Here is an 88,065-nt window from a genome sequence, read left to right as displayed (position 1 = left end):
GTGCGAATCCACATCGCGCAGGCGCCGCATCCTGCTCCGCCTTCAAGACGCCTCTAGAAAGCGCCCCTCACGAACAGGACGTTGCGGACTATATTCCTAAATGAGGAGATGTCAAGGCGCGCTGGCAGGGGACTATTCGCGGTTCCTGCCGTGGCAATTCCGGCCAGAATACCTATATGTCTCAAATGACCAGCAAATCGCCGAAAATCCAGACCCCCGAACAATTGGCCCGCCTTGAGAAACAGCGTGTCGCCAAAGTAGAGGGCGCACAGGCGCTCGCCCAGGTCGGCAAGGAATATGTCGACGTCCGCAAGAACATGGAGCGCTTGCGCGCGCTGCGGCTGGCCAGGGAAGCGGAAGAGGCGTTGAACCCGCCCGTGGTCGTGGCCAAAAAGAAGAAGGTCGCGCCGAAGAAGAAACTCGCTGACGCTGCCGAGAGCGAACCGGAAGCCGTCGCCGGCGAGTGATGCGGCGTCGCCGGAAGGCAACGCCGCCATTTCAATCAATCCTTCACGACACGAACGGCGCCGCGCGCCGCGCTGGTGGTGAGCGCCGCATAGGCCTTCAGCGCCGTTGAGACCTTGCGCGTGCGCTTCTTCTCGGGCTTCCAGGCCGCGTCACCGCGCGCCTCCATCGCCTTGCGGCGGCGATCGAGTTCGGCGTCCTCGACCGCAACACGGATCGAACGGTTCGGAATGTCGATCTGGATGATATCGCCATCCTCGACCAGACCGATTGTGCCGCCTTCCGCCGCCTCCGGCGAGATGTGGCCGATCGACAGACCGGACGAGCCGCCGGAGAAGCGGCCGTCGGTGATCAGCGCGCACGCTTTGCCGAGGCCCTTCGACTTCAGATAGCTGGTCGGATACAGCATCTCCTGCATGCCCGGACCGCCGCGCGGTCCTTCGTAGCGGATCAGCACGACATCGCCGGCCTTGATCCTGCCGCCGAGAATGCCATCGACCGCTGCGTCCTGGCTTTCGAAAATCCGCGCCGGACCTTCGAATTTCAGGATGCTGCTGTCGACGCCGGCCGTCTTCACGATGCAGCCGTCGAGCGCGATGTTGCCGGACAGCACCGCGAGACCGCCGTCCTTCGAGAAGGCGTGCGCGGCATTGCGGATCGTGCCGCCTTCGCGGTCGGTGTCGAGGTCTTCGAAGCGGCGGTTCTGGCTGAACGCGACCTGCGTCGGCACGCCGCCTGGTGCGGCCTTGAAGAAGTTGCGAACGCTCTCGCTCTTGGTGCGCATCACGTCCCAGCGGCCGAGGGCGTCTTCAAGCGACGTGCTGTGCACGTTCGGCAGGTCGCTGTGGATCAGGCCCGCGCGGTCGAGTTCGCCGAGGATGGCCATGATGCCGCCGGCGCGGTGGACGTCTTCCAGATGCACGTCGGCAACCGACGGCGCGACCTTGCACAGCACCGGCACGCGGCGCGACAGCCGGTCGATGTCCTGCATGGTGAAGGGAATCTCGCCTTCATACGCGGCCGCCAGCAGATGCAGCACGGTGTTGGTCGATCCGCCCATGGCGATATCGAGGGTCATAGCGTTCTCGAACGCCTTGAAGTTGGCGATGATGCGCGGCAGTACGTTTTCGTCGTTCTGCTCGTAGTAGCGGCGCGCCAGATCGACGATCAGGTGACCGGCCTCGACGAACAGGCTCTTGCGATCCGCATGCGTCGCCAGCACCGAGCCGTTACCCGGCAGCGCGAGGCCGAGCGCCTCGGTGAGACAGTTCATCGAGTTCGCGGTGAACATGCCCGAGCACGATCCGCAGGTCGGGCAGGCCGAGCGCTCGATCACCTCGACATCGGCGTCGCTCACCTTGTCGTCGGCGGCGGCGACCATCGCGTCGATCAGATCGACCGAGCGGATCTTGCCGTTGAGCGTGACCTTGCCGGACTCCATCGGGCCGCCGGAGACAAACACCACCGGGATGTTGATCCGCATCGCGGCCATCAGCATGCCGGGCGTGATCTTGTCGCAGTTGGAGATGCAGACCATCGCGTCGGCGCAATGCGCGTTGACCATGTATTCGACGCTGTCGGCGATCAGTTCGCGCGACGGCAGGCTGTAGAGCATGCCGTCATGTCCCATGGCGATGCCGTCGTCGACCGCGATGGTGTTGAATTCCTTGGCGACGCCGCCGGCCTTCTCGACCTCGCGCGCGACGAGCTGGCCGAGATCCTGCAGATGCACGTGACCGGGAACGAACTGGGTGAAAGAGTTGACGATGGCGATGATCGGCTTGCCGAAGTCTTCGTTCTTCATGCCGGTGGCGCGCCAAAGGCCGCGCGCGCCCGCCATGTTGCGGCCGTGGGTGCTGGTCCGGGAACGATAGGCTGGCATTTTCTTTCCTTTGAAGGTCACGCAGGGAACCGGTCTTCTAGCATCTGTGACGATTTGATAAAGCGCCTCCGTGCAGGGTCGCCATGCTGTTGCAGTGCGAATTTTGGTGTAGTCTGCGGGCGTACCCCACAAAAAGGCATCAATTGTTATCCCTTGAACTTGGTATCGTCACGGTGCTCATCGTGATCAACGGCCTGCTCGCGATGTCGGAGCTTGCCATCGTCTCATCCCGGCCTGCGAGGCTGGCCGCCCTGGTTGAGAAGGGCGTGAGCGGTTCGCGCCGCGCACTCGCCTTGGCGTCGGACCCCGGAAAATTTCTCTCCACCGTCCAGATCGGCATCACCCTCGTCGGCGTGCTGTCCGGCGCGTTTTCCGGCGCCACCCTCGGCGCGCGCGTGTCGGCGTGGCTGGCGGGCGCCGGATTGTCGCAGGGTGTCGCCGACGCGGTTGGGGTCGGCGCCGTCGTGACATTGATCACCTATGCTTCGCTCATTGTCGGCGAACTGGTGCCAAAGCAAATCGCGCTGCGCGATCCCGAAGCGGTGGCCGTGAAGGTCGCGCCGGCGATGGTGGTGCTCGCGAAAATATCCTCGCCGCTGGTGTGGGTGCTGGATCGCTCCGGCAAGGGACTGCTCTGGCTGCTCGGCCAGCGCGGCGAGGCCGGGGACAAAGTCAGCGAGGAGGAAATCCGCACCCTGGTCGTCGAGGCGGAAAATGCCGGCGTGCTGGAGCCGGGCGAGAAGGAAATGATCGCGGGCGTGATGCGGCTCGGCGATCTGCCGGTCGGCGCGGTGATGACGCCGCGCCACGAGGTCAGCATGATCAACCTGTCCGATCCGCCGGAGGTGATCCGGCTTGCATTCAAGGAGGGCTCGCATTCCCGCCTGCCGGTGTTCGACGGCGAGGAGACGCTCGGCATCGTGCAGGCCAAGGACATGCTGGACGTGTATCTGGCAGGAGAGATTCCGGACATCGGCAAGCTGGTGCGCGACGCGCCGGTGATTCCCGAAACCGTCGACGCGCGCGACGTCGTCGCCATCCTGCGTGAATCGCCGGTTCACATGGGCCTCGTGCACGACGAGTACGGCACGTTTCAGGGCGTCGTCACCAACGCCGATATTCTGGAGTCCATCGTCGGCAGCTTTCACACCGAGGCGGGCCCGGCCGAACCCGCTTTCGTCAAGCGCGACGACGGCTCGTTGCTCATCTCGGGCTGGATGCCTGCGCTGGAGTTCGCGGCGCTGCTCGATATTCAGTTGCCCGCGCCGCGCCCCTACCAGACCTGCGCCGGCTATCTGCTGGAGAAATTCGGCGCGATCCCGGAAGCGGGGCAAAGCGTCAGCGCCGACGGCTGGCGGTTCGAGGTCGTCGATCTCGACGGCCGCCGCATCGACAAGGTGCTTGCGGTCAAGGAGTGAGACGGCAGGCCGCGCTTACAATCCCGCCTTCTCGTTCTGGTCGTAGACCAGCCGCGCGACGCGTTCGAGACGGTCGCGGTCGGTGCCGCCGCTGACGACAAATCCGACGCCGCGATCGGCCCAGAACAGCGCGCCGGTGCCGTTGCTCGTCGCGTAGCGCATCTGCGTTGTTTCGGTGGACGCGCGCGACGCGTAGACCGTGAAGCGCTCGCCCGACGCGTTTTCGTACATCAGGAACGACGCCGGTCCCGTCGGGCCGGGCAGCAGCCGGCCGCCGACCAGTTTCAGTCCGGTCGCGTCGAGTTCGGGCGCGCGCACTTCCCAGCCGCAGCGCTTGGTCAGCCACTGCTGCAGATGCGCCTTCTCGCTGCCTGCCACTTCCACCGGATGCCGCACCTCGACCACATATAGCTTGTGGGCGTCGAGCGCGTCGCCGGTGAGATTCGCGAACATCGACGGCCCGGCGTTGGCGCCGTGCGCCACCCAGCCGACGCCGCCACCGGCGGCGAACGCCACCAGCGTTGCGGCGATGGCGCCCATCATCCAGCGCCGCGGCGTCCGTGACAGCGCATCGACCGACAGCCGCGCCGGCACCGGCTCGTCCGCCACCGCATCGTATTTTGCATGCAGCGCGTCGCTCATCGTGCGCCATGACGCCACCCGCGCGGCGTCGTCGGGATGCGCGGCAAGCCACGCCTCGACCGCGTCGCGGCGTTCCGCAGGGAGTTCGTTGTCCACATAGGCGTGGAGTTCGTCCTCGGTGACGGGAATGGTGTGATCGGTCATCGTCCGGCTCTTTCGTCTCTGTCGAATCTCGTTTGGGTCATGAAATGCATTTTCACTTCACCCGCCGCAGCGCCGGCCGCTCGCCCTCGAGTACAGCCCTCACCTGCGCCCGTGCCCGCGCGAGGCGCGACATCACGGTGCCGATCGGCACGCCCTGAATGTCGGCGACGTCGCGGTAGCTGAGGCCTTCCAACACCACCAGCAGCAGCACCGCGCGCTGATCCTCCGCCAGTGTCGCCAGCGCGCGGGAAATGTCGCGGCCTTCCGCCTCGGTGCCGGAGGCGTCGGCGTTGGTGTCATGCAGTTCCATCATCGTCGGCTGCCGCGCCAGCGAGCGGCGGCGGTTGCGGTTGAGATTGGTCAAAATCGTGTAGAGCCAGGCGCGCAGGTCGCCGCCGAGAAACAGCTTCTCCGAGCGCAGCGCCCGCACCAGCGTGTCCTGCACCAGATCGTCGGCAATGTCGGAATCCCGCGTCAGCGCCCGAGCATAGCGCCGCAGGGCCGGGATCATGGTCTCGACGCTATGGCGGAAATCGTTACTCATCAAAAGGCTCGTCCGGGTCGGCGGCTCATGGGCCGTTCTAAAGGAAAAACACCATGAATGGCTCGGTATTCCGGCGTTTCGGCCTCTGAGGCGAAAGTCTCGACCGCCTGTCCGGCTTGAACGGCCATGATGCCTATGTCATGAGGGGCGTCCCTTTCCCCGGCAATCTGGATTTGGTTTCATGGCTGACAATATGGGCCTGATGCGCGGCAAGCGCGGCGTCATCCTGGGCGTGGCGAACAACCGCTCGATCGCCTACGGCATCGCGAAATCCTGCCGCGACCAGGGCGCGGAACTGGCGCTGACCTGGCAGGGCGATGCGCTGAAAAAGCGCGTCGAGCCGCTGGCGAAGGACCTGGGTGCGATCACGCTCGGCCATTGCGACGTCACCGACGCCGCCAGCATCGATGCAGTGTTCGCCGAGGTGAAGAAGCAGTGGGGCAAGATCGACTTCGTCGTTCACGCCATCGCCTTCGCCGACAAGGACCAGCTTGACGGCCGCTATCTCGAGACCACGCAGGAGAACTTCACCAACTCCATGCTGATCTCGTGCTACTCGCTCACCGCGATCACGCAGCGCGCCGAACATCTGATGACCGACGGCGGCTCGATCCTGACGCTCTCTTACTACGGCGCGGAAAAGTGGATGCCGCATTACAACGTGATGGGCGTCGCCAAGGCCGCGCTCGAGGCCAGCGTCCGTTACCTCGCCGCTGACCTCGGCGAGAAGAACATCCGCGTCAACGCGATCTCGGCGGGACCGATCAAAACGCTGGCGGCGTCCGGCATCGGCGACTTCCGCTACATCCTGAAGTGGAACGAAGCCAACGCGCCGCTGCGCCGGAATGTGTCGCAGGAGGAGGTCGGCGACAGCGCGATGTATCTGCTCTCCGATCTGTCGCGCGGCGTCACCGGCGAAGTGCATCATGTCGATGCGGGCTATCATGTCGTCGGCATGAAGAACCCGCATGCGCCGGAAGTGTCGTTCGGCGGGAAGGATTAAACCGCAACATCCACGTTCGTCATGCGCGGACTTGATCCGCGCATCCATCCTCTTCAAAAAATGTTCTTAAAAGATGGATTGCCGGGTCAAGCCCGGCAATGACAATCTGAGAAACTCCCATGCCATCTCCCACCATCTACTTCATCCGTCACGGCCAGACTGAATGGAACGCCGCGGGCCGCTTTCAGGGCACGCAGGACATCCCGCTCAACGACATCGGCAAGGGACAGGCGATCCGGTCCGGCGAGTTGCTGACCGATATTCTGGCGCGCGATTCCCACGACCCCGCAAAAATCCCGTTCGTGTCGTCGCCGCTCGGCCGCGCGCGCAACACCATGGAGTTGCTGCGCGGCGTGCTCGGCGTGCCGCCGCACGATTACGAACTCGATGATCGCCTGCGCGAGATCGGCTACGGTCACTGGGAAGGCTCGACGCTGCCGCAGATGGAGCAGTCGCATCCGGAAGTTTTCGCCCAGCGTCAGGTCGACAAATGGGGCGTGCCGCCGCCCGGCGGCGAGAGCTATGCCTCGGTCACCATCCGCCTGCGCGACTGGTATGACTCGCTGTTGCAGGACACAGTGGCGGTGTCGCATGGCGGCTCGATGCGGGCGCTGCTGGTGGCGCTCGATGTCGAGACGCCGGTCGGCGCGGCGGACCTGACGGTGGAGCAGGGCGTGGTCTATGTTTTTGCCGACGGGCAGGTCACAAAACATAGTTAACGAAACGTTAAAGTGGCACTTTAAGCGCCTCACATTTGACCCTAACGGGTCCGCGCGTTACGACTTTAGCTCAATTCTAGCCAATAGCGGGTCCGCGGCCTGCCGGGTAATTTCCTATGTCCTTCAATACCTTCGGCCATCTGTTTCGCGTCACGACTTTTGGCGAAAGCCACGGGCCGGCGCTCGGCTGCGTGGTCGATGGCTGCCCGCCGAAAATCCCGCTGACCGTCGAGGAGATCCAGCGCGATCTCGACCGCCGCCGTCCCGGCCAGTCGCGCTTCACCACCCAGCGGCAGGAAGCCGACCAGGTCAAAATCCTGTCCGGGGTGATGGAGACGGACGCAGGACAGGTCACCACCGGCACGCCGATCGCGCTGCTGATCGAGAACACCGACCAGCGCTCGAAGGATTATTCCGAGATCAAGGACAAGTTTCGTCCGGGTCATGCCGACTTCACCTATGAAGCCAAGTATGGCCTGCGCGACTATCGCGGCGGCGGACGTTCAAGCGCGCGCGAGACCGCCGCGCGGGTCGCGGCCGGCGCCATCGCGCGCAAGATCATTCCCGATGTGAAGGTGCGCGGCGCGCTGGTGCAGATGGGGCCGCACAAGATCGATCGCGCGATGTGGGACTGGAACGAGGTCGGGCACAATCCATTCTTCTGCCCGGACAAGGCGAAAGCCGCGTTCTTTGAGGAGTATCTCGACGACATTCGCAAGAGGGGCTCGTCCATCGGCGCGGTGATCGAGGTCGTCGCCGAAGGCGTACCGGCCGGACTTGGCGCGCCGATCTACGGCAAGCTCGACAGCGATCTCGCCAGCGCGTTGATGAGCATCAATGCCGTGAAGGGCGTCGAGATCGGCGCCGGTTTCGGCGCAGCCGAACTGCATGGCGAAGATAACGCCGACGAGATGCGCATGGGCAACAACGGCCCGGTGTTTCTGTCCAACCATGCCGGCGGTATTCTCGGCGGCATCTCGACCGGACAGGCAGTGGTCGCGCGTTTCGCGGTGAAGCCGACGTCATCGATCCTGACGCCACGCAAGACGATCGACAAATCCGGCGCGGACACCGACATCATGACCAAGGGGCGTCATGATCCGTGCGTCGGCATTCGCGCGGTGCCGGTCGGCGAAGCAATGATGGCCTGTGTGATCGCCGATCATCTGCTGCGCCATCGCGGCCAGGTCGGCTAACCGGCCGCTGCCTGTCGGCAACGACCGGCGCGCGTGTCGCCGTTTACGCCACCCGGACGGTGGCGAGAAACTTGTCGACCTCGGCGCGCAGCGTCTCCGACTGTTCTGACAGTTCGGAGGCCGCCGACAGCACCTGACCGGCAGCCTGCCCGGTTTCGCCGGCTGCCACCGTGACGCCGGTGATGTTGGCCGAGACGGCGCGGGTGCCCTGTGCGGCCTGTTCGACGTTGCGTGCAATTTCCTGCGTGGCCGAACTCTGCTGGTTCATCGCGGCGGCGATGGACGCCGAAATCTTGTTCATGGACGCGATGACGGCCGTGATCTCCCTGATGGATTCGACCGACTCGGTGGTTGAGGACTGGATCGCTCCCACCTGCGCGGAGATTTCGGTCGTTGCGCGCGCGGTCTGTTCCGCGAGGGATTTCACCTCCTGCGCGACAACGGCAAAGCCCCGGCCGGCGTCACCGGCGCGGGCGGCCTCGATCGTCGCGTTGAGAGCGAGCATGTTCGTCTGCCCCGCGATTTTCGTGATGATGTCGATCACGGCGCCGATTTTCTGAGCTGCTTCCAGCAGACCGTTGATCTTGCCTGCGGTCTGTTCGGCGTTCCGCGAGGCTTCGGCCGCGATCCGCGCCGACTCGTTGATCTGGCGGCTGATTTCACCGATCGAGCCGGTCAACTGCTCCGTCGCGGATGCGACGGTCTGAACGTTGACGGTGGCTTCTTCCGACGCGCTCGCGACGCTGGTCGATTGTTCCGCGGTGTCGCGCGCCGCCGCCGTCATCGATTGCGCCGAGGCTTGCAGTTCGGTCGCCGCCGAGGCGACAATGCTGACAACGCCGCCGACCGCCTGTTCGAAATTCGTGGCAAGCGAGTCGAGTGTGTTGCGCCGGTCGCGCCGCCCGGCTTCGATATAGACGGCGATGGCCAGATCCATATCGAGCATCGCGGCCTTGATGACGGCCGCCTGCAGCGCGGTCTTGACGGCGGCAGTGTTGCGCAGAAATCCGGGCGACGGCAGCCGCAGCGCGATCGCTTCGACCAGTCCGCCCATCAGCGCGTTGTAGCCGCCGATATACCAGCGCGGTTCGAGGCCCAGGGTGTTGTGGATTTCGCCGATGCGCGTCACGGACGCTTCATAGGAGCCGTCGAACTCGCCGCCGAGGATGATGCCCCAATGCTGAAGCTGCTTCTGCTTCGCATGCATCATGTGATCGCGGTTCTTGAAAAAGACCTTCGTCTCCGCGAATGTCGCAATGTGATCGTAGAAGCGGTCGAGGATCTGCGGCATTTCCGACAGCAGGAAATCCTTGTGCTCCCTCAGAACTACACGCGTGCCGTTGTCGATGCTGTTGAACTGGAGACGCCGCGCCAGTGTGGACTCGTTACTCATTGTGGCTTTCTGCATTGAAGACGCGAGGAGGGACGGGACAATTGCGGATTGGATAGCCGCAGCTGGGACGGCGGACGTTGGAGGGACGGCCCGGTCTGCCCAGGACAGGGCTGACAAACGCGAACCGGAAGAAGATTGTTCAAATTTTATATTCTTTATAGATTACAATGGCTTGTGCGCTGCAACTTGATCCAAGTCAACTCCGGCTCCATGCTCAGGTCCCGGTGGCCAAGATGCGTCCGGCTGGCGGATTTCTCGCCTTGACCGCACCGCGAAGGCCGCACAACACATGGCTATGCACGCCATCGATCTCACGAGTGTTTCGGACTGGCTGACCGGCGGAGCGCGGTCGGCGCAGCGCGTCGATCAGTTCGTCAGCGAGACGTGTGAGCGGCTGGTTGCCTGCGGCCTGCCGCTGTGGCGGGTCGGGGTGTTCGTCAGCATGCTCCATCCCAGCATGATCGGCCGCAATTTCATCTGGCGGCGCGGTGCCGGCGTCACCATGGGCAGCATGGCCTACGGCTCGGAGGAGTCCGACGATTATCTCTCCAGTCCGCTGGCCACCGTGTTCGAGCAGGGACGGGAAGTGCGGCGGCGGCTGGCGGATGGCAACGTGGGCAACTCGCCATTTTTCTCCGACATGCGCGCGGAAGGCGCCACGGATTACATCGCGCTGCCGCTCCACATGTCCGATGGTGAAGTTCACGCGACAAGCTGGATCACCCAGGACCCCGATGGGTTCAGCGAGGGCCAGCTCGACGCCATGCGGGCGCTGATGCCGTCGCTGACGCGGATGATCGAAATCTGGTTGTTGCGGCGGACGGCCGCCGGACTGCTGAACAATTATGTCGGCGGGCGCGCCGGCTCGCGCATTCTGGCGGGGCAAATCCGCCGCGGCCACACCGAGACCATGCATGCCGCGATCTGGCTGTCGGACCTGCGCGGCTTCACCGCGCTGTCGGACCGGCTGTCGTCCGAGGCCGTGGTCGATGTGCTCAATGCCTATTTCGATTGTCAGGTGCCGGCGATTCTCGATCACGGCGGCGAAGTGCTGAAGTTCATGGGCGATGGATTGCTGGCGGTGTTTCCCATCGCCGAGAACGAAGGCGACGCGGCGACGGTTTGCGCGCGCGTGATGGATGCCGCACGCGAGAGCCGTGCCAACGTGGCGGCGATGCGTTACGATCACGGAACGGAGACGCTCGACGGCTTCCGCTTCGGCCTCGCGCTGCATGTCGGCAAGGTTCTCTACGGCAATATCGGCGGCGGCGATCGTCTCGACTTCACCTGCATCGGCCCGGCGGTGAATCTCGCCGCGCGCCTTGAAAAGATCGCCGGCCGTCTCGGGCGCACGGTGGTGGCGTCCAACGCCTTCGCTGGCCATGTCGACGACGGCTGGAGCGATCTCGGCATGTTCTCGGTGGCGGGATTCTCCGCGCCGCAACGGGTTTACGGCCTGCCGGACGAAACGCCGGCGCTGGGCGCCGGCGTGCTCCCCCGCATATGAAGTCAAGACAGAAGCGAACGGCGTGACGCTACGTGCCCGCGGCAATCCATCGCGAAGCGGTTCGTTCACCTGAAATTGTTCCAGATAGGCGTCGGCGGAAGCATCGGCGTTAGCGCAACTTTAACGGATATTTGCGCTGGAACCGTGAATCGGCCGATCTAGACGCGGAATTAGGCAAACCGCGCAAGGTTACAGCACCTTGGATCGGTTCGTCATGAAGCTGCTTGAATATCTGAGATCGGTGCTGATGCGTTCCAGCCGGGCGTTTGTCTGGTCGGCGACGGTGTGCGGGCTTTTGGTGCTGTTCGGATTCTTCGCGGCGATCGGCTACGATTTCTATCGCAGCACGCTGCTGATGAACGAGCAGGCGGCGGCGAACGTCGCCACGCTCACGCAGCAAACCATCGCGCGCGACATCGAACTCTATGACCTCTCGCTTCAATCCGTTCTCGAAGGCGTCAACGACCCGGACATTCTCTATCAGGAGCCCGGCCTGCGGCAGAAAATCCTGTTCGACAGGTCGGCAACTGCACCGGGATTGGGAGCACTGGTGATGCTCAACGCCGAAGGCACCATCACTCTGGATTCGCAGGGCTATCCCCCACGTGAAGGAAATTTCGCCGACCGCGAGTATTTCAAGATTCAGCGCGATGCCGTGCGCGACATCGGATTGTATGTCAGCAAGCCGTTCCAGGCGCGATTGCAGGAAAATATCTGGACCGTCTCCGTCAGCCGGCGCATCAGCAGGCCGGACGGCAGCTTTGGCGGCATCGTCTCGGGTACCATCCGGATCAGCTATTTCGAGCGGCTGTTCAACAAGGTCTCGATGGGAAACGGCGACAGGATCGTCCTGCTGATGGATGACGGCACGCTGGTCGCGCGCACGGCCGGTCTTAAATCGGAGATCGGCGCGAACTGGCAATCGAGGCCGATTTTCACGCACATGACGGGCAAGACCCGGGGAACATTCACCAGCGATGAGTCGCTGGACGGCGTCTCTCGCCTTTATGCATTTCATCGTGTGGATCATCTGCCGCTCATCGTCGCGGTGGGAGTGTCGACGGACAAGATCCTCGCGCCGTGGTGGTTCAAGATGTCGGTTCTGGCCGCGATCCTTGCGATCATGGCGGCCAGCGTGGTCGGTCTGGTCTGGATGCTGGAAGGCGAATTGCGCCGCCGCGCGGCGGCAGAGAAAGCTGCGGAGGAACTGGCGCGGACCGACGGTTTGACCCAACTCGCCAACCGGCGCTGGTTCGACGAAGAACTGTCGCGCAAATGGGCTGCGGCGGTGCGCGACCGACGGCCGATGTCGTTGCTGATGATCGATGTCGATCAGTTCAAGCCGTTCAACGACAGCTATGGACACCAGGCGGGCGACCGGGCGCTGGCGGCGATCGCGGGCATCATCGACAGCGCAGTCCGGCGTCCGGACGATCTTGCGGCGCGCTATGGCGGCGAGGAATTTGCGGTTCTGCTGCCGGACACCGACAGGCACGGGGCGCTGCAGATTGCCGAAACGATCCGCGAAGGGGCCCGCAACCTGCTGATCGAACACACCAGAAACGAGCACAAGATCGTCACCGTCAGCGTCGGGGTTGCCACCGCCTTTCCGCGCCCCGGAGCCGTGCAGGCCACCGCTCTGGTCCGCGATGCGGACGCTGCGCTTTACCGTGCCAAGGAAGCGGGCCGTGACACGGTTTGCGTCAGCAACGTGATGCCGGCCGATTTCGAATGGCAGGTCAGCCGCGCCAGTTGAGCGCGCGGAACATCGAGTGATCGTGAACGTTTTGTGCGCGTTCCGATCGCTTCATTGCAAAATCGAAATCTCATTCCGAGAATGTGAAGGCAGGCAACGGATGTAAACGCCGCACGCGGAGTTATATCGCCCATGGAGGCTGTAATTCCGTGGAGTAGAGCGATGCTCAGAAAAAGTATCATAGCGCTCGCTGCTGTGGCGGCGATCGGCGCGTTTTCCCCGTCCCTTGCACTTGCGCGTGGTGGCGGTGGAGGAGGTCACGGCGGTTTCGGCGGCGGTGGATTCCACGGCGGCGGTTTCGGAGGTGGAGGATTCCACGGGGGTGGCTTCGGAGGAGGAGGTTTCCACGGCGGTGGCTTCGGAGGTGGAGGTTTTCGCGGCGGCGGTTTCGGCGCGCGGAGCTTCGCCATGGCGCCCGGCACGCGGTTCGCCGCGGTTCAGGGCCGCGGGGTCGGGCATTTCGGTCACCGTCGCGGCTTCCGGCATTTCGGCCGATCCTTCATCGGGTTCGGCGGACCCTACGACGACGATTACTACTATGACGGCTACGCCGACGCCTATCCGTACGGTGGCAGCTGCTATGAGGTGCAACACGTCCACACCCGTCACGGTTGGCGCTGGCGGCAGGTCGATGTCTGCAGCTGACGGCTGGCGCGCATAGACGCAAAAAAATCGGCGGCTGAAGCGACCAGCCGCCGATTACCGTGGTGACGATGTGACGGCCGGACTTATGCGGCGCGAACCGTCGTCAGGAATTTCTGCACTTCCATCTTGAGGCGGGTGCTCTCGCTGGACAGCATCTGTGCCGACGACAGCACCTGCCCGGAGGCTGCACCGGTTTCGCCGGCGCCACGGCTGACATCGGCGATGCTGACGGCGACTTCGCTGCTCAGTTCAGCCGCCTGCTGCACGTTGCGCGAAATTTCCTGCGTCGCGGCACCCTGTTCTTCCACCGCCGCGGCAATGGCCGAGGAGATTTCGGAGATCAGGTTGATGGTCTTGCCGATTTCCTTGATGGTCGCGACGGATTCCTGCGTCGCCGTCTGCATCCCGGCGATCTGCGTGCTGATCTCGTCGGTGGCCTTGGCGGTTTGCGCCGCCAGCGCCTTCACTTCGGAAGCGACCACCGCGAAGCCGCGGCCGGCGTCGCCCGCACGGGCGGCCTCGATGGTGGCGTTGAGCGCGAGCAGGTTGGTCTGCTCGGCGACCGCAGTGATCAGTTTCACCACGTCGCCGATACGGCCGGCGGCCTGCGACAGTTCGGTGATGCTGGTGTCGGTCTTCTGCGCCTGACGCACGGCTTCGGAAGCAATGCGGCTGGATTCCTGGACCTGGCGGCCGATTTCGCCGACCGACGAGGTGATTTCCTCGGTGGCGACGGCGACCGACTGCACATTGCTGGAGACTTCCTGCGAGGCGGTGGCGGCAGTGCCGGAGGTCTTGCCGGTGATTTCAGCCGTGCTGGTCAGGGTGTTGGCGGCGGCTTCCAGTTCGGTTGAGGACGACGACAGCGACTCGACCAGTTCGCCGATCAGCGTTTCGAAGTCCCGAGTAATGGCATCGACCCGCTGGCCGCGCTGGATCTTGGCATCGGCTTCCTTCGAGGCGGCCTCGTCGGCAGCTTTCTTGGCGATCAGCGCTTCCTTGAAGATTTGCAGGGTGTCGGCCATCGCGCCGATTTCGGTCTTCTCGCCCTGGTGCGGTACCTCGGCTGTCAGGTCGCCCTCACCGAGCGTCTTCATCGGCTTCACGATCGAGTCGATATTCTGCGACACGTCGCGGATCAGGAAATAGCCGACCACAGTGCCTGAGATAACGATGAAGGCGAGCGCACCGATGACGATCTTGAGCGCAATCAAATAGTTGTCGCGGGCTTCCTGGCCGGCAGCATCGGCGCCCCTGTTGTTGAGGTCGATGTCCTTCTTCAGGATTTCGTCCGCCTTGAGACCGATCGGGTTAACGGTCTTGCTGTTCAATTCCTGCGCATCATGCGGAATTTTTCCGACGCTCTGGCGGGACAGGGCTATCACTTCCGCAGCACCCTTCTTGTAGCTGTCCCACAGCTGGCCCCACTCGTTATACAGCGCGCGTTCTTCGGCCGACGTAATCAGCTTTTCGTAAGTCTCGCGGATCTTGCTGTTGCTCGCGACGACCTGTTCGACGAGTTTTTCGTTGGCCAGCTTCTCTTCCAGCGTTTCCGCCAGCATGTGCTGCCGGATCACGTTGCGATAGGTGATGACGCCGGCACGCAGGTCTCCAAGCACGCGGACGCTGGGCAGCCAGTTGGTCTGGATGTCGACCGCGTTAGCGTTGATGCTCTGCATCTGCCTGAGGGCCAGAAGGCCCATCGCTATCACGGCGAGGAACATGGATGCTGTTACAGCGATGAGTTTGGCGCGAATGGAGAACCTGGAGAACATGGAATGGAATCCTTGGGTTGTTCTAACCCGTTAGATGGCCGATGGGGATCAGTGAAAGACGCGGCGGGACCACTGATGGAATCCGGCCCGTTTCGCGGACCCGATTCCTGACATTCACTGTCGCGATGTTGGGTGAAATGTTCGTAAAGGTACCGTAGTGCGGACTTCGCCTTTCGTATTTTCCATACGGCATTTGCGCCGAAGCCATCTGCGGAAAACGCATGAATCGATTCTTTTTTAGGCAGACATCGAAAAGCCGGCGGCTTTGGCGCCGCCGGCTTTCGGAATGTTCGCGGGGAGAATTGGTTACGCCGCGCGGATGGTCGAGAGGAAGCGGTGCACTTCGGTCTGCAGGTGGTTGCTTTCCTTCGACAGCGACTGGGCTGCCGTGAGCACCTGCGCGGAGGCGGCGCCGGTCTCGCTGTTGCCGCGGTCGACATCGGTGATGTTGGCGGCCACGCGGGCCGAAAGCTCGGCCGCCTGCTGCACGTTGCGGGCGATCTCCTGGGTCGCGGCGCCCTGTTCTTCCACTGCGGCGGCGATGGCCGAGGAAATCTCGGACATCAGGTCGATTGTGCCGCTGATTTCCTTGATGGTCGCCACCGAAGCGCCGGTTGCGGCCTGCATTCCTGCAATCTGCGCGGTGATCTCATCGGTGGCCTTCGCGGTCTGGGAGGCGAGCGCCTTGACCTCGGCCGCGACCACCGCAAAGCCGCGTCCGGCCTCGCCGGCGCGGGCCGCCTCGATGGTGGCGTTCAGCGCCAGCAGGTTGGTCTGCTCGGCGATCGCGGTGATCAGTTTCACCACGTCACCGATGCGGGCCGCGGCATTGGACAGTTCGGTGATGCTGGCGTCGGTCTTTTCGGCCTGCTGGACCGCGACATGGGCGACCCGGCTGGATTCCATCACCTGACGGCCGATCTCGTTCACCGAGGAGGTGATCTCCTCGGTCGCCGTGGCGGTGGACTGGATGCTTTCCGAGACATCGCGCGAGGTGTTCGCGGCTTCGCCGGAGAGCTGCCGGGTGGTGTCGGCAGCGTCGGTCAGCGTGCTGGCGGTCGCTTCCATTTCGGTGGAGGCCGACGACAGCGAGCCGATCAGTTCGCCGATCATGGCTTCGAAATTGCGCGTGGCCGTGTCGAGCATTTCGGCACGGCGCATTTTGGCGCCGGCCTCGTTGGCGGCGGCTTCGTCCGCCGCCTTTTTCGCCACCAGAGCCTCCTTGAAGACCTGGAGCGTATCGGCGATCTGGCCGATTTCGCTGGTTTCGCCCTGATGCGGGACGCTGACGTCGAGGTCGTTGGCGGCGAGCGCGCGCATCGGCATCAGCACGGAGCCGATGCCACGGGCGATGTCGCGGACGATGAGGACGGCGGCGGTCAGCCCGATCAGCACCATCAGGACCAGGGCTCCCAGCACGACGCTGAAAGCCAGTTCATAATCGTGCTCGGCCTTCAGTCCGGACGCGGCTGCGCCCTTGTCGTTGATGTCGACGATCTTCGCCAGCACCGCATCCATGCTGCGGCCGGCGACGGTCGCGCGCTGGGCGTTGACCGCGCGGGCCTGCGCCGTCTCGCCCTTGCGGGCATGGGCGACCACCTCATCGGCGGCGTCGCGGAAGGTCTTCCAGGTTGCCGACAGTTCCTTGTACAGCGCGGCTTCCTCGGGCGAGGAGATCAGCGGCGCATAAGCCTTGTTCGCGGTGTCGTAGTCCTTGGCGCGGGCATCGAGATTGCGCTGGATGTCGGCCATGAACTTCTCGTCCGGCTCCGTCAGGTAGTCACGCAGCACCGCGCGGTATCGGGCGGACTGGGTGCGCAATTCGCCGACCAGGCGGATGCTTGGCAGCCAGCTCGTCTTGATGTCCTGGGCCGAGGCATTGATGGCGCGCATCTCGATGATGGCGAAGGTGCCCATTGCGGTCAGTGCGATCAGCAACAGGGACACGAGGGCAATGAGCTTGGTGCGAATCGAGAGCCTGGACAGCATTGAAACATCCTTTGGGTCTTTCTGACCCGTCTAAAACCCGGCGCTTTCAGACACGGAGGGGCGATCGTCGAAATGGCTTTCGACGCATTGGCCTGCGTGACGGTGTGTGGCGATTTCCAGTCGGAGGGCCGGTCCCGGCTTTGGGAGGCAATCCGCAACTGCCAAACGTAAACAAATTCCATGAAATGTTGGTAAATGCCTCCGCAGCAGGCAACCGGCCTCAAAAAAGGCCGAGAATCCGCTTGCTGTGTACGGGACCGGGCGGAGTCACGTTTCGGCTTCCCGGGTGGGGCGGGCCGTGTCACCATTCCGGCCTGGATGACGGGAGGGGTTCGCCATGCGCTGGTGTGTCTCGATCGGAGCGGTGCTGGTGGCGGGAGTGATCGCCGGCGGCGATGTCCGCAGCATGGCGGCGCCATCCGCGCAGCCTTTGCCCATCCCCTCCGCCGCCGACGAAGCCAATCGCGTCGATGTTGAACTGATCCTGGCGGTCGACGTCTCCTATTCCATGGACATGGATGAACTGGCGCTCCAGCGCGAAGGGTACGCGGAAGCCATCACATCGAAGGAATTTCTGCAGGCGCTGAAGACCGGGCCGACCGGCAAGGTCGCGGTGACCTATTTCGAGTGGGCGGCATCGACCGACCAGAAGATCGTGATCCCGTGGCGGGTGATCGACGGTCCGGAATCCGCCGGCGCGGTGGCCGAGGAAATCCTGAAAGCGCCGCTGCGTCGCGCTTCGCGCACCTCGATCTCGGGTGCGATCAACTTCGCCATGCCGCTGTTCGATGCCAACGACTATCATGGCATTCGCCGCGTCATCGACATTTCCGGCGATGGACCGAACAACAACGGCGAGCCGGTGACCAGCGCGCGCGACGCCGCGCTGGCCCGGGGCGTGACCATCAACGGTCTGCCGATCATGTCGAAGGAAACCAACTACGCGACCATGGATATCGAGAATCTCGACATCTATTACGAGGATTGCGTGATCGGCGGCGCCGGATCGTTCGTGGTGCCGATCAAGACCAAGGAGAAGTTCAAGGAGGCGATCCGCACCAAGCTGGTGATGGAGGTCGCGCACCGCGTGCCGGAGTTGACCGTCGTGCCGGCCGCAACCCGCGAGCCGCGCGTATCCTGCACCATAGGCGAGAAAATCTGGCAGGAGCGGTGGGGGCGGTAGTCAGCGCCTGAACCTTGCCACCAGTTCCACATGCGGCGTGTGGCGGAACTGGTCCACCGGTGTGACGCCGTCGATCTTGAAACCGCCGTCGATCAGAACCCGTGCATCGCGCGCGAAGGTCGCCGTATTGCACGAGACCGCAACCACCAGCGCAATCCTGCTTGCGGCGAGTTGCTGCGACTGCGCCAGCGCGCCCTGACGCGGCGGATCGAACACCACGCAATCGTAATCGCGCAGTTCCTGCGGCATCAGCGGACGGCGGAAAAGGTCGCGCGCCTCGGCCCTGATCGGCTTCAATCCTTGCGTGAGTTTCACCGCGTTCTGCAAAGCCGTCACAGCACCTGCGTCGCTGTCGAACGCAGACACCTTGAATTTCTCCGCCAGCCGGAAGGCGAACGGTCCGAAGCCGCAGAACAGATCGGCGATGTGCTTGGCGCCCTTCGCCCGCACGAAAGCCAGCTCCGCCAGCGTTTCCTCACCCAGGGCCGTTGGCTGCATGAAGGAGCCCGGCGGCAGCGTGACCTGCGCCTTGCCGACCCGCACCACCGGCGGCTTGCGCATGATGACCAGTTCGCCATGGCGCGTCAGCCGCGCGAGATTGTGTTTCTCTGCGAGCTTCGAGAGCGATGCCAGCAGCGCGGTGCCGAGCGGGCCGGAGCCGCGCACGTCGACATCGAGGCCGTTGTCGGCCGCCGTTACCTGAATGTCGAGCGGCTTGCTGACGGGTTTCAGCAATTCCGCGATCTCGTTCGCGGCCTCGATCGCGCCGTGCATGGCGGGATCGAGGATCGGGCAGCGGTCGATGGGGATGATCTCGTGCCGACCCGCAGCCGCGAAGCCGACGCGCAGAATGCCCTGCGAGCTTTGCCGCGCATGCAGCGTCATGCGGCGGCGGCCGGTGCCGTGGGCATCGATCAGGTCGCCGACCTCGCAATCGATGCCGGCATGGTTGAGCGTCTCGATAACGAGTTGCCGCTTCCAGTTCCGGTAGGCGTCGGGCTGCCAGTGCTGGATGGCGCAGCCGCCGCAGGTGCCGAAATGCGGGCAGAACGGATCGATGCGCTCCGGACTGGCGGTGACGATATGCGCCAGCTCGCGCCGATCCGGATGGCCGGGCGAGGGGAGAACGTCGACGGTTTCGCCGCCCAGCGCATAGGGCACATAGATGTTCGCGCCGTTGACGACGGCAACGCCGTCGCCGAAATGGCCGACATGATCGATGATGAGGCGTTCGGTCATCAGCCGCGCCGCGCGCCGAGGAAGAATTCGGCATTGCCGTCGCCGCCTGCAATGGACGACGGAAACACCTTGATGTCAGTGCATCCCAGCGATTCCGCGAAAGCGGCGATGCCGTCGCAGACGGCCTTGTGCACCGCCTCGTCGCGGATGATGCCTTTTTTTGAATGCTTCCGGTCGGCTTCGAACTGCGGCTTGATCAGCGCCAGCAGGTGCATGGGTGCTGCGGCGAGCGGCAGCACCGCGGGCAGCACCAGCTTCAGCGAGATGAAGCTGACATCGATCACCACGACATCCGGCCGTATCTCAAGCCGTTTGCCGGCGAGGGAACGGATATCGGTTTCCTCCATCGAAACGATCTTCGGATTGCCGTGCAGGCTCGGATGCAACTGACCTTTTCCGACATCGATGGCGTAGACGAGGCTGGCGCCGTTGGCGAGCAATACCTCGGTGAAGCCGCCGGTGGACGCGCCGACATCGACGCAGACATGATCCTCGATCTCGACGGGATATTGCTCCAGCGCGCCCGCGAGCTTGACGCCGCCGCGCGACACCCACGGATGCGCTGGCTCGGCCGAAATCTCCGCATCGGCGGGAATGGCTTCCGACGGTTTCAGAACCGGCTTGCCGTTGGCGCTGACGCCGCCGGCCTCGATGGCGGCCTGCGCCCGGGCGCGGCTTTCGAACAGGCCGCGCTCAACCAGCAAAAGGTCCGCGCGCTTGCGTTCGGCCATGATTGTCGTTCCGATATGATGCGGTCTGCTGCATTTTCGATGTCATTGCCGGACTTGATCCGGCAATCCATCTTACAAAAGTGATGGATGCCCGGGTCAAGCCCGGGCATGACGATCTAAGAGGTTAGGCCAGCTTCACCGTTGCGGACGGCCTGTCCTTGCCGAGCGCCTCGAACACCTTGGCGACGATGCCCTTGGCGTCGAGACCCGCCTGTTCGTACATCTTTGCCGGCGAGTCATGATCGATGAACGTGTCCGGCAGCACCAGCGTGCGCACGCGCAGGCCCTTGTCGAGCGCGCCGTGGTCGGCCAGCGTTTGCAGCACATGGGTGCCGAACCCGCCGATGGAGCCTTCCTCAATGGTGATGAGAACCTCGTGCTCGCGCGCGAGTTTCAGGATCATGTCGAGATCGAGCGGCTTCATGAAGCGGGCATCGGCGACCGTCGCAGAAAGTCCCAGCGTGTCGAGTTCGTCGGCGGCCTTGAGGCATTCGCCGAGCCGTGCGCCGAACGACAGCAGCGCGACCTTCGAGCCTTCGCGCATGATGCGGCCCTTGCCGATGGGCAGCGGCACGCCGACCTCCGGCATATCGACGCCGCGGCCTTCGCCGCGCGGATAGCGCAACGCGCTCGGCGCATCGTCGATCGCAACCTGCGTTGCGACCATGTGAACGAGATCGGCTTCGTCCGCCGCCGCCATGATGACGAAGCCGGGCAGGCAGCCGAGATAGGTGTTGTCGAACGATCCCGCATGGGTCGGGCCGTCGGCACCGACGAGGCCGGCGCGGTCGATGGCGAAGCGCACGGGCAGGCGCTGGATCGCCACGTCATGCACGACCTGATCGTAGCCGCGCTGCAGGAAGGTCGAATAGATCGCGCAGAACGGCTTGAAGCCTTCGGTGGCGAGACCGGCGGCGAACGTCACCGCGTGCTGCTCGGCGATGCCGACGTCGAAGGTGCGCTCGGGAAAGACCTTCTCGAACATGTCGATGCCGGTGCCGCCCGGCATCGCCGCCGTAATGGCGACGATCTTGTCGTCCTTCTGCGCTTCCTTGATCAGGCTTTGCCCGAACACGGCGGTATAGGCCGGCGCGTTGGATTTCGCCTTGGCCTGCGCGCCGGTCGCGACATCGAACTTCACCACGCCATGATACTTGTCGGGTGAGGCTTCCGCGGGCGCGTAGCCCTTGCCCTTCTGCGTGACGACATGAATCAGAACGGGGCCGGTCGCCGCATCGCGGACATTGGTCAGCACCGGCAGCAGGTGATCGAGGTTGTGACCGTCGATCGGGCCGACGTAGAACAGGCCAAGTTCTTCGAACAGCGTGCCGCCTGTTACCATGCCGCGCGCATATTCCTCGGCGCGCAATGCCTTGTCCTCGAAGAATTTCGGCAGGTGGTGCGCGAGGTTCTTCAGCGCCTCACGCGCGGAGCCGTAGGTGTGGCTCGACAGCAGCCGCGCCAGATAGGCCGACATCGCGCCGACCGGCGGCGCAATCGACATGTCGTTGTCGTTGAGAATGACGATCAGGCGGGAGTGCATTGCGCCCGCATTGTTCATCGCCTCATAGGCCATGCCGGCGGACATCGATCCGTCGCCGATCACGGCGATCACATTGTTCTTGCCGCCGGTGAGATCGCGCGCCACCGCCATGCCGAGGCCGGCCGAGATCGAGGTCGAGGAATGCGCAGCGCCGAACGGATCGTATTCGCTCTCGGCGCGCTTGGTGAATCCAGATAGGCCGTTGCCCATGCGCAGCGTGCGGATGCGGTCGCGGCGGCCGGTGAGAATCTTGTGCGGATAGGCCTGATGGCCGACGTCCCAGATGATGCGGTCGGCCGGTGTATCGAACACGTAGTGCAGCGCGGTGGTCAGCTCGACCACGCCAAGGCCTGCGCCGAGATGACCGCCGGTCACCGACACCGCGTCGATGGTCTCCTGCCGCAATTCGTCGGCGAACTGGCGCAACTGCTCAGGCTTGAGCTTGCGCAGCAGGTCCGGAGTCGGCGCTGCGTCGAGGAGGGGCGTCTTGCTCGAATTTGACACGTCAATGTTCCGCAATGAGTTTTGGGGGCGTCCGGCCCGGCACGAAAAGCGCTCAGAAAGGTCCGAAACGGTCCCGTGGCTTATACCAATTCCAAAACAATGCCAATCCGTTAGGCGGTGGCGATAAGTCCCACGTTTTAGGCGGCAAGGGGCGGGAACCGGCCTTCTCAGCCGAAATTCCGCCGGATCACCAGCCAGCCGAAGATCACGCCGGCGGCCGCGCCGGCCATTCCCAACAGTGCGGAGGCCAGCGCGCCGCCGACATCGCGGTCGAACAGCATCGGCACGAAGAAACCGATGAGGCCGCAGAGAATGGCGAAGCCGATGACGATTCCGGTCTTTTGAACGACTTCTGAAGTCCGGCCCATCAGGAAAGATTATTGAACGTCGAGCGGCTCGGTGCCGACGGCCTGGCCGGATGCGTCGGTGGTGATCTTGTCGACGCGGGCTTCGGCCTGGCGCAGCAGTTCTTCGCAGCGCCGCTTCAGGCTTTCACCGCGCTCGTAGATCGCGACCGACTCCTCGAGCGGCACCTTGCCGTCCTCAAGACGCTTGACGATGGATTCCAGTTCTTCGATCGCGCGTTCGAAGCTCAGCTTCTTGACGTCGGCATGTGCGGTTTCAGCCATGATGCGATTCCTGAAATCTGGGGAGTGCCGCGGAATCTAGAAACGATTTGCGGGCGCAATGTGGCGGCAATGTAGCGTGATTTGCGGCGTGCTGGAAAGCGCTTGACCTTAGTTGTTCATCAGCGCCGCGACGTGAACCGCAACCGAATCCCGCAGGCCTTCCAGATCGTAACCGCCTTCCAGCACGGAGACGATCCGGCCCTGCGCGGAGGTATCGGCGATTTCCATCAGTTTGCGCGTGACCCAGGTGTAGTCTTCCTCGCGCAGTTCGAGGCCGCCGAGCGGATCGCGCCAGTGCGCATCGAATCCGGCGGAGATCACGATCAGTTCGGGCGCGAAGGCTTCCAGCCGCGGCAGGATCGCGAGATTGAACGCCTCGCGGAATTCGCGGCTGCCGTTGCCGGCGTGCAGCGGCGCGTTGACGATGGTGTCATCCTCGCCACGCTCCTGCGTGCTGCCGGTGCCCGGAAACAACGGCATCTGGTGGGTCGAGGCGTACATCACGCTCGGATCGGCCCAGAAGATTTCCTGGCTGCCATTGCCGTGGTGAACATCAAAATCGACAATCGCGGCACGCTGGATCCCGTACTTGCGCTGCGCGTAGCGTGCGGCGACCGCGACGCTGTCGAAGAAGCAGAAGCCCATCGGCTTCGACGATTCGGCATGGTGTCCCGGCGGACGGGTGCCGACGAAGGCATTGGTCTTGGTGTTGGTCATCACCGCATCGACGGCCGCGATGGCACCGCCGGTGGCGCGCAGCGCTGCTTCCAGCGTGCCGGGCGACATCGAGGTGTCGCCATCGAGATAGATCATGCCTTCCTTCGGCGCGATGTGCCGCAACTCGTCGATGTACTCGTTGCTGTGGCACAGTGCGACAACATCGAGATCGGCCATCGGCGCTTCGTGCCGGACCAGGGAATCGAACTTCTCGTGCGCGAGACCCTGCGCGATCGCGCGCAGCCGATCCGGCCGTTCGGGATGGCCGGGGGCGGTGAGATGGTTCAAGCCAGCGGAGTGATGATAATAGAGTGTCGGCATTGCAGGGGCGATCTTTCCGCGGTCGGGATGGATGGTTCAGGTGGCGATCAGGCTTTCTTCTTGCGGGCGAAAAATGCGCTGAACGCGTTGCGTGCCTCGTCGGATTTCAGGCGCTCGCCGAAATGATGCGACTCTTCGTCCATCCGGCGCAGCACGTCTTCGCGTGCGGGCTTGAGCAGCTTGCGGGTCAGCGCGACGGCATCCTTCGGCAGTGCGCCGATCTCGCGCGCGACCTTGCGCGCCTCGACTTCGGTGTGGCCCGGCGCGACCACTGCGTTGACGAAACCGGCCTCGCGCGCTTCGTCGGCGCTGACGGTGCGGCCCATCACCAGCATCGAGAATGCGCGCTGATGGCCCATGGTGCGCGGCGCAAGCAGGCTGGACGCGGCTTCCGGCACCAGTCCGAGATGGATGAACGGCGTCGAAAACGTTGCGGTCGTGCTGGCGAGCACGTAGTCGCAGTGAAACAGCATCGTGGTGCCGACGCCGACCGCAATGCCGTCCACCGCGCCGATCAGCGGCTTCTCGTTATAGGCGAGCGCTTTGAGAAACTGGGTGGCGGCGAGGGGGCGGGCATCGTCGCTGTTTGCAGTATTGGCCTTGGCGAAATCCTCAAGATCGTTGCCCGCGGTGAAGACGCCGGAGCCGCCGGAAATCACGATGCTGCGGATGTCCGGATCGGACTGCGCGGATTTGATCGCATCGGCCATGGCGATATACATGGTTTGTGTCAGCGCGTTTTTCTTGTCCGGGCGGCGCATGGTGATGATGCGCGCGGTATCTTCATCGGTGACAATTACGTGGTCGGTCATGGACGTTTCCTGAAATACGGGAGGCGCTGCAACATTGAGGTGACTGGCGCCCTTGGTGAGGTCATCCTACATCATTGGCCGGAACCGCAGGAATGGCCTTTTGGCTTCCGCCGCTCCGTTATAAAGGGATACTGCCATGCAGCTCACCGGCATCCATCATCTGACGGCGATTTCCGCGCACGCCAAGGAAAATCTGGCATTTTATACCGGCGTGTTGGGTATGCGGCTGGTCAAAAAGACCGTCAATCAGGACGACGTGAGCGCATATCATTTATTTTATGCGGACGGAAAGGCCAATCCGGGCACGGACTTGACGTTCTTCGACTGGCCGGCGGCGCGGGAACATCGCGGCACCCGCAGCGTGTCGCGGACCGGCCTGCGGGTAGGTGGGGAGAGGGCGCTCGCCTTCTGGCAGGACCGCCTGCTCAGGCTCGGCGCGCATGTCGGCAAGGTGACCGAAATAGACAGCCGGCTGACGCTGCCGTTCGAGGACCCGGAAGGCCAGCGGCTGGTGCTGGTCGATGACGGCGGCCGCGGCGAGGCGCATCCTTGGGAGAAAAGCCCGGTGCCTGCGGAGCACCAGATTCGCGGGCTCGGTCCGATCGTGCTGAACGTGCCGGATCTGGCGCGCACGGCGCAGGTGCTGGTCGATGTGATGAACATGAAGCGCGTGCGCGATTACGCGTCGCCCGACGGCGAGCATCGCATCGAAGTGTTTTCGATGGGGGAAGGCGGTCCGGCGGCGGAGTTGCACGTTCTTGAACAAAAGGATTTACCCGCGGCGCGTCAGGGGGCGGGCGGCGTGCATCACGTCGCGTTCCGCACGCCGGATGAAGCGAGCTACCACGAGTGGACCCGGCGGCTGTCGCAGTTCGGCCTTCACCACAGCGGCGAGATCGACCGCTTCTATTTCCGCAGTCTCTATTTCCGCGAGCCGAACGGCATCCTGTTCGAGATCGCGACCGACGGCCCCGGCTTCGCAACCGATGAGCCGATGGAGACGCTCGGCGAGAAGCTTGCGCTGCCGCCGTTTCTCGAACCTCGCCGCAAGGAAATCGAGGCGGGGCTGAAGCCGCTGAAATAGGCAGGCTCATCGATTGAGCTGTTTGAATGCCGCGATCTCACGGACTGTCACCTGTCCGTGACGGCGTAATACTGGCCGGCTTGATGCGAACCTAAAGGGGCGTAACGGAAGATATTCCGTCCTCCGTGCACAGAGCTAAAAGGATACGACCATGAAAGTATCAACCAGGATATTCGTATTGGCTGCGTCCGCCGCGCTTTCGATGTTTGCTGCGGCAGGTGCTCAGGCTGGAACGACGATTTCCGACCGGCGCTATTGGCCGAATGAAATCCGTTCGTCGCCTGTCGATACCGCGACGTCGCCATTCGATGCGATGGCGAGCATGAATACGACGCGTCCCGCTGGAAACGCATTCATCTATCGCGGCGGCCCCAAGACCGGGACGCTGTGCTACTACTGACGCGCCATTCGCAGTTCGCATCCAAGGCCCGATACGCGCGGTTGGCGGCGCGTATCGGGTCTTTCAATGTGTTGCGTTCAGGCCGTGAGTACCGCATCCGCGCCGGTGACCGCAGTGGCGCTGTCCATGATGGTGCGTTCGAACGCGCCGGACTGCACGGTGACGTTCTCGGCGAAAAACCGTGCCAGCGTGACGTAACGCCCGGCATCGCCCTGCACGCTGTCGTCATTGCGTGCCGCCAGCGCTTCATTCGCCAGCGAGCAGCCGCCGAGCGTGGTCGAAAACAGCCTCAAGTAAGGTGTCGCGCCCGCCAGCGCCTCGGCGGGAGAGGTTGCGATCTTTTCCAAGAGCCACTTGCTGCTGCGCTCCACCGAATCCACCGCTTCGCGAAGTTTGGCGCCGGTGGTGCCGAAGGCCGGATCGTTCGAGGCTTCGACCTTGGACACGATGGCCTTGAGCTCTGTGAGCAGGTCCCACACGGCTTCGCCGCCGCCCATCTGCAGCTTGCGCATCAGAAGATCATTGGCCTGGATGCCGTTGGTGCCTTCATAGATGGTGAGAATGCGCGCATCGCGGATGTATTGCGCCGCGCCGGTTTCTTCCATGAAGCCCATGCCGCCATGAATCTGCACGCCGATGCCGGCGACTTCATTGCTGACGTCGGTCGAGAACGCCTTCGCCATCGGCGTCAGCAACGCGCCGCGCGCGGCTGCCTTGGCTTTGACTTTCGGGTCGGTGGCACGATGCGACACGTCGATCGCCACTGCCGTGGCATAGCAGATGGTGCGTGCCGCGGCGGTGAGACCGCGCATCAGCATCAGGTTACGCTTCACATCGGGATACATGATGATCGGATCAGAGCCGTCGCCCTTGTGGCCGAGCGCCTTGCCCTGTTTGCGCTCCTGCGCATAGGCCAGCGCGCGCTGATAGGCGCGATCGGCGAGGCCGACGCCCTGCAAGCCGACGCCGAGCCGGGCCTGGTTCATCATGGTGAACATGGCCTGCATGCCGCCATTCTCCGCGCCGACCAGATAGGCCACTGCGCCGCCCTTGTCCCCCATGGTCATGGTGCAGGTCGGCGACGCGTGAATGCCGAGCTTGTGTTCGATGCCGCTGGCGTAGATGTCGTTACGCGCGCCGAGCGAACCATCGGCGTTGACAAGGTACTTCGGCGCGAGAAACAGCGAGATGCCTTTGGTGCCGGCCGGCGAACCGGGCAGGCGCGCCAGAATGAAATGAACGATGTTGTCGCTCAGGTCGTGGTCGCCATAGGTGATGAAGATCTTGGTGCCGAACAGACGGTACGTTCCATCCGGCTGCTTCTCCGCGCGCGTGCGCAGTGCGCCGACATCGGTGCCGGCCTGCGGCTCGGTGAGCTGCATGGTGCCGGGCCATTCGCCGGAGATCAGCTTTGCGAGATAGATGTTCTTCAGCTCCGCGCTGCCGTGGGCATCGAGAGCGTCGATCGCGCTTAGCGTCAGCAGCGGGCACAGGCCGAACGCCATGTTCGACGCGCTCCAGATCTCGTTGACGGCGGAATGCACCGCGAGCGGCAGGCCCTGGCCGCCGAACTCTTCCGATCCCGACACTGCGTTCCAGCCGCCGTCGCACCAGCGCTTGTAGGCGTCGGGCCAGCCCGTCGCGGTGATGACGCCCTTGTCGGTGAGCTTGATGCCTTCGCGGTCGCCGATCTGGTTCAGCGGCTCGAGCACGTCGGTCGCGAACTTGCCGGCCTCTTCGATCACCGAGGCGGAGAACTCGGCCTCGTAGCCATTATAATGTCCTGCTTCCACAGCGGCCAAAAGGCCTGCGCCGTGGTTGAGGGAGAGGAGCATGTCGGTGATCGGCGCGCGGTAAGTCATGGACGTGATCTCGCTGTTCGGGCAGAGCCTCGGCGGGCGCTTCTGTTGCAGAAAGGCCGGCTGGCCAGCCGGACGGCGCACGCAAGTCTCGTTAGAGTAAGCCGTTGTTATGAAGCGTTTTTCCTTGCGCCAGCGGCTTTTGTCGGGTCCGTCTGGCACGCCCTGTCTTCCCATGAAAAACCGCCGCCCTCAACTGGCGTGACGGCGGTTTCCGGGCGGCAGGAACCTTGTTGTCACGCAGAATAATGCCCCGTCCCTTCATCCGCGGGGATCGCGCCGGGTTCTGATTGTGCCGGGGCCCGCTTGGCGGGAAACGGGTGGCGGTTTGCCGGAAAATCTTTTGTAAATTCCGCGGTTTGGCGGTCTGTTTTCCGCGGAAAACCGGGTTTCCACTTTGCCGGAAAATGCTCTAAGACCTGCGCTGCCACAGTGAATCGGCGCGGCTCATGGCTTCCGGCCTGACATCTCGCCGTTTCTTCTTCGAATATGAGCGGCTCGCAGCGGCCGGGTCCGACCCCGCCGCGAGATACGTTCGGCGCTATTGGGGCGTCGCCAAGTGGTAAGGCAGGGGATTTTGATTCCCCCATGCGGAGGTTCGAATCCTCCCGCCCCAGCCAGCCAGTCCGGCTTTTGGAGAATATTATTTTTTTTGGTGCAGAAAGGCCCGCAAACAGAGGGCTTTCCAGGCTTCCGGGAGTCTCTACAGAGACCGGATTCGCACCACTACATTCCGAAATCGGCTCCCAGTCTCCACTCAACCATTGAAGAATTCCCGTTTTTTGGAGACTCGCGTCAGAGACTGGAGAATAAAACCACTGCGTGAGGGGGTGGCGGTCCGTTTTAGCCACCTTCGGCGGAGAGCTGCGCGTTCGTCAATCAGCCAACGGATTGGTTCGAACGACTGTGCTTCTCATGTTTCAAAAATCTTTTCATCAATCCGATTGCGATGGTCATTTCATCGCAAATCTTTTGAACATTGCTGTCTGCGACGACGTGATCTTATCGGCCAATGCTAACATCGTTTCAAGACACGCTCAGAGTGACAGGCCAACAATAGCAGGTGCTCGCCTCGGGGGCGCATTGCCCGTTTAGCCAGTTTTTGACAGTGCGCTCACCAGCGCCCCTCCACGTTGAATAACTTTATTTGCACTTGGATTTTGACCCAGCTCGCTTCTCAGAGCGTCGCGAATTGCTTTCGCATAGAAGGCGAGAACTCGGGCTCCGGAGTGAGGCTAACCTGAACTTGAGTCGCTATCTGCTAAGCTTAGAGCGAATGTAAACCGCTGATATTGCGCGGCAATCATTCCGCTTATATCGAAAGGAAGAAAAGGCGGCCCCTGACCTGGTACAGGCGATGTTGGACGTGCAGCAACTATTTCGCCGCTACAATAGCGACTTGAAGCGCTATTTGCGCCGTCGCGGCGCATCGGCGGAGACTGCCGCAGACCTCACGCAGGAGACATTCCTCCGGCTCCTTACGGCATCGCCGCTTGGTCATGTCGATAACGTGCAGGCCTATATTTTCCGCACAGCCAATAATCTCTCGATTGATCTCGCCCGGCGGCAGCGGTTACTGCCTTTTCTGGATGATGGCGAAGAAGTCCTCGATAAGTTCATGGACGAGACGCCGTCCCCTGAGCGCGTGGTCGTGTCGCGGCAGGAACTCGCGATCCTGCAAACCGCACTCAATCAGGTGCCGCAAACCCCGCGCAATGTCTTTCTGGCGCGGCTGGACGGCCGAACCTTCGAGGAGATCGGCCGCGCCGTTGGCATCCCGACACAGACCGCATTCAGCCAGATGGTCAGGGTCATGATGCATCTGAGGGCTGCGCTGGATCGTGCCCGGGAATAAATTTCCGGCCCCTTCAGAAATCTCGCACTTTAGATCGTCTCCAGATAATGAAAGCTATCTGTACAGGGCGAGCGTTGCCGCCTGTGGAAGGGGTGCGGTCTTTGGGTGATCATTCCGAGTGGACCGACGAGCCGGGAAAGGATCTGGACCCCGTATCGCGCGAGGCCGTGAGGTGGTTCGCCGCCATGCATGCGGATGATGTCACGGTATCGACCCGATCAGCATTTCGCGCATGGTTGAGGCGCGACGTTCGTCACCAGACAGCTTATGCGGATATCGAGCGCATCTGGTCGGCGGCCTCGGATTTGCCGACAGTCAAGTCACACCGCCGGGCATCGCGTCTGGTGTTGACGCGCCGTGGTCTGGGTAAGGCCGCGATTGCAGCCGCCATCGGCGGAACCGGCTGGCTTGGCTATCAGCAATACTTTATGGGCGATTATCGCACCGGCGCGGGCGAACGGCGATCCATACGGCTGCCGGACAATTCAAATGTCGAGCTGGCAGGCGCGACAGCCGTATCTCTCGATTTTCGCTCTCGACTTCGCCTCGTTACTCTGCACAAGGGCGAAGCGTTCTTCTCCACCACGCAGGATCCGGCCCGTCCTTTTGTTGTAGATGCTGGCGCAGGCCGAACCATGGCATCAGGTGCGGCTTTCAATATAGATTATGTTGCCGACGACGATGTGCATGTGACGGTGCTTGAAAACGCTGCCGACATCCGTCTCGGCATCAAGGATGTTCGTGTGGGAGCCGGGCGGCAGGTCAACTACAGCCGCAAGACCATCGGCTCTCCGAATGCCGTCGATCCAATGGAGGCGCTGGCGTGGCGTGACGGGCGTCTGGTTTTTGTCTCCGCGCCGTTCGGGCGGGTCGTCGCGTCCCTCAATCGATGGCGAAGCGGAAAGTTTGTGATCGTGAACCCGTCGCTCATGGAGCGGCCAGTAACCCTGATCGTCGATCTCAACGCCATCGAAGATGTTCCGGACGTGCTGCGGGACAGCCTGCCCATTCGCCTCGTGAGCGTCACGCCGTATGTGATGTTCATCATGGCAGCGTAGTCATGCAAAAAATGCGAGCGGCTTCATAAAACGAAGATGACACTTCGTCTGATCCAGTAGGGCAGGTCAAAGAGTATTGCCCTTTTGCTGGAGGGCGATGGTGATTTTGAACAGTTCTCAGAACGCAGTGCGGCTGGCCGTGCTGCTGGGGTCGACATCGATTGCTGGTGTTTGCCTGCAACCATCCTCAGTCGTAGCCCAAACAGTTGCGCCTGCTGGCGTGAGTCATCCTCGCACGGTCACCTTTGCTATTCCGCCGCAGCCTTTGTCGAGCGCCATCGTTGCATTTTCCCGCGCCGCAGGCGTGAGTGTTGCTTTCGATGGTGCTGTTCCGCGTGAGACAAATACAATAGGTGTTTCAGGAGCGATGACGCCCAACACCGCTCTGACTCATTTGCTGGGTGGAACCGGTCTTTCAGCGCGATTTAACAGCCCGTCGAGCATCACGCTGTATCGGCCGGGCAGCGCTGGCGCGATAGGGCCGGTACCGGATGGCACGACACTCCTCGACGCGGTGGATGTGTCTGGTGCTGGCGTCAAGCCGGAATATCAACCGTATCATACGCCGGGCGCAACCAGCTACATCTCGCAGGAAACCATTGAGCGTTTCCGTGGCGGCAGTCCGGCCGATATGTTTCGCGGCACGCCGGGGGTGATGTCGGGCGAACCGCGCAATGGTGCTGGGTCCATCGACGTCAACATCCGCGGGATGCAGGGCATGGGCCGTGTTGCCGTGACGATCGACGGCGCGGAGAATGCTCTCACCGTCTATCAAGGCTATCAGGGTGTTTCCAACCGCACCTTTGTCGATCCCGATCTGCTCGCCGGCGCCGATATTCGTAAGGGGGCGGACGCGAGTTCGCGCGGTATCGCCGGCACGGTGGCGATGCGCACGCTCGGTGCTGATGATGTAGTGAAGCCCGGTGAGAAGTGGGGCGTCTGGGTTAAAAGTGGTTTCGGCACCAACACCGCAACGCCTGTTCCTGGCGATCGCGGTGGTTATACGTGGCCGAAGCCCTATGTAAGCGATCCACAGCCTTATCCTGTGCCCACGGCTCAGGCATCAGGCCTTGAGCGGCCTGGATGGCTCAACCCGACCAGCGGCTCTTTCAGCACGGTCGCGGCAATCAAGGAAGAGAATTACGATCTGCTCTGGGGCTATGCCTTCCGAAAGCAGGGCAACTATTTCGCCGGCAAGAACGGTCCGGGCGCTCAGGTGATCGACACTGGCCCTCAGCCACTCTGTTATTCAAGCGGCACCTGCTATTATCCTCCCCACCCTATTTCATACGCCCACGTGTATCAGAATGGCGGCCTATCAAGCTACCGCGCCGGCGAGCAGGTTCTGAATACGCAACTTGAAACGGAGTCGTATCTTGCTAAGGCCACGGTGCGCGATGTCGAAATCGGGCAGAGTCTGCAGATTGGCTACAACGGCTATCGCAGCACGTCCGGCGATATGGTCGCTGCGCTTTTCGGAAGCCCTCTGAGTCAATCCTTGCAGCAGTGGCAGGAGAACTCCACAACGGTCGATACCGGAACGGCGCGCTATCGGTGGAAGCCAGAAGAAAACGGCCTCGTCGATCTCAAGGCAAATTTCTGGATGACAAGCCTCAATACACGCACGCCGCCACGCGTCAGTCTAGGTGCCGGAAGGCCGGAGAGTTACGGTCTTCCCTATGACTATCTTCCCGGCAACGACAGCACGATGTGGGGAGGCGATATCAGCAACAAATCGCACTTTGCATTGGACCGGTTCGGATCGCTGGATGTCGATTACGGCGTGTCCTACATCAACGAGGCGACAAGGCCGCTGCCATTCTCGGATCAGTTGAACCTGAACATTCCGGCCCGGAACGGCTCCCGGCAGGAAATCGGGGGATTCGGAAAAGTAGCCTATAAGCCGGTAGATTGGCTCACGCTGAACGGTGGACTGCGTTATTCACACTACTCGTCTCTCGATCGCAGCGTAATTGTCAACAATCCGCTTACTGTTAATCCGCAACCGTCGCACGAAAACAGTGGATACAGTCCGTCAGCAGGCGTCGTGCTGGAACCGGTCAAGGGCACGCAATTTTACGGGAGCTATTCCAGCGCCTTGCGCATGCCGACTCTTTTTGAGTCGGTCGCGGCATACACTTTGATTCCAAATCCCAATATCCAGCCCGAGCGCTCGAAAAATTGGGAGGCCGGCGTCAATGTGATTAGGGATGGCGTATTGTCCGCGAAGGACAAGGTCATGCTGAAGTTCGGATACTTCAACTGGGATGTGCAGGACTATGTGGCTCGGGTCGGGATTACCGGGACTGCGGTCCATCCGACATGGGGTTACACCTACACATGGAGTGGCCTCCAAGTCCGCAATATCGATCGTGCCCGCTTTGAGGGGCTGGAGTTCTCCAGCAAGTATGAGAACAACGGATTCACGGCGGAATTGGCTGCGAACTATTATCTGAATGTTGAATTTTGTCCGACCGCCAGCCTTTGTTCGGGTTCGACCTTGTCAGGCGACTACGCAACCAATCAGGTTCCGCCAAAGTATTCTGCAAATCTGACCGTCTCGCAGAAGCTGCTAAACGACGATCTAACTATCGGAGGTCGGGTGGGTTATACGGGCCCGCGCTCGATTGGTCATGGAGCAGTGCAGTACGGCGCCGCTGCAATCATCGCTCCCATCGACTGGCTGCCATACTGGATGGTCGATGCGTTCGCGGAATACAAGCTGTCGAAGGACATTACGCTTTGGGCGACCGTCGAAAACATCACCGACCAGTATTATGTCGATCCGCTCAGCCTGGTGCAGCAGCCTGGCCCCGGACGAACCGCTCGCGTCGGACTCACAGGCAAGTTCGGGGGCAGCGAGCCAGTCTCTTACGCCTCATTGGCCAATCTGTTCCGCCCGTCGCAAGGCGGCAGAAGCTGGACGGGATTCCATGCTGGCGTCAATTCGGCTTACAACTTTGCGGAGCTAAGAGGTGCATCCACCGCTCTGGATGGATCAGTGACGCGCTATTCTGCGACGGAAGCGCCCAATCAGGATATCAAGGCGCTCTCATTCGGACTTCAGGCCGGATATGATTATCAGTTCAGAAATCGTATCGTTGCCGGTATCGTTGCGCATATCGCGAGATCGGAGATTTCTGGCTCTCAGGTAACCTTCGCGAATGAAGGTTCTTCAATTTTGAGCAACTCCAACATGTTTTATGCCCGTGCATTCGAAGCTGTGCAGGAAAGCAGCATCGACTGGATCGCGACCGTGCGCGGCCGCCTTGGTTATGCTTTCAACGACCGGATGATGCTGTACGTCACGGGCGGTGCCGCGTTCATGCGGCAAAACGAGGAGCGCACGCAATATATCGGCGCAAGGTCCATTCCCGGATGTTGCTCTGCCGTAGATTCGTCAGTTGCTGCGTTTACCGAAAGTGCATCCCTGATGCGCACAGGGTACGTGCTCGGCGGCGGCGGCGAATTTGCGCTCAACGAATCTTGGTCAGTAACCGGCGAGTATTTGCTCGCCCGCTTCGACCAAGCCACATTCAGCTTCCCGGGGGCCAAGGCTGGTGCAATGATCGCCAATACCAACGGGTATTCCGTCACATCTGATACCGTGAATGGCCGCAAGCTGATCAGCAAGGTGGGTTTCCCGATGGTTAGGGTCGGCGTGAACTACAGGTTCTGACAGCCCGGAATTCTTAAGCTAACGCGCTGCGATGTTATGAGGAGGTTTGTCGGAGTGCTCGAAGCGCGCTTCAGCCGGTAAAGATATAGTCACCGAATGAAGCCGCCCTGGAGGATTCAGAGCGCAGATTCTCGGGTGATTTGTGATGATTCCGGCCGTCACAGCCAATCGCTCAAAAGGGGGTGATGGTGGCTCCGCAATCACAGCGATAACTGTCGCGCTTCAAGAAAGTACGAAGCACCAAATAACCGGGTGGCAGGCAAAAAATCAGAGGGGGCGGGCGCGTGAGCTCGCCTTCCAGCTTTTTTCAGCGAGGTGCAGACTTCCGGTTCAGCATCCGCTGTGTGTAAAGGTCTCTGGATCCGAAACTCGCGAAAAAATGTAAAATTCTCTTGAGAAATCAAAGGGCATTTTGCAACTGGGAATGTGGCAGTTCGAATCCTCCCACGACAGCCATCCAGTGCGTGACTTGGAGAATTTCTCTCTTAGTTGCGAGAAAGCGCCGCCAATGGCGGGCTTTTCACGCGAGGTCATTCTCTACAGAGACCGTTTTTCCGCCAGCGCGCCTGTAATCGACTAGTATTCTCCGGCCGTCTATCAAAATATTCCCGTTTTCAGAGAATCTAGGCCAGAGACGGGTTCGATAGCACTGAGTGCTGGCCAGAATTTCCGTCTCAATTGCGCCTCGCTTATCGATACGCGAGATGTCTGCTTTTGACCCTTTTCCGACATTCAGTGCAGCGCGACCATCCCCCAAAGGCGGCTTTCGCGAGCGTCCCCCATCGATCGTGCAGGTAAAGCCGTCGGTCGTGCTAACGAGCGCGACCTCCTTGCAATTCTGTAAGTCTTGGCGATGATGGGTAAATCCTTCGGGGGTTAGGTATTTTGGTCGCACTGCCCGCAGGCGTTACTGCCGCGAACATATCGATTTCGACGGTTCTTGAACTGCTTGATGGTCCGTTCAAGGAGACTGCCGACGGCATTGCCAACGGCAAATATGTTTTCTGGCTAGGGTCGGCGATCTCGAAGGAAAAGGTCGATGACCTTGGCAAGATTTGTCACAGGATTCTAAAGCACCTGTGGGACAAGCGAGCTGCGGAAGGTGGCGCGGGCGCGTTCACTATCGCGTTCGATAAGGCGATCGGACTGGCGGGCTTGAGCGCGGCAGAGAAGGCGAACATCGATTTCGCAACATCTCCTGAAACCTGGGCGACGATCGACGATGTGGTGGGTAGGCTCATCAGAAGATATTCTGATCTGCTCGCCATTGTCGTTGCTGGCAAAGACGTCGACTACCTGCTCTGGGAGGTTGTCGATGTTCCAGGCACATACGCCAACGCCGCGACCGAACCTGACTGCGAACACGTGTGTGTCGCAGTTCTCGCGCTGGAAGGGTTGTTGGCAAATGTCGCAACAGCCAACTGGGATGGCCTTGTCGAGAAGGCGATTGGGCAGCTATCGGCTGGTACCGCAGGAATGATGTCTGTCTGCGTGACGGCAGAGGACTTCACAGCCGGTGCGTCGCGGACGCGTCTCATCAAGTTCCACGGATGTGCTGTCCGCGCGAAAGAGAATACAGCGGCTTACCGCCCATATCTTGTCGGTCGCGGGCCTCAAATCTTGGGATGGACCACCGATGACAACTACAAAATGATGCGTCGGGAACTCGAGGGACTAGCGAGCAAGAATCCATCGCTCGTCGTTGGTCTCTCAATCCAGGACTTCAACATCAAGGCGGTGTTCGCCAAGGGCAACAGCCTTAAGCCGCATGCCTTTCCAACACACCCACCTGCCTACGTGTTTGCGCAGCAGGAACTGGGGATCGATCAGGAGCAATTGCTTCAATACGTCTATGGTGCTCAGTATGCCGAGCATCAGGTCGAAATAGAAGAGTCGGCGAAACTGCCTGCATACTCGAAGCCGCTGTTGACGGCGCTTGTGCTGAGCATGCTGACCAAAAAGCTCACTGCGTATTCTGACCGCGCGACTGCGCCGGGATTTGGCGCAGCGGACCGTGAGGCGATCGCAAAGGGTGTGTTGGCCCTGCGTGATCGTATCGCCAAGGGCGGCGATGCTGACCGCCTGGCCTTCGTGAAGGCCATCGTCCAGCGAGGCTCCCAGCTGCTCAGTTCGTTCAGGGGAACGGCTTACGCTGGCAATGGCACTTTCGCCGGGTTGGGTGTGCTGCCTGTGTCTCAAATCGCGGGAGATCCCAACCTTGGGACGACAGGTTTGCCGGAGCTAGCAAACGCTGCGGGAATCCTCGGCCAGATCATCAACGACAAGTGGACGATGTCTGTTGGGGACGCCGGCGCTGTTGAAATCGACAATGCGGGCGCAAAGCGCAAAGTGTTCGTCGTCGCCACAAGTGACGCAGCGGCCAGTCTCGTGCTTAACGGAACGATTGATGAAGAGGACCCTGATACTGTTGTCGTTATCTGCACGGCAGCGGCTCCGCGTATGAAGCGGAACCCGTCATCGGCCCCCGGAAGAGTTCTTGATCCGGACGCGGCAACGGATGTTGCGGTGCGATCGATCCTCCAGTCGGCAGCAAACGCGGACGATGCTGTGCAGCTGTTCAGGGAGCAAGCTGGACTATGACTTTGAGCCCGTCAGTAGCCCTTATTGTAGACATTCTGGTTAACGCTGGATTCAAGTGCCTACCGAGGCCGTTCAAGGTCGGCAGTATCCCTTTTGAGTTTGCGGCGATGCTGGTTGGCACAGATAGGTCACCTGACCTCATCGTCATCATCGACACGGTGACCGAGAAAGAGGAGCGGGCACGTCAGAAGATTGGAGGGTTGGGTCGAGCGCTTGATGCGGTACAATCGCGTCGACCAGTGACTGCGATCATCACTGGTCCAACCCCCGGCGACCAGACGCTGGAGTCCATCTCCAAAGTCTGTCGAGTTCTGCCAGTTGGCACGCCAACGGGACCATCGGACGACAATCTCCTTCGTGATTGGTTGGCGGTCCTTTTGCCGCTGCAAGTGCCGGACACGTCGGCGGTTGCAGCGGACCCCCTGGTCAACCTGCGCAATCAAACAGACGAACTAGGAGTGCTCATATTAGGCACTGCTCCGCGAGGGGCGCGTGCCGTTCAGGATGCCTTGCGCCAGCGTCTTGAAACACCTCTCACCGCGACGATGTCGGCGATGTCGGATAGCAGCGGGGACTTGATATGACCGTTCTTGATCCAATTGAAGGTCTGGTCATCCAGAATTTCCGCAGCATTCGCGGCACGGTGTCCGTCCCGCTTGACGCTCCCATCGTTCTGATCCACGGCACTAACGGCGCCGGTAAGACCAGCGTATTGTCTGCGCTGGAGCTAGCGCTGACCAGAGAAATTCCTGCGATGAAGCGGGATGATGAGATCTTCGAGCGCTTCCTGGTCCACCAAGGTCAGAAGAAGGCTTCTGTGTCGCTGGCGGGCAAAAACAATGTTCCGCTGAAGCAAGGCGCGATAACGGTTGAGGGAGGCGTGGTCAGTGGGACCGCGTTCCTCGATGGTAACGATGCGCAGTTCTTTAGCAATCGTTGCATGCTTGCCCAATCCACCTTGAGCCGCCTGCTAAAAATCTATCAGGACGCTGATCCCAACAAGGAGTCGGCCCTAACGCATTTCGTGAAAGACCTTCTGAGGCTGGACCAGCTCGATGCGGTTATTGACGGGCTTCAACCTGTTGGTGACGTTCGTAATGTGCGAAAGCTCGCGCCGGCGTACAAGGACGCGGAAGACCTGAAAAAATCGAAGGAAGCTGAGCGTTCGCGCCTGCTGCGAGAGCGTTCGGATGTTTCGCAACAGCTCGCAAGTGAGCTCACGAGTCTACAAGATGAACTCGACGTAGCGCTGCCGGGCCGCAAGGCCGACCTGCAATCAATCGAAGTGTTGCGCGATGAGTTACGGCAACAAGACGCAAGCCATCGACTGCTGGACGAGCGCGGTCGGCTGAACGAACTTCAGTCTGTCGAGAGAGCGTGGTCGAGTATCCAGAGCGCCGGTTTGGTTCAGCGTGCAGAGGTTGAGGATCGCGCGGGTAAGGCGGCAGTAAGTGCTGGCAATTGGCGTGAGACAACCGGCGTTGAGCTAGAAGCAATTTCCGTTGCGCTCCGTGAAACATTCCCCGATCTTCCTTCTTGGTCATCGACCAATCCGGATGTCGCCTATGCGTCTGCTCGCCAACGCCTCGAAGAAGAGCTAGCTAGGTTGAAGGGTCTGTTGTCGACGGATGACGAGAACCTCGCGTTGCAGAAGCAGGCGGCAGAGGCCCAGGCACAGGACGAGGCCCGGCTCAAGATCATTTCGTCGCAGATTGCCGAAATTTCCAAAACGTCCGGCCAGATTGCAGCGGCGCTGGCGGGCATTCTCCCGCACATACATGATAACGAATGTCCGGTGTGCGGTCGCGACTTCGACGAAGTCTCGAAAGAACCATTATCTGCTCACGTGCAGCAGCATATTGCCCAGATAACGGCTGATGCGGCGCGCCTTGGTCAACTGTCCAACGAGCAGACTTCGGCTACCACACGGATCACCACGACAACTCGGCGGCTTGACCGTCTGCGCTCTGCCATCCTTTCGGATGACACCAAGCTACAGACCAAACGCTGGATTGTTTCGCTAACGGAGTGTCAAGTAGCGCTCGTGCGAATTTCCGATACAGTGGCGGTGGGTGCGAAATTTCTCTCCGACGAAGCTGTGGCATCGCGCGAGCTTGGTCGCTTCCGGGAGAACGATCGGCTTTCTAACGAACTACGCGGCAGTGCATCACGCATCAGCGAAGCCTTTGGCGGCAAGCCGATAGGTCAGTCGGATCAGCTCGGGCAATTCCTGACGGAACTTCGACAGGCGATCACAGCGCGTGTGGAAGGTCTTCAGCGAGTCCAGCGAGGACTCGAAACGGCAATAACTCGATGCGCGCTCATCCTTAGGCTGCGCTCTCAGCGGGACACTGTCGCTGGCGATATTGCTCGGCTCGATGGCGACATCGAAAAGCTGGATGACGCATTCACTGTTGCAGACGCCGACCGTAAGCGTGCAAAGGAACTTTCCGATATCGCTCGTAGGGCAAGAACGGATGCCGTGCGCAACGTGTTCAACAACTCCCTGAACACGTTGTGGCGCGATTTGTTTGTGCGCCTTGCTCCAACTGAGCCCTTTATTCCAGCGTTTCGAATTCCGGTGGATTCGGCCGAAATCAGCGCGACTCTGGAAACTCTTCATCGCAAAGGAATGCCCGCCGGCACGCCGGGTTCAATGTTGAGTTCCGGAAATCTCAACACGGCAGCGCTAACGCTCTTCCTTGCCCTTCATTTCTCTGTCGCAACCTCACGGTTGCCGTGGCTGGTGCTCGACGATCCTGTGCAAAGTATGGACGAGTTGCACATCGCCCAATTCGCGGCGCTGTTGCGAACGATATCGCGCAATCAGCATCGTAAGATCATTGTCGCCGTCCACGAGAAGCCTCTGTTTGACTACCTGGCGCTCGAGTTGAGCCCAGCCTTCGAGACAGACAAGCTCCTCACATTGGAGATCCGTCGGGGTATAGAAGATGATACGCAGGTAATCCCGCGGTATCTGCCCTACCAAAAGGACGCTGTGGCGGCCTAATCGGTCGGGTCATTTGGCGATTCGGAGCGCGCCGACCTTGCTGTATTTGTTGTTTTTGTTCACACCTGCTCTCATAGGTTGCGGGAACAATCCTTTCGCGTCTGCCCGCCGACTTGCTTGATCAGGGGCGTTTCATGACCGAGGAAGAAGCCCACGAAGCGCGCTCTCGAATATTTGGCGGGCTACCGCCGGATATCTTTCGCATTTTTTCTGGCGAGGCACGTTGGTTCTACGCCGATCTTTTGGAGCACATCGACCAAGATGTTTTCGGAGATATTCCGGGCGTCGTTTCGCGACAGGAAATGACCCAGGCGATTAGGGAATTTATCGACCGTCAGGGCCGTAACGTTCAACTCAACGATGAGGTGCCGCATGCGCCGGCAGCGGAGACCGCAGATGCCAAAGCCATCGTTGCGTACCGGCGGCTCCTTGACACGGGGTGGCTAACCGAATTTCGGGATCGCTACCGCCGCGTTGTCGATATGAATGCTAACGGACGCCTCATTCTAACAATCCTACTGGAAATCAAAGCAGGACGAACGCGCTCCTATGGCGGGGAAGTCTTGCAAGTTCTGTTGCAGCTCGAAGGAGCCGATAAAGATCCCGAGAACAGGTCGGAGGCCGTCCGTAACGCGCAGCGGTCAGCTAAGTCTTTTATGCATCACTTGCGCTCGATCTCAAGCGCAATACGGCAAATTGAAGAAGAGCTGGTCGGCCAGACCGATATGCGGACCCTATTCAGAAAGTTCTTCGACGATTTCGTCGAGCATTTCCTGATCTCAGATTTTAAGCGGCTGAAGAGCTCAACCAATCCTTTCCGGTTCAGACGTAAGATTATCGACACAGCGGAAGGCATTCTTGCCAACGAAATAAGGATGACTGTCCTCTCCGAGGCATACGTCAAGGAGGGGCGCGGCGAGAGTGTTGAAGATGCGTATGCGCTAGTTACTCAAGAATTGCGCAACGTGATATCGGTATTTGAGCGGATCGGAGACTATCTCGAAATTATCGAGGCAACGAACCAGCGGCTTGAACGACGAATTTCTAATACCCTACGATTCATGGACCGCATCGCGGAGACGAAGACCGAACGTGTGATCGAGGCGTTAGCCAAGCTCGGCGATCTGGCTGGTTCCTCCTCGCTTGAGCTATCCATCCCGCATAACCTTCTTCCGGAACAAGCAGTGATCGGCAGAGAAGACCTCTATCAGCACAAACGTGGGCGGGAAGTCATAAAACCTCGAAAAATTCGGCGTGAAGCACCGGATCCAGCATTTCTTGCCTATCGCGCGGCGCTTGATACCTACCGGGGCCGCACAGCAATCACAGCTGCAAAAATGACCGCCTATCTCGACACCGCTTTCGGCGAACTGCGAGAGTTGCAAGCGGCCGACATGCCTCTTTCGTCGCTAGATGATTTCTTCATTTTCGAGCGGCTTCGTACTTTGCAGCAGATCGGCGACGGCGCTCTAGCGCGGCACTACGCTATCGAAATCAAGCCCACACAATTCGAGAATGAGTGGATCTCGTGTCCCGACTTCGTCGTTCGTCGCGTGGGAAAGGTAGCGTCGCATGCTGGAGCTTGACGAACTTCGCGACCTTCTCGAAGGTCGGCGAGGCACCCCGCCCGTCGAGAAGGTCGATATCGAGACCGCGATTCAAGCGCTCCTTGCCCATCAGATCATTTATCCGGACACAAGCCTGCTTCGGCGAGAAATCTACGACCTCATTCGCCGTCACAGCACATTTTTCGAGCGGTACTTCGGTGCGATGGGGGTGAGCATTGTCATTGAGCCGCCGACCGGAATGATCGCGCTGGTCCGGGGCCAGAACCGGTACGGCTGGCAATTCTCGCGTCTCAAGAAAGACGAGACTCTTGTCCTGCTTGCGCTGCGTGTTGCCTATGACGAAGGCTTGCGAGCGGGCATTATGGATGAAGTCGGTCGGGTTGAGACCAACACCGACGAGATATTCGACCGAATCCGGACGCTTGGAAAGGCAGATCCACCGATTGAGTCCCGGCTAGAAGAAATCCTGAAGTCGTTGCGGCGGCGAGGAGCTGTTCTGTTGCATGATGCGGATCGTGTCGAGCGACTTACCCCGGTTACGGTCCTCCCCGGCATAGGCATTCTTGTCGATGATGTCTTTACCGCCTCTGTTGTGAAGTGGGTGGAGCTGGGAGCGCCTGAAGAATTCCTTGCTTGGAGTGCGCGCGAGCGTGACTCAGCTGTCGCGCCGGACAGGGCCGGATCGTCACCGGAACGGCAACGTCTCGATCCAGACGAGGCATCTTCTGATGTATGAGCTCACGCGCCTTTCGTTCCACAATTGGTATGTTTTCGAGGTTCTTGACCTTGATGTGGGCGGCATGATCGCCGTCATTGGACCGACAGGAGCGGGCAAGAGCGCGATCCTCGACGGCCTTCAGGTGGTCATTACAGGTAATAACGGGAACTTCATCGACCTTAATCCTTCTGCCGGCGAGAAAAGCGACCGCACGGTGCTGAGCTATTGCCTTGGCCAAGTGAGTGATTTCGATCGTGGGGCACCCAAGCGTGAGCGGTGCGAGACGGTTCTCGCTCTTACGTTTCGCGATACGGTTACGGACGAGCCGTTGACCATCGGCCTGCTTCTACATGCGGATCATAGCGAGCGAACGGAGTCGTCGCGGGCGCTGTTCATTGCGCGGGGCTACGCATTCTCGTTTGAAGATTTTATCGAGCGCGATGAAGACGGCGACGAGTTCGTAGTTTCCCATGACGAAATCATCGAGCGGCTGAAGAAAAACTGGGGCAAAGCGCTTACGCTGCACGCTCGATCGACGCAGTTCGTCGCCGAGTACCTGGCCGCTATGCGGCCGCGCTCATCACCGGATGCGCGCCTCTTTCTGCGCAGCTTCAATAACGCCGTCCTAGCCAGAGAAATCCGCGACCCTACGGACTTTGTGAGGCGCTTCGTGCTTGAAGCGGATCCCCTCAATGTCGAGCGCATCCGCTCGTCTATTGAAACATGGCGGTCGATGGAAAATCGCGCTGAAGAACTCGAAATGGAAATCAGGGCAATACGCCTTATTCGAAGTCGCTTCGCGACATGGGCGAGGCAAACGCTTCAAGCGCAAACGGAGGAATATATCGCTAGCGCCTCGGAGTGCAAGCGGCTGGAATTTGAGATCAGGGAACTAGAGAAGGAAAAGGATCGCGCCGATGAAGAGAATGCATCGTTTAATCGCTTGATTGCCAGTCGCACCGGCGTGGTCGCGGAGAATCACGACCAGATCATTCGCAAACGGACGATGCTTGCGGGAGGCGAAGGTGCATCGAAGATTCGAGCCATTGAGGTCGAGGAACGGGTTGCCAACGACGATAAGGCACGCGCCATTGCATCATTCGACAGCGGCATGAATGAGTTTCGGCACATCTCTCAATTTTCCGCGATACGTCAATTCGTACCAATTGTGCATCATGGGGCCATACAGGCAGCGGCGGAGCTTGTCCGCGCCGCCAGCGAACATGCCACGGAGCGGCTTGTAGCTGAAAGCGAATTGTTGGCGGACACGGCGCGGCGCGCGTTGGCAATCTTGGGGGTGCGTGCCTCGCTCGCGCAGCAGCGCGATATCCGAATCGCGGAAATTGCCGAGGACCGTCAGCAGCTAGATAATCTGGAGCAGTCGCTTCGCGGCACGAACGACGGACGCGGAAGCGTGCTTTCGCCCCACGTGCGGGAATTTATGAGTGCTCTCGCGCTAAACGATATTCAAAGCAGCGCTCTTCCAGATGTTGTGGAGATCGCTGACGAATCGTGGGCTCTCGCCCTGGAGATGCTTCTTGGACCGAACCGAGAAGCGCTGATTGTGCCGGAGTTGCAGCTTGAAAGCGCGTTTGACTATCTTTGGCGGCATCGTTCAAGCTTGCACGGTTGCCGGATTGTCAATACGCGCAAGACCCGGCGGGGTTCGAATCGCGCCCTGCCACAGCGATCGATTGCGAACGTGTTGCGGACCGATAACGTTGATGCGCGCGCCTTTGTCGATACCCAGGTCGGGCGCTATGTCCGCGCTGATACTGAACAGGAATTGCAGGATTACGATCACGCCATCACGCGCAACGGCAAGACGACTGCCGCGCTTTCACTGCGGGTATTTAGCGATTTCAGTCCTATTCTTGGAAAGACGGCGCAAACTGCGGCGCTGGCATCCGCGCAAGCAAAGCGGACCCTCCTTCGAAACCAGATCACTGAGAAGGATCGGGAACTGAAGATGCTCGACAGCGCGGTTACGTACCTCGCGGGACTGGAACGTAAGGATGACGTTGTATCGCAGTTGCGAGAAGCAGCGGAAAACGTCAAGCGGGCCGAAGCGCGGCGAACAGCGCTCCTGAAGGATCGGGAACAGGTCGAAGATCCCAAGAGCCAAGCCCTTCGGCTGGAGATAGAACGCATCGAAAGAGAGACAGCGGAATACGAAAAAGAAATAAAAGAGTTGCGTGAAAAAGAGCGGACAAGCAGTACGCGTTCAATTCGGGCCGTCGAGCGGATCACGGAGCGTCAGGACGCCGTCGCGAAGATGTCGCTGGCTGCTGAAGCAATTGAGCGAGAACAAGCCACCGATCGCATGACGAAACTGATCGCTTTCGCAGAGGCAGGAGCCTTTACGATCGACGAGGCTCGGACGACACTGGGTATGCAGGTGTTTCAGAAGCGCGGCGAGGAGGTGCGATTTCTCGCAGAGCGCCGCGATCAAGCAAGGCAAGCCGCTGAGGAATATGCGCGGCTTGCGCGCGACAACGGTACGCGTGCCCTACGCGAATTTGGTGAATACGTTCGGCAGTATATTCAAGGTCCAAGTCCCCTTCCGGAGGATGCCGGCCATGCTGAGCATTGCTTCTGGTGCGCTGCGCGGGAGGTGCGGCTCGAAGAACATGAACTCCGGCCCCACCGCGAGAAAGTCATTCAGGCGCGTCATGAATTTGAGGCAGCGCTTAAGGAAGACCTGCTCGCCAAAATGTCCGATCGGTTTGAGAAGATAAAGACGCAGCTCGATATTCTGAACAAGAGGCTCGCCGCATATTCGTTTGTAGGTCAAAAGTACTCGTTCAAAAGATACATATCCGCGGACTTCAAACCGCTCTACGATCTCGTGAAGCGCATTATCGGAAGCCAGGATGCATCATTTGCGGCGTTGGCGGATAAGGCAAGCACAGCCGACGACGAGATGAAGCGCGCGATGGCGCAAGTAGAGGAGATCGTTACGCGCGATCAGGATACGCGCCGCTTGGAAGACTACAGGAACTACTTCGAGTTCGAGCTGTTCCTGGAGAATCAAGCGGGTGAACAGCAAGCGTTCTCGAAGTTGGTTGGGCTTTTATCGGGAGGGCAGCGTCAGGCGCCTTATTATGTGGCCATTGCCGCCAGTATGGTGTCCGTTTACTTCCCCAAAGGGGGACGCGATGGCAGTACAGAAGGCATGGGTTTGGTCGCCTTCGATGAAGCCTTTAACAAGTTGGATATCGGTAACACGCAGAATCTTATCACGCTTTACCGTGATCTCGGGCTCCAACTGGTCATCGCGGCACCCGAGATTCATCGCGCGACGTTCCTTGAATCAGTGGACTGTATCATCTCGGTGACGCGCATGAGTGGCACGGATCGCGTTGCCGTGGATGCCGAGCGAATTGGTCCGAGAGCTCAGGCCGAGATGCAGGCAGCCAATCCGGAGCATCGCGGCGTGGAATGGTTCAGGACAGAGAGCGAGCAAGCGACGCAAAAGGCAGCGGAATAACGTGAGCGCAGGTAAGGCACGCGACATTTTGGGCATTCTTCTCGATCGGGTAGAACGTGTCCCAGACAGGACACGCCAACCGGCTGAACGCGCGCCTGCCGACTTCCCTTCTGCAGCGGAGCGTGCGGCATTCGACCGGCTTCTTGCGGATGCAGAACGCCAAGGCGCCATCAGCGTGGTCAAGGGCCGCGGTGAGGCGCAGCATCTGACCGAACGTATCCGATTGAGAGATGCCGCCCTCCTTTACGAGTTTCTTGGCAGGATTCCGGCGGTCGAGCGTGCAAGAGCAGCGGTATCCCGACTGTGGGCGTCTGTGGCACCAAAGCACACCGACGCAATACGAGCGCGAGACAGTATTATCGACGGATGGCTGCGGGGAGAGCGGCCGTTCTCGATTAGTTTTGAGCAGGCGGATCAGGCGGTAGAATTCATCACAGCTCTGGATGCCGTTCTTGCGCGAGATCCGATGGACCGACGCGATCTTCGAACGTATTCCGGGCAAACCACAGGCAATACCAAGCTTCTGGAACGGTGCGCATCGCGGATCATCAATTTCCTGAAGCAGATTGGAAAACTCGATGCCGATCTGTCTGACAATGAAGCCATGGCTAGCCTGGGCTTGGAGAAGTTTTCGCAGCCCGTCTTAATGGCCGGTCCGGTTCGTCTCGCGGGTGTGGATTTCGCGGGCTTGGTTTATGTGGGGCTTCCTCCTGAACAGGCACCAGCGATCGAACCAGCGGGTGCGATCCGATCGATCCTCACGATCGAAAACCTCGCGAGCTTCAATCGGCATGTGCGGGAAGCGCTGCAGGTCGACGACGTGGTCGTCTACACCGGTGGTTTCCCGTCGAGGGCAGTCGCAGCGGCGTTGGTAGCGATTTCACGGTGGCCCGGAATCTCGCGTATCCATCATTGGGGAGACATCGACGAAGGCGGCCTGCGTATCGCGCTACATCTAACGTCCCTTGTATCAATTCCGGTTCTGCCCCATCTCATGAATCCCGCTTTGGCGCGTCTGCACGGAACCCCCGGCAAGGCGTCGCGGAAAATCGATCTGCTACCAGGCCACCCGTGGCAATCCCTGGCTATTTTCTTGGGAGGCGATGATGCTCGATTTCTTGAACAGGAAAAAATCGATCCGAAGCCCATTGCCACCGTTGAAGCTGTCTCATGATTAGTCTGAGGCCAACTAACAAGCGAATATTGGCATCAAATACACAGCAGTGGCTCGAAATATGGCCTTGGTAATGCGGACTGTAAATGCCGAATGATGACTTGGTAAAGCGGCTCGAAGGCCGGCTCCAGGATGATTTTTCGCGAGATTTGCTACGCGGAGCGATCGCTGCGCTGGACCAGGAAAACGTTGCGACAAGGGCTCAGCATTTCTCGGTAAGCATGCGCGATCTCAGCGATCACATGCTGAAGCAACTGGCTCCGGATGACGATGCAATCGAATCATGCGCTTGGTACGAGCAGCACCCGCAGCTGGAAGGCCCAACTCGCCGCCAACGTGCCTGCTTTGCAAGCCGCGGTGGCTTGACGGACCAATTTTTAAAGGGCGGACTAAAGCTCGATCCGAAGGAATTCCACGCCGAGATTGGCCCTGCATTTAACGAGTTGAACAAGCGTACTCATCTAAAGCCTGATACAGTTATTAGTGATCCAGCCGAACTCGAAAATCTCGCAAATGAAACCATCAGCGCGCTGCTCGAGATCTTTGAGGTGACCGAAGACGTCCACAGAGAGGTTATAAGCCGGATCGAGGGGCATCTCTATGATGAAGCAGTCAAGGCTTTCATAGACGAAACAATTGACAGCCTTGATCTGGTCGCCGGACATTATGAGACTGGGGGTGTCCTCTACGATGAAATGCGCGTTCTGAGCATAGATGGCGATATCATCCGCTATGAGATCACCGGTAACGTTGATGTCACGTTGCATTACGGATCGGGGTCGGACGCCGCAATGATCGAGGAGAACTTCCCCTTTGTCTGCACGACGGCGGCCACCATAGCCGAGCCCATTCAGCTCCTTTCAAATCAAACCGAGGCGAAAGTCGACACGAGCTCGTGGCGTGGGGAGCCAGAGGAGGACGACACGTAGTGCCCGTGGGGCGGAGACACTACAGCCTAAGATGATTAGAGCCGCCTCTAACAGCGGACGGAGCGATGACAACGTATTGATGAATGTCTGCTTTTGGTATGAAATGGACCTTCAATATTTCATAACATCGGGTGTGCGAATCCGATCAAAACCCCAAGGTGCGGCATTGCCCAGACCAGGCCAAAGGCAGCGTCTTTGGAATCCGGGCCAGCGTGATGGTTGGCGGTTGATCACCCGTCAGAATGGCCTGGGTAATGGAAGGCGCCAGAAACGCATAGCGCAGCTCCTGCCGAACGACTTTCGGATGGAGTTTGACCGACGTGGCTATCGCCTCGACGCTGTCGAATTTGCCCAACTTTAGATCCCGCAGCCAGGCATGCGCACGAACAATTGCCTGCAAAAGCTTTGGATCTGGCTGATCGGCATAGTTCGAGGATGGCGCCAGTGCGGGACCGTTCTTCACTGAGGCTTGCCACGGAATCTCGATGGTTTGTGCATTGTCTGATTGCAGGCGGATCGTGATCTTCTTGGGATGCACGACGACGTCAGCAACGGAATCCACGACAAGATGTCTGAGCTGATCATCGGGAGTCTGCACGTCGAGTGCGAGGTGCTCCCGGATCGCCGTGATGACCAGGTTCTCGATGGCCTGTGCTGGAATCCGGGCAACGGAGCCGGCTTGAGTTTTTCTGCCGCGCATAAGTGCACGTGAAATATAGAACCGATAGCGAATGCCGTTCTTCACCGCAAAGCTCGGGCTCATTCGGTTGCCTCGATCATCGAGAATCTTGCCGGCGAGAAGGGCCCCGCTAGTTGATCGACGGGTTTGCGTGGTGACGCGATTCTCGGCGAGCAGCGTCTGCACCTGATCGAAGGTCTTGTGATCGAGAATGGGCTTGTGCTCGGCCGGATACCATTTGCCGTCATGATGCACCTCGCCGAGGTAGACGCGGTTCTTCAGAAGATGGGCGAGGGGACCATAGGTGAAGGGGATGCCGCCGCGATATTTCGGCGCCTTGGTGTAGCGCCGTTTGGTGACGATGCCGCGCTGGTCGAGATTCTGGACTAGGCGGCCGAAGGATTTCAGAGCGATATATTGCCTGAAGATGGTACGGACGGTTTCGGCTTCCTTCAGATTTATGACGAGTTTCTTGTCTTTGGCCTCGTAGCCGAGGGGAACAGTCCCGCCGGTCCATTTGCCTTTGCGGCGGGAGGCGGCGACTTTGTCCCGGACACGCTCGGACGCCAGTTCTCGCTCGAACTGGGCAAAGGACAGCAGCACATTCAATGTCAGCCGTCCCATAGACGAGGTGGTGTTGAACTGTTGGGTCACAGCGACGAACGAGATTGACTTCCGATCGAAAGTCTCGACCAGCTTGGCGAAGTCAGCGAGCGATCGGGTCAGGCGGTCAATCTTGTAGACGACAATGACGTCGATCAGACCGGCCTCGATGTCTGCCAGAAGCTGCTTCAGGGCAGGGCGATCGAGATTGCCGCCGGAGAACGCCGGATCATCATAAGGCTGAGGTAGAACACGCCATCCCTGTGAGGCCTGACTCTTGATATAGGCCTCACATGCTTCCCGTTGAGCATCGAGCGAATTAAACTCAAGCTCAAGGCCGTGTTCGGTGGATTTGCGGGTATAGATGGCGCAGCGAACCGGTTTCATATTACTTGCGGCCACGGCAGGCTCCCTTTCTGCCCTTTTTTGCCTCGACCGTCTTGCTTGCTTCTTTGCTTCTCGTCCGCAGTCCAAAGAACTTCGGGCCATTCCAACGCGTGCCGGTGATCCGATTGGCGATCTCCGAGAGGCTGGTGAAGACCTCGCCTTGGTAGGCGAAGCCCTTGGCTAACACTGTGACCCTGTGCGTCTGTTCGTTCCAAATCCGCACCAGTTCCGAGCCGGGCTTGATCCGCTGCGGCACCTCTAGGCGACCTGTCTTCCCGGAAGCCATGGATCGTGTGAGTTGGCCAAGTAGCTTCTTCGCTTCGCGCGAAAGGCCGCCGTAGGTCTTCTCTTGAATCTGCTGGGAGATACTTCGCCGCAGCAGGTCTGGCCCAAATGCCCGGGGAGGTTCGGATCGGAATAGCTCCCGATATCTGATCCGCAAGTTGGCGATAGGCATGAAGCCGAGCTGTTTTAGCTCGGCTTCCACCCCCGGATCGATTGGTCGCCCGCTCGATAGAGAACGGGTGAGCATCACTTCGAGCCCGCAGGTTTTCCAATCCGGTAGCGGCGCTCGCCACCAACCTTGTCGGAGGTCAGATTGAGCTTCAGTTTCTTGCGGACGACTCCGGCAAAGAAGCCGCGCACCGAATGTTGCTGCCAGTCGGTGGCCTTCATGATTGCCGCGATGGTACTCCCGGACGGAGCGCGCAGCAGATTGAGCACCTTGTCCCGTTTGGACATGGCCTCATTGGGCGTCTTCTGAGCTATTGGCTTGTTCAATACAACCGGCGGCTGAGCCTTCAAGGCCGGTTTCGTTGATCGCTTTGGTGCCGGTGAGGATTTACGCGTCGTCTTGCGAGGCTTTCGATGATCGGTAGGCATTTCGGCTTCTCCTGCGTGTAGGACAGCATCCTGAGCTGCCACGGCCGCGAGCCCGCCATTGCTGACGGGCAGGGGAGCCTTCAGGCTGAAGAAAGACTAGTCGCCTGACAGTCGCTTGAGCAGGCAGGCCGCCTCGTGCAAGCGGCCTGCGTCATAGAAAATCCGATCGAGATCCATCGACACCGAGATCGCCTCATCGACGCTACCGGCCTGAGCGCAAACGTCGGCCGCCTTGGCGACGCGAGAAGCTTCGATCGTGCGTTGGTGAACTTCTGTGAGAATGCTCTTGATGGCGGGATCAATATAACTGCGGTCCATGCTCAACTCCTTGCTATGGGTGCGCACAGTGACGCTCCGTATGGCGGGGAAGTCGAGCGGAAGTGCGAGCAATCTTGTGGCGAAGTTCGCCCGGTTTGGATCACAAGATGATCATGCGGGGAATATTCAGCCGTTCAGCGCCGTTTCTTGGCCGGGGGAGGCACTTTTCCGGCGAGAAAGTCCCGCAAAAGCTTTAGCGGATCTGCACCAAGCGCCTTTGCAATGGCAATAAACTCGATCACGTCGAGCCGGCGCTGGCCAGCCTCATACTTGGCAATAAAGGATTGTTCCACATCAAGCGCATCGGCAAGCGCCTGCTGGCTCATGTCGGCCTTGTCCCGGGCCGCGACCAGAAAACTGATGAGGCGCGCGTAATCTGCGGATGTGAGGGTCTTCTGCATGTGCCGCCAGAGCCGTGAATCGGCGGCAAGCAATTTGATCCCGAAAACGGATTATCCCAAAATAGGATTATATTAACTGAGGTTGGCGATAGTGCACGGGCAGTCGAAAGCGTCGTGGACTTCCGCCCGCTGGGAAGCGATGTGCTGTCTGCCCACGCTGAGCGGTTCATTACGCGGCGGGAGGGCACATTAACACTGGTTGAGAGAGGTCCCATGAATATTGCGATCAAGGCAGCCTTGGGCTGCGCGCTTGGATTCATCGTTGTCGGAGCCTTGGTTGGCGGCGGCCGCAGTACTGCTCCACCAGCCCCGAGCGTACCTCTTCCGTCAGATCAAGTTCGGTTTATGGCGGCCATCAAGCAGGCGCGATCCCAATTCACGTCTGCCCCGAATGAACTAGCCGCAGGCGGATTCCGCAATATCCGACAGCAGGCGATCTGCAGCGCATTGAACGGCCAGAGCGCATCGGGATGGATCGGAAAGGTGGCCTATCTTTCCACCAATGGCGATGGCAAAGGTGTGATTACGCTCGAAATTGAGCAGGGCCTGCAGGTTTCAACATGGAATAACGCTCTGTCGGACTATTCTGATAAGACCCTGATTGATCCCGACACGCAGTTCTTTAAATCCCTCGCCGCTATGAAGCGTGGGGACACAGTACGGTTCTCGGGAGCGTTCTTTCCCTCGAACGTGGATTGCGTGGCAGAGCAAAGCGTAACCTTGGCAGGCTCAATGAAGAGCCCCGTCTTTACGATGCGGTTCTCATCAATCCGGAAGCTTTGATTACGATAGTGGCGTTATATCTTTGCGCGCGCTGCTAGCTAAGAGCTGTTTCTTCGACGCCGGCTGTGCGCAATCGTCGCCGAAACTTCAAAAGGTCGAAATCTGACAGGTGAGACGCAACTGGACCATCTTGCTGCGCTGTCATCCGACCCACGAAAGGGTCGTATCGTAGCCGCCCTTGTATGCGAGCGCCTGGCTGAGGCTATCGACCTGATCATCGTGTTTGCCCTGCGGGAAAGTAAGAAGCTCGGCTTCGAGCTGCGCAAGGAATGGCGCCTTCCGGGGAAACAGCACCAGCCCTGCTTCGAACTTGGCTTGATGCACGAACAGACGGCCCTGTTTATCCCGCTCGATGGGGACAGGTCTCACGCTGTAGATACCACTTTGTTTAAGTTCCTGAGCCAGAGCGATCCCGGTTGATGCATCCTCGACCAGTATTTTGTGTGGATCGTATCGTTGCGCGAGCGCGATCGCCGTGGCGCGCAATTGAGGATACTCGTATCGCCCTCGCGTCACGTCCAACAGATAAAAGTGCTTATCAACCAAAAGCCACGTGGTGCAGACCGACCAGTCATTCTGGCTGCCGACTTTTGCTGCAGTGTCCCAGCTTTGAATGACTTTGGTTCGATAGGTGCGCTCCGGCGGTTGGTCATAGTATCGGATCCACTCGCGGTGGATCATCGCGCCGCCGTCAGGGACGGGCGACTGCTGATACTGGGCGCTAAAAATGGCAGAGCCCATTTCGGTGCGGAGTTTTTCCAGTGTGGCGAGGGTCTCGTAGCGCGGATGGAGCGCTTCGCCGACCCGGCGCTTATGAAACTTGTCATCGCCGATCGGAATCGTCTCATCGGCCTCGGCGATCGCGGGTAAGCTCAGTACGGTCCAGTCCTTGGAATTATCGACTAGGAAGCCCGTCAGGTCATGAAGGTGAACTCGTTGCATCACCAGAATAATGATGCCGGTCGCCTTGTTGTCGAGCCGCGACAGCAGAGTGTTTGTGAACCACTGATTGAGGGAATTCCGCAATGTATCTGACTGCGCGTCGACCGGCTTCTGCGGGTCATCAAGAATGATCATGTCGCCGCCAAGACCCGTCAGTGTGGCCGAAACGGAAGTCGAGCGACGAAAACCCCGCCTCGTGGTGAAAACGTCAGAATCGGCGATCCGATCGACACGCATGCTCGGAAAAGCTTTGCGGTACCAATCAGATTTTACGATTGCCCGAAAATCTGCCGCGTGCTTGGCCGAAAGATCGTTGCTGTAGCTAACGCCAAAAATCTTCATCCGTGGATCATGTCCGAGCAGGAAAGCCGGGAGTATCACCGACACCGTGAGCGACTTTAAGTATCGCGGTGGCATGTTGATGATCAGACGATTGACCTTGCCGTCTCGAATAAGCTGGAGCTGGTGAGCAATCGCCTTGATGTGCCAGTTCGGGATGTACTGAGCACCCGGATTGAGCATCAGAAAGCAACGGTGGAGGAAGCTCTCAAAGTCGCTGCGCAGGATGGAATCTAGAAGGTCTTGATCCTTCATCGCGCTTTCTCCTCTCTACCTAGCGAGGATTGGAAATTGCGTAGGTAGGCGTCGAGCACTGCCTTGTCGTCGCGACTTATCTCGGACTCGTTACCTCCGTCGGAAGTAATCGCGGCCAACTGATTTAACAGGAAGGTTGCGCTCTTGATATTGCCCTTTAAAGAGTCCTCCACCACCTTATGGAAGATGCCCTCCATGACTGTGATCTTGCGAGCCTTGCCATCCCGTCGCATTGTGATTTTGCTGTTGAGCAATTCGCGCAGGATAGTGTCACGGTTTTTGGCTCCCTTCGGGCGGCCTTTCGGATTGCCGCTTTGACCAGGCTTGAATCGACGGGAGCGAGGCGGTTTTCCGTAGCCGACGTCGTCATCGCTCGACTCCAGCCGCACACGTTTCCGGATGACCCGTTTGACTTTCGGTATCGATGCCATCATCAAATCCTTACGCGCTTGAGAGCAGGGGAGGCGGACCGCTCGGCGGCCACCTCGTCGAAGGTCTGGCCGGTGGCCAGCAGAATCGCGTCACGTTTGGTGAACTCCTGCCAGCGTCGGATGGCCACATCGACGTAGAGCGGGTCGATTTCAATGCCGTAGCCGCGCCGACCGACCTTTTCCGCGGCTAGAATGGTCGTGCCGGATCCCATGAAAGGATCGAGCACGATGTCGCCACGACGCGAACAGTCCCGCATTGCGTCGGCAACCAGGGCGACGGGCTTGACGGTCGGATGTACCGTCAATTCGGCAAGCCTGTCTTTGCGGAACGTATTGACGCCAGCGTACTCCCAGACGTTTGATCGGGAGCGGCCAAATTTGCCGAGTTCGATATTGTTCTGGTGGCGTCCGGTGCCGTTCTTGAATACAAGGATCAGCTCATGCTGGGAGCGGTAGAAACTGCCTTGCCCGGCATTGGTTTTGACCCAAGCGATGATATTCTTGAGCTCAGTGAAGGCATCTTCGCCGGCCGTAAGGCACTCACGAAGGTGCCGCCAATCCATGCAGCAGAAGACGATTGAACCGTCTTCTAAATAGCGAGCCGCTAAGCGCATCCAGCTGACAAGGAATTCCTTGAACTCGGCTCGGGACATCTCACCGGATGCGAAAGAAAACTCACGGTGCTTGATCTTGCCGCGCCCTTGAACCGAGCTAACTCGAACATTGTAAGGCGGATCGGAAAATACCATGAAGGCGCGGGCGGTGCCCATCAGCCTTTTGACATCCCCGGGTTCTCTCGAATCTCCACACAGCAGCCGATGTTTTGACAGCGTCCATAAGTCGCCAATTTGACTGACGGCCTTGGCTTCTACCTCTGGTACGACATCTGCAGGCTCACGTTCCGAATCGAGGTGATCGCTCATCAGGCTGTCGATCTCGGCAGCCTCAAAGCCGGATAGTTCGATATTGAGCTGACATTCGGGAAGCAGCACCGCGAGCTCGCCAAGCTCCGCCGCAAGAATTGGATAATCCCATCCCGCGTTCACCGAAATCTTGTTGTCCGCTATGGAGAGGAGGCGCTTCTTGGTGTCGCTTAGGCCCGACATGATTATTGTCGGTACTTCCTTCAGACCGAGCTCGAGCGCGGCGAGATAGCGGCCATAGCCGCAAATGATAACGCCGTCTTCGTCGATCAGGATCGGGTAGGTCCAACCGTAACAAAGGACTAGGTTTACGATCTGCCGAATTTGCTTCTTGGAGTGCGTTCTTGTCTTGCGTTTGGGCGCTCGCAATGAGCGTACAAGCGTCATGACGATGCGGTCGTGGGTCACAGTGAGCTCCATTCAAAACGAACGAAGCCACCAATATTCACATCATTTGCGCCGCGTCACTAAGCTCATCCAAGTTGAAATGTGGCTGAAAAGCGGTGTGCATTGAAGTCAAGATTTCGGTCTGCGTTTTGGCTTCCAAAATCCCGACAATGCTAGCGTGTCCGAAATCTTCTGTTCAGACGGAGATTTTTCATCCGGAAACAGCATCTCAAATTCTCCTTTGATATTCAGGAGTAAGAGGGGCTGTATCTCAATCTGAGCCAGTTTACCGAAGTCGATGAACTTTAATCCGCTCACGAACTTGCCGAATTCAACAGACTTGCCCCCAACATCAATAATCCGCTTGGCATCCTCCTCAGGCAATCCGTGACGGAAGGATCGATAGACGGCGCCTTCAATCTTGGCCACTGAAATGGCGGCATGGATGACTTTCTCATCTAAGGGGGTGAATTCATATGGAAGTCGAGCGGGTACAATCTCCACCGCGCGTAACGTGGTGCCATCTTGCAGCGTGACAACCGCATCATCTGACACCATACCTCCGTCTAACAAATCAGCAGCATACTCGCGGCGCTGGCCGGTCAAATTCTCAATTGCACGAAACATATTGCCTGATTGCAGGGGAATAAAAGCGCTCTCGTCGTGAAGCGACCTATATTCCAATACAACCAGATGAAAGTGCTTGCCGGTATTCAAATTCATTCGCCGAACATGCACCACGATTTGCGCACGCTCTGAAAGACCGTAGCTTTGCTCGACAATATAGATTGCCTCAGCGAGGGTTGTCGGTTTCCGTATCGGATCGTTTCTGGTCATGGAGGTGCTTCTAGTGAGCAATACAGACCGAAGGACAGGACTTCCTGTACTTTTAGCTGCCTTTTCATTTCTGCGCGAGCGAGATTCGCGGAATGAGCAGTTATGGAATCTTTATTCTTTATAGGCATGCGATGCATTGCAGCTGCCGCAACCGCCGCTCGCCGTCGTGGAAAACTCCTACGCGCTGTAGGTGAGCAGTAGAAGGGCAACGCTAACTTCTGGCCCATTACCGTCACGGATATGCCTACTTCGCTGACGCCTTGCAAGACATTGGAATGAAATCGCACTCTTCGAAGTTCTGCGTGTTGCGGCGCTGACTGATCTCATCATCGGCCGCCATCTATATGGTTGAAGGTCGTTCCGGGGCAGCCGCTGACGTGCAAGTTGTCGAAAGTCCTCAAAGTTCAAGCAATCATCCAAGCACATACATAATAAGGTGAAAAAATATCTGACCACGTTGCTGGGGGAGCAAAAGCTGTAAGAGTTTTGCTTGCGAGGTTATCCATATGGGAACATCTCAGAAAATCAATCAATCAACGCAGAGGATCGGTGCGCATTTACAATGCGCGCCTGCTGATCAGATTTCCTGAACATCAGAATCAGGCGATGTTGGTTTTCTACCATTTCTCTCTCTCATATTATTTGCAGGCAACCCGGAGCGAGTTGCTCCAAGGTTTCTGAGAGGGCGTCATATGCAGGAATTGCTTCTCGCGATGGTGCGGGATGAAACGATTGCTAAATCACCCTTAGAGCAGGCACATCGCATCGATGCGCCCACGTGGTGAGACGGATATAATGCGCGACGTATCGGTGGACATCAAAGGTCCGTCCAATTGTATCGAGGCTGTACCCGAAGAAGCCTGGAGGAATGTGAGCGGCTCACTTGCCGAGTCTTCGAAGAATTTGGCGAGATCCATAAAGGTTTGGAAAGTGCCGCCTCTTGTTTCTTCTGTCGGACCACGGCGTCGTCAGTACTATCGCCGGGATCGCGATCTGCGGTGGACGATTTATCTGCATAAGCGACTGAGGGGCATCGGCGTTCAGCCGAGAGCGCTTCGCTACGTATTTTAATTCGACGGTCCAAAATGGCGTTGATGCCGACCAAAATTACGATGACGCAGGGTAGACAACGAGCATGACAAATTCTGAACCGATTGTTCTTGATGCGCTGGTGCTGGGCGGCGGCTTTGGGGGCATACATATGCTCCATCAACTGCGCGAAATGGGATTGACGGTAGTTGCGCTCGAGGCCGGGACCGGGGTGGGAGGCGCGTGGTACTGGAATCGCTATCCTGGAGCCCGATGCGATATTGAGAGTCTCGTTTATTGTTACTCCTTCTCGCCCATCATCGACGACGAATGGAGCTGGACTGAACGCTATGCGACGCAGCCGGAAATCGTTCGTTACATAAATTTTGTCTGCGATCGGCTCGATCTTCGCAAGGATATTTGCTTCAACTCCCGCCTAGTCAAGGCGACGTTCGACGAAGAGGCCGGGTTCTGGACGTTACATACCGAGAACGGCGATGTCTATCGTGCGCGGCATTTCGTTTCCTCGGCGGGCCCCATCTCGGAGCCTATCTGGCCTGACATTCCTGGTCGCGAGAAGTTCAAGGGAGAAATCTACCATACAGCGAAGTGGCCTCAGCAAGAGCCGGATTTCAGAGGCAAGAGGGTGGGAGTTATCGGCACGGGATCGTCCGGAACCCAACTCATTCCTCTTGTCGCAGAGCAGGCCAAACACCTGACAGTATTCGTCAGAACGCCGAACTTTTATGCCAACGCCAACAATCGGCCGCTGACCGATTCCGATCAGGCATGGTGGATGCAAAACAGGACAAGAATTCGCGAGCGGCTGCGGACGTCGGAAATCGTAGGTTCAGGTGATGTCTTCATGAATGAAGAGATGCTTGCAACGCGACTTCGCAAGGGTGACGAATACAGCGAGAATGAGCGGCGCGAAATTCTTGAGAAGCGATGGCAGTTTGGTGGGGCGACGATGCCTCGCGCGTTCGTCGATATTTTGACCAATCATGAACTGAATGACGAAATTTCCGGTTTTCTGCGCGCAAAGATTGCGCACATTATCAAAGACCCTGCAACGGCCGAGATCATGACGCCGCGCAACATCTATTTTGGAACCAAGCGGATCTGTGTAGGCACAAATTTCTACGAGACATTCAATCGCCCCAACGTCACGGCTGTCGGCGTCAAGAAAACGCCCATCGAACGGTTCTCGGAAAAAGGACTCGTCGTTGATGGCAAGGAACATGAGTTCGATGTCATTATCTGCGCCTCTGGTTTTGATGCGCTAACGGGTGCGTTGACCGTTATCGACATCCATGGCGTCGATGGGAAAACCATCAAGGATGTCTGGTCAAAGGGATCCGACACCTACTTGGGTATCGGCGTTGCGGGGTTTCCAAACCTCCATCTCATCGGCGGACCTGGAAGTCCTTCCGTCCTGGTAAATGTCGTTATGGCGAATGAATATCAGGTCGGATGGATATCGCGGTGCATCAAGTACATGCGGGACCACGGGTTGACTCGTGTTGATGTTGATCCTGACTATCAGGCGAAATGGTCGCAAACCGTGAAGGATGTTATCCAGGGAACGGTGCTTGTCAGCGCCGACAGTTGGTACGTCGGCACGAACGTACCAGGCAAGGCCAAGGGCATCTTGGCCTATGCGGGAGGTATGGTGAACTACAAGCAAGCCTGCGATGCAGCGGCAGAGCGGAAGTACGAGGGATTCGTATTTTCCTGACGGCCTGCATTCGCGACACTAATGAATGCGGTTCACTGGTGGTTACGAATTGGGGCGGTCAGCATGATCGCTGCGTGTGCCAGTTTTCCAATCAACGTATTTGAATAACCGTCGTGCTGATAACGAAATGCGCGATGGCGTCGGGGGATATAAATGGATTTGGGTATCAAGGGACGTGTTGCGCTGATCACAGGTGGCGCAAGGGGATTAGGACTCGCCGAAGCCGAAGCATTAGCTACAGAAGGTGTCTCCATAGCTGTTAACGATGTTGATTGTGACGCAGCTGACCAAGCGGTTTCGCGTTTGAAGGAATTAGGCGTCAATGCGGCTGCGTTTATCGGCGATGCGGCCGATGAGGCTGTGGTCGTCAATTTGACGAAGCAGGTTGTTGGCGAACTCGGGCGTCTCGATATTCTGGTCAACAATGCCGGCATCGGCGCGCGTCCTTCGTATCGCGTCCAAGATATGCCAGCGGACGCCTGGGATCGAATGGTTCATATCCATATGCGAAGCACGTTCTTATGGACGCGCGAGGCGATACCCGCCATGAGGTCGCAGGGATGGGGGCGCATCATCAACACGTCATCGATGAACTATACGGGTGGCGGGCGAGCGGGTGTGTCCCACTATGTAGCCGCCAAGGCTGGTATCGCCGGTTTCACGCGGACGGTGGCCAAGGAGGTTGGCTCCTTTGGGATCACCTCTAACGCCATTGCGCCGGGATACGTGGAAACCGATCTCATTGGCGGCTTCACTTCAGAAATGCTCGCGGTCGTACGGGAGCAAAACCCGCTGCGGAGGCTATGCTCACCGCGTGAGATCGGGAGCGCCGTCGCGTTTCTGGCCTCGAGCAATAGTGGATTCATCAACGGCGAGTTGCTTTGTATCGATGGCGGACGGCGCGAATTTTATTGGGGCTAGCAGCATGCGTGGCGCAGTCTCGGAGAAACCGGGCGAACCCCTCGAAATCCGCGAATTGAGGCTCGCCAATCTCGCCTCAGACGATGTGATCGTACGCATACAAGCGACCAGCCTCTGTCATACAGACCTGGAAGCGGTTGACGGGCACCTCGATACGCCACTGCCATTCGTTCCCGGTCACGAAGCAGCGGGGATAGTGGAATGGACCGGATCATCCGTTTATCGGCTGTCAGTGGGTGATCATGTCGCTCTTTCCTGGAATCCGCATTGCGGGCATTGCTATTTCTGTTCCCATGAGCAGTTCATACTGTGCGAGCAGTATCGAGCGAATGGGGTCCGTTCGATGCACTTTGACGGTAAGGCGCGGATTTTCGACGGCAAACAGCCCGTTCATCAGTTGATGTACGCCGGCACTTTTGCGGAACTGGCAGTTGTCACTGAAGACTGCGCTGTCAGGATCCCGAAGAGCATGCCTTTCCACGTTGCCTGTCTGATCGGTTGTGGAGTAGCGACCGGGATTGGAGCGGTCAGCAATATAGCACGGGTTCAGCCTCGCAGCAGCGTTACCATCATCGGATGCGGTGCGGTCGGACTCTCGGCTATCCAAGGCGCACGTCTTGCCCAGGCGGAGACGATCATCGCGATTGATAGAGATGTGCGGAAGCTTCATATGGCGAAACGCCTTGGAGCCACGCACACTCTCCCTGTAGATGAGAACCTGATCCAGTCCCATGCCGCTCTCACGTGTGGGCGTGGCGCGGACTATGTTTTCGAAGCAGCCGGCAATGAAAGAGGATTCCAGACCAGCTTGGAGATCGTAAGGCCAGGAGGGCAGGTGGTCTGGCTCGGTAAGGTCGCACAGCAGCAGCTGGTAAGTTTTCGTTGGGGGTCGCTGATGGGTGAAAAGAATATCGTACGATCAAGTTATGGTGGAAGCCGGGCGCAGGAGTTCTTCCCTTCGCTTGCAGAAAAATACTTGAGCGGTGACCTTCTGTTGGATGATTACGTGACTAGCCGCATCTCTCTTGGTGAAGTCAACGCCGCTCTCGATCGGTTGCGAAAAGGACTCGATATTCGATCGGTTATCGAATTCTAATGTTTGAGTCCTTCCCGCAGTTTGTGGAGCCGGGATGGGGGCTATTTTCCTTATCCCGGCCACACAGCACGGTCAGAACGTGTTGACCTCACCCGACCCACCGTATGCCGACCATCCGCCGTCTACGAATAGCTCTGCGCCGGTGATGTAGGAGGCCCAGTCGGAAAGCAAAAATGCGGCTGCCTGAGCAATTTCTTCAGGTCGCGCCATGCGTCCCAATGGTGTTCTGTTCACGATGCGCATCACGTCAGTTGCACCGCTATTGATGATACCTTGAGCCATCGGTGTGAGAACATATCCCGGGCCAATCGCATTGACACGAATTCCCGATTTGCCCCACTCCGTTGCGAAAGACCGGGCGAGATGGCCGACGGCGGCCTTGGATGTGCCGTAGGCACTGCGCCGTGGCTGCCCGTTATAGCCTGCGATGGATGTTACAACGACCATAGCGCCCGAACCCTGAACTTCCATGTGCCGTGCGGCGAGGCTGCAGACAAGCTGGGTTCCGCGCACATTCACGTCCATCACACGTTGCCAGATATTAATGTCCTGCTCTGTCGCTTTGCCGATATGATGGATGCCCGCACAGTGGAAAAGCCCATCCAGGCCGCCAAGCTCGGCAACTGTTTCGCTGATTAGCCTTTCCGCCTGATCAGGGACAGAGACGTCAGCGGCGACATGGGCCCGGGCTCCAGTTTCTGCGGCGGCTTCCACTATTGCATCGGCTTTGACGTCCGAAAGACAAACGTTTGCTCCGAGATCGGTAAAGATTTTACAAGCAGCTTTTCCGATGCCGCTTGCGCCGCCGGTAACGAGTATTCGCTTTCCGGACAGTCCGAATGATGGTCCTGATGAAATTCCTTGCATGTCCTTGAATCCCTTTGCAGAACAAGTCCGTCTCTGACGGATTGCCCTGTCCGTTTTCTGGCGTGAACTGATTTGCCACGCCCTCCCACGCAATCATAAGCCTTGCGATGGCGGTTCGGCCTAATTTCGGTTGATGTTGATCGTCAGCGAAGGTGAATGACTGGGATGACAGACGTGGCGGGGGCGTCTTCTTCCCTTCATCAGTTTTTCTGAAGTCAGGAGTCAGGCGATCTTGCTACCCTTTCATCTTTTGCTTCCCTACCTTGTACCTCAGATCACAAGCGCCGAAGAGACCGCTCTGAACCTGAAGTCAGGCCAGGAGCGGCCGAGAGAGCATCATGGTCCGGGTGGAAATTCCGATCTGGGGAGAGAAATATGCGCGATATTAAATTTTCCGCGAACCGCAGGCGTGCAATTAAGGCCGCTGGCGCGACCGCAGCTTTGGGCGTTTACGGTTTATTGGGTGCGCCGGCGATCGCGCAGACCACTCCGTTGCGAATAGGAATTCTTGCTCCTCGCGGAGGTATGGCTGGAACGGCCGGGGAGGGGGGAATTCGCGCTGTCGAGTGGTCTGTGGAGCAGCTGAATGCGGCCGACGGAATCGGAGGCCGGAAGGTCGAGCTCGTCTTTCAGGAAGAAACGACGCCAAAGGAAACCATCGACCGTTATCGAAAGCTGGTGTTGCAGGACAAGGTCGATGCCGTCCACGGCATAATCTCCTCCGCTGTGAGTCTCGCACTGGCGCCTGCAGCTGAGCAGTCGAAGATGCTGACGATGTTGTGGGATGGCACGACACAGGACGGCGTCAAGGAGATGATGCCCAATCCGCAGTATGTTTTCCGCTCCATCGACAATGAAGTCGATGCCGTAATGGCGTCGCTGCTCGCGATCCGGCATTTCAAAGGCAAATTTGCACGGATCGCTGGTATCAATCCCGACTATACGTACGGCCGTAACACCTGGACAACATTTACCGCGCTTCTCAAGAAGTTCGGTATTGAGCACACCGTTGTTGCCGAGCAATGGATAAAGCCCGGAACGATGGATCTAACATCCAACGTGGCGGCTTTGAAGGCGGCGGCGCCGGATTTGATCTTCACTTCGATGGTATTTGCCGATTTGCCTGTGTTCATGCGTCAGGCCCACAATATGGGACTAACGGATGGCGTAAAGTTTGTCATGCCGGCGGCGGGGTGGCAGCAAACCTCGCTCAAGAAGGAGTTCACGCCTGAGAACATCGTATTCGGTCACAGCACATTGTACTTCGCCAACCCGGCAGCTTCCCCACTGCAAAAAAGCTTTGTGAAGTGGTACTTTGATAAATACACAGACTATCCCCATTGGGAATGTGACCGCGCGTACTACTGCCTTCATCTGTATAAGGCAGCCGTCGAGAAGGCGATGGCGGCGAAGTCCGGATCGTGGCCGACGTCCCTTGAGATCGCGGAGGCCATGCCTGGTCTCACGGTGGAATCACTAGGTGGTCCTGCCTCCATGCGGCGCGATCACATTTCCGATCAGATCATTTTCCAGGGTCTTACGACTCATAAAAATGATTATGATTTCGTCACGCTCGCCACGACCGAGTCGATGTCGACGAAGGAAATTCAGAAGCCGCCCGGCGCGGATTTCTGGGAATGGCTGCAGACAGCTGACCTAAAAATCTAGTCGCGTACAGAGAAGGGGCGCCGACCGCATGTCGTGGCGGCGATATCATCTATGGCTACAGCGGCTAGCATACTAATCGCAGGGCTCTTTCACGGAGCCGCGCTTTTCTTGCTGACATCCGGACTGCAACTCAGTTTCGGTGTTCAAAGAATCGTCAATCTCGCATGCGGCTCGATATATGCCCTAGGTGCGTATCTGGGCGTATCCGTGACCACATGGGCGCTGGCGCAGGGGCTTCCGGTCCCGCTGTTTCCCCTTGTTTTGTTGGCGTCCGGGCTGGTGGCGGGATTGATAGGATTGCCACTGGAGCGTGTTTTGAGCACGATTTATCGTCGTCCTGAGTCATTCCAGTTGCTTTTGACTTTCTCGCTCATCCTGATTTTCCAGGATGTGCTTCGCTTCTTTTGGGGTGCGTATCCTCGCCAACTGCCGAACGTATCGATGGTCTACGGTTCGATCAACGTGGGTGGCGTGCAGATGCCTATGTACAATCTCTTTGTCATTCTTGCCGCCGTCGTTATCGGTGTGGGTCTGACGTGGTTCTTGAGTCATACGACTTCGGGGAAAGTATTGCGTGCTACCGCCGAGAATCGCGAGACGAGCGCCGCAATGGGAGTGAACGTTCGGCTGGTATATTTGCTGGTCTTCACATTAGGGACAACATTAAGCACGGTCGGTGGAGCGCTTGTTGTGCCGACGGCCGCGGCATCGCTACAAATGGGCGTCGAACTGGTCGTCGATGCATTTGCGGTCATAGTCATTGGCGGTATCGGCAGCATGAAAGGCGCCGCAGTAGGTGCGGTTATCGTTGGTCTGATCCGCGCCGCAGCACTCTTCATCTATCCTGAAGTCGATATCCTGGCGACCTACGCGGTCGTGCTGATCGTTTTGATCTGGTGGCCGACCGGCCTATTTGGAAAGGCGTTGTAATGAAGCAAGCCGCATCAGCGCTGGATATGTCGGTGGAATCGGACGGTACCCGCAGTCGATCCGGAATCACCGTGAAGGTGATGTTGTTTGTCGCCGTCGTGGCGCTTGCCGCGGCGCCTCACGTTACGAATATCTATTACGTCAGCCTCGGTATCCCGTTCATGGCATACGCAGTTGCCTTGCTCGGGTTCAACCTGCTGTTTGGATATGGCGGCCAATTGTCTTTCGGTCACGCGCTGTTTCTGGCCATCGGCGCATATTCGTCTGCTTTGGCAGTTCGGCTCACCGGCAACGCGGCATTCGAATTGATGCTGCTGTTCGCCGTGGCGGCTGCGTTAGCGATCTCCATCCCGTTGGCATGGATCGCAAGCCGGTTCTCCGGCATTTTTTTCGGCATGCTGACGCTTTCGTTTGGCATGCTATTCTATTCGTTCCTCAACAAATTTTATGATTTGACGGGCGGGGACAGCGGAATGAATGTTCCGCAGCCATCGCTTCTTGGCATCGACTTCTCGCAAGTTGACAAGATGGGATTTCTGACAGGCCCGTTCTACTATTATTGCCTGGCTTTGCTGATCGTGAGTGCGTGGATTATGTGGCGTATAGTCCGATCGCCTTACGGGCTACATCTTCAGGCCTCACGCGATAATGAAGTGAAAGCAAGTTATCTCGGAGTGAAGGTTCGCCAAGTACGCGCGGTCGCCTTTGTCATCTCCGCGATCTATGGTTCCGTTGGGGGTGCGATGCTTGCGATAAGCACCGGGCTCGCCGATCCCGAACTATCGTACTGGCAGCAATCCGGTCATCTCGTTTTCATGGCGATTCTTGGTGGCTATCAGGAGCTCATAGGACCTATCGCAGGAGCTTTGATATTCATTCTGCTTCAGGACGAGTTACAGGCTGCCACCCAGTATTGGCGATTTTTTCTGGGCGTCGTGCTGGCGCTGCTCGTGATCGGAATGCCGGGAGGTCTTTTGGGTACTGCGAAGCAGATTCTGGCCAGATGGAGGCGTTGATGTCCAGTGACCATCTGCTCGTCGCGCAGAACATCTCCAAATCGTACGGGAGTTTCGTCGCCATGCAGGGCGTCGATCTCAATCTGGCTAACGGCGAGTTTGTGTCCGTGGTCGGACCAAATGGTGCTGGCAAGACGACGCTCGTCAATGTTCTCACTGGATTGCATTCACCCACGGAGGGGAGCGTGCGATTTATGGGGCGCGACATAGCGGGACTTAGTCCCGTAGATCTTTCGACGCGAGGTCTCGCGCGCGCGTTTCAGCTGGTGAGCGTATTTCCCGATCTCACCGTAAGGCAAGCGCTCACCGTCGCATCCTGCTCACGTCTTGGTTTGCGATGGAAAATGTTCGCGAACGCTTCGCGCTATCGTGAAGTGCGAGAAGCCGTCGCGGCGATTGCCGCAGCATTTCGACTGACAGATTCGCTTGAAAGTTCTGCAAATTCGTTGCCGCATGGCAAGCGTAAGTTGCTTGACGTTGCTAGCGCTTTTGCATTGCGTCCGAAAGTAATTCTGCTGGACGAGCCAACGGCTGGCGTTTCAACGGCTGACAAGCATGGTGTGATGGAAACTTTGTTGTCTGCTGCGAGCCAGATGGGAATTGGTGCAATTCTCCTGATTGAGCATGATATGGATCTCGTGCGGCGTTATTCGTCCCGGATCATTGCCATGCAGGGCGGACGAAAGATCGCTGATCTACCTACTGAGAAGTTCTTTGCTGATGAAGCCGTTCTCTCTGTCGTGATCGGCAAGGAGGCACATGCATGACGCTTCAAATCGAGGGGCTGAATGTATCGATCATGAGAAACCGCGTACTGCACGGTGTCTCACTGCGTGTGTCTCCTGGAGAGTTGGTGTGTCTTGTCGGGCGCAATGGCGCGGGGAAGACTACCACGTTCAGGGCGATCATGGGATTCGAAGCGATCGGAGGTGGGCAAATCTTGTGGCGCGGTAAAGATTTGAACAAGCTCGCGACGCACCGCATTGCTGCGGCCGGACTAGGCTACACGCCGGAGGGTAGCGATGTGTTCGGAGATCTGACCGTTGAGGATAATATCGCGTTGCCGACCTGGACACGCAAATCAACCAAATCGGCGGATGAGCGGATCGAAGCGGCCTACGCGATATTTCCGAAGCTGAGATCATATGCGCACCGGGGAGGGCAGCAGCTATCCGGGGGGGAGCGCAAAATGGTTTCAATCGCCCGCGCACTTGCGCTGGATCCCGAGCTTCTTTTACTGGATGAAGCATTTGAAGGTCTTTCGCCCGCGATCTTGCCTACCATCAGCAATGGCCTGCGAAGCATTCTTGACCAGGGTCGCTCCGTATTGCTCGCTGAGTCGAACTTTTACCACCTGCCTCGTTTTGCGGACCGGCTCTACGTGATCGAACGTGGAGCGATTATTTTCGAGGGGACGCGGGAGCAAGTGGAGGCCGATGGGGCAACTATGAAAGTGATAAAGGGAGTTGAGTAGCCGGATGGAACATCCACCGCAGCCCACTCTTGACTCGTTGGCAGAGATCGACCGGTTACTCGCACCAAATGTTGTGCCGGTTATTGAAGCCATCCGTGCCGCGAACCAGTCAACGATGGATCCGGCGACTTTGCCACTCGCCGAGGCTCGTGCCCGGTATGAGGACGTTCAAAGGGGATGGCGGCCGACGCTTCCCTCCGACGTCGCTATCGAACGCTTTTCTATCCCGTGCGCACCGTCGGATCTGTCCGCGGTAAGGATAGTTCCGGCTCAGACCAGAGAGTTGGTGGGCCAAATGCTCTATCTGCACGGCGGCGGATGGGTGTTCGGATCGATAGATACTCATCTTTCTCCCATGGCTCACCTCGCCGCGCGAACCGGATTGGAAGTGATTGGAATCAACTATCGGCTTGCTCCCGAATTTCCGTTTCCGGATGCTTTGAACGATTCCCTGGCGGCATGGCGCTCACTATCTTCGACGTGGCCGGGCGCGCCTTCGCTGCGATTTATCGGGGGCGATTCTGTGGGAGCGAACCTCGCGGTAGGGCTGATGCTCAGCTTGCGAAACGCCGGATCGACGCTGCCGGACGCGGCCCTGCTATTTTACGGTGCCTATGCGGCCGACGAGGAGACGCTGTCTCATCGCACATTCGGCGATGGAAGCTACGGACTCTCCAGCAGCCGCATGGCATGGTTTCGGAAGCTGTATCTCGAGCGTTCGCTCCCGCCAGTTGCGGTCACCGATCCCCTTGTGGCTCCGCTGCACGCGGATCTTCGAGGTTTGCCTCCTCTCTTTGTGTTGTCCGCGCAGTGTGATGTTCTGTGCACCGAAGGCGATCTGTTTGCACAACGAGCGAAAGAAGCTGGTGTCTCGGTCCAGGATTCGATTCAGCCGGGTCTTATCCACGGCTTCCTTCAGATGGTGGGAATCGTACCTGAGGTCATGACTGCTATAGATGAGGCAGCTGCATTTGTGCGTTCGCAGCGGCGAGCGCCTAGTCATTCCGGTTGACGCGCGTGAGCGATCTTGCTGAGGCGTTACTCACGGTCTCTGCTGTTCAACCTTTGCGGCATCCGCCTTTTCAGCTCGGATGGGTCGACGCACCGCATTACTCGGTCAGCCTTGGTGACTTCCCGCTGGATTCCGGCGGTGTTATCGAGGATTTCTCGATATCTTTTGCCGTGCACGGTGATTCGCGCGACGACCGGCTGCCGATCGCACTTGCATTATGTGCGATTGGAAGCACGCACCATAGAATGGATTTTATGATTGGCACCGGGCAGGCACTCGACCCCTCCCGTCTGCGCATACTTGCTATTGACGCAATCGGAAATGGTCTGACGACGTCACCCTCCACATCGCGTAGCCAGCCCGGATATTTGTTCCCGCAATTTACAATTGGCGACATGGTGCGCAGCCAAGCGTCTCTGGTGAAGCGGCTGGGTATTGAAAAACTTGATCTCGTTGCCGGTGCATCGATGGGCGGTATGCAATCGCTCGCTTGGGGTGTCATGTATCCGGAGGCTATGCGTCGGATCGTGGCTCTGACCCCTATGGCGAAAACGACACCCTGGGCCCGCCTCGTAAATCTATTGGCGCGCTCGACATTGGAGCGGGGGATGTGCCACGAATTGGGTGGCGAGCCGGCCACCGATCCCTGGTATGATTGGGTACCTCTCATGCTCGCCCTGTCGATGCGCACTCCGAGTCAATTCGATGCCGAGATTCTGGATTTCTGTCGAAGCCCGGGAAAATCTGATCCCTGCCCATGGCTTGACCTCCGAAGATCTTGGTGGCGATCCCAGGGCTTCGAGTCGATAGACTGGATCTATCAGTCAAGAGCTTACGACCTTCATGATGTGGGGAAACTGGGTTCATTCAACGGAGACACGGTCGCTGCCCTGAACTCAGTGCGTGCCCCGACCTTTATAGCTGCGCCGTCGTTGGATCTTTATAATCCAGCAGATGCAGCGGTTTGGGCGTCGCGCCATATTCCGGAATGCCATTACATGGAGATCAACAGCGTGTATGGCCACATGGCCGCGAGTGGCCTTGATCAAAGCGCATCTCGTGCTTTGAATGATGCTGTCGCCAGATTCATAGCGTAGAATCTCGCGCGATAGAGCGCCCATAGAACGAGGCGTGAAAGTTTCAAGGGTGGAGGATCTGAATGGATATCCGTCTCATACACTATTTTATGAGTGTCTATGAGGAGCGCAGCTTTGTTAAGGCTGCTGAGCGCATGCATGTCGTGCCATCGGCCCTAAGCATGCAGATTCGCAATCTCGAAGAAGAACTGGGCACGTCCGTATTCGACCGGACAAAAAAGGGCGTTGAGGCGACTGTAGCTGGGCGGCGATTCTATGAACTTTGTCAGCCGATAGCTCGTACCCTGGCTTTCGCAAAGCAGGAGATGCGCGACCTGGTTCAGGGCAATAGCGTATCCGGTTCACTTCGCGTGGGGATGCCTTCGGCAACCAGCTTCGGGATCCTTGGCGACTTGCTGCAAGAATTCACAAGTTTGTATCCTAACGTTGATCTGACCGTCGTTGAAGCATTTAGCCGCTATGTCACCGAACAAGTACAATCCGGCTTTCTCGATGTCGCGCTGGGTGCGCTGCCTGTCGATCATAGCGGATTAGCCTGTAGGCCAGCTTATCGAGATCACTTTGTGCTGATCTCGGGACGACCTATCAACGGTCCCCAATTCAGTCCCATTGATCTGTCGGCAATGAAAGAACTCAAACTTGTCGTGCCGTCAGAGCGTCATTTAATGGGCGCAACCCTGCTTGACTACATCACTGGTGGTCAAATCGTTGCAAGCCGCGTCATGAAGGTGGACGGGTTTGTGGGAACTATCGAGAGTATCAGGCGCTCAGATTGGGGCGCAGTATGTCAGGCTATCGGTGTCATGCAGTACCTGGACAGAAAGGATCTATTTATTTATCCGATCTTTAAGCCAGTCATGCATCTTGAGTCGTATTTCTTACATCATCCTAGTCGCCCACTGACGTTAGCGGCGCGCTGCTTTGTCGAAATGCTCGAACGAAGATTGCTCGATGTATGTACCGCATGGGAGAGGATTTATTGTTGGAAATAAAACGGCGCTAAGTCTCGTTTGTTTTCCTTCACAAGCCGTCTTTCACCATAGGCTCTGTACTACGAAGACGAATCTCAGAGGCTGCGCAGAAACTCGTGTCGGCGTAAGCTTGATGCGAAAACAGCAACTCCGGGAACGGCATGCCGAGGCCGTTCACACGTCATTACTTCCATCGCTGCTACCGCCTAGAGTGTTGGAAAGCCGCTGGCTGAGCTTGGAATACAAGTTCAGAATGGGCTAGCTCAGTCGTCAGCAAGTGTTCGCCGTCATCACCCTTGAGACAAAATGAGGCTTCACGAAGAGAGGGTTTCTAATTCATCGTAGCCGCAAGGAGCGAGGAGGAAGCAGAAGTCCTTACTCGGCAAAGCGCCCGCAATGCAGGCACTGACTTTAAACTTCGGACCTGGCGTAAACCTTCCCGCTCCAGCAGAGGTCAAGTTACCAGACAGAAATGGAAAGGAATTTGCGGAAGGCGGTTGCGTGACGTGTCATGGGCTTCACCGTGTCGTTGCTGCGAAGCGATCGCCGCAGGAGTGGAGAAGTGTCGTTCATCGGATGGTTTTTCTGGGTTCCGCACTCCCGGACGATGACGTTGCCGCTGCGATGGACTACTTAAACGTCAATTACGGTTCCCCAGAGGCCACTTCTCTAGGGCAGAGGCCTTAATGACGCGCCGCTAGCGTGAACATGCACGGCCTATATCAGTGATCTAATGTATGTTCGCGAGGGGCTGCATTGAGCGCGGGCTAGATCATAGGCCGCCACCGTCGGGCGTGCCTACTCGGATTTCAGGAATACCGTACGTTCACGCAGAATATCAGCCGCGTTTCGATTTATCAGACGCTTGTCGCGGCAGCTCGGTGCCGTGGAAAATGCGCTATTAGGCTATATAGCATATCCCTGTTAGCGTCCGCACTTTCCCTGATGTCTTGAAGATATTTCCCTGTTAGTTCCGTAAGCGATTGTTCAAGAAGTACCTGCGGCGCAGTCGTTTTACTTGGAATTTTGGCTTGTCAAAATCAGTGATTGCAAATTTTCCTTGTAAAATTCCCTGTTTGCAGGGAATTGACGCAGAGACTGGTGCTATTAGCACTGTATCGCCAGCCAGCCAGTCCGGGTTTTGGAGAATATTATTTTTTAGAGGCAGAAAGGCCCGCAAACAGCGGGCTTTTCAGGCTTTCGAAGTCTCTACAGAGACGGGATTCGCACCACCACATTCCGAAATCGGCTCCCAGTCTCCACTCAACCATTGAAGAATTCCCGTTTTTTAGAGACTCGCGTCAGAGACCGGAGAATAAAACCACTGCGAGAGGGGGTGGCAGTCCGTGTTAGCCGCCTTCGGCGGAAAACTGCGCATTCGTCAGTCAGCCAACGGATTGGTTCGAACGACTGTGCTTCTCATGTTTCAAAAATCTTTTCATCAATCCGATTGCGATGGTCATTTCATCGCAAATCTTTTGAACGTTGCTGTCAGCGACGACGTGATCTTTATCGGCCAATGCTAACATCGTTTCAAAAACACGCTCGGAGTGACAGGCCAACAATAGCAGGTGCTCGCCTCGAGGGCCGCATTGCCCGTTTAGCCAGTTTTTGACAGTGCGCTCACCGGCGCCCGTCCAACGTTGAATAGTTTTATTAGCACTTGGATTTTGACCCAGCTCGCTTCTCAGAGCGTCGCGAATAGCTTTCGCATAGACGACCTTCGGAGTGTTGTCCCCACTACCGTTGCGAAAGATTCTGCCTCTCTTCGGCAACATTTTTCCGTCCTTTCCGAGCTAGGCTTAGGCAGGCGTGCAGAATCGACCTTCGAACAGACTTCTTTCCACGCTCAGAACAGAGGCCTGACAATTATCGTTAAGTTCGGTGGTTCAGAAATTGCACCCTAGAGGAAACGAAGTTGAGTTCGTCATCAGAGGACAAATTATCAAAAGGTCTGGTGCGCGCGGCGGAATATGTTCGCATGTCCACTGAGCATCAAAGGTACTCAACGGAAAACCAATCAGACGCAATTCGACAGTATGCGCTGCAACGAGGACTCGAAATTGTTCGCACGTATGCCGATGCGGGGCGGAGCGGTCTAAATATTGACGGTCGTTCGGGGTTGCAGCGTCTTCTTTCAGATATTGAAAACGGCACAGCGGATTTTACGGTCGTCGTCGTTTACGACATCAGCCGATGGGGACGATTTCAAGATTCGGATGAGGCCGCATCATACGAGTATCGCTGCCGTGCACAGGGAGTGCGCGTTGCTTATTGCGCGGAGCAATTTGAGAATGACGGCAGCATCGGTTCCGACGTTCAAAAGGTAGTCAAGCGTCGCATGGCCGCTGAGTATAGCCGTGAACTTTCGGTCAAGGTCTTCGCCGGGCAGAGGCGGCTTATTCAGCTGGGATTTCGGCAAGGCGGTCCCCCTGGCTTTGGCTTGAGGCGCCACTTAGTTGACGAAAACGGTGAATCAAAGGGTGAGCTTCTACGCAAGCAGCATAAGAGTATACAGACAGATCGCGTCGTCCTTGTCCCCGGTCCTCCTAATGAAACCGAATTGGTTCGCGAAATCTATCGGCGGTTCGTGCACGATCAACTATCTGAAGCAGTAATAGCGGCAGATTTGAACCGGCGAGGAATTACAACAGATGCCAGCCGTTTGTGGACCCGCGGTACCATTCACCAGATTCTCATCAACGAGAAATACATCGGAAACAATGTCTGGAATCGTGGCTCGTTTAAGCTCAAGCAACGGCGCGTAAGAAATAGTCCAAATCTATGGATCCGGGCGAATTCCGTATTCGAGCCGATTGTTGAACGATCTCTGTTTGATGCTGCACAGCAGATTATACAAGCCCGGTCGCGGCGAATGACCAATGATGAAATGTTGAAATCATTAAGTGATCTATTGGTCCGTCGGGGCGATCTTTCAGGTCTCATTATCGACGAGGCCGAAGGCTGTCCGTCTAGCAGCGCTTATCAAAGTAGATTCGGAAATCTTCTCCGGGCTTATCAACTCGTCGGGTACACCCCTGATAGGGACTATCGATATATCGAAGTTAATCGAGCGCTGCGACGATTGTTTCCTGGCGTTGTCTCGGATGTAGTTCGGGGAATTGAGAATGCCGGTGGTTATGTAATTCGCGATGCTGAGACCGAACTGCTGCAGATAAACAACGAATTCTCTGTCTCCATTGTCATAGCGCGTTGTCGTGAAACTGCTGCGGGTGCGATGCGCTGGCGAATCCGGCTCGATCGGGGTTTGTTGCCAGATGTTACGATTGCGGTTCGAATGGATCGAGCAAATATTGCTGCGTTCGACTATTTGATCCTGCCGACCCTGGATATGAACGAGCGAGTTCTGCGTGTGCAGGAATACAACGGCATATCGCTCGATGCCTATCTCTTCGATTCATTAGATCGCTTGTTCGAGATGGCCGAGCGGATTTCGGTGAGGGAGGCTGCGTAATGGTTGAAAGTGTCCTAGCAAAAATCCAACTAATCGCGATCTCTAAAATATCGGTAATCAATCCACGAATTCGCAACAAGAAGAGCTTTCGCGAACTAGTTGAGAACATCGCGGCACTAGGCTTGAAAAAACCCATCACAGTTACCCGTCGCGAAGAGCGCGAAGGAAAGATTTACGACCTTGTCTGTGGTCAAGGTCGGCTAGAGGCATTTATTGAATTGGGAGAAGCGGAAATTCCTGCGCTCGTCATTGAGGCAAGCGTCGAAGACTGCATGATCAAAAGTCTGGTTGAGAACTGTGCACGCCGTCATCACCAAGCGATCGACTTGCTTCATGACATCGGCGGTATGCGCACTAGGGGTTATAGTGATTCCGAGATTGCCAAGAAAACCGGCCTGTCATTCGAATACGTTCGCGGTGTTGGTCGGCTTCTTGCTCAAGGTGAGCAACGTCTTTTGCGCGCCGTGGAATCTGGACATATCCCTGTAAGCGTTGCTGTTGAGATAGCTGAAGCAGATGACGTCGGCGTGCAGGAAGCTCTTCAGCAGGCTTATGAAAAGAACCTTCTTCGCGGTCGAAAGCTTATGATTGTCAAACGGCTTGTTGAAAACAGGCGTCGCCGGGGTCGCAGATTTGACGCCGAGCCCAAAAAGGGCGGGCAAAAGCTTTCAACCCGTTCGCTCGTCAGGGTCTATCGCGAAGATACTGATCGAAAGCGGCTTCTTATCCGTAAGGCGGACGCTACGCGCAATCGCCTGATTTTCATTGCACATGCAATGCGTGAGTTATTTGGCGACGAAAAATTCATATCGCTTCTGAAGGCCGAAAAACTAGATTCGATGCCAAAGAAACTCATGAGTCGCATGGAACGAGGAGATGTGGCTTGATGTCCAGAAAGCTTGAAAAACGACCGGTAGCAATGGCGTTCGAGCGAGAGAGCGTTGTTATCGAGATTAGCGCGATTCAACCGCTTCGTCTGGTTAGTGGAGCGGTCAAGAAAACTCCAAAGTATTCGCAGATTCAGTCATCCATCCGCGAGATCGGAATCGTTGAGCCTCCTGTTGTAGCGCGCGATAGGAGTGAGAAGGGCAAATATCTGCTGCTTGATGGGCACCTAAGATTGTCGGTTCTCCAGGAGCAAGGATGGACGGAAGTTACGTGCATCATTGCGACAGATGACGAGGCTTTTACCTACAATAAAAGGGTAAGCCGAATTGCGATCATTCAAGAACGCAACATGATACTCGCGGCGATCAAGCGCGGGGTGCCGGAAGAACGGATTGCTAAGGTTCTAAACGTGAATGTTGCTCATGTCCGTCTAAAGAAGCGTCTCCTGGAAGGAATATGTGCCGAGACGGTAGAGATGCTCAAGGATAAGCATGTCCCTATCTCGACATTCGCCGAACTCAAAAAGATGTTGCCGATGCGCCAAATCGAAGCGGCGCAATTGATGGTGGCAATGAACAAGTATTCGATCACGTACGCGAAGTCATTGTTAGGAGCCACGCCGCAGGCTTTGCTGGTCGATGCAGCTAAGCCCAAACACATTGAAGGATTAACCGACGATCAGGTGGCGCTGATGGAGCAGGAGTCCGCAAATCTTGACCGCGAATTTCGGCTCGTGGAGCAGTCATACGGAACTGACCACCTCGATTTGGTGGTAGCAACCGGCTATTTGAATAGATTAATCGAAAACGCCCGTGTGGTGCGATACCTCGCCCAGAGCTTTCCGGAGCTGCTCGCAGAGTTTCAGAAAATCTCTGATTCCAATCGGTCTGCCGCTTAAGTAGCTCACCGTGTTGCGAAGCGGTATTGTTGTCGCAGAACAGGCGACGCGTTGCAGGGGTAAATTGCTCAGGCGCTCGCTGTAGGGGCTTCACCTCAGCGCAATTTGACCACTGCCGAATATTTCGATGGCAGAATTTCTAGACTGATATGGTCCGGAAGGATCAATCCTCGAGCTGTTTTTCGAACTTGGCCAAGAGCGACGTAGCCAGCCCCGATCCCTCCAGATGCAGCCCAATCTCGTCGAGGGGATTATCGGGCGAACCCGATTGAGAGCCCCAATTCATCGTACTCACCACGGCATGATCGTTGCCCCACAAGAGGAATTTCGCGTGAACTTGCGGATCCTCCACGGCAATCAGATCAACGACCCCATTTAGTCGGTCGCGATGGGCTTTGACGTGCCGCCGCTTAATGGGTCCCGACGAACGCGAATAATAAACACGGACGTCGCCGAGGCGGCGGCCCGCGATTTCGGCCGGGTTGAACAGCCCGGGTACCATGGTGGCTCCAACCTTATTGCTGCAGCAGACGAACCGTTCATCGGCCTCGTGCGCGACCCATCGGAGCACTCGCTCATGGTCGTCGGCTTGAAGGATCGTCATCCGTATCGGGATACTCTGGCCGGTCTCGGTCCTGAGTGACAAGGAGCTTCGGGTGCGCCTCAAGTCCGACGCCATGAACTGAAGCGTTTCAACCGAACGACTGGCGCTGGAAAGAGGCGAGATAATCGAACGCAGAAGGTCCAAGCCGGCCGCAGCCGCGTGATTTTCGGTGAGTTCGGCAGACAGCTCAACGGCTGAAAAAGGGGACGACAGCCAGTTGGAGGAGCCGAGCACGACCACAGCACCTCCTCGGCCATCATCTGCGGCAAGACATTTCACATGACTTCGAACCGAGTCTCGCTGCGCAAGCACGAGGCCACGCGCGCGCCGTACCGAGGAGAGCCGGACATTGAGCTCCTGCATCGCAATGGCATTTCTTCTCTCGGCGTCCAGCGCCGTGCCATAGAACAGGTGGCAGCGCACGCCACGCAGGCATGCCCGCTCGAGCGCCGCGCGGACACGTTCGTGGCGATCCGTGTACTTGCCGTCGTGCGGCGTGATAAAGGTCGACAGTACAAAGACATCTTCTTCGGCCTGATCGACGATGTGTTCGAAGCGTTCCAGGTGTTGGTCGCCGCCAACAATCAATTGGTCGTCCGACATCATGGTATCGATGGTCGGTGACCGGCTTTGCTGAGGATCGCTGGCCTCGGGAAGAACGCCGGTCTTGATCGTTGCCTGAAGGGCTCCGATCAAGTCCTGACTGGCTCCCTCGGGGAGCAAACCGTTCTTGACGTCGTTGAGATCGATGGCAAGGTATTTTCTTTCGAGGACCGAATTGATCGTCTGCACACCGCGCAGCCATTCGCCGGGGCGCAGCATGCCGGCCACGAACTGGGTGACCCGCGCGGCCATTGTGTCATCGGTCTCATCAGGTCCCGGTGGGAAGTTGACCTTGTGATCCGTGTGGACAAATCGATTGAGTGGGGCGGTTTCGACGTCGCGGTTGCGAAAGACGGAGTGTCCGACTTTCTCCAGCACGAGACTGATGTGAATCTCGCGATCTTCGGTTCGCTCTGGCAAAGCGCCTCCGAGCCGGATGAAGTCGCGACCGACACTGCTTGTTGCCAGCTGGGGAACGGGTGACAGGCGAAGCTCGACCAGGCCAAATTGCATCAACCGCGCGATGGTCGAGCCAGCGACTTGGACAGGAATTCTGAGCGACTTGGCAACACCCTCAATCGTATCCGGCGCGCGATCGAGCGCCAGCAAGATCATTTCCTCGATCGGGCTCCATCCCCAAGTGCGCTGGACGATGGCGCGCGCACGATAGTGCCAGGCCGGAAGGTAGATTTTCACGCGGGGAATCTCCCATTCTCATCGACCGTGATGATGGAAGCTCCCTTGACCTTGACGACGGGCGCGTCTTTCCTGACCAGATCGTATTCAGTTTTCGCGAGCGTCGCGAGCTCCTTCAGCATCCTGCGAAGGAACTCGAGCTCATCTTTGTTGCCGTCGGGATCTATTCCCTCGACCACGTCGCGAATGAAGTGTTGGCTGGTGGCAAGAACTAGCTTTTGCCTGGCGCGGCTGAGCAGCACATTCATGCGTTGTGAACTCTTGACGAATCCCAACGCACGCGATCCCACCATGACATTGTTACGCGTGAGACTGGCGATGACGACGTCGGCCTCGCCGCCCTGGAAGCTGTCGCTCGTAAAGATAAACTCTCCGTTGCTGCGCGGACTGGCGAAGCCGAACAAGGTCTTGTCTTTCCTGACCTGTTGATGAAGCAAACGCTTGAGCCATTTGACCTGTGCTGCATAAGGCGAAAGGATCACCAGCGTTGGTCGGCTGCCATCCTTGCCGACAACCGGTCGCAAGCCTTTCAAAGCCGCGATCAAAGCGTGCGCCTCGAGTTCGTTGCGATATGAGCGTTCCACCTTCACTTCGAAATTCCGCTTTTTGGTCAAGCTGAGTGGCGGAAAATCGAGAAGAACGATCGGCGCAGCGAGGTGTGGAGCAGCCGACGTAACGGTCAGCGCGCGATGCTTGACGCGATCGGAGGGAACGAGGTTCTTCTTGTAGAACGTGTTTGAAACGAGATCGCCGATAGCGGGGTGCATGCGGCTCTGTTCGAGGAGGGTGTTGACAATCGTGCTCGATCGCCCTGTATCCTTCTCTCGTTGTTCTTCGCGCTCCGCGATCGATCGGAATGGCTCTTCAAGCCGAGCTGCCGTCGCGAGCACTTCCTTCTGCAAAAGCGCATTCGACTTGATGGTATCAAGGGCTTCGTAGATTTCCGACGGAAGATCGGGGATGGTTTCAAGCTGCTGTTTCGCGCCTCGCAGCAGCTCTTCCGCGCGTTCGGCATCATAGAACTTCTGCCGTTGGGCTGCGTCGAAAGGAGAAAGCTGATTGTGATCTCCAACCATGATTCGCCTGTTGCCCAGCAGCAACGCGCCGATCAGTTCCGCGCCATTGGCGCGAGCGGCTTCCTCGACGATGACCCAGTCGAATTGATCGCCGTCCGCAATCATTTCTTCGATGATGTGCGACGACGTCGTCGCAAGCGTGACATCAGATGAACGCAGCAACAGATTATCGGTATCGCGAAACACCCTTTCCGCGATGGCCGCTTCCGACACATCGGGTTGCAGCGACTGCTTGATTTGGTAGCGTTGATTGACCATCGCGCCCTCAGCGGCATGGCCCGCGGCCGAAACCGACTGGAGCAGGCCAATCGAGCTCGCGCGCAGCGGACTCACTTCATCGGTCAATCGCGTGCGCTCGACACGAACGACGATCGTCGTGCCACCCGCAAGCGTCTTTTTGAGTTCGTCCTCCATCTGAATCAAGGTCTCGTGGTTTTGCGCCGAGACCAGCAGGCGGGCATCCGGTGTTTTTTCCAGAATACCCCTGACGAGATGCGAGATCAGGAAGGTCTTGCCGACGCCGGGAGGGCCGACAACGACGTTAATCGACTTGCCGGCCAGAATGGCGTCCCATGCTGTCTTTTTCGACGCATCCATATCCTGGGGCGGCGTTTTGCCCGGAGCTGCAATATCGCGCAGCACATCGTCCAACGCGACCTGTGCCGGATCGTCGATTGCTCTCAAGAGTTCAATATTGGTCCGGGCCGCCACGATATTCTGAAGGCGACGGCGAATAGCGCGTTCGAATCCGCTATCGCGACGAGGGCGAAGATACAGGGTCTGTCCCGGCACCACGGCTTCGCTGGTCGCGAATGTGAAAGCCAGGCGGCCATCGACAATGCCGCCCGTTCCCTCATAACTGAGCTCGGGGAGCCGTTCGCGATCGCCGGCGAGCGCATCAAGGCGCGAAAGGGTCCAATTCGGCTTGCCGTCGTCGTACTTCAGTTCGCGGCCTAACGCGTCGTACGCTGGACGCAGTCCCATCATTTTGCGCCGGATATCTCGAGCGTCATCCTCACGGGATGCGATCCAGGCCAAATCGGTGTCTCCGTCCGACGGCGGGTGAAGCACCTCGACGGGATAGATCCGAAACTGTTCACGTAGCCAGGTAAACGCTTCGAGGAGAATCAGGGCGTACCAGGTTGGAACATCGTCGGCTCGTTGTGCCGCGCGACTATCGCCGCTGGTGTCGATCCACGGCTTGGCACCCGGTCCGAGCTTGCGCACCCGTTCTTCAGCGCCTTTTCGGGTTCGCGCCAGATGGAGCCTGTGAGAAACCTCGGTGGCATCGTAAATATAGTCGTCAGGCCGCCTTTTGTTAGCATTTTGAATCATGCCGACACAATCATCGACGACTTTCACCCCATAGGCGGCAAGATCGGTGACGACACGTACATAGGCCTGATCTACAACAACGGTCCGTACCGAAGGTCCGCTCAGATCTTCGTCGACAAACCGAAGAACTGCGTCCCGGTCATCTGCCCGGACGGTGCCGGACGTGAGTGCGGGAAGATCGCTTTGAATAACTTGAGCCGAAGGATAGAGAACGAGCTCGCCTTCGGCGCTTGACCCTGACCGGTCAAGATCAGCCACGACCTCGGCCAGCTCGCTCAGGACAATGTTGCCGTCGAAAAGCTGGTAGTGCGGCGGATTGGCTAGGCGATTGAGCATGCGCCGTTCGATCGACAGTAGAGAGGGGCCGCCACCATCCTCGGTAACGCCAAGGATACGCGATGCAGCCTGGCCAAGATCGCTCCAGTCCCGCCGGAACGAAACGGTGCCGGACGGCCGTACAAGATGTCCGGCACCGCCCATCATATCGCCATCGGCGAGGTGCACGCACGCTTCGTAACCGCCGAGACGGAAATCTTCCTTTTCATCATTATGCGAGAAGATTGCGTGTTCGCTGACGGCGCCATGCACGATGCCCGCATCATGACAAAGTGCGAGTCCTTCGGCGACGCGCACGATATTGCGCCAAAACGCCTTGCGGCCGGTCGGCGTAAGCAGGCGGCTTTCCCGAGCGCGGACCCTATGCGATGACCCACAAATGGGACTGCCGGGATCGACCATCAGGATACCGATCTCATCTTGGTCCTCGACGATTTCAATGATCTCGACCAGGAGCTGGCGTGCACGCCGCGATGAGAGAACGCGGCGCACCCGCCTGAGCCCGTGCGTGATGAGCCGCTTCAGATCTTCGTCGAGCGCCGTTCCGGTCTTCTTGAAGAGGCGCAGAAGATAGTGCTCGCCATCCGCAATACCCGTGGCAAAGCGAAGTTGTGAATGCCAGCCCTCGCTCCCACCGACAAACCCGCTATCGGCAAAGCTGAACCGTGCATCGAGTGTCGACTTGCCATGCGTGGGAACCCGCGCCATAGAGCCGTAATCCATTTCAGCGGCAACGCTAATGATTCGAATCCGAAAGCACCAATATAAGCTTGTTCGGGGAACTCGGCCTTGAAAAGAGGATTTTTCCTATCTTTGGTGTATGAACGCCGATTATATCCATTGAGGGGGGGGTACGCCCACTGCCAACCCTTAGGCTCGGTACCATGTGGGGTGCGACCAGTTTGCTCGCTGCTGCAGTACAGAACCTGAGGAAATTGGCCAAACTGCTTAGCCTCTGCACGGCCTCTTATTGTATAGCTCGCCGGAGCCGTCTCATCGCTGAGTTCACCTATCCACTGAAGGTCTATAGTTGGCCTACTTTGTGGTCGACTCAATGCGGACCTTCACATTCCATAACATCGGATGTGCGTTTCTGAAGTCTTGGTTCAGAAGCTGAGCACCTTGCATTGCTCGCGCCATGTAAGGGGCAGTGTTTTAGGAATCTGAGCTAAGGTCAATGTCGCTGGTTGGTCGCCGTTAAGAATGGCTGCAGTAATGGGCGGCATGAGGAACGCATATCGCAGTTCCTGTCGCACCAACTTCGGATGCAGCTTGACCGAGGCAGCCAGCGTCTCGACGGTGTCAAATTTGCCGTTCTTCAGATCATGCAGCCATGCATGGGCTCGAACAATGGCCTGCACCAGCTTTGGGTCAAGTTGGTTTGCGCTGTTCGATTGAATGATAGTTGCCGAGCCCGGCTGGCGCATCCACCAAGCGATCGAGAATTTGTTCGATCGAATTTTCGCCGCAGGTGTGGTGGTGATTTTGACGACGCGGCTGCTCAGGTCTGCACGTGCGACGTAAGTGCCGATAACATCTGCATCCAGCACAGCCTGATCAATCTTTAGCCGTTGGCGCAAAGCATTGATCAGCGTCCGTTCGATGTCGGTTGCGGAGACGCGCGCTACCGATCCGGCTTCCAGTTTGCGGCCACGTAGGATTGCGGAGCTGACATAGAAGCGATAGCGGGCGCCGTTCTTTGACGAAAAGCTCGGGCTCATGGCATTGCCCCGATCGTCGAACAGCTTTCCCATCAGAAGCGCGCCGCTTTCCGATCGTTTGATTTTCCTTTTGTTGGTACTGGCCGCTAGGAGTTCTTGAACTTTGTCGAAGATTTTGCGGTCAACAATGGCCTTGTGCTCGCCGGGATACCATTTACCGCTGTGACCAGTTTCGCCAATGTAAATCCGGTTTTTGAGGAAATGAGCGAGTGGGCCATAGGTGAACGGAATGCCACCGTTGAACTTCTTGACCTTGGTATTCCGCCGTTTGGTGACGATGCCGCGCTTGTCGAGATCGGTCACGAGGCGGCCAAAAGATTGCAGTTCGACATAGCGTCGGAAAATTATACGGACGGACTCTGCTTCGGTGGCATTGATGACGAGCTTCTTGTCCCGAGCCTCGTAGCCGAGCGGCACCGTGCCGCCGGTCCACTTTCCTTTGCGCCGAGAGGCGGCAACCTTATCCCGGACGCGCTCGGAGGACAGCTCCCGCTCGAACTGAGCGAAGGAGAGAAGGATGTTGAGCGTCAGTCGTCCCATCGAGGTCGTCGTATTGAACTGCTGGGTGACGGCGACGAATGAAATCGATCTGGCGTCGAATGCCTCGACCAGTTTGGCAAAGTCAGCCAGCGAGCGGGTGAGGCGGTCGATCTTGTAGACCACGACGACGTCGACCTTACCTGCTTCAATATCTTTGAGCAGTTGCTTGAGGGCAGGGCGCTCAAGGTTGCCGCCGGAGAAAGCCGGATCGTCATAGGGCTGGCTGATGACCTTCCAGCCGAGTGACGCCTGGCTCTTGATATACGCCTCGCAAGCCTCTCGCTGCGCATCGAGCGAGTTGAATTCCAGCTCGAGGCCATGTTCGGTCGATTTGCGGGTGTAGATGGCGCAACGCAGGGGTTTGGGAGCGCTACTTGCCATCCGACGTGGCCTTTTCTGTCTTCGACCGCAGCCCGAAGAAGCGCGGTCCATTCCAGTTGGTACCGGCAATTAAGGACGCGATCTCGGAGAGACCTTCATAGGTCTTGCCGTCATAGGCAAACCCGTCCGGCCGGACCACGACCCGGTAGGTTTTTCCCTTCCATGTCCGGACCAGCTCTGAGCCGGGCTTGATCCGGCGCGGCAAATCAAGCTTTCCATTGGGCTTGGCGGTCATGGCTTTCACAAGCTGGTCGAGCAGGCGCTTGGTCGGGCCGTATAATCTGCCATAGGCCTTTTCTTGAATCCGGTGAGCGATGCTCCGGCGCAGCAGGTCCGGGCCGAAAGCTTTCGGCGGATCCGTTCGAAGCACCTCTCGATATCGTTTGCGCAATTCGACGATGGGAGCTGTCGCCAGCCGATCGAGCTCCGCTTCCACGGCTGGATCGGCTGGTTTCATGGAGGAGGGAAGCTGGCTCATTTCCCGATGCCCGGCTTTGCGATCCGGTAGACGCGTTGGTCATCGGTTTTGACCGAAGTTAGGTTCAGCTTGAGCTTTTTGCGCACCGTGCCTGCAAAGAAGCCGCGCACCGAATGTTGCTGCCACTCGGTCGCCTTCATAATGGCGGCGATGGTGGTGCCGGAGGGCGCGCGCAGCATATCGAGGACCTTGTCCTGCTTGGACATGGCCACGTTCGGCGTCTTCGGCGTGACCGGCTTCTTCGGTGCGACGGGCGGCAGAGCCTTGGAGGCCGGTTTCGTCGATCGCTTTGGTGCCGGTGTGGATTTACGCCCGGTCTTGCGCGAAGGTTTTCGATTGTTGGTGGCCATTCCGGTTCTCCTTGCATGAACGACAGCATCCTGTGCTGCCACTGCCGCAAGCCCGTCGGTTGCCGACAGGCGGAGAACCTTTGGGTAGGAGAGAGATTCTTAGTCGCTCGACAACCGGTTCAGTAGCGAAGCCGCATCCTGCAGACGACCGGTCTCATAGAAAATCTGTTCGAGATCCATCGAGACTCTGACGCCTTCACTGACGCTGCCGGCCAGCGCGCAGGCCTCAGCGGCCTTGGCGATCCGGGCGGCCTCGCCAAGGCGAATACCGATCTCGGTGAGGATCAGGCCAATTGCCTGTTCAGTAATTTTGCGATCCATCATCTTGCCTCCGGTTTTACGACGACAGTGACGCTCCACGTGTTGGGGAAGTCGAGCAGAAACGCAGCAATCTAGTGGCTCTTATCAGCCGGTCCGGATCACAAAATGATCCAAAAAGAAGCCCAAAGCCGCACGACTTATTTGATCGGACGCTTTAAGGCGGCCTTGGGCGCGCCTTTTCCGCCAACGTAGTCCTTGAACAGCTTGACGGGATCGGCGCCAAGCGCGCGCGCGATGGCCGTGAACTCGATGATATCGAGGCGGCGCTCGCCGTTCTCATATTTCGCGACAAAGGATTGAGGTCGCCCGAGTTTCTTGGCCAAAGCCTGCTGGCGAACGTCCGCTGATTTCCGCACGGCGACAAGCAGGTCGATCAGCCGGGCATAATCCGCGGATTTGAGGGTCTTTTGCATGCGCCGCCAAGGCCGTGAATCGGCGGCGAGTAATCTGATCCTGAAAATGGATTATCCCAAAATAGGATTATATTAACCGAGGTTGGTGATAGTGCTACCGACAGCCGAGTGTGGCGTGGACTTCAGCCCGACAGGAAGCGATGTGCTGGTCGACCCACGTCGAGCCTTTGAGATGCGGCGGAAGGGGACACCGAGGCAACTGGGAGTGGTCCATGAATATTGCGATCAAGGCGGCCCTGGGCTGCGCGCTAGGATTTATCGTCGTCGGAGCCGTGGTCGGCGGCGGTCGAAGTGCGGCTCCGCCAGCCCCAAGCATCCCCCTTCCATCTGATCAGGCTCGCTTCATGGCGGCGATCACGCAGGCGCGATCCAAATTTAACTCGGCTCCTAATGAATTGGCTGCGGGAGGAATGCGCAATGCCCGACAGGAGGCGATCTGTAGCGCCCTTCAAGGTCAGAGCGCCTCAGGATGGATCGGAAAGGTGGCCTATCTCTCCACCAATGGCGATGGTAAAGGTGTGATTACGCTCGAACTTAGTCCAGGCTTGCAGGTCTCGACCTGGAATAACGCCCTGTCGGACTATTCTGATAATACCTTGATCGATCCCGACACCCAGTTCTTCAAATCTCTGGCTGCATTGAGGAGAGGTGACACCGTGCGGTTTTCTGGTGGGTTCTTTCCGTCGAACCTCGATTGCGTCGGAGAGCAAAGCGTAACTTTGGCGGGATCGATGAAGAGTCCGGTGTTCACCATGCGCTTTTCATCCATCCGCAAGCTCTGACTGACTACGAGGATGCGTCACTTCCTTGGTGCGGAGAGAAGCTCTGGTGACCGGTGATGACCCAAACGCACCCGGGCCGCGCTGCGTCGCAGCTACTTACCAATTGATCGCGCTTCAACCGACCCACGACAGGGTTGTATCGTAGCCGCCCTTATAGGAGAGCGCTTGGCTAAGACTGTCGACCTGATCATCGTGCTTGCCTTGCGGGAAAGCCAGAAGCTCGGTTTCGAGCTGCGCTAAAAAAGGTGCCTTCTTCGGAAACAGCACCAAACCAGCCTCGAACTTGGCTTGATGCACGAACAGGCGGCCCGGCTTATCACGCTCGATGGGCACGGGCTTGACGGCGTAGATACCGCTTTGCTTAAGTTCCTGAGCCAGAGCGATACCAGTCGAGGCGTCCTCGACCAGTATTTTAAGCGGATCGTATCGTTGCGCGAGCGCGATCGCCGTGGCGCGTAGCTGGGGATATTCATAACGTCCCCTTGTGACGTCCATCAGGTAGAAGTGTTTATCCACCAGCAACCATGTCGTGCAGACTGACCAGTCGTTCTGGGTGCCAACTTTTGCCGCCGTGTCCCAGCTTTGGATCACTTTGGTGCGGTAGGTGCGTTCCGGCAATTGATCGTAATAGCGCAGCCAATCACGCTTGATCATTCCTCCACCGTCTGGAACGGGAGATTGCTGATACTGGGCCCCGAAGATGCCCGAACCCATTTCGGTGCGAAGCTTTTCCAGCGTTGCGAGAGTCTCGTACGCGGGATGAAGAGGTTGGCCAGCGCGGCGCGCGTGGAACTGCCCTTCACCGATCTCGACCTTCTCATCGACCTCGGCGATGGCAGGCAGGCTCAAGACGTTCCAGTCTTCGGAGTTTTCGACCAGAAAGCCTGTCAGGTCGTGAAGATGAACCCGCTGCATGACCAGAATGATCACGCCTGTCGCTTTGTTATCGAGCCGAGACAAGAGTGTGTTTGTGAACCATTGATTCAGGGAATTCCGCAGGGTGTCGGATTGCGCATCCACCGGCTTCTGGGGATCATCCAGAATAATCATGTCGCCGCCGAGACCAGTGAGCGTTGCCGAAACGGAGGTCGATCGGCGGAAGCCACGTCTGGTGGTAAAGACGTCGGAATCGGCGATTCGGGCAATGCGCATGCTCGGAAATGCTTTTCGATACCAATCAGATTGAATGATTGCCCGAAAATCCGCCGCATGTTTGGCCGAGAGGTCATTGCTGTAGCTTACACCAAAGATCTTCATTCGAGGATCATGACCTAACAAGAAGGCCGGCAGTATCACCGATACCGTCAGCGACTTCAAATATCGCGGCGGCATGTTGAGGATGAGACGGTTGACCTTGCCATCGCGAATGCGTTGGAGCTGGTGCGCAATCGCTTTGATGTGCCAATTCGGGAGGTACTCAGCACCCGGATTGAGCATTAAAAAGCAGCGATGAAGGAAGCTCTCGAAATCGTTGCGCAGGATGGAATACAGCAGATCTTGGTCCTTCACGGCAATTTCTCCTTTCCACCGAGTGTGGATTGGAAGTTGCGCAGGTAAGCGTCCAGCACAGCCCTATCATCGGGATTGACTTCGGATTCGGTGCCGGACGTGGGTGCGATAGCGGCCAGTTGATTAAGAACGAACGCGGCGCTCTTGGTGTTGCCCCGCAGGGAATCCTCTGCAAGCTTGTGAAGAATTCCCTCAAGCACAGTGATCGTTCGAACCTTGCCGTTCTGGCGTAGTTCGATCTTGTGATTGAGAATCTTGAGCAGGATAGCTGCGGCGCTCTTGGTTCCCTTTGGGCGACCTTTTGGATTGCCGCTTTGGCCGGCTTTGAACTGTCGGGAACGAGGCGGCTTCCCATAGCCAACATCATCGTCGCTGGGCTCCAGCCGCACCCGCTTTCGGAAGACGCGTTTAATTTTTGGAATCGATGCCATTTGTCAGATACTCACGCGTTTGAGAGCAGGGGAGGTGGATCGCTCTGCGGCCACCTCGTCGAAGGTGTGGCCGGTGGCCACTAGAATCGCGTCGCGTTTGGTGAATTCCTGCCAACGTCGGATGGCAACATCGACGTACAGAGGATCGATTTCGATCCCATAGGCGCGACGACCGACTTTCTCCGCGGCCAAAATGGTGGTGCCAGATCCCATGAACGGATCGAGCACAATGTCGCCACGACGCGAGCAGTCACGCATGGCGTCGGCGACCAAGGCGACCGGCTTCACGGTTGGATGAACGGTCAATTCAGCAAGTCGGTCTTTGCGGAATGAATTGACGCCGGCGTACTGCCAAACGTTCGATCGAGCTCGACCGTACTTGCCGAGTTCAATGTTGTTTTGATGGGGTGCGTCCCCGTTCTTGAAAACAAGAATTAACTCGTGTTGAGACCGATAAAAGCTGCCTTGCCCGGCATTGGACTTGACCCAGGCGATGATGTTCTTCAGCGCAGTGAACGCCTGTTCTCCTGCAGCGAGGCATTCGGCAAGATGTCGCCAATCCATGCAGCAGAAGACAATTGCGCCATCTTCAGAATACCGAGCGGCCAGAAGCATCCACTGTGTGAGGAACTCGGTGAATTGGGCGTGCGACATCTCGCCGGAAGCAGAGGCAAACTCGCGGTGCTTGATCTTTCCGCGTCCCTGCACCGAACTAACCCGAACGTTGTAGGGCGGATCCGCGAAGACCATCGCAGCGCGCGCGTTGCCCATCAGCTTCTTGATATGGCCGGGTTCTCTGGAATCTCCGCACAACAGCCGATGTTTGGAGAGCGTCCATATATCATCTGGGCGACTGACAGCCGTAGTCTCGATCGCGGGGATTATGTCGTCGGGCTCCATTTCGGAATCGACTTGGTCGCTTAATAAGCTGTCGATTTCGGCAGGCTCGAAGCCCGTAATGTGAAGATCGAGATTGAGTTCAGTTAGCAGCGCAGTAAGCTCGCCAAGTTCGATTGCCAATAGCGTTCGATCCCATCCCGCGTTAGTGGCAATCTTGTTA

The 88,065-nt window shown here is 58.3% G+C and carries 74 protein-coding genes, 1 tRNA gene and 1 pseudogene (1 of these 76 cut by a window edge); 39 read left to right on the top strand and 37 right to left on the bottom strand.

Annotated elements, in window-relative coordinates:
* Positions 1–176 precede the first annotated feature (176 nt).
* Positions 177–467, top strand: coding sequence for a hypothetical protein (locus tag LVY71_RS19495; protein WP_235101475.1), 291 nt, complete (start codon positions 177–179; stop codon positions 465–467).
* Positions 468–502: 35 nt separating this feature from the next.
* Here LVY71_RS19495 and ilvD read toward each other — a convergent pair whose 3' ends face one another.
* Positions 503–2,347: a dihydroxy-acid dehydratase gene (ilvD, locus tag LVY71_RS19490; protein ID WP_235101474.1), complete on the bottom strand. Its 1,845-nt coding sequence runs from the start codon at positions 2,345–2,347 to the stop codon at positions 503–505.
* Positions 2,348–2,490: 143 nt separating this feature from the next.
* Here ilvD and LVY71_RS19485 point away from each other — a divergent pair, with 143 nt between their 5' ends.
* Positions 2,491–3,765 carry a hemolysin family protein gene (locus LVY71_RS19485; RefSeq protein ID WP_235101473.1) on the top strand — a complete coding sequence of 425 codons (1,275 nt, stop codon included), beginning with the start codon at positions 2,491–2,493 and terminating at the stop codon, positions 3,763–3,765.
* Between the two features lie 15 nt (positions 3,766–3,780).
* Here LVY71_RS19485 and LVY71_RS19480 read toward each other — a convergent pair whose 3' ends face one another.
* Both LVY71_RS19480 and LVY71_RS19475 read right to left on the bottom strand, forming a co-directional pair.
* Positions 3,781–4,551: an anti-sigma factor family protein gene (locus LVY71_RS19480; RefSeq protein WP_235101472.1), complete on the bottom strand. Its 771-nt coding sequence runs from the start codon at positions 4,549–4,551 to the stop codon at positions 3,781–3,783.
* 52 nt (positions 4,552–4,603) lie between these two features.
* Positions 4,604–5,095: a sigma-70 family RNA polymerase sigma factor gene (locus tag LVY71_RS19475; RefSeq protein WP_235101471.1), complete on the bottom strand. Its 492-nt coding sequence runs from the start codon at positions 5,093–5,095 to the stop codon at positions 4,604–4,606.
* 181 nt (positions 5,096–5,276) lie between these two features.
* Between LVY71_RS19475 and fabI the strand changes: the two genes are divergently transcribed.
* The 3 genes from fabI to aroC all read left to right on the top strand — a co-directional run bounded on the left by fabI (position 5,277) and on the right by aroC (position 8,013).
* Positions 5,277–6,098 carry an enoyl-ACP reductase FabI gene (fabI, locus tag LVY71_RS19470; RefSeq protein WP_283842547.1) on the top strand — a complete coding sequence of 274 codons (822 nt, stop codon included), beginning with the start codon at positions 5,277–5,279 and terminating at the stop codon, positions 6,096–6,098.
* Between the two features lie 119 nt (positions 6,099–6,217).
* Positions 6,218–6,817, top strand: coding sequence for a histidine phosphatase family protein (locus LVY71_RS19465; RefSeq protein ID WP_235101470.1), 600 nt, complete (start codon positions 6,218–6,220; stop codon positions 6,815–6,817).
* 116 nt (positions 6,818–6,933) lie between these two features.
* Positions 6,934–8,013, top strand: a complete 1,080-nt coding sequence (aroC, locus tag LVY71_RS19460) for a chorismate synthase (RefSeq protein ID WP_235101469.1) — start codon at positions 6,934–6,936, stop codon at positions 8,011–8,013.
* Between the two features lie 43 nt (positions 8,014–8,056).
* On the opposite strand, the gene LVY71_RS19455 is transcribed toward aroC, so the two are convergent.
* Positions 8,057–9,406: a globin-coupled sensor protein gene (locus LVY71_RS19455; RefSeq protein ID WP_235101468.1), complete on the bottom strand. Its 1,350-nt coding sequence runs from the start codon at positions 9,404–9,406 to the stop codon at positions 8,057–8,059.
* 295 nt (positions 9,407–9,701) lie between these two features.
* Between LVY71_RS19455 and LVY71_RS19450 the strand changes: the two genes are divergently transcribed.
* The 3 genes from LVY71_RS19450 (at position 9,702) to LVY71_RS19440 (ending at position 13,314) form a co-directional block, all read left to right on the top strand.
* Entirely contained in the window at positions 9,702–10,913 is a 1,212-nt protein-coding gene (locus tag LVY71_RS19450) for an adenylate/guanylate cyclase domain-containing protein (RefSeq protein WP_235101558.1), read from the top strand.
* 214 nt (positions 10,914–11,127) lie between these two features.
* A complete protein-coding gene (locus tag LVY71_RS19445) occupies positions 11,128–12,669 on the top strand; it encodes a sensor domain-containing diguanylate cyclase (RefSeq protein WP_235101467.1) in 1,542 nt (513 codons plus the stop codon).
* Positions 12,670–12,831: 162 nt separating this feature from the next.
* Entirely contained in the window at positions 12,832–13,314 is a 483-nt protein-coding gene (locus LVY71_RS19440) for a hypothetical protein (protein ID WP_235101466.1), read from the top strand.
* Positions 13,315–13,397: 83 nt separating this feature from the next.
* Here the strand turns inward: LVY71_RS19440 and LVY71_RS19435 are convergent, their stop codons facing one another.
* On the bottom strand, positions 13,398–15,089 hold the full coding sequence (locus LVY71_RS19435) for a methyl-accepting chemotaxis protein (protein WP_235101465.1): 1,692 nt from the start codon (positions 15,087–15,089) through the stop codon (positions 13,398–13,400).
* 306 nt (positions 15,090–15,395) lie between these two features.
* The gene (locus LVY71_RS19430) at positions 15,396–17,078 is read right to left on the bottom strand and encodes a methyl-accepting chemotaxis protein (protein ID WP_235101464.1); all 1,683 of its coding nucleotides are present in this window, start codon (positions 17,076–17,078) and stop codon (positions 15,396–15,398) included.
* 337 nt (positions 17,079–17,415) lie between these two features.
* Here LVY71_RS19430 and LVY71_RS19425 point away from each other — a divergent pair, with 337 nt between their 5' ends.
* Complete coding sequence (locus tag LVY71_RS19425) at positions 17,416–18,261, top strand: DUF1194 domain-containing protein (RefSeq protein ID WP_235101463.1); 846 nt, start codon at positions 17,416–17,418, stop codon at positions 18,259–18,261.
* Here LVY71_RS19425 and LVY71_RS19420 read toward each other — a convergent pair whose 3' ends face one another.
* The 7 genes from LVY71_RS19420 to LVY71_RS19390 form a co-directional block, all read right to left on the bottom strand.
* A complete protein-coding gene (locus LVY71_RS19420) occupies positions 18,262–19,500 on the bottom strand; it encodes a class I SAM-dependent RNA methyltransferase (RefSeq protein ID WP_235101462.1) in 1,239 nt (412 codons plus the stop codon). It abuts the gene before it with no gap.
* Positions 19,500–20,231, bottom strand: coding sequence for a TlyA family RNA methyltransferase (locus tag LVY71_RS19415; protein ID WP_235101461.1), 732 nt, complete (start codon positions 20,229–20,231; stop codon positions 19,500–19,502). Before LVY71_RS19415 ends, LVY71_RS19420 begins: the two co-directional genes overlap by 1 nt.
* Before the next feature lie 124 nt (positions 20,232–20,355).
* Positions 20,356–22,278: a 1-deoxy-D-xylulose-5-phosphate synthase gene (dxs, locus tag LVY71_RS19410; RefSeq protein WP_235101460.1), complete on the bottom strand. Its 1,923-nt coding sequence runs from the start codon at positions 22,276–22,278 to the stop codon at positions 20,356–20,358.
* A gap of 167 nt (positions 22,279–22,445) precedes the next feature.
* Positions 22,446–22,646, bottom strand: a complete 201-nt coding sequence (locus tag LVY71_RS19405) for a hypothetical protein (RefSeq protein WP_235101459.1) — start codon at positions 22,644–22,646, stop codon at positions 22,446–22,448.
* A 9-nt stretch (positions 22,647–22,655) separates the two neighbouring features.
* Positions 22,656–22,907 (bottom strand): exodeoxyribonuclease VII small subunit, encoded by a 252-nt coding sequence (locus tag LVY71_RS19400; protein ID WP_235101458.1) that lies wholly within the window; start codon positions 22,905–22,907, stop codon positions 22,656–22,658.
* 108 nt (positions 22,908–23,015) lie between these two features.
* Entirely contained in the window at positions 23,016–23,945 is a 930-nt protein-coding gene (locus LVY71_RS19395; RefSeq protein ID WP_235101457.1) for a histone deacetylase family protein, read from the bottom strand.
* 47 nt (positions 23,946–23,992) lie between these two features.
* Positions 23,993–24,757: a crotonase/enoyl-CoA hydratase family protein gene (locus tag LVY71_RS19390; protein ID WP_235101456.1), complete on the bottom strand. Its 765-nt coding sequence runs from the start codon at positions 24,755–24,757 to the stop codon at positions 23,993–23,995.
* Positions 24,758–24,893: 136 nt separating this feature from the next.
* Between LVY71_RS19390 and LVY71_RS19385 the strand changes: the two genes are divergently transcribed.
* On the top strand, positions 24,894–25,841 hold the full coding sequence (locus LVY71_RS19385) for a ring-cleaving dioxygenase (RefSeq protein WP_235101455.1): 948 nt from the start codon (positions 24,894–24,896) through the stop codon (positions 25,839–25,841).
* 151 nt (positions 25,842–25,992) lie between these two features.
* Complete coding sequence (locus LVY71_RS19380) at positions 25,993–26,241, top strand: hypothetical protein (RefSeq protein ID WP_235101454.1); 249 nt, start codon at positions 25,993–25,995, stop codon at positions 26,239–26,241.
* Positions 26,242–26,318: 77 nt separating this feature from the next.
* Here the strand turns inward: LVY71_RS19380 and LVY71_RS19375 are convergent, their stop codons facing one another.
* Positions 26,319–28,103, bottom strand: coding sequence for an acyl-CoA dehydrogenase family protein (locus tag LVY71_RS19375; RefSeq protein ID WP_235101453.1), 1,785 nt, complete (start codon positions 28,101–28,103; stop codon positions 26,319–26,321).
* A gap of 542 nt (positions 28,104–28,645) precedes the next feature.
* On the opposite strand from LVY71_RS19375, the gene LVY71_RS19370 reads away from it, so the two are divergent.
* The 10 genes from LVY71_RS19370 to LVY71_RS19325 all read left to right on the top strand — a co-directional run bounded on the left by LVY71_RS19370 (position 28,646) and on the right by LVY71_RS19325 (position 46,079).
* Positions 28,646–28,720, top strand: a tRNA-Gln gene (locus tag LVY71_RS19370).
* Between the two features lie 737 nt (positions 28,721–29,457).
* Entirely contained in the window at positions 29,458–29,955 is a 498-nt protein-coding gene (locus LVY71_RS19365) for an RNA polymerase sigma factor (protein ID WP_235101452.1), read from the top strand.
* 101 nt (positions 29,956–30,056) lie between these two features.
* The gene (locus LVY71_RS19360) at positions 30,057–31,013 is read left to right on the top strand and encodes a FecR family protein (protein WP_235101451.1); all 957 of its coding nucleotides are present in this window, start codon (positions 30,057–30,059) and stop codon (positions 31,011–31,013) included.
* A gap of 97 nt (positions 31,014–31,110) precedes the next feature.
* The gene (locus tag LVY71_RS19355; protein WP_235101450.1) at positions 31,111–34,692 is read left to right on the top strand and encodes a TonB-dependent receptor domain-containing protein; all 3,582 of its coding nucleotides are present in this window, start codon (positions 31,111–31,113) and stop codon (positions 34,690–34,692) included.
* An 885-nt stretch (positions 34,693–35,577) separates the two neighbouring features.
* Positions 35,578–37,293 carry an SIR2 family protein gene (locus tag LVY71_RS19350; protein ID WP_235101449.1) on the top strand — a complete coding sequence of 572 codons (1,716 nt, stop codon included), beginning with the start codon at positions 35,578–35,580 and terminating at the stop codon, positions 37,291–37,293.
* Complete coding sequence (locus LVY71_RS19345) at positions 37,290–37,877, top strand: hypothetical protein (RefSeq protein ID WP_235101448.1); 588 nt, start codon at positions 37,290–37,292, stop codon at positions 37,875–37,877. The genes LVY71_RS19350 and LVY71_RS19345 overlap by 4 nt, the downstream gene beginning before the upstream one ends.
* Positions 37,874–40,303 (top strand): AAA family ATPase, encoded by a 2,430-nt coding sequence (locus tag LVY71_RS19340; RefSeq protein ID WP_235101447.1) that lies wholly within the window; start codon positions 37,874–37,876, stop codon positions 40,301–40,303. The genes LVY71_RS19345 and LVY71_RS19340 overlap by 4 nt, the downstream gene beginning before the upstream one ends.
* Before the next feature lie 134 nt (positions 40,304–40,437).
* Complete coding sequence (locus tag LVY71_RS19335) at positions 40,438–41,889, top strand: Wadjet anti-phage system protein JetA family protein (protein WP_235101446.1); 1,452 nt, start codon at positions 40,438–40,440, stop codon at positions 41,887–41,889.
* A complete protein-coding gene (locus LVY71_RS19330) occupies positions 41,876–42,607 on the top strand; it encodes a DUF4194 domain-containing protein (protein WP_235101445.1) in 732 nt (243 codons plus the stop codon). Before LVY71_RS19335 ends, LVY71_RS19330 begins: the two co-directional genes overlap by 14 nt.
* Entirely contained in the window at positions 42,600–46,079 is a 3,480-nt protein-coding gene (locus LVY71_RS19325) for an SbcC/MukB-like Walker B domain-containing protein (protein ID WP_235101444.1), read from the top strand. Before LVY71_RS19330 ends, LVY71_RS19325 begins: the two co-directional genes overlap by 8 nt.
* Here LVY71_RS19325 and LVY71_RS23090 read toward each other — a convergent pair.
* Positions 45,986–46,210 (bottom strand): Sjogren's syndrome/scleroderma autoantigen 1 family protein, encoded by a 225-nt coding sequence (locus LVY71_RS23090; protein WP_502797596.1) that lies wholly within the window; start codon positions 46,208–46,210, stop codon positions 45,986–45,988. The genes LVY71_RS19325 and LVY71_RS23090 overlap by 94 nt on opposite strands.
* Positions 46,211–46,545: 335 nt before the next feature.
* Here LVY71_RS23090 and LVY71_RS23085 point away from each other — a divergent pair, with 335 nt between their 5' ends.
* Both LVY71_RS23085 and LVY71_RS19315 read left to right on the top strand, forming a co-directional pair.
* A complete protein-coding gene (locus LVY71_RS23085) occupies positions 46,546–47,253 on the top strand; it encodes a Wadjet anti-phage system protein JetD domain-containing protein (protein WP_502797606.1) in 708 nt (235 codons plus the stop codon).
* An 86-nt stretch (positions 47,254–47,339) separates the two neighbouring features.
* A complete protein-coding gene (locus LVY71_RS19315) occupies positions 47,340–48,182 on the top strand; it encodes a pPIWI-associating nuclease domain-containing protein (protein WP_235101442.1) in 843 nt (280 codons plus the stop codon).
* A 145-nt stretch (positions 48,183–48,327) separates the two neighbouring features.
* Here the strand turns inward: LVY71_RS19315 and LVY71_RS19310 are convergent, their stop codons facing one another.
* The 5 genes from LVY71_RS19310 to LVY71_RS19290 all read right to left on the bottom strand — a co-directional run bounded on the left by LVY71_RS19310 (position 48,328) and on the right by LVY71_RS19290 (position 51,452).
* Positions 48,328–49,866, bottom strand: coding sequence for a recombinase family protein (locus LVY71_RS19310; protein ID WP_235101557.1), 1,539 nt, complete (start codon positions 49,864–49,866; stop codon positions 48,328–48,330).
* Entirely contained in the window at positions 49,853–50,383 is a 531-nt protein-coding gene (locus LVY71_RS19305; protein ID WP_235101441.1) for a DUF2924 domain-containing protein, read from the bottom strand. The genes LVY71_RS19310 and LVY71_RS19305 overlap by 14 nt, the downstream gene beginning before the upstream one ends.
* Positions 50,383–50,592: a DUF3489 domain-containing protein gene (locus LVY71_RS22985; RefSeq protein WP_349629909.1), complete on the bottom strand. Its 210-nt coding sequence runs from the start codon at positions 50,590–50,592 to the stop codon at positions 50,383–50,385. The genes LVY71_RS19305 and LVY71_RS22985 overlap by 1 nt, the downstream gene beginning before the upstream one ends.
* A gap of 237 nt (positions 50,593–50,829) precedes the next feature.
* Positions 50,830–51,051 carry a hypothetical protein gene (locus tag LVY71_RS19295; RefSeq protein WP_235101440.1) on the bottom strand — a complete coding sequence of 74 codons (222 nt, stop codon included), beginning with the start codon at positions 51,049–51,051 and terminating at the stop codon, positions 50,830–50,832.
* A 134-nt stretch (positions 51,052–51,185) separates the two neighbouring features.
* The gene (locus LVY71_RS19290; protein WP_235101439.1) at positions 51,186–51,452 is read right to left on the bottom strand and encodes a helix-turn-helix domain-containing protein; all 267 of its coding nucleotides are present in this window, start codon (positions 51,450–51,452) and stop codon (positions 51,186–51,188) included.
* Between the two features lie 213 nt (positions 51,453–51,665).
* On the opposite strand from LVY71_RS19290, the gene LVY71_RS19285 reads away from it, so the two are divergent.
* Positions 51,666–52,235, top strand: a complete 570-nt coding sequence (locus LVY71_RS19285; protein ID WP_235101438.1) for a hypothetical protein — start codon at positions 51,666–51,668, stop codon at positions 52,233–52,235.
* Positions 52,236–52,376: 141 nt separating this feature from the next.
* Here the strand turns inward: LVY71_RS19285 and terL (LVY71_RS19280) are convergent, their stop codons facing one another.
* From terL (LVY71_RS19280) to LVY71_RS19260, 5 genes and pseudogenes are all read right to left on the bottom strand, one after another.
* A complete protein-coding gene (gene terL, locus LVY71_RS19280; RefSeq protein ID WP_235101437.1) occupies positions 52,377–53,771 on the bottom strand; it encodes a phage terminase large subunit in 1,395 nt (464 codons plus the stop codon).
* Positions 53,768–54,202: a DUF5681 domain-containing protein gene (locus tag LVY71_RS19275; protein WP_235101436.1), complete on the bottom strand. Its 435-nt coding sequence runs from the start codon at positions 54,200–54,202 to the stop codon at positions 53,768–53,770. Before LVY71_RS19275 ends, terL (LVY71_RS19280) begins: the two co-directional genes overlap by 4 nt.
* A gap of 2 nt (positions 54,203–54,204) precedes the next feature.
* The gene (locus LVY71_RS19270) at positions 54,205–55,533 is read right to left on the bottom strand and encodes a site-specific DNA-methyltransferase (protein WP_082512607.1); all 1,329 of its coding nucleotides are present in this window, start codon (positions 55,531–55,533) and stop codon (positions 54,205–54,207) included.
* 108 nt (positions 55,534–55,641) lie between these two features.
* A complete protein-coding gene (locus tag LVY71_RS19265) occupies positions 55,642–56,349 on the bottom strand; it encodes a hypothetical protein (protein WP_082512524.1) in 708 nt (235 codons plus the stop codon).
* Positions 56,350–56,480: 131 nt separating this feature from the next.
* Positions 56,481–56,775: pseudogene (locus LVY71_RS19260) on the bottom strand (alpha-hydroxy-acid oxidizing protein); the annotation flags it as partial.
* A 709-nt stretch (positions 56,776–57,484) separates the two neighbouring features.
* Between LVY71_RS19260 and LVY71_RS19255 the strand changes: the two are divergent.
* From LVY71_RS19255 to LVY71_RS19245, 3 genes are all read left to right on the top strand, one after another.
* Positions 57,485–59,116, top strand: a complete 1,632-nt coding sequence (locus LVY71_RS19255) for a flavin-containing monooxygenase (RefSeq protein ID WP_235101435.1) — start codon at positions 57,485–57,487, stop codon at positions 59,114–59,116.
* A 153-nt stretch (positions 59,117–59,269) separates the two neighbouring features.
* Positions 59,270–60,037, top strand: coding sequence for an SDR family NAD(P)-dependent oxidoreductase (locus tag LVY71_RS19250; protein WP_056296622.1), 768 nt, complete (start codon positions 59,270–59,272; stop codon positions 60,035–60,037).
* 4 nt (positions 60,038–60,041) lie between these two features.
* Positions 60,042–61,133 carry a zinc-binding dehydrogenase gene (locus LVY71_RS19245; RefSeq protein ID WP_056298716.1) on the top strand — a complete coding sequence of 364 codons (1,092 nt, stop codon included), beginning with the start codon at positions 60,042–60,044 and terminating at the stop codon, positions 61,131–61,133.
* Positions 61,134–61,205: 72 nt separating this feature from the next.
* On the opposite strand, the gene LVY71_RS19240 is transcribed toward LVY71_RS19245, so the two are convergent.
* Positions 61,206–62,000 carry an SDR family NAD(P)-dependent oxidoreductase gene (locus LVY71_RS19240; protein ID WP_056296619.1) on the bottom strand — a complete coding sequence of 265 codons (795 nt, stop codon included), beginning with the start codon at positions 61,998–62,000 and terminating at the stop codon, positions 61,206–61,208.
* A gap of 375 nt (positions 62,001–62,375) precedes the next feature.
* Between LVY71_RS19240 and LVY71_RS19235 the strand changes: the two genes are divergently transcribed.
* The 8 genes from LVY71_RS19235 to LVY71_RS19200 all read left to right on the top strand — a co-directional run bounded on the left by LVY71_RS19235 (position 62,376) and on the right by LVY71_RS19200 (position 70,189).
* Positions 62,376–63,668, top strand: a complete 1,293-nt coding sequence (locus LVY71_RS19235; protein ID WP_056296618.1) for an ABC transporter substrate-binding protein — start codon at positions 62,376–62,378, stop codon at positions 63,666–63,668.
* Positions 63,669–63,719: 51 nt separating this feature from the next.
* Positions 63,720–64,598 carry a branched-chain amino acid ABC transporter permease gene (locus tag LVY71_RS19230; protein ID WP_283842546.1) on the top strand — a complete coding sequence of 293 codons (879 nt, stop codon included), beginning with the start codon at positions 63,720–63,722 and terminating at the stop codon, positions 64,596–64,598.
* Positions 64,598–65,614, top strand: a complete 1,017-nt coding sequence (locus LVY71_RS19225; protein ID WP_235101433.1) for a branched-chain amino acid ABC transporter permease — start codon at positions 64,598–64,600, stop codon at positions 65,612–65,614. Before LVY71_RS19230 ends, LVY71_RS19225 begins: the two co-directional genes overlap by 1 nt.
* On the top strand, positions 65,614–66,381 hold the full coding sequence (locus tag LVY71_RS19220) for an ABC transporter ATP-binding protein (protein ID WP_235101432.1): 768 nt from the start codon (positions 65,614–65,616) through the stop codon (positions 66,379–66,381). Before LVY71_RS19225 ends, LVY71_RS19220 begins: the two co-directional genes overlap by 1 nt.
* Positions 66,378–67,088: an ABC transporter ATP-binding protein gene (locus LVY71_RS19215; RefSeq protein ID WP_056296612.1), complete on the top strand. Its 711-nt coding sequence runs from the start codon at positions 66,378–66,380 to the stop codon at positions 67,086–67,088. The genes LVY71_RS19220 and LVY71_RS19215 overlap by 4 nt, the downstream gene beginning before the upstream one ends.
* A 4-nt stretch (positions 67,089–67,092) precedes the next feature.
* A complete protein-coding gene (locus LVY71_RS19210; RefSeq protein WP_082512523.1) occupies positions 67,093–68,100 on the top strand; it encodes an alpha/beta hydrolase in 1,008 nt (335 codons plus the stop codon).
* 5 nt (positions 68,101–68,105) lie between these two features.
* Positions 68,106–69,197, top strand: coding sequence for an alpha/beta fold hydrolase (locus LVY71_RS19205; RefSeq protein WP_200941184.1), 1,092 nt, complete (start codon positions 68,106–68,108; stop codon positions 69,195–69,197).
* A 62-nt stretch (positions 69,198–69,259) separates the two neighbouring features.
* Positions 69,260–70,189, top strand: coding sequence for a LysR family transcriptional regulator (locus LVY71_RS19200; protein WP_056296606.1), 930 nt, complete (start codon positions 69,260–69,262; stop codon positions 70,187–70,189).
* Between the two features lie 1,364 nt (positions 70,190–71,553).
* Here LVY71_RS19200 and LVY71_RS19195 read toward each other — a convergent pair.
* A complete protein-coding gene (locus LVY71_RS19195; protein WP_235101431.1) occupies positions 71,554–71,946 on the bottom strand; it encodes a hypothetical protein in 393 nt (130 codons plus the stop codon).
* Positions 71,947–72,086: 140 nt separating this feature from the next.
* Between LVY71_RS19195 and LVY71_RS19190 the strand changes: the two genes are divergently transcribed.
* The 3 genes from LVY71_RS19190 to LVY71_RS19180 are packed head-to-tail and all read left to right on the top strand — an operon-like array spanning position 72,087 to position 75,429.
* Positions 72,087–73,643, top strand: a complete 1,557-nt coding sequence (locus tag LVY71_RS19190; RefSeq protein ID WP_283842545.1) for a recombinase family protein — start codon at positions 72,087–72,089, stop codon at positions 73,641–73,643.
* Positions 73,643–74,530, top strand: a complete 888-nt coding sequence (locus tag LVY71_RS19185) for a plasmid partitioning protein RepB C-terminal domain-containing protein (RefSeq protein WP_235101430.1) — start codon at positions 73,643–73,645, stop codon at positions 74,528–74,530. The genes LVY71_RS19190 and LVY71_RS19185 overlap by 1 nt, the downstream gene beginning before the upstream one ends.
* Complete coding sequence (locus LVY71_RS19180; protein WP_235101429.1) at positions 74,530–75,429, top strand: plasmid partitioning protein RepB C-terminal domain-containing protein; 900 nt, start codon at positions 74,530–74,532, stop codon at positions 75,427–75,429. The genes LVY71_RS19185 and LVY71_RS19180 overlap by 1 nt, the downstream gene beginning before the upstream one ends.
* A 163-nt stretch (positions 75,430–75,592) precedes the next feature.
* Here LVY71_RS19180 and LVY71_RS19175 read toward each other — a convergent pair whose 3' ends face one another.
* The 7 genes from LVY71_RS19175 to LVY71_RS19145 all read right to left on the bottom strand — a co-directional run bounded on the left by LVY71_RS19175 (position 75,593) and on the right by LVY71_RS19145 (position 84,283).
* On the bottom strand, positions 75,593–77,332 hold the full coding sequence (locus tag LVY71_RS19175; RefSeq protein WP_235101428.1) for a phospholipase D-like domain-containing protein: 1,740 nt from the start codon (positions 77,330–77,332) through the stop codon (positions 75,593–75,595).
* Complete coding sequence (locus LVY71_RS19170; RefSeq protein ID WP_235101427.1) at positions 77,329–80,802, bottom strand: DEAD/DEAH box helicase; 3,474 nt, start codon at positions 80,800–80,802, stop codon at positions 77,329–77,331. Before LVY71_RS19170 ends, LVY71_RS19175 begins: the two co-directional genes overlap by 4 nt.
* 383 nt (positions 80,803–81,185) lie before the next feature.
* Positions 81,186–82,721, bottom strand: coding sequence for a recombinase family protein (locus tag LVY71_RS19165; RefSeq protein ID WP_235101426.1), 1,536 nt, complete (start codon positions 82,719–82,721; stop codon positions 81,186–81,188).
* Positions 82,711–83,199 (bottom strand): DUF2924 domain-containing protein, encoded by a 489-nt coding sequence (locus LVY71_RS19160; protein WP_235101425.1) that lies wholly within the window; start codon positions 83,197–83,199, stop codon positions 82,711–82,713. Before LVY71_RS19160 ends, LVY71_RS19165 begins: the two co-directional genes overlap by 11 nt.
* Positions 83,196–83,549: a DUF3489 domain-containing protein gene (locus tag LVY71_RS19155; RefSeq protein ID WP_235101424.1), complete on the bottom strand. Its 354-nt coding sequence runs from the start codon at positions 83,547–83,549 to the stop codon at positions 83,196–83,198. Before LVY71_RS19155 ends, LVY71_RS19160 begins: the two co-directional genes overlap by 4 nt.
* 99 nt (positions 83,550–83,648) lie before the next feature.
* A complete protein-coding gene (locus LVY71_RS19150) occupies positions 83,649–83,870 on the bottom strand; it encodes a hypothetical protein (RefSeq protein ID WP_235101554.1) in 222 nt (73 codons plus the stop codon).
* A 137-nt stretch (positions 83,871–84,007) separates the two neighbouring features.
* Positions 84,008–84,283: a helix-turn-helix domain-containing protein gene (locus tag LVY71_RS19145; RefSeq protein WP_235101423.1), complete on the bottom strand. Its 276-nt coding sequence runs from the start codon at positions 84,281–84,283 to the stop codon at positions 84,008–84,010.
* Positions 84,284–84,495: 212 nt separating this feature from the next.
* Here LVY71_RS19145 and LVY71_RS19140 point away from each other — a divergent pair, with 212 nt between their 5' ends.
* The gene (locus tag LVY71_RS19140) at positions 84,496–85,065 is read left to right on the top strand and encodes a hypothetical protein (RefSeq protein WP_235101422.1); all 570 of its coding nucleotides are present in this window, start codon (positions 84,496–84,498) and stop codon (positions 85,063–85,065) included.
* A gap of 114 nt (positions 85,066–85,179) precedes the next feature.
* Here LVY71_RS19140 and terL (LVY71_RS19135) read toward each other — a convergent pair whose 3' ends face one another.
* The 3 genes in view from terL (LVY71_RS19135) to LVY71_RS19125 are tightly spaced (at most 3 nt apart) and all read right to left on the bottom strand, a layout consistent with a single transcriptional unit that may run on beyond the window.
* Positions 85,180–86,574, bottom strand: a complete 1,395-nt coding sequence (gene terL / locus LVY71_RS19135; protein ID WP_235101421.1) for a phage terminase large subunit — start codon at positions 86,572–86,574, stop codon at positions 85,180–85,182.
* A complete protein-coding gene (locus LVY71_RS19130; RefSeq protein ID WP_235101420.1) occupies positions 86,571–87,005 on the bottom strand; it encodes a DUF5681 domain-containing protein in 435 nt (144 codons plus the stop codon). The genes terL (LVY71_RS19135) and LVY71_RS19130 overlap by 4 nt, the downstream gene beginning before the upstream one ends.
* Before the next feature lie 3 nt (positions 87,006–87,008).
* Positions 87,009–88,065 carry the 3' portion of a site-specific DNA-methyltransferase gene (locus LVY71_RS19125; protein WP_235101419.1) on the bottom strand. 272 nt of this gene lie beyond the right edge of the window, so the window shows 1,057 of its 1,329 coding nt (coding positions 273–1,329); its start codon lies beyond the right edge, outside the window; it ends in the stop codon at positions 87,009–87,011.

This window comes from Bradyrhizobium sp. G127, from assembly GCF_021502575.1.
Taxonomy (GTDB): Bacteria; Pseudomonadota; Alphaproteobacteria; order Rhizobiales; family Xanthobacteraceae; genus Afipia.
This window is presented reverse-complemented; position numbering and strand designations above follow the sequence as displayed.

What these genes read in the sequence shown, in the direction of transcription:
- LVY71_RS19495 (WP_235101475.1), top strand. Translation starts at nt 177, where the DNA reads ATGTCTCAAATGACCAGCAAATCGCCGAAAATCCAGACCCCCGAACAA.
- ilvD (WP_235101474.1), bottom strand. Translation starts at nt 2,347, where the DNA reads ATGCCAGCCTATCGTTCCCGGACCAGCACCCACGGCCGCAACATGGCG.
- LVY71_RS19480 (WP_235101472.1), bottom strand. Translation starts at nt 4,551, where the DNA reads ATGACCGATCACACCATTCCCGTCACCGAGGACGAACTCCACGCCTAT.
- LVY71_RS19475 (WP_235101471.1), bottom strand. Translation starts at nt 5,095, where the DNA reads ATGAGTAACGATTTCCGCCATAGCGTCGAGACCATGATCCCGGCCCTG.
- fabI (WP_283842547.1), top strand. Translation starts at nt 5,277, where the DNA reads ATGGCTGACAATATGGGCCTGATGCGCGGCAAGCGCGGCGTCATCCTG.
- LVY71_RS19465 (WP_235101470.1), top strand. Translation starts at nt 6,218, where the DNA reads ATGCCATCTCCCACCATCTACTTCATCCGTCACGGCCAGACTGAATGG.
- aroC (WP_235101469.1), top strand. Translation starts at nt 6,934, where the DNA reads ATGTCCTTCAATACCTTCGGCCATCTGTTTCGCGTCACGACTTTTGGC.
- LVY71_RS19455 (WP_235101468.1), bottom strand. Translation starts at nt 9,406, where the DNA reads ATGAGTAACGAGTCCACACTGGCGCGGCGTCTCCAGTTCAACAGCATC.
- LVY71_RS19450 (WP_235101558.1), top strand. Translation starts at nt 9,702, where the DNA reads ATGCACGCCATCGATCTCACGAGTGTTTCGGACTGGCTGACCGGCGGA.
- LVY71_RS19445 (WP_235101467.1), top strand. Translation starts at nt 11,128, where the DNA reads ATGAAGCTGCTTGAATATCTGAGATCGGTGCTGATGCGTTCCAGCCGG.
- LVY71_RS19440 (WP_235101466.1), top strand. Translation starts at nt 12,832, where the DNA reads ATGCTCAGAAAAAGTATCATAGCGCTCGCTGCTGTGGCGGCGATCGGC.
- LVY71_RS19435 (WP_235101465.1), bottom strand. Translation starts at nt 15,089, where the DNA reads ATGTTCTCCAGGTTCTCCATTCGCGCCAAACTCATCGCTGTAACAGCA.
- LVY71_RS19430 (WP_235101464.1), bottom strand. Translation starts at nt 17,078, where the DNA reads ATGCTGTCCAGGCTCTCGATTCGCACCAAGCTCATTGCCCTCGTGTCC.
- LVY71_RS19425 (WP_235101463.1), top strand. Translation starts at nt 17,416, where the DNA reads ATGCGCTGGTGTGTCTCGATCGGAGCGGTGCTGGTGGCGGGAGTGATC.
- LVY71_RS19420 (WP_235101462.1), bottom strand. Translation starts at nt 19,500, where the DNA reads ATGACCGAACGCCTCATCATCGATCATGTCGGCCATTTCGGCGACGGC.
- LVY71_RS19415 (WP_235101461.1), bottom strand. Translation starts at nt 20,231, where the DNA reads ATGGCCGAACGCAAGCGCGCGGACCTTTTGCTGGTTGAGCGCGGCCTG.
- LVY71_RS19405 (WP_235101459.1), bottom strand. Translation starts at nt 22,646, where the DNA reads ATGGGCCGGACTTCAGAAGTCGTTCAAAAGACCGGAATCGTCATCGGC.
- LVY71_RS19400 (WP_235101458.1), bottom strand. Translation starts at nt 22,907, where the DNA reads ATGGCTGAAACCGCACATGCCGACGTCAAGAAGCTGAGCTTCGAACGC.
- LVY71_RS19395 (WP_235101457.1), bottom strand. Translation starts at nt 23,945, where the DNA reads ATGCCGACACTCTATTATCATCACTCCGCTGGCTTGAACCATCTCACC.
- LVY71_RS19390 (WP_235101456.1), bottom strand. Translation starts at nt 24,757, where the DNA reads ATGACCGACCACGTAATTGTCACCGATGAAGATACCGCGCGCATCATC.
- LVY71_RS19385 (WP_235101455.1), top strand. Translation starts at nt 24,894, where the DNA reads ATGCAGCTCACCGGCATCCATCATCTGACGGCGATTTCCGCGCACGCC.
- LVY71_RS19380 (WP_235101454.1), top strand. Translation starts at nt 25,993, where the DNA reads ATGAAAGTATCAACCAGGATATTCGTATTGGCTGCGTCCGCCGCGCTT.
- LVY71_RS19375 (WP_235101453.1), bottom strand. Translation starts at nt 28,103, where the DNA reads ATGACTTACCGCGCGCCGATCACCGACATGCTCCTCTCCCTCAACCAC.
- LVY71_RS19365 (WP_235101452.1), top strand. Translation starts at nt 29,458, where the DNA reads ATGTTGGACGTGCAGCAACTATTTCGCCGCTACAATAGCGACTTGAAG.
- LVY71_RS19355 (WP_235101450.1), top strand. Translation starts at nt 31,111, where the DNA reads ATGGTGATTTTGAACAGTTCTCAGAACGCAGTGCGGCTGGCCGTGCTG.
- LVY71_RS19345 (WP_235101448.1), top strand. Translation starts at nt 37,290, where the DNA reads ATGACTTTGAGCCCGTCAGTAGCCCTTATTGTAGACATTCTGGTTAAC.
- LVY71_RS19340 (WP_235101447.1), top strand. Translation starts at nt 37,874, where the DNA reads ATGACCGTTCTTGATCCAATTGAAGGTCTGGTCATCCAGAATTTCCGC.
- LVY71_RS19335 (WP_235101446.1), top strand. Translation starts at nt 40,438, where the DNA reads ATGACCGAGGAAGAAGCCCACGAAGCGCGCTCTCGAATATTTGGCGGG.
- LVY71_RS19330 (WP_235101445.1), top strand. Translation starts at nt 41,876, where the DNA reads ATGCTGGAGCTTGACGAACTTCGCGACCTTCTCGAAGGTCGGCGAGGC.
- LVY71_RS19325 (WP_235101444.1), top strand. Translation starts at nt 42,600, where the DNA reads ATGTATGAGCTCACGCGCCTTTCGTTCCACAATTGGTATGTTTTCGAG.
- LVY71_RS23090 (WP_502797596.1), bottom strand. Translation starts at nt 46,210, where the DNA reads ATGCCGCACGCTCCGCTGCAGAAGGGAAGTCGGCAGGCGCGCGTTCAG.
- LVY71_RS23085 (WP_502797606.1), top strand. Translation starts at nt 46,546, where the DNA reads ATGGACCGACGCGATCTTCGAACGTATTCCGGGCAAACCACAGGCAAT.
- LVY71_RS19315 (WP_235101442.1), top strand. Translation starts at nt 47,340, where the DNA reads ATGCCGAATGATGACTTGGTAAAGCGGCTCGAAGGCCGGCTCCAGGAT.
- LVY71_RS19305 (WP_235101441.1), bottom strand. Translation starts at nt 50,383, where the DNA reads ATGCTCACCCGTTCTCTATCGAGCGGGCGACCAATCGATCCGGGGGTG.
- LVY71_RS22985 (WP_349629909.1), bottom strand. Translation starts at nt 50,592, where the DNA reads ATGTCCAAACGGGACAAGGTGCTCAATCTGCTGCGCGCTCCGTCCGGG.
- LVY71_RS19295 (WP_235101440.1), bottom strand. Translation starts at nt 51,051, where the DNA reads ATGGACCGCAGTTATATTGATCCCGCCATCAAGAGCATTCTCACAGAA.
- LVY71_RS19290 (WP_235101439.1), bottom strand. Translation starts at nt 51,452, where the DNA reads ATGCAGAAGACCCTCACATCCGCAGATTACGCGCGCCTCATCAGTTTT.
- LVY71_RS19285 (WP_235101438.1), top strand. Translation starts at nt 51,666, where the DNA reads ATGAATATTGCGATCAAGGCAGCCTTGGGCTGCGCGCTTGGATTCATC.
- terL (WP_235101437.1), bottom strand. Translation starts at nt 53,771, where the DNA reads ATGAAGGATCAAGACCTTCTAGATTCCATCCTGCGCAGCGACTTTGAG.
- LVY71_RS19275 (WP_235101436.1), bottom strand. Translation starts at nt 54,202, where the DNA reads ATGGCATCGATACCGAAAGTCAAACGGGTCATCCGGAAACGTGTGCGG.
- LVY71_RS19265 (WP_082512524.1), bottom strand. Translation starts at nt 56,349, where the DNA reads ATGACCAGAAACGATCCGATACGGAAACCGACAACCCTCGCTGAGGCA.
- LVY71_RS19255 (WP_235101435.1), top strand. Translation starts at nt 57,485, where the DNA reads ATGACAAATTCTGAACCGATTGTTCTTGATGCGCTGGTGCTGGGCGGC.
- LVY71_RS19250 (WP_056296622.1), top strand. Translation starts at nt 59,270, where the DNA reads ATGGATTTGGGTATCAAGGGACGTGTTGCGCTGATCACAGGTGGCGCA.
- LVY71_RS19245 (WP_056298716.1), top strand. Translation starts at nt 60,042, where the DNA reads ATGCGTGGCGCAGTCTCGGAGAAACCGGGCGAACCCCTCGAAATCCGC.
- LVY71_RS19240 (WP_056296619.1), bottom strand. Translation starts at nt 62,000, where the DNA reads ATGCAAGGAATTTCATCAGGACCATCATTCGGACTGTCCGGAAAGCGA.
- LVY71_RS19235 (WP_056296618.1), top strand. Translation starts at nt 62,376, where the DNA reads ATGCGCGATATTAAATTTTCCGCGAACCGCAGGCGTGCAATTAAGGCC.
- LVY71_RS19230 (WP_283842546.1), top strand. Translation starts at nt 63,720, where the DNA reads ATGGCTACAGCGGCTAGCATACTAATCGCAGGGCTCTTTCACGGAGCC.
- LVY71_RS19225 (WP_235101433.1), top strand. Translation starts at nt 64,598, where the DNA reads ATGAAGCAAGCCGCATCAGCGCTGGATATGTCGGTGGAATCGGACGGT.
- LVY71_RS19220 (WP_235101432.1), top strand. Translation starts at nt 65,614, where the DNA reads ATGTCCAGTGACCATCTGCTCGTCGCGCAGAACATCTCCAAATCGTAC.
- LVY71_RS19215 (WP_056296612.1), top strand. Translation starts at nt 66,378, where the DNA reads ATGACGCTTCAAATCGAGGGGCTGAATGTATCGATCATGAGAAACCGC.
- LVY71_RS19210 (WP_082512523.1), top strand. Translation starts at nt 67,093, where the DNA reads ATGGAACATCCACCGCAGCCCACTCTTGACTCGTTGGCAGAGATCGAC.
- LVY71_RS19200 (WP_056296606.1), top strand. Translation starts at nt 69,260, where the DNA reads ATGGATATCCGTCTCATACACTATTTTATGAGTGTCTATGAGGAGCGC.
- LVY71_RS19195 (WP_235101431.1), bottom strand. Translation starts at nt 71,946, where the DNA reads ATGTTGCCGAAGAGAGGCAGAATCTTTCGCAACGGTAGTGGGGACAAC.
- LVY71_RS19185 (WP_235101430.1), top strand. Translation starts at nt 73,643, where the DNA reads ATGGTTGAAAGTGTCCTAGCAAAAATCCAACTAATCGCGATCTCTAAA.
- LVY71_RS19180 (WP_235101429.1), top strand. Translation starts at nt 74,530, where the DNA reads ATGTCCAGAAAGCTTGAAAAACGACCGGTAGCAATGGCGTTCGAGCGA.
- LVY71_RS19170 (WP_235101427.1), bottom strand. Translation starts at nt 80,802, where the DNA reads ATGGATTACGGCTCTATGGCGCGGGTTCCCACGCATGGCAAGTCGACA.
- LVY71_RS19165 (WP_235101426.1), bottom strand. Translation starts at nt 82,721, where the DNA reads ATGGCAAGTAGCGCTCCCAAACCCCTGCGTTGCGCCATCTACACCCGC.
- LVY71_RS19160 (WP_235101425.1), bottom strand. Translation starts at nt 83,199, where the DNA reads ATGAGCCAGCTTCCCTCCTCCATGAAACCAGCCGATCCAGCCGTGGAA.
- LVY71_RS19155 (WP_235101424.1), bottom strand. Translation starts at nt 83,549, where the DNA reads ATGGCCACCAACAATCGAAAACCTTCGCGCAAGACCGGGCGTAAATCC.
- LVY71_RS19150 (WP_235101554.1), bottom strand. Translation starts at nt 83,870, where the DNA reads ATGGATCGCAAAATTACTGAACAGGCAATTGGCCTGATCCTCACCGAG.
- LVY71_RS19145 (WP_235101423.1), bottom strand. Translation starts at nt 84,283, where the DNA reads ATGCAAAAGACCCTCAAATCCGCGGATTATGCCCGGCTGATCGACCTG.
- LVY71_RS19140 (WP_235101422.1), top strand. Translation starts at nt 84,496, where the DNA reads ATGAATATTGCGATCAAGGCGGCCCTGGGCTGCGCGCTAGGATTTATC.
- LVY71_RS19130 (WP_235101420.1), bottom strand. Translation starts at nt 87,005, where the DNA reads ATGGCATCGATTCCAAAAATTAAACGCGTCTTCCGAAAGCGGGTGCGG.